Consider the following 110,902-nt stretch of genomic DNA (forward strand, 5'->3'; position numbering starts at 1 on the left):
CGGCCGGGCGGCGGCCACGGCCGGCGGGCGACGCTGGGGCGCGGGTTTCGGCGGCGCGGCCGACGCGGCGGCGGCCGGGGCGTCCGGCTTCGGCGACGGCTCGGGTGCGATGATCCGGGCGGGCGGCGGCGGGGGAGGCGGATCGACCAGCTCCACCATCACCAGGGGCGGCTCAGTCGCCTCGGGCGCGACCGGCGTCTGGGCGGCGATCAGCAGACCCAGCCCCAGATGCGCCGCCAGGATCGGCGTCGCCGCCAACGCCCATCGCCGTGTCCGCGCCGGTCTCAATCGCCCATCCGTGATGCGGCCGACAGCCTGTGTCGCATGGTCATCGCAACGAAACGCCTGTAAAAAATCACGACAGGCCGTTGAAAACATCCGCGCGCGTCAGGAAAGAGGCGCTGGGCCGAATACAACCGGGCGGCGTTTCAGATTTCATTGAGATCAATCGGCCCGCCATACGGCATGGCCGTCGGCGGACCAACGCTGCATCTCGCTCTCCGGTTCCATGATCTGGTGAAAATCTGCGAAATCCAGGCGCCGGCTTATGGTCAAGCTGACATCTTCCCGCCCAAAGCACGTCATTACTCCGCCTTTCAGCCTACGCCATTTTCATCTGGCGCATGAACTGGGCGTGGCGCCCCCGGCAAGAAGGAGACAGAACTTGAGCAGATCGAAACTCAGGACGGCGGTCGTCGGCGGCGCCCTCATCGCCCTCGGCTTTGCGGCCAGCGGCTGCGCCAGCCATCGTTTCGTGCGTGATCAGGTCGAAGTCGTCGACAACCGCGTGACCACCGTCGAAGGCACGGCCGGTCAGGCCCTGCAACGCGCCAACGACGCGCACAAACTGGCCGAGGGCAAGTTCCTCTATCAGGTCGTGCTGTCCGACGATTCCGTGAAATTCCCCACCGACGCGGCGGCCCTGTCGCCCGAGGCCGAGCAGCGCCTGGCCCAGTTCGCCCAGCGTCTGCAAAGCGAAAACCGCAACGTTTATCTGGAAATCCAAGGCTATACCGACTCGACCGGCACGCCCCAGCACAACGACGAACTGGGCCAGCAGCGCGCCGAGGCCGTGCGCCGCTTCCTGAACCGTCAGGGCGTGGCCCTGAACCGGATGGCGACCATCTCCTATGGTCAGGAACAGCCGGTCGCCTCGAACGACACGCCCGAAGGCCGGTCCCAGAACCGCCGCGTGACCATCGTCGTCCTGGCCTGATCGGTCTGGACGCCAGGATCGAAGGGGCGGTCGCAGAGATGCGGCCGCCTTTTTTCGTGTTCGCGCTTGGGTCGAACACAGGCCAAGTTTCCCGCGTCAGCGGGCGTCAGGGTTCGTGATTGTCCGACATTGCGAAGTCTCGGTCCATCACAACGCGCACAGGGGGACACAACGATCACAACGAAATCACGGACCTCGTCGTGTCCGCCGTGCCTCGTTGTGTACGTTGTGATGAACCCATCTGTCGCTCTAAAGCCCGCTATCGCGGGGAGTAATGCTCTAGGGCGTCAGAGTGTCGAGGAAGGCCGGCACGGCCTGCGTCGCCGGGCCATAGACGCCCTCGTCGAACAGGCGCGCGTCGGCGGTCGGCTCCAGATTGATCTCCACCGTCCGCGCTCCGGCCCGACGCGCCAGATCGACGAAGCCCGCCGCCGGATAGACCGCGCCCGAGGTGCCGATGGAGACGAACAGGTCGCAATGCGCCAGCGCCCGCTCGATCCGCGCCATCTCCAGCGGCGTCTCTCCGAACCAGACGATGTGCGGCCTCATCCACCCCTGCGGATGGTGGGGCGAGGCCTGATCCGCCGCCATGTCGCCCGTCCAGTCCATCACCGCGCCCGACCGGGTGCAGCGGCCTTTCAGCAGTTCGCCATGCATATGGATCAATTCGAACCCCTCGGCCGGCGGCGTGTCGGCGTGCGCCCGGTCGTGCAGATCGTCCACGTTCTGCGTCACCAGCAGGAAATCCCCCGCCCACCGCGCCGCCAGGTCCGCCAGCGCCCGATGCGCCGCATTGGGCCGAACCTCGGCCAACTGCCGCCGCCGCCGATTGTAGAAGTCCTGAACCAGGGCCGGGTCCGCCGCATAGCCTTCGGGCGTCGCCACATCCTCGATCCGATGGCCGCACCACAGACCGTCCGACGCACGAAACGTCGGCACCCCGCTCTCGGCCGATATGCCGGCGCCGGTCAGGACGACGAGGTTCATGCGGGGGCTCTCCGGGTGGACGACAGCCGATCATACAGCCAGTCGATCATGGCGCGCACCTTGGGCGGGACGTGGCGGGGATGGGGGTGGACGGCCCAGACGCCTTCGTCGGGCGGTCGGGCATCATCCAGCAGCGAGACGAGGGCGCCCGACGCCAGGGCCTCTGCCACATAGAAGTCCGGCAGTTGGCACAGGCCCAGCCCTTGCAAGGCCGCATCCAGCACCGCCGCGCCCGAATTGCAGCGCCAGCGGCCGACGGGGCGCAAGGTCACCTCGCGTCCCGCCTCGGTGAAACGCCAATGCTCGGCCGAGCCGATCAGCCCGTCGTGGCTGGCGATTTCGGACAGGTCGCGCGGCGCGCCCCGCTTCTCCAGATAGTCGGGACTGGCGCACAAGATCAGCCGCCGCGACGCCAGACGCCGCGCCATCAGCCGGGAATCGGTCAGATGCCCGAACCGCACCGCCAGATCATAGCCGTCGCCCACCAGGTCGCGCAGCCGGTTGTCCAGGTCCAGTTCGATCCGCAGTTCCGGGTTCTGGCGGGCGAAGGCGTTGACGGCGGGGGCGATGAACCGCTCGCCATAGGAGACGGAACAGGTCATCCGCAGCAGGCCGCGCGGGGCCTGGTCGTCGGGGCGGACGGCGGCCAGGGCCTCGTCCCGCTCGTCGATCAGCCGGCGGCAGCGGGTCAGGAAGTCGCGGCCCGCGTCGGTCAGTTCCACCCTGCGGGTCGTGCGGTGCAGCAGGCGCGTCTGCAGCCGGTCTTCCAGCCGCGCGATCTCGCGGCTGACGGCCGAGGTCGACAGACCCAGCCGACGCGCGGCGGCCGAGAAGCTGGCCTGTTCGGCGACAGCGGTGAATTCGTCGATCCCGTCCCAGCGGCTGCTCATGCGCGCTTTGGATCAGGATTGTTGCCGGGTGACAATAATGTTTTGCGTTTGTCGCGCTTTCCACGCCCAGCCTGAAGCGTAGAAGAAACCCCAATAAACTCACCGCCTGTCCCTCAAGCAGCGCGCCGCCGCGCGGCGAGCGATAGGGGCCTCCAGAGGACCTGAAATCATGAAAACCCGCGCCGCCGTCGCCTTTGAAGCCAAACGTCCGCTGGAGATCGTCGAGGTCGATCTGGAGGGGCCGCGCGCGGGCGAGGTGCTGATCGAGATCAAGGCCACCGGCATCTGCCACACCGACGCCTATACGCTGGACGGTCTGGATAGCGAGGGCCTTTTTCCGAGCATCCTGGGTCACGAGGGCGCGGGCGTGGTGGTCGAGGTCGGACCCGGCGTGACCTCGGTCGAGGTCGGCGATCACGTCATCCCGCTTTACACGCCCGAATGCCGTCAGTGTAAGTCGTGCCTGTCGCGCAAGACCAACCTCTGCACCTCGATCCGCGCAACGCAGGGCAAGGGTTTGATGCCCGACGGCACCTCGCGCTTCAGCTACAAGGGCCAGGCCATCGCCCACTATATGGGTTGCTCGACCTTCTCGAACTTCACCGTCCTGCCCGAGATCGCGGTGGCCAAGATCAGGAAGGACGCGCCCTTCGACAAGGCCTGCTACGTCGGTTGCGGCGTGACGACGGGCGTGGGCGCCGTGGTCAATACGGCCAAGGTCGAGCCGGGCGCCAACGCCGTGGTCTTTGGTCTGGGCGGCATCGGCCTGAACGTCATTCAGGGCTTGAAGATGGTCGGCGCCGACATGATCGTGGGCGTGGACATCAACGGCGACAAGGAAGAATGGGGCCGCCGCTTCGGCATGACCCATTTCGTCAATCCGAAAGATGTTTCAGACGTGGTGGCCCATCTGGTCGAACTGACCGGCGGCGGTGCGGACTACACCTTCGACTGCACCGGCAACACGGTGGTCATGCGCCAGGCGCTTGAGGCCTGCCATCGCGGCTGGGGTGAAAGCGTCGTCATCGGCGTGGCTGAATCCGGCAAGGAGATCGCCACCCGCCCGTTCCAACTGGTGACGGGCCGCGTCTGGCGCGGTTCGGCCTTCGGCGGCGCGCGCGGCCGCACCGACACGCCCAGGATCGTCGACTGGTACATGGACGGCAAGATCGAGATCGACCCGATGATCACCCACACCTTCGGCCTGGAAGACATCAACAAGGCTTTCGACCTGATGCATGAGGGCAAGAGCATCCGCAGCGTCGTGGTCTTCTGATCGACTTGCGGTGCGCCCGGGTTCGTTGTCTATGGAAACGGACTTGGATTAGGGAGGTTTGACCATGTTCACCCACGTCACCGTCGGCGCAAACGACGTCGAGGCGTCGCGCCGGTTCTATGACGCCGCGCTCGGCGCCCTGGGCGTCGAACCCGGGCAGGGGCCGGACCCCAAGGGACGATACTGGTGGCGGACGCGGCTGGGCGCCTTTGCGGTGGGCAAGCCCATCGACGGCGAACCGGCCTGCCACGCCAACGGCGGCACCATCGGCTTCTACGCCAAGGACGCCGACGCGGTTCAGGCCTTCCATGACGCGGGGGTCTCCGCCGGCGGCCGCGCCATCGAAGACCCGCCCGGCGAGCGCAACGGTCCGTTCGGCGCGCTGATCCTGGCCTATCTGCGCGACCCCGCCGGCAACAAGATTTGCGCCATGCACCGAAAGAGCGCCTGAATGGAAACCACGAAGACCCACGTCGTCCACGGCGGAACCCTGCGCTATCTGAAGCACGACAGCGCGACGACGGGCACGCCCATGACCCTGTCGGTCTTCGTTCCCGCCGGAGAAGGACCGTTTCCGGTCCTGATCTGGCTGTCCGGTCTGACCTGCACAGAGGACAATTTCACCACCAAGGCGGGGGCCTATGCCGCCGCCGCCGAACATGGCGTCATCGTCGTGGCGCCCGACACCTCGCCGCGCGGCGAAGGCGTGGCGGACGATCCCGCCTATGATCTGGGGCAGGGGGCGGGCTTCTATCTGGATGCGACGCAGGCGCCCTGGGCGCCGCATTTCCGCATGGAGACCTATGTCGTGGACGAGTTGATCGCCATGATCGACGCGAACTTCCCGACCACCGGCGCCCGCGCGATCAGCGGCCATTCCATGGGCGGCCACGGCGCCCTGACCCTGGCGCTGAACCACCCCGACCTGTTCCGTTCCGTCTCCGCCTTCGCCCCCATCTGCTCGCCGACCCGCTGCCCCTGGGGCGAAAAGGCCTTCACCGCCTACCTTGGCGACGACCGCGCCGCCTGGGACCGCCACGACGCCGCCCGGCTGATCGAAAGCGGCGCCGCGCGCGGCGTTTATGACGACATCCTGATCGACCAGGGCGACGCCGACAGTTTCCTGACCGACCAGCTGAAGCCCGACCTGCTGCAGGCCGCCGCCGACGCTGCCGGCCAGAAGATCACCCTGCGGATGCAGCCCGGCTACGACCACTCCTACTTCTTCATGACCACCTTCATCGCCGACCACATCGCCTTCCACGCCGAGCGGTTGAAGACCTGATTCAACCCTGATCGTCATCCTCGCCCTTGTGGCGAGGAGCCATAAACTCCGCTTTCGAAGGGCCGAAACGGCTTTCATGGATACTATGCCCAAGAGGCGCCGCCAGGAGTATGGATCCTCGCCACAAGGGCGAGGATGACGGGCATGGGGTAGGGGCGCGCCGAATCTTGGGGGCTTCCTCGCATCATCTGTCCCCATGGCTGCCCCAATGCTACAGGGGCGCCATGAGCGCTCTCGACCCTTACGAACCCCTGTTTTCCGCCCTGTGCCGCGAGGTGGGCTTCTGCCTGCACGAAAAGGGTCAGAAGCGGGTGGTCGAGGCTCTGCCCAAGGGGCTGGACGCCGCCGTTCGCGCGGTCTTCGCCGCCGAGGGCGTGGACGAGCCCAATGCGCCGGGCGATCTGAAGCGGGCGGTGCGCGACTGCCTGAAGGCGAACTTGCCAGCTTGACCGTTCCGGGCCGATAAGTCGGAACGAATCCCGGCTTTGTCGCTTGGGTTTTACGAACGGGCGCCTATCTGCTGCCCATCAAGATCTGTCGCGAGAGGAACCTCCCATGGCCTTCACCCTGCCCCCGCTGCCCTACGCCTATGACGCGCTGGAGCCGGCCATCGATAAGGAGACGATGACCTTCCACCACGACAAGCATCACCAGACCTATGTCGACAATCTGAACAAGGCCGTCGACGCCGACGCCAGCCTGCAGGGCAAGTCGCTGGAAGACATCTTCGCCAGCATGTCCAAGGCCCCCAAGGCCGTGCGCAACAACGGCGGCGGCCACTGGAACCACAGCCTGTTCTGGGAACTGCTGGCCCCGGCCGATCAGGCCGGCGAGCCCTCGGCCGAGCTTAAGGCCGCCATCGACGCAGACCTGGGCGGGATGGACAAGTTCAAGGAAGACTTCAACGCCGCCGGCGCCGCGCAATTCGGTTCGGGCTGGGCCTGGCTGATCGTTCAGGACGGCAAGCTGAAGATCACCTCGACCCCCAACCAGGACAACCCGCTGATGGACGTCGCCGACGAGAAGGGCGCCGTCGTTCTGGGCGCCGACGTCTGGGAACACGCCTACTATCTGAAATACCAGAACCGCCGCGCCGACTATCTGAAGTCGTTCTGGACGGTGGTGAATTGGAACAAGGTCAACGAACTCTACGCCGCGGCCAAGTAAGCCCCGACCGGGATCACGATACGACGACGCCCGCCGGACCCCCGGCGGGCGTTTTCATGTCCGGCCGCCAACTGCGGCTCAGATGCGCAAATCGATACCGACCGGCATCAGGTCCTGCATCCGCTCGGCGTGGTGGCGGCGCACCATCCGGCGCTGGCGCAGCATTTCGTGGATGCCGTCGGCCAGTTCCAGCAACTGACCGTCGGTCAGCGGTTCGACCAGATCGACCAGCTGGCGTTTCAGCGTCTCGAAACCGTGGTCCGACAGGCCGGTTTGAAAGCTTTTGTCTTCGCGATGCATTCCACGCCTCCTTGTCTGGATACAGGCTTCGGTTGCGACACCTGGCGAAATGGGCGGGGCGACGCCTTCGTTCCCGGCCATCGTGCTTAACGGCCGCCGAGCCTTGCCGCTGAGCGCCCCAACCCTGTACGCCTTGACTCTGCGGGCTGGTCTGGCCATAAGCGCCGCCTTCCACGTCCGCCGGTTCGCCGCCGGGCGCGGTCATGACGGAAGATGCGTGGACCGCCGTTGAGATCGCATTCCCAATCCAGGGGATGCCGGGCCGTATCGTCGAAAAGAGAATAGAATGTCCAAGCGCCACAGCGCCAAGTACAAGATCGACCGGGCCATGGGTGAAAACCTGTGGGGCCGCTCCAAGTCGCCGGTCAACAAGCGTTCCTACGGCCCCGGCCAGCACGGCCAGCGCCGCAAGTCCAAGGTTTCCGACTTCGGCCTGCAGCTGAAGGCCAAGCAGAAGCTGAAGGGCTACTACGGCAACATCACCGAGAAGCAGTTCGCCAAGACCTATGACGAGGCCGCCCGCCGCAAGGGCAACACCTCGGAAAATCTGATCGGCCTGCTGGAATCGCGCCTGGACGCCATCGTCTATCGCGCCAAGTTCGTCCCGACCGTCTGGGCCGCCCGCCAGTTCGTCAGCCACGGCCACGTTCTGGTCAACGGCAAGAAGGTCGACATCGCCTCCTACCGCGTGAAGCCGGAAGACGTCGTCACCGTGAAGGAAAAGTCGCGCAACATGGCGCTGGTGCTTGAAGCCCAGCAGTCGTCGGAACGCGACGTGCCGGACTATCTGGAACTGTCGGACCGCTCGTTCTCGGTGCGCTACGTTCGCGTGCCGGAACTGTCGGACGTGCCTTACGCCGTCAAGATGGAACCGAACCTGGTCGTCGAATACTACGCTTCGTAAGTCGGGTTTCGACCGATTGAGTTTGAGGGGCCCCGGATTCGTCCGGGGCCCTTCGTTTTTCACCCTGTTCCCTTCCGGGGCGAACAGGCGCACTCTGGGTCATCGGGCCTGGAGATCTGGGGAGGTCGTCGGTTGAGCGGCTCCATCGTCGAACGCATCGTCCTGGTCGCCGCCGCGACCTGCGCGGCCGTCCTGTCCGGTTGCGCCACGTCCGAGCCGACCGTCTCGACGCGCGGAATGCCGGGCCAGCTGGAATCCATCCACGCCGCGACCTTCACCAAGGACGAGGCCATCTTCTGGGTCAGCTCCAACGGCTGCACCAAGAAGGACGATCTGATCCCCATCGTCAGCCTGCGGGACGGCCAGGCCGTCATCACCCTGCGTCGCATCGACGAGGATAAGTGCCGTCAGGATCTGGTCGAAGGGGTCGAGCTGAAGTGGTCCTTCCAGGAACTGGGCCTGACCCCCGGCGCGCCGGTCAGCGTCAACAACCCCTACCAGCTGCCGCGGTCCTGACTCCGACGGCCGGCTCGCCGGCGACAGGAATTCGTTAAGCCTGTTCGGGCGCGACTGGTTAAGTCTCCTTCGTTAGCAAGCGGGACTGTTTCGTTGCGTCTTGTGGCTTTCATGCGTTTCTTCACCTGCCTGACCGGCGACCACAATCTGTGGCTGGTCGGTCTCGCCGCCGCGCTTTGCCTGATCGGCTCCATCATCACCTTCCGGCTTTTCCGGCGCCTGCGCGCGGCCGAGAAGGGCGCCCGCCCGGCCTGGACCTTCATGGGGGCGATCGCGACGGGGGCGACCATCTGGTGTACCCATTTCGTGGCCATGATCGCCTATGAGCCGGGGACGGCCATCCGCTACGAGCCCATGCTGACGGGCCTGTCGCTGGGCGTGGCGATGCTGGGCAGCGGCCTGGCCCTGTGGGTCGCCTCGCGCGCCATGCGCGGGGCCGCCGAACTGGGCGGAGTGCTGTTCGGCCTGACGGTGACGGCCATGCACTATACCGGCATGGCGGGGTTCGCGACGGATGCGGTCATCCACTGGTCGACGGCTTATGTCGGCGCCTCCGTGGCGGGGGCGGTGGTCTTCGGCGGCCTGGCCTTCCATCTGGCGCGGCGTCCCGGAAAGCTGGGGCCGGTCGTCCTGATGGTCCTGGGCATCGTGGCCCTGCATTTCACCGGCATGGCCGCCATGACGGTGATCCCGCTGGCGCCCCTGACGGATGCGAGCGTCGGCGACAGCGCCAATGTCGCCCTGGCCTTCGCCGTCGCGGCCGTGGGCCTGATGATCCTGGGCGCCGGCGTCGCCACCTATGTTCTGGACCTGCAGTTCCGCATCCAGGCCAAGGCGCGGCTGGAGCATCTGCTGGAAGGCAGCGTGGACGGCATGGTGGTCGCGCAGGACGGCGTGGTCCTGTCCGCCAACGCCGCCTTCGCCGATCTGGTCGGCGTCGATCACGGCGCCCTGGTCGGCGAACCCCTGTCCCGCTGGATCGCCGACGCCGCCCATCTTCGCACGGGCGCCCTGACCCAGTCCCGCATCGCCGGCCCGGCGGGGGCCGAGATTCCGGTCGAGATCGCCGTCCGTCGCGACGGCGGCCATGCGGTCGAGAGCGACATCATGATCTATGCGGTGCGCGACCTGCGCACCCGCCTGGCCCAGGAGCGTCGCATCGCCCATCTGGCTCGCAACGACAGCCTGACGGGCCTGCCCAATCGTTCGTCCTTCCTGGAATGGCTGACGCGCCAGACCGCCGATCCCGTCCCGTCCGGCAAGGTGGCCCTGCTGGCCATGGACATGGATCGCTTCAAGGAGGTCAACGACGTCCACGGCCACGCCGCCGGCGACCAGTTGTTGATTCAGGTCGCCGAGCGAATGCGCGCGACCCTGCGTCCCGGCGAGTTCGTGGCCCGCCTGGGCGGGGACGAGTTCGTCGCCGTCGTGCCGGTCCAACATCGCGAGGACGCCCTGGACCTGGCCGAACGCCTGCGCGACGCCGTCACGGCGCCGGTCGTTCTGGACCATGCCGAGGTGTCCTGCGGTCTCAGCGTCGGCATCGCCGTCTGGCCCGACGACGCCGACAACGCCTCGGCCCTGATCAACGACGCCGACTTGGCCATGTATCGGGCCAAGGCGTCTCTCAGCGTCGACATCTGTTTCTACGAGGAAGAGATGGACGAGGCGGTTCGCGTCCGCCGCCGCATGGCCCAGCAGATGCGCGAGGCGCTGGATCAGGGCCAGTTCAGCCTGAACTGGCAAATCCAGGCCGCGGTCGATACCGGCGCCGTCACCGGCTATGAAGTGTTGCTGCGCTGGATACAGCCGGACGGGACGTTCGTCTCGCCGGCCGACTTCATCCCCCTGGCCGAGGAAAACGGCCTGATCCTGCCGATCGGCGAGTGGGTGCTGCGCACCGCCTGCGCCGAGGCGGCCGCCTGGCCCGTACCGCACAAGATCGCCGTCAATCTGTCGCCGGTCCAGCTGGGTCACGTCGATCTGCCGCGCCTGGTGCATCAGGTTCTGATCGAAACCGGCCTGTCGCCCTCGCGGCTGGAGCTGGAGATCACCGAGACGGCCATGATCACCGACATGGAGCGCACGACCCATGTGCTGCGCCAGCTGAAGCTGCTGGGCGTCTCCATCGCCATGGACGACTTCGGCACCGGCTATTCCTCCCTGTCGACCCTTCGGGCCTTCCCGTTCGACAAGATCAAGCTGGACCGCTCCTTCATGTCCGAACTGGACGGCGGGCCGGAATCCGCCGCCATCATCCGCGCCGTCCTCGCCCTGGGCGAAAGCCTGCATATCCCGGTCCTGGCCGAGGGGGTGGAGACGCTGGATCAGCTCAGCTTCCTGCGCGACCAGGGGTGCGACGAGGTTCAGGGCTATCTGCTGGGCCGGCCGCAAAAGACCGCCGAAGCCGAGGTCCAGCCCGCCGCCCGCGTCCTGTGGAACCCCGACAGGGTCACGGCCGCCGCCTGACGGACCGAAAGCGCGAGGATCGTCATTCGGGGCAGGGCGGGTGATCGCCTTTCCGATTGTTCATCCAGCTTGCCGATAATTCACGTGTGCGGACACGACCCGCGCGGCACAAAGGGTCAAGCTTTCAAAGGGGAACCCAAATGCTTCGTCTCGCCATCGCCATCGCCATCGCCGCGCCTCTGCTGTCGGGCTGCATCATCGTCTCGACCGAAAAGCCGACTACGCGTGTCATCACCGCCCCCGCCGCAGGTCAGTGATGCGCGGTCTTGTGAAGGGTCTGGCGGTCGCGGCTTTGGTCGCGCCGCTGCTGTCGGCCTGCGTCATCTATGACAGCGACGCGGGCGAGAAGGTTTCGGTCAATCTGGCCCGCAACGACGCCCCGCCGGCCGAGGCCATCCGCGAGGCCCGTTTCGCCGACGGCGCCCTGGTCGCGCGCGTCGATTCCAATGGCTGCACCCAGGCGTCGGATTTCGAGGTGGCGGTTTCGGACGGCTCGCCCGCCGAGATCACCCTGCACCGCACCAAACAGGATCTGTGCAAGGCCCTGGTCCCCAACGGCGTCGAACTGCGCTGGACCTACGCCGACCTGGGCCTGGACCCCGGCACGCCCGCCCGCATCCTCAATCCGCTGAAGTAAAAAACGAAAGGGCGTCCTTGCGGACGCCCTTCGCCAGTCACTCCCTTTCGGGAAACGGACACTCTTTCAAGGCCGCGTGTAGATTGAAGATGGTCGTTGCCGAATGACCTGTCAACCCGTGGGTGTGTTTGTCGCTGGAAGCTGCGGCATCCACTTCTGGATCAGACGCAGGATTCGATTGAACTCATCCTCCGACAGACGGGGAATGACAGAGCCGCGCAACGGCTCAAGCCGTTTGGTGCTGACGGTATAGAGGTGGTTGCACACCACCCAGGAATCCCTTGCGCCGTCCGGCTGAAAAGACAGTTTGTGCGCCCATTTGGCGCTCGCGCCTTGCTGCGGGTCGGTCGAGGTCGGCACGACCAGCGCAACGCCATGAAGACTGTTCTTGTAGGAAATGACCACGACAGGACGTTTCTTTCCCATCTCGGGCGTGGTCGAGTCTGTCCAGAAGTCGCACCAGTACATCTGCCGGATGGCTGGCGCAGCCTTGATCTTCAAGGATGGATCATGTTGCAAATACACGTGCCCCGACAATCATGGGCATCATGATTTTCAATCATGGGTGATGTCAATGGCAACCTTGGGGCAGTTTCCCTCAGGCTTCAGCCGCCTGTCGCCTCGAACACGCTCAGCATCTCTGGCGGAATGCGCTGGGGCCTCAGGGTTCCGGCGTTCACCAGAACCCATTCGGTGACGCCCTGGGCGCAGACGCGGCCCTCGCCGTCCTCGATGCGGACATAGCGGTTGAAGCGCGGCCCCTGCGGCTCTCCGACCCAGGTGCGGGCGACCACGCCCACGGCGTCGGGCGCGATGCCGCGCAGGTAGTCGATCTCGTGCCGGGTCGCGACCCACGACCATTTCGCCCGCGTCGCTTCGTCGAAGCGGGCGTTCCAGTGGGCCGTGCCCGCGTCCTGCAGCCAGCCGACATAGACGACGTTGTTGACGTGGCCGTTGGCGTCGATGTGTTCGAGCCGCACGTCCAGCGGCACGACGAAGACCTCGCGGTCCTCGCGCGGGGTCAGGGTCTTCCTGGCCATCAGGCCTCGCCGAGCGGAACGCCCTTTTCGGCCATCAGGGCCTGAAGTTCGCCGGCCTGGAACATTTCGCGGATGATGTCCGATCCGCCCACGAACTCGCCCTTCACATAGAGCTGCGGAATGGTGGGCCAGTCGGTGAAGGTCTTGATGCCTTCGCGCAGGGCTTCGTCCTGCAGCACGTCCACGCCCACGAAGGCGGCGCCCACGTGATCCAGGATCTGCACCGCCAGGGACGAGAAGCCGCAGCGCGGCTGATCGGGCGTGCCCTTCATGAACAGCACCACGTCGTGCTGGGCGACGGTGTCGCCGATGAAGGCGTGGACGGGATCGGCGGCTTGAACGGTGTCGGTCACGGGAAGGGCCTTTCGTGAAGCCCGTCAGCTAGGGAGCGCGACGCGCGCGGTCAAGGCGTCCGCGACGTTCTGCATCGTCCTGAGTCGCGATCAGGCGGCGGCGTTGGCCGCCATGCGGGCCATCTCGATCTGCGCGGCCAGGCCCGGCGGCATGTCCCGCTCGGGCGCGGCGGCCAGCAGCGCCAGCCGGTCGGTGTCGATCGGCGCGACAATCACGCTGGACACCGACGGGTCGGTCAGGACGTAGGACAGGCAGATGGTCTCCGCCGTCCAGTTCGGGGTGCGGTACAGGAAGCCGAAGGCGTCCTTCTTTGGCGTATTCGCCGGCCGCTTGCCGCCGCCCAGGCCGAACAGTCCCTTCTTGAACACCGGCGCGTCCGGCTCGCGCGAGCGGCGGTCGATGTAGAAGTCATAGGCGAAGACGGCCATGTCCTGTTCGCGCGCCGAGCGGATACGGTTGCGGATGGACCAGCCGGCGTTGATGTCGAACGGGGTCAAAAGGGCGTCGAACGCCCCGGTGGAGACATAGGCGTCCATCACCGGCCCGCCGCCGGCGATGCCCAGGAGCCGGATGCGCCCGGTCTTTCGCAGCGCCTTCAGCGCCGCCAGCGACGACTGCGCCAGCTCGGTCTCGCCCGGTTCGTGCAGAACGGCCATGTCGATCCAGCCCAGGCCCGAGAAATGCAGCACCCGATCGATGGCGCCGGTCATCCCCTCGGCCGAGAAGTCGCGGACCGGGCCCTGCTGGCCGTCGCCGACGCCCAGAGTCACGCTGACCTGGACCAGTTCGCGCTCCACATGGGACAGGGCCTCGCCCAGCACCTCGGCCGCGACCGGATCGGCGGTCTCCAGCCGGTAGCTGTTGATCCCCGCCTCCAGCGCCGAATACAGCAGGTCCAGCCCCGCCGCCCGCCCGCGCGCCAGCGCCGCCGCCCCGAAGCTGAGCGTCAGGTTCGAGATCGCGGCGCCCGAGGCGCCGAACGGGCGATAGCGCATGGCTCTATCCCTCCTTGGCCGGCGCGGAGGTTTCCAGCGCCAGGGCGTGCAGTTCGCCGCCCATCTGTCCCTTCAGCGCCGCATAGACCATCTGGTGCTGACGCACGCGCGGCGCCCCGGAAAAGGCGCTGGACACGATGCGGGCGCGGTAATGGTCGCCGTCGCCGGCTAAATCCTCAATGGCGATCTCGGCGTCGGGAAAGGCCTCGACCAGATGCTGGCGCAGCGTTTCGACGGACATGGGCATGGGAAGACTCTTGCGAACTTTCGCCGCCAGACTGCCCGATAAACCTTAATGGCGGCCTACGTCGCCGCGCGCTCGAACAGCTGGACCCGATGGTCCTTGTAGGTCGTCACCCCATAGGCGCGAAAGCCGACGCGGGCCGCCAGCTTCAACGAGGCCAGGTTCTCCGGCGCGATCATGCAGACGGTGCGCGCCATGCCCGCCGCCTCGGTCCAGGCCAGGGCCGCCGAAACCGCCTCGGCCGCATATCCCATGCCCTGAAACGCCGGCGCCACGCCCCATCCCAGCTCCGGCGCGTCCAGAGCGGGCTCCAGCTCGCGGCGATAGTCCAGCACCCCGACGCTGCCCACATAGGCGCCGCCGTCCTTCAGCCGGATCGACCAGTTGCCATGCCCCAGCGCCGTCCAGTGGCCGATGTCGCGCAGCAACCGGAACCACACCTCCTCAGCCCCCAGCGCCCGCCCCATGATGTGGCGGGTGAAGTCCTCGTTGGACCACAGGCCGATCAGGTCGTCGAAATCGGTCGTCGCGGCCGGCTTCAGCACCAGTCGTTCGGTCGTCAGAACGGTGTCGATCACATCAGCCCCAGTTGCTTCAGACTGGCCACCCCGTCGCGGCCGACGACCAGATGGTCGTGAACCTCGACGTTAAGCGCCCGCCCGGCCTGCACAACCTGTTTCGTCATCTCGACGTCGGCGCGGCTGGGCGTGGGGTCGCCCGACGGATGGTTGTGGACCAGGATCAGGGCGCTGGCCGACAGCTCCAGCGCCCGCCGCACCACCTCGCGCGGATAGACCGGCGCATGATCCACCGTGCCCCGGTTCTGCACCTCGTCCAGGATCAGCTGGTTCTTCTTGTCCAGATACAGAACCCGGAACTGCTCGCGGGGCTCGTGCTGCAGGGCGACGCGCACATAGGCCAAGAGCGCCGTCCAAGACGAGATCACGGCGCGTTTGGCGGCCGGCTCGCGCGCGATGCGCCGCGTCACGTCGAAGATCAACTGCAGGTCCAGCGCCACCGCCCGCGTCGCCTTGCCGGCGACATAGCCCATGGACCGCGCGACCTGATCCTCGACCGCCTCGTGGCTGGCCGCCCCGATCCCCTCCAGCCCGCCGAACCGCGCCAACAAGTCCTTGGCCAGCGGCTTGGTGTCCTTGTAGGGCACGCTGCGGAACAGCAGCAGCTCCAGCAACTCATAGTCGGGCAGGGCGCCCAGTCCGCCCTTCGCCGCCCGCTCGCGCAGCCGGTCGCGATGACCGCTGTGGCGGGGCTGGCTTCGAGAGTTGGACTCCGCCTCGACCTTTCCCATGCTCCGATCCTATCTGCTCCCATCTGGGGTCAGGCTTAAACGGGGCGTAGCGACGAATGCAACCATAACGACATGGCGATGCCGTCTTCAGGTCTTTTGGGCGGCGTCCAATCGCCACTGCGGCCAGCCGCTGATCGTGACGGCGCGCAGAAGCCATTCCACCGGGCCATATCGCCATCGCTTCAACCACCATCGGCTGAGCGCCAACTGCGCGACGTAGATCGCCACCGCTAGAGTCAGGACCTGCGCCAAGCCCATGTGATTGAGCAACCGCAATCCGTATCCATGAAAGATCAGAGCGCAGGCGACGGACTGCATCAGATAGTTGCTCAGGGCCATTCGACCGGCGCTGGCCAGATATTGGATCGCCGCGCCCATCCGTCCTGAATCGAAGATCAGGAAAAGGCCGGACGCCATCGCGAGGCTGAGCAGGGGCGCTGTCAGGATCGAAAGCCCAAGGGCGGCCGTTTCCCAGGCCGTGCCGGGAAGGAACTGGGTGGCGACGGCATAGGCGGCGGCGCCCGGCAGTCCGATCAACAGGCCGACCAGCAGGCTAATGCGCAGTGTGGGCTGATAGGATTGCGGCGTTTCAAGAAACCGTCTGCGTCCCAGCATGAACCCGATCAGGAACATGGCGAAGGCGCACGGCGCCTGCAGCATCATAAGCAGCGGCGCGAACTCGGCCAGGTCCGACAGGTGTTGGCGCATGATCGAGGCTGGACTGTCGCGATACGCCGTCGCGGCCCGCCGCGCAGTTTGTTCGATCAGGACGGGATCAGTCGTTGACGGCGCCTGGGCCTGCAAGGCCGCAAGCGCCAGCCACAGGCAGGCGGTCAGAACGATTAGGATGACAGCGCCCGCGATCAGCCACCGGTCCTGGACCTTGTAGAAGACCAGAAGCACAAGTCCCAGAAGCGCGTAGGTGGTCAGAATGTCCCCGTGAAAGAACAGCACGGCATGCATCAGGCCGATGACGAACAGGCCCGCCTGGCGCCGCAAAATCCGAGGGAAGAACGACGCTCTTGCCTTCGCAGCCGACTGCATCTGCAGTGTCAGGCTGTATCCGAACAGAACCGAAAACAGCAGGTAGAATTTCAGCTCGAACACGCCGGAGACGATCAGCCCCAGGGTCACGTCCAGGCCAGACCTGGCTGCATCGGCCACGCCCTCTCCATAGCGGGTGGACGAGAAGGCCAGGATGTTGACCAGCAATATGCCGAACAGGGCGAAGCCGCGCAGGGCGTCCAGATTGATGATGCGCCGCACCTCAGTCATGGTCAGGCGTCGCATTGAGGCCCAGAACCATGGCCAGCACCTTGCGCAGGGGCGCCCGTTCGGCCTCGGGATCAAAACTGCTGTTCGACGACACGCGGCTGAAGACGCCGTCGATCATCAGCATCAACAGATCGGCTGTCTGGCGTTCCGACAGCATAGGCTTTGCGGCGCCGACCGCCACGGCCCTGGCCACCAGACTCTCCAGTCCGTTGGACAGACATGAATCCTGATCGCGCACCAAGGCCGCGACCGCCTGATCGCGTGCCGCCTCCGCCGCGATCTCAAGGATCAAACGGGTCTCGGCGCCGTCGCTGGCCAAGGACAGGATGTCGTCCATGAACCCCAACACGGCCTCGGCGGCGTCCGCTTCTTTCACCAGCAGGTCGAGGTGCGACTGAAGTCTCTGGCCCTGATCCTCGACCACGGCCAGCATCAGCGCCCTCTTGTTCTCGAAATAGTGGAACAGCTTGCCTGAGCTCACGCCGGCCTTGGTGCAGACCGTCTGGATGCTGGCGCCGTGAAAACCCAGTTCGGCGACACAGGCGCGGGCCGCTTCCACGATCGCCTCGCGTCGGGCCGCGTGTTTGTCAGGATCAATCGTGCGCACTATCGGGCTATTAAAATAAACAGAGTGATCGGTTTATTAATTGGGCAAACAAGTTTGTCCAGCGCCAGATTGATCATTTTCAGAAAAGAACGGTCAGTTCGGCCGGAACAGTCCCGCCGGCGACACGGTGAAGATTTCTAGCCCGTCTTCGGTCACGCCGATGGTGTGTTCGCACTGGGCGGACAGGGATTTGTCGCGGGTCACGGCGGTCCAGCCGTCGGACAGCACCTTCACCTGCGGCTTGCCCAGGTTCACCATCGGTTCGACGGTGAAGAACATGCCGGGCTTCAGAACCGCGCCCTCGCCGCGACGGCCGTAGTGCAGGACGTTGGGGCTGTCGTGGAAGACGCGGCCGATGCCGTGGCCGCAGAAGTCGCGCACCACGCTCATGCGCTGGGCCTCGACGAACTTCTGGATGGCGAAGCCGATGTCGCCGAACGTATTGCCCGGCTTGACCTGTTCCAGGCCCAGTTCCAGCGACTGATAGGTGACGTCGATCAGGCGTTTGGCGCGGGCGTTGATCTCGCCGACCGCATACATGCGGCTGGAATCGCCGTGCCAGCCGTCGACGATGACGGTGTGGTCGATGTTGACGATGTCGCCGTCCTTCAGAACCTTGTCGCCGGGAATGCCGTGGCAGACGACGTGGTTGATCGAGGTGCAGACGGTCTTCTCATAGCCCTTGTAGCCCAGGCAGGCGGGCAGGCCGCCGTGGTCCAGGGTGAACTCGCGCACCAAGTCGTCGATCTCTCCGGTCGTCACGCCCGGTTTCACATGGGCGGCGATCATGTCCAGGGCTTCGGCGACCAGACGGCCGGCCTTGCGCATCCCCTCGAAATCTTCGGGGGCGTGGACGCGGATGGCGCTGGAACGGACCAGGACGTCGGTTTCCAGTTCGGGCGTTTCGTACATGGGGACTTCGATCAGGCTTGAAGGCGGAGCGTGTTGCAGATGGCCCTTATATCATGGATGCACAAGGCGATCTTGGGGCGAGGGGTGGCGGCAAGGAAATCCGCGATCAGCGTTCGGTGCGCGGTTTCCGCTGCGTAAGTTCGTGATTTGACGAAGGCTTCTTGCCGCAACGGAACCTCTCGCGGGTGTGATCTTGTGCAGCTTTTGCGACACAGTTTCGCCCGGATCGGAGCAGAGAGCGGCCATGCATGCAACGCTTTCCGGTCGAAAGCGCTGCGGCAACGTCTCTCCCCCGACACCCCACCGCCGCGTTGATGGCGGGGGCCTACTTAGGAAGTATCCATGACCTCCAGGAACATCGCTCGCATGGGCGGCATCGCCCTGACCTCCGCCCTTCTGGCCGGCGTCGCCGCCCCCGCCATGGCCGGCTCCTTCTACGTTCAGGAACAGTCGACCCGCGCCCAGGGTCGCGCCAACGCCGGCGTCGGCGCCGACAAGGGCGTCCAGTCGCTGTGGTGGAACCCCGCCGCCATCGCCGGCACCCAGCGCGAAGTCTATATGGGCATGCACGGCCTGATCCTGGATTCCAGCGTCGACGACCGCGGCTCCAGCCTGACCTACAACGTCCCCGTCACCGGCCTCGGCGTGGTCAGCCGCACCTATCCCGTCAACGGCGATCCGCACGTTCATGACGTGGTCGAAAGCGGCATCGTGCCGAACTTCGCCATCTCGACCCCGATCGGCGACCGCTTCAACGTCGGTCTGGCGGTCCAGGCGCCCTACAACTTCACCACCAAATATCTGCCGGACGACTTCGCCCGCTACGACGCCCTGACCTCGGAACTGCGCTCGGCCAACGTCAGCCTGGTCGCCGCCGCCAAGGTCACGGACTGGCTGGACATCGGCGCGGGCTTCGACGCCCAGTACGCCAAGGCCACCCTGTCCTCGGCTCTGCCGAACGCGCCGATCCCGGCCGTCCTGTCGCCCGCCTATGTGATCTCGCCCTCCACCGACGGCCGCAACCAGCTGGAGGGCGACGGCTGGAACTACGGCTGGAACGCCGGCGCCCAGATGCACTTCGGCAAGCTGGACCTGGGTCTGTCGTACCGTTCGGAAATCAAGCACGAGCTTGACGGCACGGTGAACATCTCGGGCCTGACCGGGGTTCTGGCCGGCGCCAACGTCTCGGCGGACGGCACGGCCAAGTTCACCACGCCGTGGTACGCCACCATCTCTGCCCGTTACGCCGTCAACGACCGCCTGACCCTGAACGCCCAGGTCAACCAGATCGGCTGGAGCAAGTTCGACGCCATCCGCGTCAACTACGGCGCCACCGGCGCCTCGACCATCGTTCAGGACTATGACGACGTCACCACCGGCGCGGTCGGCTTCGACTACAAGATCGATCCGACCATGACCTTCCGCGCGGGCGTCGGCTACGACCCGACCCCGACCCCGGACGATCACCGCACCGCCCGCATCCCCGACGGCGACCGCTGGCTCTATGCCGCCGGCCTGTCCAAGACCGTGGGTTCGATGACGTTCGACGGCGCCGTGACCTATATCGACATCAGCGACGCCGCGATCAACGACACCCGCGACGTCTATGGCAACGGCCTGGTCGTCTCCAACCTGCGCGGCGACGCGCGGGGCAACGGCGTCGGCTTCTCGCTGGGCGCCAGCTGGAACTTCTAAGGTCCGCACACCCCTGACATGAGAACGGCGGCTCCCGCAAAGGAGCCGCCGTTTTTAGTTCGTCCGCCTTTTCTCCGCGTCATCCTCGGGCTTGACCCGAGGACCGGGCGCGGATCGGGCTGTGTGTCGGTTCAGGCGCAATGCGTCAGAACCGCCGGCCCTCGGGTCAAGCCCGAGGGTGACGGCCGGGAAAACTCACCCCTTGGCCGCGCCGTAACCCTTGCCGCCGTTCGACGGGCGGCGGCGGGGGCGGCGCTTCATCTCGCCTTCGGGACGCGGCTCCGACTTGCGCGTATCGGCCTGGCGGGGTTCGCGCGGCGTGGTCTTCTCGCCGGCCATCGGGTTGTAGGTCTTTTCGGGACGCGGGGCCGCCGCTTCGCCGCCGGGGCGGTTGCGGCGCTGGCGGTGGGGCTGACCGCCGCCTTCCGGGCGCACGCCGTCGCGGTGCGGGTTGCGACGCCCGCGACCGCCCCGGCCGCCTTCGTTGCGTTCGCCGCCCTCGCGTTCCGGCAGGGTCGCCTTCTTGGCCACGCCCGCCGACATGATGGAGGCGTCCAGCGCCGCCAGCTGTTTGTCGTTGCGGCGATCGGCGGCCGGAATCTTCTGGCGCGTGACCTTTTCGATGTCGCGCAGCAGCTTCATCTCATCGCCCGCCACGAAGCTGACGGCCGTGCCGTCCTTGCCCGCCCGCGCGGTGCGGCCGATGCGGTGGACGTAGCTTTCCGGCACGTGCGGCAGTTCGAAGTTCACCACGTGCGAGACGCCGTCCACGTCGATGCCGCGCGCGGCGATGTCGGTGGCGACCAGCACCCGCAGCTTGCCCTTCTTGAAGGCTTCCAACGTGCGCTCACGCTGGGGCTGGGACTTGTTGCCATGGATGGCGCCGGCCTCGACGCCGCCGGCTTCCAGATAGGCCGCGACCTTGTCGGCGCCGTGCTTGGTCTTGGTGAAGACCAGGCAGCGCGTGTATTCGGGGTCGCTGAACATCTCGGTCAGCAGGGCGCGCTTCCTGCCCTGTTCGATATAGACGACCGACTGGCTGATGCGCTGCACGGTGGTCGATTGCGGCGTGACCTGGACCTTGACCGGGTCCTTCAGCAGTTCGCCCGCCAGCTTGCCGATCTCGCCGGGCATGGTCGCCGAGAAGAACAGGTTCTGGCGCTTGGCCGGGATCTTGGAGACGATCTGGCGGATCGGCTTGATGAAGCCCAGGTCCAGCATCTGGTCGGCCTCGTCCAGCACGAAGATCTCGGTCGAGGACAGGTCAAGGTTCTTCTGCTGGATGTGGTCCAGCAGGCGGCCGGGCGCGGCGATCAGGATGTCCAGACCCTGTTGCAGGGCCCGCTCCTGGGCGCCGTATTTCACGCCGCCGAAGATCACGGCGACCCGGAAGCCCAGGTGCGCGCCGTAAGCCTTGAAGCTGTCGCCGATCTGGGTGGCCAGCTCACGCGTGGGGCTCAGGACCAGCACGCGCGTCGTGCGCGGCCGGGGCGGAATGCGGTTCTCGGCCAGGCGATGCAGGATCGGCAGGGCGAAGGCGGCGGTCTTGCCGGTGCCGGTCTGGGCGATGCCCAGCAGATCCTTGCCGGCCATGACGTCGGGGATGGCCTTTTCCTGGATCGGCGTCGGCTTGGTGTAGCCGGTCGAGGCCAGGGCCTGCAGCAGGGCCTTGTTCAGGCCCATGGATTCGAATGTGGTGCTCACAGCAGTATCTTTCGCGTAGCGGCAGGGCGCGATCAGCCATGGCATGACGCCGTCGGGCCGCGCACCGCCAGTCCCGACGGGGCCTGGGGGAGGAGGCCTGCGGGGTGGATCGGGCGCCGCCCCGCGTGTCCGGGCAGCGAATGGATATGAGGGGCCGGCGGCTTCTACAGACAGGTCCGGGTGGGACCCACACGCGCTGGAGACGCCGGAGATCGCGATTGTGCGACGCCGCGCAAATGGGCGCTTATCGCCGATAAGTCAACTGCGACGCCCCTCAGGGCGCGTATCGTATCGCCGCCTCGGGCAGGCCGTCGGGCAGGCCGATGGCCGCGCGCCAGTCCTCGGGATGCAGCCGCGCCATCTCCAGATCCAGCCACGCCAGCGGCTTCAGCGTCCCGTCCGCGTCCCAGAACCGCTCGGCCCACGGCTGCCCCGTCTCGATCGCCCGCGCCCGGTCCCTCGCCGTCGCCTCGGGCCCCAGATGCGTCGCGCGCCAGTGATACAGCCACGGAATATGCCAGTGCGGCGCCTGCATCAGCCGCTCGTCCGTCATCGCCGCCGCCAGACATTCCGCCAGCGCCCGCGCGTCCTCCAGCTGGGCGTTGAAGGCGTCGCGCCGCGCCTGGATATGCCGGTCCCAGCCCTCGGCCGGCTCGATCGGCCCCAGCGTCGGCTCGGGCCGTTTCCAGCCTTCCGCCTCGCGCCGCTTCCACAGGGCGTGAACCCCGACGTCATAGCGGGCGGCGACGGACCGCGCGGTCTCGCCGTCCTCCCACGCCTTCCTGACCTCGGCCCAGACGGCGTCCGGCCTGATCTTGCGATGTATGCCCTGGCTCATGGGGCAGGGGTGTCGCACGCCCCTGCGTCATCATCGGTCGCACCCGCGCCTCATGCACAGCTGGCGCGTGACCCCTGACATGTCGCGATGTGGAAAATCAAATCTCTAGCCTCGAAAATCGACCTTCTTCCGGCCTGGGGTAGAGACCGCCCCATAATGTCCGCATGGAAAAACGCCGCTACAAGATCAAACCGCCCGAGGTCTGGACCCAGGTCCGAAAGGACTATCTGTCCGGTCTCGACGCCAAGACCGTCGCCGCCCGCCACGACGTGACCGAGGCCTCCATCCGCGCCCGCGCGACGAAGGAGGGCTGGTCCCGCCATCCGCGCAGCGAGGCCGCGACGCCTGCGCTCCAGCCCCTGTCGCCTCAGGACGCGGCCGACCTGTCGCCCGACGACCCCAATGATCCCGCCGCCCTGGCCCGCGCCGCCGCCCAGGCCTCGGGCCGCGCCCTGCACGCCCAGGACTTCGCCCAGGCCCGCGCCCTGGCGGCGCTGGCCGAGACCTATCGCAAACTGGCCGACCGCGACGGCCCCGGCCGCGCCGCCCGCCTGACGGTGAAAAACGCCCCCCTGCAACTGATCTTCGACATCCTGACCAATGAGGCCGAGGCCGAGCGCCGCTTCGCCATGAACACCAGCGACAAGAGCGACTGGGAACTGCGCGGCCAATATTGGCAGGCGAAGCAGAAGCTGGAGCGCGCCAACACCGAATGGGGCCACGCCCAACTGGCCCGCCGCGTCCAGCTGGACCGCCGCATCGCCGCGCTGGAGGATCAGCTGCGCGCCGCCGGCCTCGACCCCGTCATCGAACGCGAACAGGACCGCCGCATCTCCCAGGGCCTCGACCTCTTCCTTGGCCCCCTGCGGGGGAGAGTGACGATGGAGGAGTGGGACAAGACGCTGGATGAGTTGTGAGGGCAGGTTCTTGAGAGCGAGGAGCGGGTCGAGAAAATTGACTCTGAAATCTTTGCTACTCAAAAAGTGGAGAACAAACCAAGAACATGATATGAAGTTCTCGTCATGGAAAATGTGAAGGAATCACGTCAGGGTTGCCAACTGGCAGGGGCTACACGAGCAGAACGGCAAATGGGAAAGTCTCAGCGCGTACGGGATCCAGTTCACAATCTCATCGAGTTTGATGGCGGCGATTTCGAACAGACGTGCTGGAAGGTTCTCCAAACCCGACCAATGCAGCGGTTACGTCGAGTTAAGCAGCTTGGCTTCTCTGAATATACCTATCCAGGTGCTTCACATACGAGACTGTCTCATAGTATCGGCGTATTCCACACCGCTAGATTGCTGGCAGAAGTTGTTCGAAAGAGCCTAGGCAACGACCACTACAGGCAGTCGGACGCGCAGATCGCTATTGCCGCTGCTTTAGTTCATGACGTGGGTCATGGACCGTTTAGCCACGCGTTCGAGGACGCACTTAAAAAACTCAAAAAGGGTCGAAAACACGAGCTTCGGACTCGCCAAATTATGCAGACTGACGAAATGCAGGAGGCGTTTGAAGATTATCCTGAGCTGCCTGAGCAAATCGCGGACCTGATTGAGGCTGAATTTCCAACAAACATCTATGCGTCGATAGTTTCGAGCCAAATGGATGCTGATCGCCTCGACTATATGAGGCGAGATCGCATGATGTCAGGGACCCAGCAGTCCGGCATAGATTTCGATTGGCTTTTGAGCAATCTGGAGGTTCAGAAAGTTCCAGTGGGGCAGGACGGAAAGTTTGTGAGAAAAGCTTACACTTTCGTCATTAACGAGAAGGCAGTTGTCGCTGCAGAAGGGTATATTTTCAGTTTATTATATCTGTACAAGAACGTGTATTTTCACAAAACCACGAGAGGTCTGGAGAAAATATTCACAGCCTTGGTTTTCCGGATAGCAGAACTTGTCCAGGAGGGATCAGAAGAAAAAGCTGGCCTGCATTCGACACACCCCTTGGTGCAGTTTCTCCGCGATGCTGAAGATATCGAGAACTTCTTGGCTCTGGACGACACGGTTGTGCTTGGCTCTCTCAATTCGATGTCTCTCGCGCCCGATGGAGCAGTTGCCGAACTCGCCATCCGTCTTCGAGATCGGAAAATCTACAAGTGCATCGACGTCACGAACCGCATGATGCGATCTTTCGGATTGCCTAAGGAAGACGACGATGCCGACGCTCAAGCCGCGCGTGGCGCGGAGGCTGCCAGGCGTGTGGCTCGGGTTGCAGAGATGGTCGCCGAACGAGGACTCCTGACCCAAATGGCAGATAACGTGCCTTTGTTCTTGGAGGACACGGCGCCTAGAAGCCCATATAAGCGCGTCGATTCGTCGAGGTTGTTTTCCCGCATACATGTGGCTGCCGGAAAAGATCTTCACGATTTGGCAGAAATGTCACCCGCCGTTAACTCTCTTTCCGACTATAAAGCCTACCGGCTTTATGGCCGGGATAGGGCTGAAGTGCGGGAAATAGAGAGAATCATAGAGGAAGCTTCGCAATGAGCACCGTGACCGCTAAAAGTGTAGCGCTTGTAGTTAAGTCTGCCGGTGAGATCGTTGGTAAAACTCGCCTTCAAAAGACCTTCGCCTTGCTAGAAATGACCGGAGTTGGTTTTGGATTTTCCTTCGATTACCATCTATTTGGCCCATTTAGCGAAGACTTAACGATCACTGCTGATCGCGCCGTTGCCCTTGGCTACATTTCTGAGAAGCAGGGGCGGGCGAAGTGGGGCGGTTTATACTCTGTCTATGGCTCAGATAGACGTGAATCTTCCGGAAACCTTGAGCGTGATCAGATTATTGAGATCGCAAAAGATGCTGACTCCATTGTACTTGAACTGGCAGCCACCGCTGCTTTCTTGGCTTCACAAGGAGAGGCTGATCCTTGGGGCGAACTTGCCGCACGCAAGCCTGAAAAAGTAACGAGGGCACGTCTATCGCAAGCCAAGGAGCTCTATCGTGAGTTTATGCGGGTCAATACTCCAGTAAAGCTGCCTGCAATTATTTAAACGTATACCCCGCGCTAGATATGCAGCTTTGGTTCGCTTGCCCTGAACGCTGTGAAAGGCACAGCTTTATTTCGCGTTAGCCTCTTCCCTACAGCCGCCCTTTCCTGAACCTCTCCTGTGCCTCGGCCGCCGCTTCTGCGCGCCAGCGTTTCGGCGCCGACTTGTCGACGGCTTCGCCGGCGCCGGTCAGGGCTTCGTTGGCGAACTCCAGGTCCATCAGCTTCATGCGCTTGATCTCGTCGCGCAGGCGGCCGGCTTCCTCGAACTCCAGATTGGAGGCGGCCTCGCGCATGCGGCCTTCCAGGTCGCGCAGGGCGGCCTGGAAGTTGGATCCGACGAAGGGTTTGGAGGCTTCGGCCACGCCCGGTTTGGTCAGGCGATCCATCTCGCGCGACTCATAGGGGCTGTCCATGATCTCCTTGATGTCGCGCTTGACCGTTTCGGGCGTGATGCCGTGTTCGGCGTTGTAGGCCATCTGCCGTTCGCGGCGGCGGTCCGTCTCGGCGATGGCGCGCTCCATACTGCCGGTCATGCGGTCGGCGTACAGGATGACGCGGCCGTCCACATTGCGCGCGGCGCGGCCGATGGTCTGGATCAATGAGGTCTCCGAGCGCAGGAAGCCCTCCTTGTCCGCATCCAGGATGGCGACCAGGCCGCATTCGGGGATGTCCAGACCCTCGCGCAGCAGGTTGATGCCGATCAGACAGTCGAAGGTCCCCAGCCGCAGGTCGCGCAGGATCTCGATCCGCTCCAGCGTATCGACGTCGGAGTGCATGTAGCGGACGCGGATGCCCTGCTCATGCATATATTCGGTCAGGTCCTCGGCCATCTTCTTGGTCAGGGTGGTGACCAGGCTGCGATAGCCCTTGGCCGTCGTCGCCTTGACCTCGTCGATGACGTCGTCGACCTGGTTGCGGGTCTTGCCCGACACGGGGCGGATCTCGACCGGCGGGTCGATCAGGCCGGTGGGGCGGATCACCTGCTCCACGAAGACGCCGCCCGCCTGTTCCATTTCCCACGGGCCGGGGGTGGCTGACACGTGCACCGTCTGGGGGCGCATGGCCTCCCATTCCTCGAACTTCAGCGGGCGGTTGTCGATGCAGGAGGGCAGGCGGAAGCCGTATTCCGCCAGCGTCGACTTGCGGCGGTAGTCGCCCCGGAACATGCCGTTGATCTGGCCGATGGTGACGTGGCTCTCGTCCACGAACAGCAGGGCGTTGTCGGGGATGTATTCGAAGAAGGTCGGCGGCGGCTCGCCCGGCGCGCGGCCGGTCAGCCAGCGGGAATAGTTTTCGATCCCGGCGCAGCTGCCGGTGGCCTCCATCATCTCCAGATCGAAGCGGGTGCGTTGCTCAAGCCGCTGGGCCTCCAGCAGCTTGCCGTTCTCGACCATCCAGTCCAGCGTCTCCTTCAACTCGGCCTTGATGCCGGTGGTGGCCTGGTTCAGCGTCGGGCGCGGGGTGACATAGTGGCTGGCGGCATAGACGGTGATCTCGGTCAGGTCGGCGGTCTTCTTGCCGGTCAGGGGGTCGAACTCCTGGATCGCCTCCAGCTCGTCCCCGAACAGGCTGATGCGCCAGGCCCGGTCCTCCAGGTGGACCGGGAAGATTTCGATCACGTCTCCGCGCTTCCTGAACATCCCCCGGTCGAAATGCACGTCGTTGCGCTTGTACTGCAGGGCGATCAGATCGGCCCGCAGCTTCGCCTCGTCGATCTGGTCCCCGACCTTCAGCGTGAAGGTCATGGCGGTATAGGTCTCCACCGACCCGATGCCGTAGATGCAGCTGACCGACGCCACGACAATGACATCGTCGCGTTCTAGTATAGCCCGCGTCGCAGAGTGCCGCATCCGGTCGATCTGCTCATTGATCGACGAATCCTTCTCGATGTAGGTGTCGGTCCGAGGGACGTAAGCTTCGGGCTGGTAGTAGTCGTAGTAGCTGACGAAGTATTCGACTGCGTTGTCGGGGAAGAAGGCCTTGAACTCGGAGTAGAGCTGGGCCGCCAGGGTCTTGTTCGGGGCAAGGATCAGGGCCGGGCGCTGGGTCTGTTCGATGACCTTGGCCATGGTGAAGGTCTTGCCCGAGCCGGTGACGCCCAGCAGCACCTGATCCCGGTCGCCCGCCTGGGCCTGAGCGACCAGTTCGGCGATGGCGGCGGGCTGGTCGCCGGCGGGGGTGTATTTGGTTTCAAGGCGGAACCGGCCGCCCTTCTTCGTCCCTTCGCGCGAGGGGCGGTGCGGCGTCCAGTCGGCCGGGGCGGCGACCGGCTCCTCCGGCGTCAGGCGCGGGCCGGCGACTGGGGCGAACATCGGCATCTTGCCCGTATCCCGGATGAAGGCGGCCGACGCCTCCTGAACGCCCGGATTGGGCACGTGGACGGGCTTGGCCGACTTGGCGGCGGCGGGCTTCGGCGTCGAAGAACGGTTCATGAACAGAACTTAGTGCGCGGGACGGGACGACGCCATAGCGCGCCGCGCCGAAGACGGTTGCGGTCAGGGCCTCCGTCAGGCGGCGCGCGATGTGATCCAGCGTCCGTCGGGCAGACGCTCCACATGGCCGTAACGATGCAGCGTCGCCAGAACGCGCGTGATGCGCGGCTCCAGCCGGGCGCCGCCGCTGAACCGCAGGGCGAGTTCGGGCGGGGCGACGGGGCCGAGCGTCTGCAGGGCGGCCTGGATCGCCAGCGGCTGTTCGTAGCGGTCCCTCGGGAAGGACGGACGGGCGCGTTTCGTCTCGGCGGCGAGCGGAACCAGCGACAGCGAGCGGGTCTGGGCGGCGGCCAGTCCGCTGCGCGGCTGCTGGTGATCGGGGCGCAGCCAGCGGACACGGCCATTCCGTTCCTCGGCTGCGCGTTCGTGGTTCAGGGCGACCAGATGGGCGACGATCTGCGTCTCGGTCAGCGTCTCTGGCCAGCCGTAGGCGTCGAGGGTCAGTCGATCCACGGCGTCATGCAGGTCGCGCAGGATCAGGATCAGGCCGCGCTGTTTCACCTCTTCGCTCCTGGCGTCGAGCGGGGCGCCGGATCGAACCTGCTCCAGGCAGTTGTAGAGGCCGGTCAGGGTCAGGTCGGGATGGTCGGACAGGACGGCGCGGCGGTGGGCGTCCAGGGCCTCGCCCGCCTCGCGCAGACGCTGGCGCATGGCCTCGTCGCGGGGCGGGAAGGGGAAAGGATCGAAGCAGCGGGACTTCACATAGACGGCGTCACGATCATAGACGCCAAGCTTGCCTGCATTGGCCAGATACCAGGCTGCATGTGTTCGAGAACTGAGTATGGCCAGATCGGCGGCGTCGTCGAGGGCGAAGGCGATCAGCTTGTTGTCAGGCAGGATCTCGGCGTCGAGGAATTGGAAGACCCGATGCTTGGCCGTTTCGACCGTGGCGATGTAACGTCGAAGACCTTCGATCGCGGGTCTGAAATCGGACCTCGGCTCTCCAAAGGTCCACCAGTTGTCGCGGTAGCAGGCGCGGCGGTTTGCGTCGCGACCGATAAGGACGCCCTTGTCGTCGCGCAGTTCCTTCACCTGTTCGACCACATGCTGATAGGCCTCGGGAAAACGCAGGCGCAGGTCGTCCGCCGACAGGCCGAAGAAATCCAGCACCCAGGCGTCGCGTGATCGCCCGGTCAGGTCGCGCCCGTTGCGATAGGGGCGGATGTGACGCTCAAGCCCGGGCCGTCTTCCCAGGCCCAGCAGACGCGCCTGGTCATGGCCGACGATGAAGCCGGAACCGTGCAGCTTGACCCCCGGCGAGCAAAGGCCCGCCGACGCCTTCAGCGCCAGGGCCTTGGTGACGTCGACGCCGATGGTCAGGTCCGCATTGATGCGGCCGGTGCTGGCGATCAGTTCGATGACGGGCTCGTCCGTATCCAGCGCGGCCTCCGAAACCCGCGTCAACACCGTCCCGTCGTGGCGGCCGGCCTGGGCGACGGTCATGGCGATGCGGACGGCGGCGCTGTCGCGGCTGGCCTTGGTCCAGGGGTGGTCCGGCGCGGCGTGGACCAGGCTGAGCGTGCGAGGGCCGTCGAGCCAGCGCTCGACGGTGCGGCGCTGGAACACCTGGGTGATCGAATTGGTCGTGACGAAGCCGAAGCGACGCAGCGTCGCCCCCGGCCGCGTCAGGATGTCGGCGGCCTGATCCCACCAGTACATGACCAGATCGGCGCTTTCGTTCATGCGCGGATGCGCCGCCCACAAGGCCTCGGCATAGCCGGGGTCCAGTCGGGAACGCAGGTCCTTGCCGCCGATGAAGGGCGGGTTGCCGACGATGAATTCCGCCTCCGGCCACGTCGCCGGTCGCGGATTGGGCCGCAGTTGAACCGGCGCGCCGTCGCGGTCGCCGGTCGTCACCGCCGGGGCGCCGTCCCAGTCCAGGGCGGCGTCGGTGCATCGGATGTTGCCGTGCGCCCTCAATATGGGTTCGGACGGATGGCCCGTGCGGTTGCGGTAGTGCTGTTGCAGGAAGCCGATCCACAGGACGACGTCGGCGATGGCGGCCGCACGCGGATTCAGCTCCAGGCCCAGGAACTGACGCGGGTCCACAGTGTCCAGGCCCAGCGTGTCCGACTGGCCCAGGTCCAGCAGCGTCTGCAGGACCTCGCCCTCCAGCTTCTTCATCTGTTCCAGCGCGACATAGAGAAAGTTGCCCGTGCCGCAGGCCGGGTCCAGCACGCGCGTCCTGCACAGGGTTTCGTGGAAGGTCTTGACCAGCCGCACGGCGCCGCGCGCATCGCCCTCGTCGCAGGCCATTTCGACGCTCTGCTGAACCTGCGACCAGTCGGCGCGCAGCACCTCCATCACCGTCAGTTCGACCATATGTTCGACGAAGCGGCGCGGCGTGTAATGGGCGCCCAGCCGGCGGCGTTCGGTCGGTTCCAGCGCGTGTTCCAGCAGACTGCCGAAGATGGCCGGCTCCACATCCTTCCAGTTCTTGGAGGCGGCCAGGATCAGACGACGGATCTCGGGCGCGCCGAGGGGAAAGGCGCACGCCTCCGCGAACAGCTTGCCGTTGATGTGGGGCAGATAGTCGCCGAAGCCCGAATGGAACCTTCTGGATCGATCCGGCTGATCGAAGCGGGTCCACATATCCTCCATCATCGGGGCGAAACGTGCGGGAAAGCGGACGCAGTCCTCCAGCATCTCGACCAGCCTCGGCTTGGGGATCAGATCGACGTCGGCGATGAAGATGGTGAAGATGCAGCGCATCAGGAAATGCGCCGCGTCTTGGGCCGAGACGCCCTGCTGCTCCAGTCGCCGCGAGATGACGCTCAGTTCGTCGGCGATCTCTCGGGTGACGACGGCCGCGATCCGCGCGGGGTCCAGGCTGTGCGGGTCCGTCCAGATCGCGCGCAGCCTGTCCTGGATTTCCGGCCGGGCCAGATCGGCGTGGCTGAACCGATGGCCCACGCGGTCGGGAAAGGGGGCGTAGCCTCGACCCGTGCCCGAAAAATCCGCCCAGACCTCGAAAGAATGCGCCACGTCGCAGATGATGACGAACGGCGGGGCGACGTGATCGGCCGGCAGCATGGAGACATAGGCGAAGGCCTGGGCGCGCGCATTGCGGATCAGGGTGTCCCAGCCGGGGCCGTGCGACGACGGCGCCGGAGCGGGCGCGTCCCCGAACGGCAACAGCTTCGATGTGCCGGACAGGCGCGACTGTTTCGCCTCCATCACGAAGCAGCCCCGTTTGTAGAGATCGATGCGTTTGGGCTGGCCCGTATGGAAGCAAGGACGCACGGCGCGCTCGAACACATAGTCGTTGTGCAGCGTGGTCGCGCCGGCCGGATCGGGCGGCGGCAGGCCCAGCGCCCGCAGCAGTCCCAGAATATAGGGCGCCATATTGGCGCGTTCGGCGCCGCCTTCGGTGTCCGCCCAGAACGCAATGAAGCTCTCGATGTCCATGCAGCCCCCACCGCGTATGAAGGCGCAATAACACACGTATAAATTGTATTTGCAAATCGTTCGGGCAGGGCGTCGTCACCCTTGACACCCTCGTACAGTATGTCGCATACACTGTGTATCACACACTATGCGGCGCACGGAGTTTTGGCGTTGAGCGAGACCGAAGAGGCGCTGCTGTTCGAGAGCCTGCGGCTGGAGTTGCGGCGAGGGTCGTTGATCCTGGCCGTGTTGGCCAGTCTGAAGCGCGAGCAGTACGGCTATTCGCTGCGGGTCGCCCTGGGCGAGGCGGGGGTCGAGATGGAGGAAAGCACCCTCTATCCCCTGCTGCGTCGGCTGGAGAGCCAGGGCCTGCTGGACAGCGAATGGCGCGAGGAGGAACGGCGCAAGAAGCGCTTCTATCGCCTGTCGCCGAGGGGCGAGGTGATGCTGGCGCGGCTGGCGGCGGAATGGCGCGGCCTGTCGGCCTCGCTGGAGACAATGCTGTCGAAGACGGATTTGAAGGAGGGAGCGTGATGGACCTGGTGGAACGCTATCTGAACGCCGTGGCGGCGCAACTGCCCAAGGCCGTTCGCGAGGACATCGTGGCGGAGTTGCGCGACGAGATCATGGGCCGGCTGGAGGCGCTGGAGGCCCGGCTGGGTCGCGCGCCGACCGACGACGAGGTCGAGGCCCTGCTACGCGAGGTGGGGCATCCGCTGAGCGTGGCGGCCCGCTATCGTCCGGGGCCGCAGGCGCTGATCGGGCCGACGCTCTATCCGTGGTGGCTGTTTGGGGCCAAGGTCGGTCTGACGGTCATGGCCGCCGTCACCCTGGTCGGGCTGGCGGTGCGGGTTCTGGTCGGCGACGTCTATGTGGGGCAGGCCGTCGGCCAGGCCTTCGCCAGCCTGTTCAGCGGCGCCGTCACCGTGATCGGCCTTTTGACGCTCGCCGGTTTCATTCTGGAGCGGCAGGACAGGAAGCCCGACTTCATCGCCAACTGGCGGGTCAAGGATCTGGGCGTGTTCGAACTGGGCGCCGACTTTGACCCGGAAGGTTGGACCCGCGAACGGATCGCCAGGGGGGAATGGTTCAGCCGGGGGCGCGAGCGTCCGTCGAAATCGGGCGGCGAGGTCCGCAAGGGCGCCCAGATGTCCCCCGTCGCCCGTGCCGTGGCCAGCGCCATCGGCTGGTCGGTGCTGCTGCTGTGGTGGACGGGTCTGCTTCAGATCCGGCCGATCCAGCCCGAGGAATGGGCCGGCGTCGTGGACGGCGTGAACTATGGCCGGATTCTGGGTGAGATGTTCGCCGCCGCCTACTGGCCCGTCGTTCTGTTCGCCGTGTGCCGGATCGGTTTCGACCTGCTGCGCGCGATCTCGGGCGGGAACGTGCGTCTGACGGCGGCGGGCGACATCCTGTTCGGCATGGCCGCCGCCTGGGGCGTGCTGTGGATCTGGTTCTGGTCGACCCTGTCCCCGGTGATCTGGGTCGGCACGGCGACGGAATTCTACGACAGGGTGCGGCTGCTGTTCGAGCGCGAGGATCACGTCGGCGGCCTGGCGACCATATTGATGGTGGTCGTGGTCTGGGCTTTCGCGGTCGAGGTCGCGCGTATCGTCCGGGCGGCGGCGCGTCTGATCGTCGGCAGGGAGACGAAGGCCGCTTGACGGCGTGTAACCTATAGGTGATATGTAACCTCAAGGTGACTTGAGGAGGTTTCGATGTCCATCGACGAAAGCAAGGGCGTTCGGCAGGTCAGGGCGCAGCGACGCCGGTGCTGGCTCACCGGCATCGCCATGACCGGCCTCGGCCTGATCGGACTGGCCGGCGGCACGGCCTACGCCGTCCTCAACGGCGTCGAGGGCGACCGGGCGACGATCGCTGGCGTGTTCGCGGGCATGGGCTTCGGCTTCGTCATCCTGGGCGCGATCATGGCCTTCTGGGGCCGGCCGGGCCGTCCCATCGATCCGGCGTCGAGCGGCGAAGGCGCCCAGCGGGCACAGTTGCAGAGCGCGCGGACGCGGCAGCTGGTGATCTTTCCGGTCGTGATGCTGCTGTTCATGATCCAGGCCCAGACCGCCATGCAGCGGGTTCTGGGCGGCGACCACAATCCGGGGGCCTATGTGCAGATTCTGCTGCCGGTCCTGTACGGTTGGGTGATCCCGCTGATCGTCATGGGCTGGGACATGCGCACGCGACAGAACCGGCGCCTGATGGACGACGAGCTGACCGAACTCATGCGGTCCAGGTCGATGATCCTGGCCTTCGTCGTGCTGATGGGCGGGATCACCGTGGCGCTGGGCCTGGGATTGTGGCGGGCCGACTATGGGGTGATGGCGTTGCCCTATGTGCTGGCGCTGGGCGGCGCCTCGGCGGGCTTGCGCTTCGCCTGGCTGGACCGCGAGGCCGGCCGCGATGGGTGATCCGCGCCTGGGGTCGCGGTTGAAGGACGTCCGCACCGCCGCCGGCCTGACGCAACAGGCGTTGGCCGACAAGACGGGGGTGTCGCGCAAGACCATCAATACGGTCGAGAACGGCGTCTTCATTCCCTCCACCCTGTTGGCTCTGGAGCTGGCGCGGGCGCTGGAGACGACGGTGGAGGCGCTGTTCTTCCTGAACGACTGATCCGATCCATGTCCGAAAACCGCGAGACAGGGCGGGGCCGGGCGGGCATCCTGCCTTCATGGATACGGCTCTGGATCAGGACGCCTGTTGGCGGGCGGTGGTGGCGCGGGACGCCCGTTTCGACGGGCGGTTCTTCACCGGCGTCGTCTCGACCGGCATCTACTGCCGTCCGGTCTGCCCGGCGCGCACGCCCAATCGGGAAAACGTGGAGTTTCACCGCACGGCGGCGGCGGCCGAGGCGGCGGGTCTTCGGGCCTGTCTGCGCTGCCGGCCCGAGACGGCGCCCGACTTCGCCGGCTGGCGGGGCGAGACCCCGCGCGGCGGCGCCTGGCGTGGAACCGCCAATACGGTCAGCCGGGCGCTGGCCCTGATCGAAGCGGGCGCGCTGGACACGGGCGATACGGAGGCGCTGGCCGCGCGCCTTGGCCTGGGCGAACGCCAGCTGCGACGCCTATTTCGCCAGCACCTGGGCGCCGCCCCGGTCAGCGTGGCACAGACCCGGCGCGTGCTTCTGGCCAAACAGCTGATCCACGAGACCGATCTGCCCATGTCCGACGTGGCCTTGGCGGCGGGCTTCGGCAGCGTGCGCCGCTTCAACGAGACGTTTCAGGCCCTGTATGGACGGGCGCCCTCGGACCTGCGGCGCCGCAAGGGCGACGGCCCGGCCGGGGGCGAACCCGGCGGGACGATCAGGATCGGCCTGAGCTATCGTCCGCCCTACGACTGGCTCGCGATGATGCACGCGCTGGCGACGCGCGGCGCGACGGACGAAGCGGTGGCGGACGGCGCCTGGACGCGACGGCTGCGCGCGGCGACGGATGGCGCGGACGGGTCGGTCACGGTGCGCCCGGCCGGCGAGGGCAGGGCGGAACTCCATGTGCGGATCGGCGACCTGAAGGCCCTGCCGGGCGTGCTGGCCCGCGTGCGGCGGGTGTTCGACCTCGCCGCCGATCCCGAGGCCATTGCGCGCGACCTGTCGGCCGATCCTCGCCTCAAGACGGCCTTGGAGGCGCGGCCGGGGCTGAGGCCCGCCGGCGACTGGATCGACATGGGCGAAGACGCCCCCAGCGACCGGTTGACGACGACCGACGCCGCCCTTCTGGCGCGCGCGGAACACTGGCGGCCGTGGCGGGCCTACGGCGCCCTCTATTGGACCCTGAGCGAAGGACTGGCGACATGACCGAACAAGCCGAGACGGCCCCTGCCTTGACGCTGACCCTGGACCGGATCGCTTCGCCGGTGGGCGAGGTCCTGGTCGTGACCGACGCCGACGGCGCGGTTCGCGCGCTGGACTTCCACGACTACGAGCCGCGCCTGCGCCGGTTGCTGCACCGACACTATGGCCCGGTCGCGCTGGGCGAAGGCCGGGCGCCGCAGCCGGTGCGCGACGCCGTGACGGCCTGGTTCGGCGGCGACCTGACCGCCTTCGACGGGCTGGAGGTCCGCACCGGCGGCACCGTGTTTCAGCGCGCGGTGTGGCGGGCCCTTCGCGACATTCCCGCCGGCGAGACCCGCACCTATGGCCAGCTGGCCGCCGCCATCGGCGCGCCAAAGGCTGTGCGGGCGGTCGGCCTCGCCAACGGCGCCAACCCCGTCGGCGTCATCGTGCCCTGCCACCGGGTGATCGGCGCCAACGGAACCCTGACCGGCTACGCCGGCGGCTTGGAGCGCAAACGCTGGCTGCTGGCCCATGAGGCGGGCGGGCGACTGCTTTGACCCGTCAGGCCGTTTGTCGCACGACGTCGGCGTCAGGCAACGGCGCGGGGCCGGGTTCGTTATCTTCAGCCCGAACGAGACTGGAGAACCGACGATGAAACTTTCCAATGGCGCGCTGGTGGCCGTGGTGGACGGCGAGAAGCTGGTCCTGTTCAGGAACACGAACGGTTCCGACATCACCCTGATTCCGCTGGAGAATCCCCCCATCGCCGACCGTGTGTCCGGTTCGGCCGGACGCCGCTCCAACGAGGCCAATCCCGATAACGACACCCAGGCCGAGGACGGGTTCGCCATGGGCGTTGCCGAGGTGCTGAACAAATGGTCCGTCACCAACAAGATCGACGAACTGCTGGTGATCGCCGCGCCCAAGACCCTGGGCGAGTTGCGCAAGCACTGGCGCAAGGACCTGCAAAGCAAGCTGGTCGGCGAGATCGCCAAGGACCTGACCGGCCATTCCAGCGACCAGATCGCGGCGGCCATCGCCAAGGCTTGAGGCGCTGGTGATGTAAGGAAAAGGGGGCGCCGTAAACGCCCCCTTTTTGTCGTCAGGCGCCGTCCAGGAACAGGCGGCAGGCGGGATTGTCGGTCTCCTCGACATAGGGATAGCCCAGGTCCGCCAAGGCGGCGGCGAACCGATCCTGATCCTGCGGCGGCACGCTGATCCCGGCCAGCACCCGGCCCACGTCGTCGCCGTGGTTGCGATAGTGGAACAGGGTCAGGGCCCAGGCGGGCTGTAGGCTGTTCAGGAAGCGCAGGAAGGCGCCGGGCCGTTCGGGGAACTGGAAGCGCAGGATGCGTTCGTGCGGCAGGCCCACGGTGCGTCCGCCGACCATGTAGCGGACGTGCAGCTTGGCCGTCTCGTTGTCGCTCATGTCCTCGACCGCATAGCCGCCGGATCGCAGGGCGGCGATCAGGTCGTCGCGCTCGTGCGGCCCGTTCCTCAGCGCCACCCCGACGAAGATCTGAGCCTGGCCGTCGCCGGACCAGCGATAGTTGAACTCCGTCACCGCCCGGCCGTCCAGACTGTCCAGGAAGCGGCGATAGTCGTCGCGGTCCTCCTTCATCGCCACGGCCAGCAGCGCCTCGGCGCCCTCGCCGATCTCGGCCCGCTCCGCGACGTGACGCAGTCGGTCGAAGTTGACGTTGGCGCCCGAGTTGATGGCGATCAGCGACCCGGTTCCGGGATTGGCGCCCGCCCAGGCCTTCAGCCCCGCCAGGGCCACGGCGCCGGACGGTTCGGCGATGGCGCGGCTGTCGTCGAAGATGTCCTTGATCGCCGCGCAGATGGCGTCGGTGTCCACCAGCACGATCTCGTCCAGCAAATCCCTGCACAGGTCGAAGGTGCGCTCGCCCGCCCGGCGCACGGCCACGCCGTCGGCGAACAGGCCGACCTCGTTCAGGGTCACGACCTGACCGGCGTCCAGGGCGGACTTCATCGTCGGGGCGTCGACCGGCTCCACGCCGATGACGCGGGTTTCGGGCCTCAGGAATTTGACGATGGCGGCGACGCCGGCGGCCAGACCGCCGCCGCCGATGGGCACGAAGACGGCCTGGATCGGATCGGCGTGCTGGCGCGCGATCTCCAGCCCCACCGTGCCCTGACCCGCGATGACTTCGGGATCGTCGAAGGGGTGGATGAAGACCGCGCCCGTCCGTTCCTCCAGCAGTCGCGCATGGGCGTAGGCGGCGTCGAAACTGTCGCCGTACAGCACGACCTCGCCGCCCAGCGCCCGCACGGCGGCGACCTTGATGCCCGGCGTGGTGGTCGGCATGACGATGGTGGCGGGGGTGTTGCGACGCGTCGCCGCCAGGGCCACGCCCTGGGCGTGATTGCCGGCCGAGGCGCAGATGACGCCCCGCGCCAGTTCGCTTTCGGACAGGGCGGCGATCTTGTTGTAGGCGCCGCGGATCTTGAACGAGAATACCGGCTGCAGGTCCTCGCGCTTCAACAGGACGGGCCGGTCCAGCCGCGTCGACAGGCGGCGCAACGGATCGAGCGGGGTCTCCTCCGCCACGTCATAGACGCGGGCGGTGAGGATGCGGCGGATGGTGTCCTGCATGGAAATATCGAAAAGGCGTTGAAGTCGGAAACGAAACGGGCCTTCGTCTAGGCGATGGGCGCGGTTTTGGGAAAGGTTTTTGCGCCTTGATCCTCTGCGAAACACGCGCGACCTCACGCCGGCGTCTGTTTCCTCTTGCACGGCGTCCCCATCGGCCTACATTGGTTCCGCTTATGCTAACTTTGAGCATAAGGGTAGGGAGAAGGCGGTCATGGCGGACGGCGTGTTCGGTCTGACGAAGGATCTGGAGCGGGAGACCGCCGGGGTGTGGGCCAAGGTCAAGGACCATGTCACCCCGCTGGAATGGCCCGAACAGGCGCGGCTGATCAGCGAGATCAACCGGCTGAAGCGCGAGCGCGACGCCGTGATCCTGGCCCACAACTATATGACGCCCGAAATCTTCCACGGCGTGGGCGACTATGTCGGCGACAGCCTGGGTCTGGCCAAGGAGGCCGCGCGGTCGGACGCCAGGGTCATCGTCCAGGCGGGCGTCCACTTCATGGCCGAGACGTCCAAGATCCTGTCGCCGGAAAAGACGGTGCTGATCCCCGATCTGCGCGCGGGCTGTTCGCTGGCGTCGTCGATCACCGGGGCGGACGTGCGGCTGATCAAGCAGCGCTATCCGGGCCTGCCGGTCATCACCTATGTCAACACGACGGCCGAGGTGAAGGCCGAGACCGACATCTGCTGCACCAGCGCCAACGCCGTGCAGGTGGTGGAATGGGCGGCCAAGGAATGGGGCGTGGACCGCGTCATCCTGATCCCGGACGAGTTCCTGGCCCGCAACGTCGCGGCCCAGACGACGGTGGGCATCATCGCCTGGAAGGGCCATTGCGAGGTCCACAAACGCTTCACCGCCCAGGATATCGCCGACATGCGCGACGCCTGGCCCGACGCCGAGGTTCTGGCCCACCCCGAATGCCCGGAGGAAATCCTGGCGGCGTCCGACTTCGCCGGATCGACGGCGGCCATGACCGACTATGTCGAGCAGCGCAGGCCCAGGCGGGTGGTGCTGATCACCGAATGTTCGATGGCGTCCAACATCAAGGGCGACGTGCCGGGCGTCGACTTCGTCGGCCCCTGCAATCTGTGCCCGCACATGAAGCGGATCACGCTGCAGAACATCCACGACTGTCTGGTGAACCTGCAGTTCGAGGTGACGGTGCCCGAAGAGATGATCGCGCGCGGGCGTCTGGCGGTGCAGCGGATGATCGACCTGCCGTCGCCCGCCGTCCCGGCCCGCTACGACATCGTCAAGGCGCGCCACCATGTCGATGTGGAGCTGATCTGAGGCGCGGCGTTCGGTCCTGTCGTCAGGACCGGGCGCGACGCCCATCTGGACGCCATGAGCGACATCGACACCCCCTCCCGCAAGCCCGGCCCCTGGGATGCCCAGCCAGCGGCGCCGCACACGCCCGAACCCGCTGCCTCGCCTGTCGCCGAACGGCCGGCCGAGAAGGATCAGGGCCTGATCCTGGCCCTGGCCTCCACGGCGCTGATGGGCGGCTTCCTGTGGTGGATCAGCGGCAGCGCCGTCGTCGCCGGCGCCGTCCTGATCGGCCTGTTCGTGCATGAGGCCGGCCACGCCCTGGCCATGAACCGGCTGGGCATGGGGCCGGCGCGCATCTACATCATCCCGTTCCTGGGCGGTCTGGCCAAGGCGCGGCGCGAGCCCAAGAGCGAGTGGCACGGGGTTCTGGTGTCGCTGGCCGGGCCGGCGTTCGGCCTTCTGGCCATGATCCCCTTCGTGGGCGTGGGGCTGGTTCTGAGACAGCCCGAATGGCTGGCCGGCGCCTTCTTCATCGCCCTGCTGAATCTTGTGAACCTGGTTCCCGCCCCGCCGCTGGACGGGTCCAAGGCGCTGGGGCCGGTGCTGACGCGGGTGCATCCCCGGCTGGAGCAGGCGGTGCTGCTGGCGGTTGGGGTCGCCGTGGTCTGGTGGGGCGTGTCGACGGGTCGGTTCATCCTGGCTGTCTTCCTGGCCCTGTCGGTCTTCGCCCACATGAAGCGCGGCGTCTGGCGCGCGGCTTGGGGCACGCTGAGCTGGCCCGAGGCGGGCAGGAGCCTGGCCCTTTATCTGCTGACCCTGGCGGTCTGCGCGGCGGCGTCGGTCGGCGCCCTCTTGCCCCTGACCGAGGGCGACCCGTCCGGGGCGGTGCGGCTGGGACTGAGCTATCTCGGGGTTGGACGATGAACCGGATGCGACATGACGGGCCGTTGATCGTCGGCGCGGGTCTGGCCGGCCTGTCGGCGGCGCTGGAGGCGGCGCGGGCGGGGGCCAAGGTTCTGGTGGTCACGCCCGAGCCCTTGCTGAACGCCTGTTCCTCGGCCTGGGCGCAGGGCGGCATGGCCGCCGCCCTGACCCCCATCGACACCCCCGAACTGCATGCCCGCGACACCGAGGCGGCGGGCGCCGGTCTGGTCGAGGCGACGGCGGCGCGGGCGCTGACTGGCGTGGGGCGTCAGACGGTGGAATGGCTGGCCGCCCTGGGCGCGCCGTTCGACCGGGATGCGGACGGCGGCTTCGTCGTCAGTCTGGAGGCCGCCCATTCCACCCCCCGCGTGGCGCGGGTCGGCGGCGACGGCGCGGGCCGGGCCATCCTGTCGGCCGTGGTGGCCGCGGTGCGGGCCGAGAAGCGGATCACGGTCTGGGACGACGGGCGGCTGAAGGCCCTGATGCAGGACGCCGACGGCCGGGTGGTCGGGGCGGTGATCGCGCGCGGGCCGAACGGTCGCCGGGTCGAGATCGCGGCGACGGCGGTGGTTCTGGCGACCGGCGGGGCGGGCGGCCTGTTCGCGGCCACCACCACGCCCTCGGCCCTGAAGGGGGAGGGGATGGCCCTGGCCGCCCTGGCGGGGGCGGACATTCTGGACCCCGAGTTCGTGCAGTTCCACCCCACCGCCATCGACGTGGGGCTGGACCCGGCGCCGCTGGCCACCGAAGCCCTGCGCGGCGAGGGGGCGAGGCTGATCGACGGCGAGGGACGGTTCCTGCTGGGCGCGGCGGACGACGCCGATCTGAAGCCGCGCGACGTCGTGGCCCGCGCCGTTCATGCCGCGCGCATCAAAGGGCGCGGCGCCTACCTGGATGCGCGCGCCGCCATCGGGGACGAGTTTCCCCACGCCTTTCCGGCCGTCTTCGCCGCCTGTATGCGCGCCGGTCTGGACCCGCGCCTCAGCCCCATTCCGGTGATGGCCGCCTGCCATTACCACATGGGCGGGATCGCCGCCGACGTGGACGGACGCACGACGGCGCCCGGCCTCTACGCCGTCGGGGAATGCGCCGCGACCGGGGTGCATGGCGCCAACCGCCTGGCCTCAAACTCCCTGCTGGAAGCCGCCGCCTTCGGGCGTCGCGCAGGGAGAGCGGCGGCGGCCGAGAGGGGCGGCGGTCGGCCCGCGCCCGTCCAGATCGCGCCGGACCTGCCGGACGCCGCCCTGGCGGAATTGCGCGACGCCATGACGACCCATGCGGGCGTGATGAGGACGGCCGAGGGGCTGGCGACCCTGATCGCCCTGATCGACGGTCTGGAGGCGCGACACGGCTCGGCGGCGGCGCTGCTGGCCGCGCGGCTGATCGCCCAGGCGGCGCTGGACCGGCGCGAGAGCCGGGGCGGCCACTACCGCGCCGACCATCCCGAAACGGCCGTCCGGGCCGAACATACGCGCGTGCGGCCGACGACCCCGGCGGCGCTGGAGGCGGCGGAATGAGACGATTGCCCGACATCCTGATCGAACCCGTCGTGCGCCTGGCCCTGGCCGAGGATCTGGGCCGGGCGGGGGACGTCACCGCCATGGCCTGCATCCCCGAGGATGCGCGGATGACGGCGGCCTTCGCCAGCCGCAAGTCCGGCGTGCTGGCGGGGGTGGATGCGGTGCGTCTGGCGGTGCTGGCCCTCGATCCCCAGGCGCGGATCGATCAACGCCTGAACGACGGCGACGCCCTGTCGCCCGGCGCGGTGATCGCGGTGGTCGAGGCCAACGCCCGCGCCTTCCTGTCGGCCGAACGCACGGCGCTGAACCTGGTCGGGCGGCTGTCGGGCGTGGCCACCCTGACCCAGGCCTATGTCCAGGCGGTCGCAGGCACGGCCGCGCGGATCGCCGACACGCGAAAGACCACGCCGGGCCTGCGCGCGCTGGAGAAGCACGCCGTGGCCTGCGGCGGGGGGATGAACCATCGCTTCGGTCTGGATGACGCCATCCTGATCAAGGACAACCACGTCGCCGTCTGCGGCGGCGTCGCCGAGGCGGTGCGGCGCGCGCGGGCCTTTGCGCCGCATCTGATGAAGGTCGAGGTCGAGGTCGACGGCCTGGATCAGCTGGACGCCGTCCTGGCCCTGATCGACGAGGGCGCGGCGCCGGACGTGGTCATGCTGGACAACTTCAGCCTGGCCGATCTTCGCACGGCCGTCGGGCGCGTCGCCGGCCGCATCGTGCTGGAGGCGTCGGGCGGGGTCGATCTGACCACGGTGCGGGCCATCGCCGAGACGGGTGTGGACGTCATCTCGGTCGGCGCCCTGACCCATTCGGCGCCGGTTCTGGATATCGGTCTGGACGCGCTGTGAGCCCGGCCGCAGCCGCCGCCGATCAGGCGGGGCTGGCGGCGGTCTGGGCGATCTCGGTCTTGGCGGCGACCTCGGCGGGGCGGGCCGGGCGCGCGACGGGCTGAGCGGCGGGCTGGGCCGGGGTCGGCGCGGGCGTCGAACGCGGTTGGGGCGTCGTCGCATGGGCGGCGGGCAGGCTGAGACCTTCCTGAGCCAGCACCATCGAATAGGCCACGACGTGACCCGCCTGACGGGCCGTTTCGACCGGGTTCAGGCTGGCCTGGACCAGACGGGGACGCTCGACCTCGGACGACGGACGGGCCGCATAGGTGAAGGCGTCGCCGCCGCCCGAACGCCCGCCGAAGCGATAGAACAGATGGCTGCCGACCTGGCTGACCTGCACCAGCGACGACCGCCAGCCGGGCGCGACATGGGTGGTGTGGAAATGGGTCGCATTGCCGACGCGGGCGAAGACCGACCCCGACAGGGCGCTGGACGCCACCGAACGCGCGCGGCTCCAGGCCGAGGCGTTGACCCGGCCGCGCATCACGCCCGAGCAGGTGAAGGAGAACTGGCACCCGCTGCTGCGCGCGGCGCCCTGGAACACCACGCCGCAGACGGTCTTGGGGAAGGCGGGGTGGCGCACCCGGTTCAGCACCACCTGGGCCACGGCCTTCATGCCGTCGGCGCCTTCGCCTCGCGCTTCGTAATAGACGGCCTGGGTCAGGCAATCCAGATCGCGGCTGGCGTCCAGCGCGTGTTCCATGCGGAAAGGGCGGGCGGGGCCGGGCGCCGTCAGGCTGGCGCGACGAAGATTGTTGGAACCGTCGGTGACGCGAAGCTGTTCCAGACGGGCGGCCAGTAGTTCGGACTGGCGGTCGCGCTGGGCGGACCCGGCGCTGGTGTAGGGATCGTGCCGACGCGCGATGGTCAGGGCGCTGGCGTCCAGACCGCCGGCGGCGGCGGCCAGGGCTTCTTCGGTGAAGCCGGCGGCGGTCGCGCCCTGAATCCGTTCGGCCTGGGCGCGCAGCGTCGTCGCGCGCGCAGCCGTGCCGCCCAGATAGGCGCATCCGATCGCCAGACCCACCAGACCGCCGATCGCTGCGGCGGCCGTCATGGGCTTCATCCTGGCCACACGATCGGCGCGCAGAAGGGCGCGCGTCTGCGAGGAATGCGACAACGAGGTAGTCCTGTTCAGCAGGGCGAGAAACGCGGCCCCCGGGGTAGTCCTGCCGGCCAGGCGACGCTGTCGGTCGCTTTCCAGCCTGCAATTTCCGGCGCTCGGCTCACTGGCCCGGGCGTCGAGGACGGGCCTATAGCCAGCCTTTTATGGCCGCAATGTGGTCGATTCGCAATCTGTCTGTTAAGCGACAGAAGCGCCTGTGTATTTTTCAGCAGTCGCCAGCGATGTGGCCAAAACCGGACCTTTTCGCCCGAATAAGCGGGTCGAATACTGTATTGAAATAGGCGTTCACTTTGTACGCGATCATGGTTTTTGATGTTGATGATTAAGGCTGTGTGTCTCTACGGTTTAGAAATGTGACAGTGCGGGTGTTTCGTGACTGAACGACGCCGTCGGAACCGTGACAGGGGCTTTGGCGTTCAAGCGTGGCTTTTGGAGAGACGCCCATGAAAACCGCCATCACCGCCGCCGCCGTCCTGGGAACCCTGGCCTTGGCCGCCTGCGGAACCACGATCGAACAGAAGGCCGCCAGCGGAGCGGTTGCGGGCGCCGTCGTCGGCGGGCCGGTCGGCGCGGCCGTGGGCGGCGCGGCCGGCACGGTGGTCGGCCAGGCGCAGAAGCCGCGCTGAGGCGTCACTCGCGATCAAGGGTGTTGCGGCGAGGACGCCCCGGCCCGTCGAATTGGGCCCGCCGTCGATTTCACCGCCGCGAACCTTGATTTTCGCTCGCATATCGGCTTTGTGCGCCCCGCTTCAGGCCGCGCGTTTCCTTCGCCGCCTGACCCCCGACGGCCGCTCCTGGCCGCTCACAAGGAACCCTGACGCTTTCGCATGAAAGATCTGAAGACCGGATTCTCCGACCGTATTACCGCCCAGCAGGAAGCCAAGAAGGCGCTGCTCGCCAAATTCAAGCCCAAGGCCGCCGCGCCCGATCCCGAATTCGAGAAGCTGGCCGAAAAGCGGGCCGCCGAGAAGGAAGCCCAGCGCCAGCAGCACGAACTGGCCAAGGCCGAGCTTCGCCGTGAAAAGGCCGAGAAGGAAGCCGCCCGCCTCGCGGCCGAACTGGCCGCTCAGGAAGAGATCGACGCCTCCAAGCGCGCGGATCGCAAGGCTCGCAAGCAGCTGACCAAGGAAGAGCAGAAGGCCAAGCGCGACGCCCGCTACGCCGCCCGTAAGGCGCGTCGCTAAGCCTCGGCCGCTTGCTTGTGAATGATCGACGCGCCGCAGGCTCTTGCGGCGCGTTTTTCTTTGCCGGTCAGGCGACCGGCGCGGCCGTCATCTGTTCCAGCAGACCGCGAAGCTGATCCGACGAATAGGGTTTGCGCAGCAGGGGCCAGGGGGTGTCGGCCAGCACCTCGTCCACGTCCTCGCCGACATAGCCCGACACCAGGGCGATCCGCATTTCGGGCCAGGACCGGGCCGCCGCGCGCGCCAGATCGACGCCGCTCATCCCGCCCGGCATGACAACGTCGGTCAGCATCATGTCGTATGAAGTCCGATCCAGCGCGCGCAGGGCGTCCTGGCCGTTTTCGGCCAGATCGACGTCCAGGCCCAGCTCCGCCAGGATTTCCAGCGCCACCGCCGCCACGCCCGGATCGTCCTCGACCAGCAGCAGCCGGCCGCCCTCGATCAGGCTGGCGTCCGTCTCGACCGGGGCGCTTTCGCCGGCGGCGTCTTCGGGCGACAAGGGCGGCAGATAGAGCCGGATTTCCGCCCCCTGTCCGGGCGCGGAGACGATCTGAACCCCGCCGCCCGACTGGCGCGCGAACCCATAGACCTGGCTCAGGCCCAGGCCCGTGCCCTTGCCGACGCCCTTGGTGGTGAAGAAGGGTTCGAACACCCGGTCCAGAATGTCCGGCGACATCCCCTCGCCATTGTCGATCACCGCGACGCAGACATAGCGGCCGGGCGTCAGTTCGGCGACGTCGCCGGCGGCGACCTGGACTTCGCGCGTCTGGACCGTGATGCGCGATCCGCTGCGCCCCTTGGGTCCGGTCACGTCGCCCAGGGCGTCGCGGGCGTTGACGATCAGGTTCAGCAGGGCCGCCTCGAACTGGGCCGGATCGACGTTGGCGCGCGCGCCGCCGCGCTTCAGCCTGACCTTGAAGTCCACCGTCTCGCCCACCGCGCGGCGCCACAGGGGTTCACCCTCGCGGATCAGGGCGTTCAGGTCGATGGGTTCGGGGCGCAAGGCCTGACGCCGCGAGAAGGCCAGCAGCTGGTGCGTCAGGCTCTCGCCCCGACGGGCGGCGGCCAGGGCGGCCTCGCCCAGTTTCTTGCGTTTGGCCGGATCGTCGCTGCGCAGGATGATGTCCAGCGCGCCGATCACCACGGTCAGCAGGTTGTTGAAGTCGTGCGCCACCCCGCCAGTCAACCGCCCGACCGCCTCCATCCGCTGGGCGTGCATCAGCTGGGCCTCGGCCTGGGCCTTTTCGATCAGGGCCTCGTCGACCCGTTCCTCCAGCAGTTCGTTGATCCGCTTCAGGTCGTCCTCGGCCCGTTTGGCGTCGGTGACGTCCAAGCAGGCCCCGACATAGCCCTGGAACAGGCCGGAGGCGTCGAAGCGCGGCACCCCCTCGGTGCGCAGCCAGCGTAGGCCCAGCGACGGATGCTGCACCCGGCTCAGCGCCTCGAAACGATCCCGCGCCTCGAAGGCGCGCATGAAGGCGGCCGAGAACACCGCCTCGTCGTCGGGATGCACCAGGGCGCGCCAGCTGTCGGGCAGATGCACCTCGCCCTTGACGTCGAAGAAGGTGCGGTAGCGACGATTGGCGAAGACCAGCTGGGCGGCGTCGTCGCTCATCCAGATCAGGGCCGGGGCGCTGTCGGCGACGGTGCGGAACCGGTTTTCCGACTCCTCCAGCTTGGCCTGGGCCGCGCGGGTCTCGGTCACGTCGAAGGCGACTCCGACGAAGCCGATCACCTCCGATCCGCTGAGGCGCGGGCGCGAGAAGGACTTCAACCAGCGCCACTGGCCGTCATGGCGGCGATAGCGGGCCTCCAGCGAGAAGGGCGCGTGCGAGGCCTCGCCCGCGATGGATTCGGCCAGGACGCGCGCCTGGTCGTCGGGGTGGATGACCGCGCGCCAGTCCAGATCGCGCGCCGCCTCGTAACCCGCGCCGTAGAAGTCGACATAGGTCTGGTTGACGAAGCTGCGCCCGCCGTCCTGGCCCGTCACCCAGATCAGGACCGGGGCGGTGTCGGCGATGACGTGGAACCGCTGTTCGCTCTCTCGCGTCTCGTTCTCGGCGCGGGCGCGCTCGACCTCGGCCCAGGTGCGGGCGGCGACCTCCTCGACCAGGCTGACCTGGGCCTCGGTCCAGGCGCGCGGCTCGGAGGCGTGGACATAGAGGAAGGCGCGCAGGCGGCCGCCCCGGATCAGGGGCGCGCGGATCAGGGCGCGGGTCTGGATGGCGTCGAAAGCGTCGGCGAAGGCGGCGGTGCGGGGGTCCTGGCGCACGTCCTCGATCTGGATGGTGCGACCCTCGGCCAGGTCCGCGATCAGGTCCTCGCCGAAGGCGTGCAGGCTGAACTGGCCCTGGGCGCTGGAGACGCCGGAAGTCCAGTCGCGCGTCATGGACACGACGCCCGCCGCCTGATCGACCTCGCCATAGCCGACCCGCCCGGCGTCCAGGAGGCCGCCAAGGGCGCGTTCGACCTGGCCCATGATCTCGTCGGGATCGTTCTGGTCGCGCAGCCGGTCGGTGAGGTCCAGCAGGAAGGCGTGGCGGCGTTCGGCCCGCGCGGAAGCCTCCAGCGCCTCGCGGCTGTCGGTCACGTCGAAGGCGATGCCGGTGTGGCCCAGGAACCGGCCCTGTTCGTCGAAGCGCGGCTGCGCGACGGCCCGCATCCATCGCCAGCCGCCGTCGGGCCCGCTGACCCGCGCCTCGAAGCTGTAGGGCTTGCGGTCCTTGGCCGCCTCGCCTTCCACGGCGTCGATCGTGGCCAGGTCGTCGGGGTGAAAGACCTCGCGCCATCCGCCGTTCGCCAGCGCCGCCTTGTCCATGCCATGCAGGTTCAGGACGGCGGCGTTGACGAACTCGAACGCGCCGTCGGCGTTCCTCAGCCAGATGGGCGAAGGGGTGGTGTCGGCTAGATGCCGGAACCGGGTGTCGCTTTCGCTAATGCGCAACAGGGCGCCGCGCAGGGCCGCGCTGATCCCCGCCATGAACAGGCCGACCACGACGAAGTTGACGGTGGCCACGCCGGCTATGGCGTGCAGGACGCCGTCCTTGCCGGTCGCGGTCAAGCCGACAATGGCCCAGCCGCCGCCGATGCAGACGATCAGGGCCGTCACCGCCGCCGTCCATCCGCCCGCCAGCGCCGCCAGGCTGATCGCCGGCAACAGGATGGAGAAGCTGGTCACGTCGCCATAGACGGTCGACAGCGCCGCCCGGCCCAACAGGGCGGCGACCGCGAAGCCGAAACCGATGACCAGACGGCTGAACACGGACGGGGTCGACAGCCGCGCCAGGCCGACCAGCCAGCGATCCGCCGTCGCCATGCGCCATGACGACGCCCTGTCGTCCCTGGATTTCGGCATCCCCGGTCCCGTACTGATCAGGCGAACTGGCGTCAGCTTTACACCCTGAACACGGGGCGGCCACCCATCTTCTGGCGGCTGCGGCGTCGAACGACGTAACGGCGGTCGCCGTGCCGCCGGAAATTGGTCTAGGTTTGTCGCTAAGGACGCGAACCTCTGGCGCTCGGCGACGTTGTCGAACGCCCTGTCGGACGTGGAATGACCCTGCTGCCCTGGAAGACGATGTGGACGACGCTGCGGCGTTCGGCGGCGGCCCTGCCGGCGGCGGGCGCGGTGCTGGGCGTCGCCATGGCCGCCGGTTCCAGCGTGCGCCCGGACGCGGATCGCACCGCCGAAGCCGTGTCGCGCATCACGCGCGGCGATCTGGGCGCCGGGGGGCTGGCGGCGATCAAGGCGCGCCTGACGCCCGCCCAGCTGGCCGAGGCCATGCGCCACGACCCCGATCTGCTGCAACCGGCCCTATATGGACTGACGCCGGGCTGGGAAAGCCTGACGCTGGCGGGAAAGCCGGGTCTGGAGCCGGGCAAGAGCGGGCTGGAGGCCCAGCGCCTGAATGCCGCCATGACGCCCGCCGCCGGCGCCCTGCGTCCCGCCCAGCCCTTCGTCTTCAAGGGCAGCGCCGAGGATCGTCGCCGGGCCCTGCGCTGCCTGACCCAGGCGGTTTATTTCGAGGCGGCGCTGGAGCCGGACAGCGGTCAGGCCGGCGTGGCCCAGGTGGTGCTGAACCGGGTGCGCGATCCCAACTACGCCAACACCGTCTGCGGCGTGGTGTTCGAAGGGGCCGAGCGGACCACGGGCTGTCAGTTCAGCTTCACCTGCGACGGCTCCCTTTCCCAGTCGCCGGTCCCCTGGGCGTGGGACCGGGCGCGGCGCGTGGCGGAGAAGGCGCTGGACGGCGCGGTCGCGCAACAGGTCGGCACCGCCACCCACTATCACGCCGACTATGTGCATCCGTGGTGGGCGCCGACGGTGGCCAAGGTGACGCAGATCGGCGCGCACATCTTCTATCGCTGGAAGGGCGTCTATGGCGAAACCGCCGCCTTCCGAAACGTCTACAAGGGCCGCGAGCCGGCGATCGACGAGGCGCGCTTCTCGCGGCCGCGCGCGGTCCTGCCGGCCGGCGCCGCGACGGGCGGACCCGACCCCGACGCCCCGACGTCTGCGATAAAGGATGCGCCGCTCCGCACGGTCGAGATCGACGGCCGGCAGCGCGTCGTCGGCGTGGCCAGCCTGGGCGGACGGCGCCTGCCGACCCGGGAGGAGGTCGCCGCCATCAACGCCCGCCTGACCCCCTTGGACCGCCCCAGGGCCGCCGCGCCCGCGCCCGCCGGCGTCACGACCATGGAGGTCGAGGAGGTCGGCCGCCCGGCGAACTGAAGGGCGGCGTGCAACGGTTTTACGTCGCCGGGCATTGAGAAGCTTAAGCAGACGCGCCGGGCCTAAGAGGATGCCTCGTTGAACCACTCAGAAGTCGGCCGTTCCCGGTGGGACGAGGCGGATCGTCTTGCGGCGCTCAAGAGATACGGGGTGCTGGATACGACGCCCGAGGCCGCGTTCGACGACCTGGCCAATCTGGCGGCCCGCCTGTGCGAGGCGCCCATGGCCGCCGTCAGCCTGGTCGACGCCGAGCGTCAGTGGTTCAAGGCCGAGGTCGGACTGGGCGTGCCCCAGACGCCGCGCCCCGTCTCCTTCTGCGCCCATGCGATGGTCAGCGACCAGCCGTTGATCGTGACCGACGCCCGGCTGGACCCCCGGTTCGCCGACAATCCGCTGGTCACGGACGCGCCGCACATCCGCTTCTACGCCGGCTATCCGCTGAAGACGCCCGAGGGGGCGCCGCTGGGCGCGCTGTGCGTGCTGGATCATCATCCGCGCCCGCAAGGTCTGACCGAGCTGCAAGCCCTGGCCATGCAGACCCTGGCCACGCAGGTCATGACCCAGCTGGAGCTGCGCCGCGCCCTGCTGGAGCGGGATCGCAGCGAGAAGACCGCCCAGATGGCCATCGAGGCCTCGGCCTATGTCGGCGCTTGGGACTGGGACATCGCGGCTGACAGCGTGGCGGCCGACGCCCGGTTCGCCCGGATGTACGGCGTCGATCCGGCCGTGGCGCTCCACGGGGCGCCCCTCGCGGTGTTCCGCGCCAACGTCCACCCCGACGACGGCGACCGACTGGACGAGGACATTCAGCGCGCCCTGGCCGAGGAAGGGGTCTTCATCAGCGAATACCGGCTGGTGGTCGAGGGGCAGGTGCGCTGGGTTCTGGCGCGCGGCCAGGTCGAATACGACCGCGCGGGCGTCGCCGTGCGCCTGTCGGGCGTCGCGGTCGACATCACCCGGCGCAAGCAGATCGAGACCGATCTGGCGGAAGCCGCGCGGGCGCTGAGCGAAAGCGAGACCCGGTTCCGCATCCTGGCCGACGCCATGCCCCAGATGGTGTGGTCGACCCTGCCCGACGGCTTTCACGACTACTACAACGCCCGCTGGTACGAGTTCACCGGCGTCCCGGTCGGATCGACCGACGGGGAAGGGTGGAACGACATCTTCCACCCCGACGACCAGCAGCGGGCCTGGACGGTCTGGCGCCAGTCGCTGCAGACGGGCGAACCCTATGAGATCGAATACCGGCTGAAACACCACAGCGGGGCCTATCGCTGGACCCTGGGGCGGGCGGTGGCCATCCACGACGACGAGGGACGGATCACGCGCTGGTTCGGCACCTGCACCGACATCGACGAACTGAAGCGGCTGGAGCAGGGCCGCGAACTGGTCAGCCAGGAGCTGAGCCACCGCATCAAGAACATCTTCGCCGTGGTCAACGCCCTGGTCGCCCTGTCGGCCCGTCAGTACCCGGAGGCCAAGGCGTTCTCGGCCTCGCTGCGGACCCGCATCGCCGCCCTGGCCCGCGCGCACGAGTTCGTGCGGCCGCATACGGAGACGTCCCGGACCACCATCGGCGCGACCACGCTGCACACCTTCCTGGCGGACCTGTTCAAGGCCTATGCCGACGATGTGGGTCTGGCGCGGGTGGTCATCAGCGGGGACGACGCGGTGTTCGACGATCAGGCGGCCACCTCGGTCGCCCTGCTGTTCCACGAACTGGCCACCAACGCCGCCAAATACGGCGCCCTGTCGCAAAAGGAGGGCGGGGTTTTGCTGCACACGGCCCAGGACGGGGATCGGTTCGTCCTGACCTGGAGCGAGCGGGACGGTCCCCGCATCGACGGGCCGCCCACGCGCTCGGGCTTCGGCTCGTCGCTGGCCACCCTGTCGGTGGAGGGGCAGCTGGGCGGAAAACTGCATCGCGAGTGGAACGCGGGCGGGCTGAAGGTCATTGTGGACCTGCCGGCGACCGCCCTTTCGCGCCGCAGAGCCGCCGTCTCCGGCAGAATCTAGCCCCTGTATTGAACCGACGCCGACAAGCCGCGTTATGAACGCCCACGATCACAAGCTTTAGCCATGACTGCCCGCATCCTGATCATCGAAGACGAGGCCCTGGTGGCCATGGAGCTTCGCTTCGTCCTTGAGGATCTGGGCCACCAGGTCACGGGGGTCGCCGCGACATCCAGGGCCGCGCTGGATCTGGTGCGCGAGAACGACGTGGACCTGGCCTTGGTCGACATCCATCTGTCGGACGGCGCCACGGGCATCGAACTGGGTCGCGAACTGGGTCAGGACATGGGCGTCAGCGTCCTGTTCATGACCGCCAATCCGGGCATGGTCCGCGACGGCGTCGCCGGCGCCATCGGCGTTCTGTCCAAGCCCACCGACGAACGCGCCGTCCAGACGGCCGTGGACTACGCCCTGCGCCGCCGTCAGGGCCAGCCGACCGAATACGCGCCCCCCGGACTGCAACTGTTCGGCTGATCTCCGCCGGGGCTGGCCTTACCAGACGCCGATCTTCTCGGCCTCGGCGTGGCTGATGGGGTGGTGAGCCTTGGCGTGGTCTTCCTCGGCGAGGAAGCGGGCGGCTTCAAGGGCGGCCATACAGCCCATGCCGGCGGCGGTGACGGCCTGGCGATAGACGTCGTCGGTGACGTCGCCGGCGGCCCAGACGCCCTCGATGGCGGTGGAGGCCGAGCCGGGCTTGACCCGCAGATAGCCGCCCGAGTTCGTCTCCAGCTGCCCCTTGAACAGTTCCGACGACGGGGCGTGGCCGATGGCGATGAAGACGCCGTCGGCGGGGATTTCGCGGGTCGAGCCGTCCTTGACGTTCTTCAGCCGGACGCCCTTGACGTTGCGGGCGATGCCGTCCACGACGCCGACGATCTCCTCGATGGCGACGTCCCAGATCACCTCGACCTTGGGGTTGGCGAACAGGCGGTCCTGCAGGATCTTCTCGGCGCGGAACTCGTCGCGGCGGTGGACGACCGTGACCTTGGAGGCGAAGTTGGTCAGGAACAGCGCCTCTTCGACCGCCGTATTGCCGCCGCCGACCACCACGACCTGCTTGCCGCGATAGAAGAAGCCGTCGCAGGTGGCGCAGGCCGAGACGCCGAAGCCCTGATAGGCGGCCTCCGACTCCAGACCCAGCCACTTGGCCTGGGCGCCGGTGGAGATGATGACCGTCTCGGCCAGGATCTCGGCGCCGCCGTCCAGCGTCAGCCGGAACGGGCGCTGGGACAGGTCGGCGGAGGTGACGATGTCGTGGATGACCTCGGTTCCGACGTGCAGGGCCTGGGCCTGCATCTGCTCCATCAGCCACGGACCCTGGATGGTCTCGGCGAAGCCGGGATAGTTCTCGACGTCGGTGGTGATGGTCAGCTGGCCGCCGGGCTGGATGCCGGCGATGACGACGGGGTTCAGGGAGGCGCGCGCCGCATAGATGGCGGCGGTCCAGCCGGCGGGGCCGGAACCGATGATGGCGACGCGGACGGTACGAGCTTGGGTCATAGGCCCTATTTAGGCGGTGATTCCCGTTTGCGCGATGCCGGTCTGACGCAGGGCGCCGACGTCGGCCAAAAAGGCCACTGTAATTTTTTAGAGTGTACTTTCGTGCAGATTTTTGCGAGTCGTTCTTAAGGCGGCCTCCGATCCGGGCTGATTATGGGACGCGGCTGCGTCAGGATCGGACGTGGACGGCCTATCGCGTTCGCATCGCCTCCAGAACGGCGCGGGCGGCGCGGTCGGTTTCGGCGAGGGGGGCGTAGGTCCAGGGGGCCAGCGTCCCGTCGAACGGGCGGGCGGCGCCGCGCGCGCGCAGGTCGTCGTGCAGGCGGGCGAACTTGCCGCCGGACTTCAGCGGGATCATCGGCAGGATGTGGACCGGCTTGCCGGTCGAGGCGGCCTCGGCGGCCATGTTGGCGCTGTCCTGCGTGACCAGCACATGGTCGGCGTCGTGCAGGAAGCCGAACAGGGGGTTGTCGCCGGTCCCGTCCCAGATCCAGCCGGGTAGGTCCGACAGGCGGTCGGTCATGGCGGCCCTGGCCGCATCCGGCGTGCGGCGCGAGAAGGTCAGCATCAGCGAACCGCCGGCCGTGCGCACGGCGTCCGCGATCTGGTCGGCCAGGGCGGCGGCGTGGGCGGGGGGCAGGTCGAACGCCTTCGACCGGCCGCCGATCAGGACGGCGACGCGGGGATGAGGCAGGGGGGCGATCCGGTCGGCGAAGGCGGGGGCGGCCTCGGCGATCCGCTCGGGCGTTATGCGGTGCGGCGAGCCGGTGATCTCGAAGACATTGTCGCCTGACAGGCCGTCGTGGGCGGGGGCGACGATCATGTCGTAGCGGGCGTTGGCCCAGCGCGGGTCCTGGGTCTGGACCACGAAGGTCTTGCCGCCGCTCCACTGCTTCACCCGCGTCGAAAGGGGCAGGGTGGCGCGGCCCGTCGCGATCCACAGATCGGGCCAGGGGGCGGCGAGGGCGGCGGAGGCCGGGTCCAGCATGGCCCGCGTCTTCAGCGCCGAGGGCAGGCGGTCGAACGGCGCGCGCCAGCGGATGTGCTTGGTGGAGATTTCGGCCGGGGTCAGGCGCTGGACCGCCTCGGCGAGGCCCAGGGCCTGGTTCTCGATCCCGGCGCGGCCGTCCGAGACGACCCAGATGGAGAGGGGGCCGGACGACGGAATGGGCGTCATGCCCCGGTCGCGTCGGCCCGGACCCAGGTCATGGCCTCGATCTTGTTGCCGTCGGGATCGCGCAGGAAGGCGGCGTAATAGCCGGGGGCGTATTCCGGTCGGAAGCCGGGCGCGCCGTCGTCTTGACCACCGGCGGCCAGCCCCCGGGCATGAAAGCGATCCACCGCGGCGCGGTCAGGGGCGGCGAAACAGACATGGGCGCCGTTGCCCGCCGAGGCGGCCTGACGATCGTGAGGGATGGAGGCCCAGAACTCCGGGAAGGCGTGGCCATAGGCCAAGCCCATCGGGTGTTGCATCACCCGGCCGACGCCCAGGGCGCCGAGGGCGGCGTCGTAGAAGACGCCGGCCCGCGCCAGGTCGCTGACACCCACCGAAACATGCGACACCAGAGGCGGGCGTGTTTCGGCGGCGTCGGTCATGGTGTTACTTCCACTCGACCTTGAGGATTTCGTAGGCCTTCACGCCGCCGGGGGTGTTGACCTCGACCACGTCGCCGACCTCCTTGGAGATCATGGCGCGGGCGATCGGGGAGGCGATGGAGATGCGGCCCTGCTTCACGTCGGCTTCGTGTTCGCCGACGATCTGATAGCGGCTCTCTTCCTCGGTGTCCTCGTCGACCACGGTGACGGTGGCGCCGAACTTGACCTGGTTTCCCGACAGTTTGGACACGTCGATGACCTGGGCGCGGCTGATCTTGTCCTCGATCTCGGCGATCTGGCCCTCGATCCAGCCCTGCCGCTCCTTGGCGGCGTGGTATTCGGCGTTTTCGGACAGGTCGCCGTGTTCGCGGGCCTCGGAAATGGCCGCGATCACGCTGGGCCTTTCGACCGACTTCAATTGCTTCAGTTGATCGTCGAGGGCGCGATAGCCCTCGGCCGTCATCGGCACTTTTTCCATTGTGTCGTGATTTTTCTTGTTCGCCCAGAGACTGGAAAGACGCGAAAGGAGGCACATAAAAGGCCGCGGGGCGGGCGCGGCCGGGCATCAAAACTAGGGGATGTCGCGCCTGAAATCAAGAGCGCCGCCCCAGACGGGCCATAATTCAGGCGCGCGCGGGCGGCTCGGATTTGGGATCGCGGCGCAGCACGCCCTTGATCAGGCTGTAGGCCAGCCAGCCGATGGCGGCGAGACCCAGGAACATGAACAGGCCGGAAATCAGCGCGGCCCCGGCGGCCATGAAGGCCAGGACGAAGGCGACGGCGGCGGCGAGTCCGGCGATGATCTGAATGGTTTGAAGGCGCATGGTCCGTTAACGTCTTGCGCCCAGTCGGGTTGCGACCCGTCGATCACGATCCGATCACGCATAGCTGTAGTCGCCGCCCCGCTCCAGCGCGCGGCGATAGGCGGGGCGGGCGTGAATCCGGTCCAGAAACGCCTTGAGGCGCGGCTTGGTCGCGGCGTCGAAGGCGCGGTCGGCCCCGGCCTCGACCGGGAAGCTCATCATGATGTCGGCGGCGGTGAACTGGTCCCCCGCGAACCATTCGGAGCGGCCCAGCTCGGCCTCCCAATAGGCGACATGGGCGCGCAGCTGGGGTTCGACGAAACCGGCCAGGGCCTTGTTCGCCACCCCCTTGACCAGGGGCTTCATCAGGCCGGGCGCGCGCTGGGGCAGGACGCTGAACACCAGTTTCAGCAACAGGGGCGGCATGGCCGATCCCTCGGCGTAGTGAAGCCAGTAGGTGAAGCGACGCGCGTCCGGCGTGCCCGGCGTCGGGCGCAGCCGGCCGTGGCCGTAGGCGTCCAGCAGATATTCGACGATGGCCCCGGTTTCCGCCACGACGACCTCGCCGTCCTCGATCACCGGCGACTTGCCGAGCGGATGGACCTTCAGCAGTTCGGGCGGGGCCAGGCGGCTGCGGGGATCGCGCTGGTAGCGGACCACCTCATAGTCCAGCCCCAACTCCTCCAGCAGCCACAGGACGCGCTGGGAGCGGCTGTCGTTCAGGTGATGGACTTTGATCATGGTCGGCTCCGCACGAGCCCCGACTATCGAGGCGCCTGGGGGTGAAGTCGAGGTCTATCGCGGGGTGCGGCCGCTCCAGCGGCTGCGGGGACGGGCGCGGTTCTGGGCCTGTGTCTGGGCCTGCGGGGCCGCCTTGGCGCGGGCGCCGTCGCGACGGCTGCGCCACACCTCATAGGCCAGGGTCGCCAGGGCCAGCTTGCCGGCGTGACGGCCCGCCAGGCGGCGTCCGCCCTTGGACAGCAAGAGGCCGCCCAGCATGGGAACCAGTTTGTGCAGACGGGACATGGTCATCTCCTTGGTTTTCCTTCCAACGCGCCCGGCCGGTTCGCGTTTCGGCCTGCGACGACCCGATCTGTCGGCGGCCGTCAGAAGGTTTGGCGCGCGCGCGGCGAAAAGGGGTGCTAGCTCTGGCCGATGCGCTCCTCCGGTCTCGCCGCCTTCTTCACCTCGCTCAGCTTCTTCGTCATCGCCGCCCTGGTCGCCGGGGTGGTGGTCGGCGCCCTGGCCCAGGGCGCGGAGGCGCCGTGGCTGACCGGCGGGCTGGGCGTGGTCGAGAGCCTGGGGCAGGTGTGGCTGAACGCCCTGCGGATGACGGTGATCCCGCTGGTGTTCAGCCTGTTGGTCACGGGAATCGTCTCCATCGCCGACGCCGCCGCGACGGGACGGATCGCGGTGCGGTCGCTGGGCGTGTTCGGCGTGCTGCTGACCGGGGCGACGGTCTATGCGATTTTGGCCGGGCTGGGCCTCCTGGCGATCTGGCCCATCGACCCGGAGGCGGGGCGGGGGCTGCTGGCGGGGGTGACGCCTGATGCGCTGTCGGTCGTGGGCGAGGCGGCGCGGACCGACGGTCTGCGCGCCTTCCTGGCCAGTCTGGCGCCCGCGAACGTGGTCAAGGCGGCGGCGGACGACGGGGTTCTGGCGGTCGTGGTGTTCGCGGTCGCCTTCGGCTTCGCGGCGACCCGGATCAGAAGCGAGCTGCGTCGGCCGTTGGCGGGCTTCTTCGAGGCGGTCGCCGAGACGATGGTGGTGATCGTGCATTGGGTGCTGCTGGCCGCCCCGTTCGGGGTGTTCGCCCTGGCGCTGGGCGTCGGTTTGCGCGCCGGTCTGGGGGTGGCGGGGACGCTGGCCCACTATGTCGCCATCGTCTGCCTGAGCCAGATCGGCCTGATCCTGGTGATCTATGTCGTGGCGGTGGTCTGGGGGCGGATCTCGCTGGCGCGGTTCGCCCGCGCGGTGGCCCCGGCCCAGGTGGTCGCCGTCTCGACCCAGTCGTCCCTGGCCAGCCTGCCGGTCATGATCGAGCGGGCGCGCGACTGGCTGGGCGTTCCCCAGGCCTCGGCGGGTCTGGTCCTGCCGCTGGCGGTGGCGGTGTTCCGCATCACCAGCCCGGTCGCCAATCTGGCGGTCTGTCTGTATGTGGCGCAGCTGAACGGGGTGCATCTGGGCCTGGGCGTGCTGATCGCCGGGGGACTGACGGCCATCGCCGTGTCCATCGCCTCGGTCGGCCTGCCCGGTCAGGTCAGCTTCTTCGCCGCCGTCGGGCCGATCTGTCTGGCCATGGGCCTGCCGCTGGGGGTGCTGCCGCTGCTGTTGGCGGTCGAGGTCATCCCCGATATCTTCCGCACCGTCGGCAACGTCACCGCCGACCTCGCCGCGACCCGGATCGTGGCGGGGCGGGACGACGCCGCCGCATCCGACATCGAATAGGGATCGAACCTTGCCCCTGCCCAAGCTTCCTGTCGCCGCCGCCTTCGGCCTGATCTCGCTGGCCCTGACCCAGACGCCGGCGATGGCGTCGAGCGAACCCCTGCCGGTCCATGTCGGCGGGCGCGTGATCCGCGCGGCGGACGGGCTGAGCTTCGGCTGGCCGGGCGTCTATTTCGAAAGCCGGTTCAACGGGACGGGGGTGCGGGTCCGTTTCGACGCGCCGGAGCAGAACCTGCGGCTGCTGGTCGACGGGCGCGAACGGACCCTGTTCCGCAACGCCGGGCGGGTCGATCTGATGCTGGACGATCTGACGGCTGGGGACCACGTCGTGCGGCTGGAGAAACAGAGCGAGAGCCAGACCGGCGGCGGACGGTTCACGGGCTTCTTTACGACGGGCGACGGCCGCGCCCTGCCGGCGCCCGCGCGCAGCCGCCAGATCGAGTTCATCGGCGATTCCTATTCGGTGGGCTATGGCGACGTCTCGTCGGCCCGGACCTGCACGCCGCAGGAAATCCACGACACGACCGACACCCAGCGCGCCTTCGGCCCGGTGGTCGCGCGGCGGTTCGACGCCGATTACCGGATCAACGCCTATTCCGGCTATGGCGTCGTTCGCAACTATGGCGGCAAGGACCCGGGGGCCAGCCTGCCGAGCCTGTATCCGCGCCTGAAGCCGGACGATCCGCGCGAGGCGGCCGGGGCGGACCCGGGCTGGCGGCCGGCGATCATCGTCGTCAACCTGGGGACCAACGACTTTTCGACCCCGCTGCACGCGGGCGAAGCCTGGGCGGACGAGGCGGCCCTGCGCGACGCCTATCGCCGACGCTACGTGGACTTCCTGCAAGAGCTGCACGCGGCCCAGCCCCAGGCGCGGTTCATCCTGATGGGGTGGGCCAACACCGTGGGGGCGGACATCGCCCAGGTGGCGGCGACGGTGAACGCCCGGACGCCGAATCTGGCCACGGCCCTGCCGTTCGACGGTCTGGACCTGCAGGCCTGCGACTGGCACCCGTCCCAGGCCGATCACGCCAAGCTGGCCACTATGGTCGAAGGGGCGATCACGACGATCGACGGCGACTGGCGACCCGCGCCCTGACGGTCACAAGACGACCCGGGCCGCCCCGGCCAACAGCAGGATCAGGTGCAGCGAAACCATCACGCCGAACCGCGTCCTGAACGGTTCCTTGCGCGTCTTGTGGCGCATCAGATGCTGGCCCATCCAGGCGCCCAGGCCGCCGATCAGGCCGAACAGCAGAAGCGTCGATTCCGGCGTGCGCCACAGGCCGCTTTTGGCCTTCCGCTTGTCCCAGGCGAAGGCCAGAAAGCCCGCCGCCTCCGCGATCAGGAGGGCGATCAGAGCCTTGTCGAGCGTCGAAATCAGCAGGGTTCCCCTGTCCCCGGCCGCACCGTCGTCGAAGCGTGCGGCCGAAGACTGAACGTCAGCCGTAGGCCTGGATCGCCTTCACGTCCAGGTCGCCGGCCTTGATGGCGCCGATGGCCTGGGCCGCCGCCAGCGCGCCGGCGGTGGTGGTGTAGTAGGGGATCTTCATCATCAGGGCGGTGCGGCGCAGGGAGAAGCTGTCCTGAAGCGACTGCTTGCCCGAGGTGGTGTTGAAGACCAGCTGGACCTCGCCGTTCTTCATGGCGTCCACGATGTGCGGGCGGCCTTCCAGCACCTTCTTGACCAGCTTCACCTGAAGCCCCTTTTCGGCCAGATAGGCGTGGGTGCCGCCGGTGGCGATCAGGCTGAAGCCTTCGGCCAGCAGGGTCCGGGCGGCGTCCAGGATGAAGGGCTTGTCCTCGTCCTTGACCGAGATGAAGGCGCAGCCCGAGGTCGGCAGGGTGGTCCCGCCGCCGATCTGGGACTTGGCGAAGGCGCGGGCGAAGGCGGGGGCCATGTCGGCCTCGCCATCGCGTTTCCAGTCCAGACCCATGACCTCGCCGGTCGAACGCATTTCCGGGCCCAGGATGGTGTCGACCCCGGCGAAGCGAGCGAACGGGAAGACCGCCTCCTTGACCGCGATATGGTCGTAGGGCTTGTCCGTCAGGCCGAAAGACTTCAGCGGAACGCCCGCCATGACCTTGGCGGCGATGGCGGCGATGGGCTGGCCGATGGTCTTGGCGACGAAGGGCGCCGTGCGCGACGCGCGGGGGTTCACCTCCAGCACGAAGATGCGGGGTTCGGCGCCGTGCGGCTCCTCGATGGCGAACTGCACGTTCATCAGGCCGCGCACCTTCAGGGCCTTGGCCATTTCGGTGGTCTGGCGCTTCAGCTCGGCGACCGTCTCGGCCGACAGGGAGTAGGGCGGCATGGAGCAGGCGCTGTCGCCCGAGTGGACCCCGGCCTCCTCGATATGTTCCAGCACGCCCGCGACGAAGACCGTCTCGTCGTCGCACAGGGCGTCCACGTCGACCTCGGTGGCGCGGTTCAGATAGTGGTCGATCAGGACGGGATCGGAACCCGAAACCCGCATGGCCTCGTGGACGTAACGGTCCAGTTGCTCGCGGTCGTGGACGATCATCATGCCGCGTCCGCCCAGCACATAGGAGGGACGCAGGACGACCGGATAGCCGACCTCCTCGGCCTTTTGCGCGGCTTCCTCGGCCGAGCGGGCCAGGGCGTTGGGCGGCTGGCGAAGGCCGATGCCCTCCAGCATCTGCTGGAAGCGTTCGCGGTCCTCGGCCAGGTCGATGGAGTCGACGGATGTGCCCAGCACCGGAATGCCGTCGTCCTGCAGCGCATGGGCCAGCTTTAGCGGGGTCTGGCCGCCGAACTGGACGACGCAGCCGATCAGTTCGCCGTTCGCGCGTTCGACCTCGATCAGCTCCAGCACGTCCTCGGCCGTCAGCGGCTCGAAATACAGACGGTCGGAGGTGTCGTAGTCGGTCGAGACCGTCTCGGGGTTGCAGTTGACCATGATCGATTCGACGCCGATCTGGTCGAAGGCGAAGGCCGCGTGGCAGCAGCAGTAGTCGAACTCGATCCCCTGGCCGATCCGGTTCGGACCGCCGCCCAGGATGATGGCCTTCTTGCGATCCGACGGCGCGCTCTCGCACTCGGGAACCTGGCCAAGTGCGCCGGTCTCATAGGTCGAATACATATAGGCGGTGGCGCTGGCGAACTCGGCCGCGCAGGTGTCGATGCGCTTGAACACCGGGCGGACGTTCAGGCCGCGACGGGCCAGACGGACGGACTTCTCGGTCGCGCCGGTCAGGTGCGCCAGGCGGGCGTCGGAGAAGCCCTTGGCCTTGAGGCGGCGGAACTCGGTCGGGTCGGACGGCAGGCCCTTGACCCGGACGTGGCCTTCCTCGCGCACGATGTCGGCGATCTGGCGCAGGAACCACGGCTCATAGGCGCAGGCGGCGTTGACCTCTTCCACCGACAGGCCGTGGCGGAAGGCCTGGGCGATGACGCGGATGCGGTCGGGCGTCGGCACGCCCAGCGCCCGCACCACGGCGGCGCGGGCGGTCGCGTCGTCTGCGGCGCCGGCCACGCCGTCGATCTCGATCTCGTCGAAGCCGTCCAGACCCGTCTCCAGCCCGCGCAGGGCCTTCTGCATCGATTCCTGGAAGGTGCGGCCGATGGCCATGACCTCGCCCACCGACTTCATCGAGGTGCCCAGCAGCGGCTCGGAGCCGGGGTATTTCTCGAAGGCGAAGCGCGGAATCTTGGTGACGACATAGTCGATCGACGGCTCGAACGACGCCGGCGTGACCTGGGTGATGTCGTTCTGAAGCTCGTCCAGCGTATAGCCGACCGCCAGACGCGCCGCGACCTTGGCGATGGGGAAGCCGGTGGCCTTGGACGCCAGGGCCGAGGAGCGCGACACGCGCGGGTTCATCTCGATCACGACCATGCGGCCGTCGGCGGGATTGATGGCCCACTGTACGTTCGATCCGCCCGTCTCCACGCCGATCTCGCGAAGGACGTTGATCGAACCGGTCCGCATCCGCTGATATTCCTTGTCGGTCAGCGTCAGGGCGGGGGCGACGGTGATCGAGTCGCCCGTGTGGACGCCCATCGGATCGACGTTCTCGATGGAGCAGATAATGATGCAGTTGTCCGCCGTGTCGCGGACGACCTCCATCTCGTATTCCTTCCAGCCGAGAACGGATTCTTCGATCAGGACCTCGGTGGTCGGCGACAGGTCCAGGCCGCGCAGGACGATCTCGTCGAACTCCTCGCGGTTATAGGCGATGCCGCCGCCGGTGCCGGCCAGGGTGAAGGACGGGCGGATCACGGCGGGCAAGCCGACGAACTCCAGCCCCTCCAGCGCCTCCTCCATCGAATGGGCGGCCTTGGAGCGGGGACTCTCCAGACCCAGCTTGTCCATGGCGTCGCGGAACTTCTGGCGATCCTCGGCCTTGTCGATGACCTCGGCCTTGGCGCCGATCATCTCGACCCCGTGGCGGGCCAGGGCGCCCGATTCATGCAGGGCCAGCGCCGTGTTCAGCGCCGTCTGGCCGCCCATGGTGGGCAGCAGGGCGTCGGGCTTTTCCTTGACGATGATCTTCTCGACCATCTCAGGCGTGATCGGCTCGATATAGGTGGCGTCGGCCACCTCCGGGTCGGTCATGATGGTGGCGGGGTTCGAATTGACCAGGATGACCCGGTAGCCTTCCGCCTTCAGCGCCTTGCATGCCTGAACGCCGGAATAGTCGAACTCGCACGCCTGGCCGATGACGATCGGGCCGGCGCCGATGATGAGGATGGACTTGATGTCTGTGCGCTTGGGCATCGCCAGCTCTTCTTCTTATTGAACGCTAATGGGTCACGACCGCGCAATCCCAGCCGTCGTAGTCCAGCTGGAAGGCCGCGGCCCAGGTCTGCATCATGGCCGAGGTCGCCGAGAACGACGCTTCGTCCACCGCCATAGTGGTTTCGAGAAGGGTGGAATCGTCCGCGCCGCTGGTCAAAAAGCCCGCGCGTCGGGCGACCTCGTTCAGGTCGCCGTGATCGCCCTCGCCATAGAAGTAGAACCGCGTGTGGCGCGGCGTCACGCCGCTGTCGCCCTGTTCGGCCAGCGCCGCGCGCACCATGGCGTCGCGTTCGTCATGACTGATGTCCGGGGCCAGCAAGGGCGGCGTCTTCCTTCGGTCTCTACGCGCGCGAGAAGCCCCCGCACGGCAGGGCCATGCGACGTTCGCGTCAGGTTGTCGGTTAAGCGGCCCGTTTAGAGAGGGAGGGGCGTGGGAGCAACTGGAAACATCGACAGGAGACATATCGACGTTCGATGGCGTGCGATGACCTTAATGACGTAAGCGAGAGGCTCGCGCCTCACGAATAGGGTCGAATATTCGCATGTTTGTGTCAGTAGTGTTGCGGTTGCGTCACGTTCAGGGCTTGGACGCGGCCGTTATATGGCTTTAACGTACGCTATCTTCGGGAGTTGCGCCCGAAAATCCCCAGGCGTTCCCCCACGCCTGACATCATCAAAGAGGTTCTCCTTGACGTACCGCCGTTCACGACTGCTCGCAGGCAGCATGCTTTCCGCCCTTGGTCTGGTCGCCGCCTTCCCCGCCATGGCTCAGCAGACGCCGCCGGCGGACGGCGAACAGGCGAAGGATCAGCCGGCAGAGGTCGGCGAGATCGTCGTCACGGGGTCGCGCATTCCGCGTAACGAGTTCACCAGCTCCTCGCCGGTGCAGGTGGTGACGGCGCAGCGCGCCGAACAGCGCGGCCTCAGCGACACGGCGCAACTGCTGCAATCCGCGACCGTCGCGGCCGGTTCGCCTCAGGTGAATGCGACCATCTCCAGCGCCTTCGTCACCGACGGCGGCCCGGGCGCATCGACGATTTCGCTGCGGGGCCTGGGCGCCAACCGCACTCTGGTGCTGCTGAACGGCCGCCGCGCCGGTCCGGCCGGCACGCGCGGCGGCGTGTCCGCCTTCGACCTGAACGTCATCCCGCAGTCGGCGCTGGATCGCGTCGATATCCTGAAGGACGGCGCCTCTTCGATCTATGGTTCGGACGCCGTCGCCGGCGTGGTCAACCTGATCACCGCCAAGCGCAACGGCGGCGAGATGAGCGTGTTCGCCACGGCGCCGTTCGAGGGCGGCGGCGAGCAGTACAATATCTCCGGCACCTATGGAAAAACCTTCGACCGCGGCCACTTCAGCGTTTCGGCCGACTACTATCGTCAGGAAGAACTGACGGCGGGTGATCGCGATTACCTGATCTGCAAGAACCAGTATGTGTTCGAGCCGGGCACCCGCAACCGCGCCGATCGTATCGACCCGCGCACGGGCCAGCCGACCTGCAACGATGTTCTGTGGGGCCAAGTCTATGCCTATGGCCCGAACTTCGAATCGCGCACCGGCCGCTTCCAGTACGATTATGACGGCGACCTGGGCAAATACATCCCCGTGCGTCCCTCCAATCCGGCGACCAGCGCGGCTCTGCCGGGCGCGCCGAACGGCTTCTATGTGGTGAACTACGACGCCGCGTCTCGCGCGGTCGTGAACGCCAGCCACCCCTTCGCCAAGAAGGAAACCATCGTCCCCGAAGTGCAGCGTTACACCGCGTTCGCGGAAGGCTCGTATGAAGTGGGCGGCGGCGTCGAAGCCTATGGCGAATTCCTGGTGAACCGTCGCGAGAGCCGCACCAACGGCTATCGTCAGTACTGGAACTACACCTACACCAGCGACTTCTTCGGTCCCGGCGTCGGCGATCCGGTCACCGGATTCACGGGCGACAACATCCTCAGCGCAACACCGGTCACGGACCACTATAGCAAGTCGCAGCGCGTGGATTATATCCGCGGCGTGGCGGGCCTGCGCGGTTCGGTCACTCTGGGCGCGACCGGCTCCTGGAAGTGGGACGTCTTCGCTCAATACAGCCGTTCGGATGGTGATTATTCGCAAGACGTCCTGCTGAAAGACGCCGTCACTTCGACCAGCTTCAAGACCGCCAGCTGCCTGGGCACCAACCTGCCCGTCAGCGGTCGTCCCTGCATCGATATGGACTTCACCAACCCGCGTGTGCTGCGTGGCGACCTGACCGACGCCGAAAAGGCGTTCCTCTACGCCGACGAGACGGGCAACACCCTGTACGAACAGACCTATGTCGAAGGGTCGATCGGCGGCAATCTGTTCAACCTGCCGGCTGGTCCGGTGGGGTTGGCGCTGGGCTTCCACCTGCGTCGCGACAAGATCAACGACACGCCGGGCGCAGTCACCCGGGCGTCCAACAGCTGGGGGCTGAGCGGCGCGGGCATCACGCAGGGCTCGGATGACACCCGCGAGGCTTATGCCGAGCTGGCGGTGCCGCTCCTTGCTAACGCACCGTTCGTGCAGAACCTCGATCTGTCGCTGTCCGGCCGTTACACGGATACGAAATCGTCTGGCGACGCTTCGACCTATAAGGTCGGTCTGAACTGGGCCCTGAACGACGCGATTCGCTTCCGGGCGACGCGCGGCACCTCCTTCCGCGCGCCGGCGTTGTTCGAACTGTATCTCGCCGACCAGACCAGCTTCCTGGGCCAGCGTAGCGTCGATCCCTGCATCAATCTGGACGACCGTCTGGCCGATGGCGGCGTGAGCCAGCAGCTGTACAACAACTGCCGAGCCGCGAGCGGTCCTGGCGGCGGCGTTGCGGGCGACTTCACGGGCGGGCAGGCATCGGCCAACATCGTGACCGGCGGGGGCTTGGGAAATCTGAAGCCTGAAACCTCGACCTCGACCGTTCTGGGCGTGGTGCTGACGCCACCGAACAGCGGCCTGAGCCTCGCGGTCGATTATTTCGAGATCGAGATCAAGGATCAGGTCACCAACCTGGGCGCCGCCAATATTCTGATCGCCTGCTATACGTCGGACAACTTCCCGACCGATCCGGTTTGCAACCAGTTCGACCGGGACAAGACCCTGGGCATTACCCAGGTTCGCGACAGCTTCATCAACATCGCCAACCAGCAGAACCGCGGTCTGGACTTCACGGTTCGCTATGTGAACGAGACACCTTGGGGCAAGCTGAGCCTAGACAGCCAGACGACGTGGACGCTGGAGAACTACACCTCTCTGTTCGCCGGCAACTTCGTCAATCCTCTGGGTGAAGTCGGCTATCCGGAGTTGGTCGGAAACATCAACCTGACCTTCAATCGCGGTCCGTGGACGGCGTTCTGGGGCTTTGACTGGATCGGCAATCAATCCAGCCTGAACGAGTATGTTCGCGACAACGGTTCGGCGTTCCCGACCTTGGACGGTCGCAAGGTCGAGGTGAAGGCCGCTGCGGAGTTCACCGGCTTCCACAGCGCCTCGCTGAGCTACGAGTTCGACGGTTGGAAGGTGATGGGCGGCCTGGCCAACATCTTCGACGAGAAGCCGCCGGCAGCCACGACGACCATCGGCCAGTACCAAACCACGGGTAACTCGATCCTGGCGTCGCAGTACACCGAGGCCTACTACGGTCGTCGCGCCTTCGTGCGTTTGACCAAGTCGTTCTGATCCGTCAGACATCGACGACGGCCATTGGAGGCGGCGGAGCGATCCGCCGCCTCTTCTGATTCAGGAGGCGCCGCAAAGGCGTCGAGACGGAGAAGCGGCATGGCGATCATCTCGGGCATCAAGGACACCCTGGATGCGGAAGTGGCGAAGTTCGACCAGACGCCGCTGCGTCAGCCCGTTCTGCTCAACAGCGTGCCGAAAGGCGGCACGCATCTGTTGCGCAATATCGTGCGGATGTTCGTCCCGGTGGACCAGCATCACGACCGCGATTTCGTTCAGGCGCCGAACATGCATCTGCATCTGGACGCCTTCAATCCGCATGAGCCGAAGCTGGCGGCCGCCCATCTGTTGTTTGACGACCAGGCGGCGGCCAATGTGCGTCTGACGCGGCATCTGATCCTGGTGCGCGACCCTTATGACTGGGTGTTGGCGCGGGCGCGCTTCATGGTGTCGGACGCCTTTCATCAGGACAATCTGGAGCATCTGAAGTCGGGACTGTTCAGCGCCGATGTACTGATCAACATGATGATTTTCGGCATCCACGCCAAAAGTCCGTCGCTGCTTGACATCTTCACCCACAACGCCGCCGCCTGGCTGGGCACGGGTGTCCATCTGGTCCGCTACGAGGATATTCTGAAGGCGATCCAGACGATCGATTCCGTCGAATCCGAAGCCTATTTCGGCGATCTGCTGGCAGCCTGCGGCATCGACAGGCCAAGCAACTGGAAAGACCGCGTGCTGGTGGGCTCGGATCGCAAGCTGAGCCGCACCGCGCGCGAGAATCTGCAACTGCCCGAGGGCATAACCCTGCCTGCCGCCCTGTCGGAGCAACAGCGCGCCCTGGTCGATTTCCATGCCCCGGGTTTAAGGGCGCTTCTGGGCTACGCCTGATCCTTGATCGCCGCGATCCAGTCGGGGAGTTCGTCGATGCGGGAGAGGGAGACGTAGCGGGGTTCGTTGGTGGGGGCGTCGGCGAGTTCGTGGGCCCAGGTGACGGCGTAGGGGATGTGGACGCCGAAGGCGCCGGCGGCGATGGCGGGCAGGACGTCGGACTTCATGGAGTTGCCGGCCATGACGGCCTCGGCCGGGCCGGTGCCGTGGCGGGCGAAGACGCGCTCGTATGTGGCGCGGTCCTTCTCGGAGACGATCTCGACGGCGGCGAACCGTTCGCCCAGACCCGAGGCGGCCAGCTTGCGCTCCTGATCCAGCAGGTCGCCCTTGGTGATCAGGACCAGGCGATAGGTCTGGGACAGTTCGGCGATCACCTCGTCCACGCCGGGCAGGGTTTCGACCGGGTGGGCCAGCATCTCGCGCCCGGCGGCCAGGATTTCGCGCACGACATGGGGCGGAGCGGCGCCGTCCGTCAGCTCCATCGCCGTCTCGATCATCGACAGGGTGAAGCCCTTCACCCCATAGCCATAGAGACGCAGGTTGCGCTGTTCGGTTTCGGCCAGGCGCGCGCCGATGACGGCCTCGTCGCCGTGGTCGGCCAGAAGATCGACGAACCGCGCATGGGTCAGGCGGAAGATCGTCTCGTTGTGCCAGAGGGTGTCGTCGGCATCGAGGCCGACCGTGGTGATGCTCATGCCGCGCCCCTATCATGGGACGACGGAGGAGGGGAGACGCGATCGGCGGATCGGCGCCGCGCGATCAACGCGCATTCGTGACTTGAGGCCGGGCCGGGCCTGGGTCAGATGAAGGTCATGTCCCTTTCGTTGTCCGCACGGCTGTTCGGCGTCCTGTTGCTGGGACTGCCCGTGGGGCAGACGGCGGCGGCCGCGCCTGCTGCGAACGTCAGCGCGGCGGCCGTCGCGGCCGGCCCGGCGCGACCCGGTCCCGTGCAGGCGCGGCTGAACCAGCGGGTGTTCGACCGGGTGTGGGACGAGGTGCGGCGCGGCTATTACGACCCGACCCTGCATGGGGTCGACTGGCGGGCGGCGCGGGCGCAGTTCCGGCCCCAGGCGCTGGCGGCGCCGGACGAACGGTCGCTGTATCGGGTCGTGAACGCCATGCTGGACCTGCTGGACGACGGCCATGCGGCGGCCAGCCCTCCGGCGGCGGTTCGACGCCAAGAGGCCCAGTTCGCGCGCCGGGCGGTGATGGGGCTGACCCTGATGCGCGGGGCGACGCCGGACGACTGGACCGTCGAACGCATCCGTCCCGGCTCTCCGGCCGAGGCGGCGGGGGTGCAGATCGGCTGGGCGCTGAACAGCGTCGACGGGCGGCCGTGGGGGCCGGACGTGGAGACGTTCGACGGTCGGCCCGTGCATCTGGTCCTGACCGACGAAACGGGACAGCGCCGCGAGGCCACCGTGACGCCGCGCGTCATGGAGGCGGTCCAGCCCTTCGTCGCCGATACGTCGCGGCCCGGCGTGCTGGTGCTGCGGGTCGAGCAATTCGACAAGGGGCTGGGCCCGTGGATGGGCAGCGCGCTGGAGGGCCTGCCGCCCGATGTGGACGTGATCCTGGACCTGCGCGGCAATCCCGGCGGTCGGCTGTGGGAGGCGGAATCGGTGCTGACCTGTTTCCTGCCGCGCGGCCAGGCCTGGGCCACGCGCACGGGACGCACGGGGCGGGCGGTGGTGCTGAGGGCGGCGGGCGATTGCGGCGACCGGCGCGATCCGCTGGCCAATCCGGTCGCGGTGCTGGTCGATCAGGGCAGCCGCAGCGCGGCGGAGCTGACGCCGGCGGCCCTGCAGGAGGCGCGGCGCGGGATCGTGGTGGGGGAAAGGACCGGCGGCTCGGTCCTGATCGCGCAGGAGACCAATCTGCCGGACGGCGGGCGGCTGACGCTGAGCCGGGCGGACTTCGTGACGAGCGGCGGGACGCGGCTGGAAAAGCGGGGGGTGACGCCCGATGTCGCCGCGCCGCGCACCGTGATCCAGCGTCGGAACGGCGACGACCCGACGCTGGAGGCGGCCATCGCGGCGCTTCGGGCTTCTGATCGCGCCGAGAACGCGGGCCGTTCAAGCGGACTTTAGGACGATTTCTTCCATCGAATCATCCTGGCGAAAGCCGGGATGAGCGGAAATCAAAAAGCGATCAGCAGCATTTGAACCCGCCTGCTCCGCCGAACCGGCGTTGCTCGTGCAGGCGGAAGAAGGCGGTCCTGTCCAGCGGGGGCTGGTCGGGATGGGTCGCCGCCGCGTGGTCGACATAGGCCTGATAGTCCGGCTGGCCGATCATGGCGCCGGCCGTGCGCCGGACGCCGCGACCCCAGCGGATGGCGGCGTCGCGGCACAGGCACAGCAGGTCGTCGGAAGCCTCAGGCACGGGCCGCGTCCGCCGCGTCGTCGGCCGCCGTCAGATCGTGCGCCTCGGGATATTCGCGCACGGTCGGGCGGTTGTTGCGATAGGCCTTCAGGCAGGCCAGGACGCCATAGACCACCATGGTGAGGACCACGAACAGGAAGCCCGCCGTCAGGGCCGAGTTGACGTAGTCGTTGACCACGATCCGATGCATGTCCGCCGCCGATTTGGCCGGGGCGATCAGATCGTCGGCGCCCAGGGCCTCCTGATACTTTCTGGCGTGGGCCAGGAAGCCGATGCGGACGTCCGGGTGGAACAGCTTCTGGAAACCGGCCGTCAGGGTGCAGATCAGAAGCCAGGTCGCCGGAACGACCATGACCCAGGCGAACCTCTCGCGCTTCATCTTGAACAGGACGACCGTGCCCAGGATCAGGGCGACCGCCGCCAGCATCTGGTTGGCGATGCCGAACAGGGGCCACAGGCTGTTGATGCCGCCCAGCGGATCGACCACGCCCGTATAGAGGAAATAGCCCCACAGGCCGACCGTCAGGGCGGTGGCCACGACATTGGCGGCCCAGGACTTGGTCTCGCGCATCTTGGGCACGGCGACGCCCAGCAGGTCCTGGATCATGAAGCGGCAGACGCGGGTGCCGGCGTCCACCGTGGTCAGGATGAACAGGGCCTCGAACAGGATGGCGAAATGATACCAGAAGGCCATCATGGCCTTGCCGCCGATGACGTTTGACAGGATGTGGGCCATGCCGACCGCCAGCGTCGGGGCGCCGCCCGCGCGCGACAGGATCGAATGTTCGCCCACGTCGCGGGCCAGTTGCTCCAACTCTCCGGGGGTGATGTGGAAACCCCACTGGGCCACGGCGGCGGCGGCCGAGGCGGCGTCCTTGCCGATGACGGCGACCGGGCTGTTCATCGCGAAATAGACGGCCGGGTCCAGAACCGTGGCGGCGATCAGGGCCATGACCGCGACGAAGCTTTCGCACAGCATGGCCCCGTAGCCGATCATCGGAATCTGGGCTTCGTTCTCCAGCAGCTTGGGCGTGGTGCCCGACGAGATCAGGGCGTGGAAGCCCGACACGGCGCCACAGGCGATGGTGATGAACAGGAAGGGGAACAGGGCGCCGGCGAAGACCGGACCCGTGCCGTCGATGAAGGGGGTGGCGGCGGGCATCTGCAGATGCGGACGCACGATCAGTATGCCGATGGCCAGGGCCAGGATGGCGCCGATCTTCAGGAAGGTCGACAGATAGTCGCGCGGCGCCAGCAGCAGCCAGACCGGAATGACCGAGGCGATGAAGCCATAGACCATCATCAGCACCGCCAGGGTCGGGCCGGTCAGGGTGAAGGCCGGCCCCCAGTAGGGATCGGCCGCGACATGGCCGCCGCCGATGATGGCCAGGATCAACAGGACCACGCCGATCACCGACACCTCGCCCACGCGGCCGGGGCGCAGGAAGCGGGTGTACAGGCCCATGAAGAGGGCGATGGGGATGGTGGCGGCGACGGTGAAGGCGCCCCACGGGCTTTCGGCCAGAGCCTTGACCACCACTAGGGCCAGGACGGCCAGGATGATGACCATGATCATCAGCACGCCGACCTGGGCGATGACGCCGGGAATATTGCCCATCTCGGTGCGGATCATGTCGCCGAGGGATTTGCCGTCGCGGCGCGTGGACATGAACAGGACCATCATGTCCTGAACCGCCCCCGCCAGCACGGCGCCGACCAGAATCCACAGCACGCCGGGCAGATAGCCCATCTGGGCGGCCAGAACCGGCCCGACCAAAGGCCCGGCCCCCGCGATGGCGGCGAAGTGGTGGCCGAACAGGACGTTTTTGGGCGTCGGCACATAGTCCAGCCCGTCGTTGCGGCGCATGGCCGGGGTCGCACGCGCGGCGTTCAGCCCCATGACCTTGTTCGCCAGATAGCGGGCGTAGAATCGATAGGCGATGGCGTAGGTGCAGACGGCGGCGACCACCATCCAGACCGCGCTGACGCTCTCGCCCTGATGCAGGGCGATGACGCCCAGCGAAACGGCCCCCAGGATGGCGATGGCGCCGAAGATGATGGGGGTGCTTAGCTTGCCCACGACAGATCCCTCCCGACCGGCTGACTGCGGCCCTCAGCCGTGGTTTGCACCACAATGCGGGACAAGGCCAATGGACCAAGGTCGTAGGGCGCCGATCTTCTTTCGTCATTCTCCGGCAAGCCGCCTCTTGGCGGCGCAGACCGGGGAACCCAGCGGCGCCGAAGGCGATGCAGCCGCCAAGAGACTGTTGAAGCTATGCGTGCGCGACAGGTTCGCGCTCTCGCGCGCCGCTGGGTCCCCCGGTCGCTTCGCGCCGGAGGATGACGAAAGGGGAGAGTAAAAGGCCCTCTCCCCACAGGTGGAGAGGAGACGATGCTACGTCCGAACCACCTTCACCCGTCCGGCCGCTTGGCGCGCGCGGTCGCGGGCTTCATCCACGTCGGCGCCGCGGGCGGTGGCGACGCCCATGCGGCGGCGCTCGAAGGCTTCGGGCTTGCCGAACAGGCGCAGGTCGGCGGTGGGGACGGACAGGGCCTCGGCGACGCCGTCGAAGGCGACGCCCTGCGCTTCCAGGCCGCCATAGATGACGGCGCTGGCGGCCGGTTCGCGCTGGGTCACGTCGACCGGCAGGCCCAGGATGGCGCGGGCGTGCAGAGCGAATTCGCTCAGGGTCTGGCTGGCCAGGGTGACGAGGCCGGTGTCGTGCGGGCGAGGCGAAACCTCGGAGAACCAGACCTGGTCGCCCTTGACGAACAACTCCACGCCGAAGACGCCGTAACCGCCCAGGGCGTCCGTGACCTTGGCGGCGATGGCCTGGGCCGAGGCGAGGGCGGCCGCGCTCATGGCTTGGGGCTGCCAGCTTTCGACATAGTCGCCCTTGATCTGGCGGTGGCCGATGGGGGCGCAGAAGTCCGTGCACGTCTCGCCGTCGGCGCCGCGCGAGCGGACGGTCAGCAGGGTGATCTCGAAATCGAAGTCGATCCGGCCCTCGACGATGACGCGGGCGCCCGCGACCCGGCCGCTTTCCTGGGCATAGGTCCAGGCGTCGGCGATCTGATCGGCGCTTTCGACGAAGGATTGGCCCTTGCCGGACGACGACATGACCGGCTTGACGAAGCAGGGATAGCCGACGGTCTCGGCGCCCGCCGCCAGTTCCCCGGCCGATCCGGCGAAGGCGTAGGGGCTGGTGGGCAGGCCCAGGTCCTCGGCCGCCAGTTTGCGGATGCCCTCGCGGTTCATGGTCAGCTGCACGGCGCGGGCAGTGGGGACCACGCGCGCCATGCCCGCCGCCTCGATGTCGGCCAGAACCTCGGTGGCGATGGCCTCGATCTCGGGCACGATGATGTGCGGCGCCTCGGCCAGGATGACGCCGTTCAGCACCTGGGCGTCGGTCATCGGGATGACATGGCTGCGGTGCGCGACCTGCATGGCCGGGGCGTTGGGATAGCGGTCCACGGCGATAACCTCGCAGCCGAGCCGCTGAAGCTCGATCGCGACCTCCTTGCCCAGTTCGCCCGCGCCCAGCAGCATGACGCGGACGGCGGTGTCGGAAAGCGGGGTGCCGAGTTTCATCGTCTGCTCCTGAAATCCTCCCCCGTGAAGCGCAGCGGAACGGGGGAGGATCGGAGGTTTACAGCCGCGCCTTCGCCGCCGCGACGACGGCGTCCGAGGTGATGCCGAACTTTTCGTAGAGGATTTCGGCCGGGGCCGAGGCGCCGAAGCCGGTCATGCCGATGAAGGCGCCGTCCTCGCCGATGAAGCGTTCCCAGCCCTGCTTGATCGCGGCCTCGACGGCGACGCGCACCGTGCCGCGACCGATGACGGCGGCCTGATAGGCGGCGTCCTGCTGTTCGAACAGTTCGAAGCTGGGGACCGAGACGACGCGGGTGGGCGTGCCTTCGGCCTCCAGAACCTTGGCGGCGTCCAGCGCCAGGGCCAGCTCCGTGCCGGTGCCGAACAGGGTGACCCTGGCCTCGCCATTGGCGGCCTTGATCTCATAGGCGCCCTTGGCGGACAGGTTCTCGCCCGAGGCGACGGTGCGGACCGCCGCGGTCTTCTGGCGCGACAGGGCCAGGGCCGAAGGGGCGGTCCTGGTCTGAAGCGCGACCTGCCAGCACTCCATCGCCTCGACCGTATCGGCGGGGCGGAAGACCAGAAGGTTCGGAATGGCGCGCAGCGCCGCCAGATGTTCGACCGGCTGGTGCGTCGGGCCGTCCTCGCCCAGACCGATGGAGTCGTGGGTCAGGACGTGGATGGCGCGGACCCCCATCAGGGCGCCCAGACGGATGGCCGGGCGGCTGTAGTCCGAAAACACCATGAAGGTGCCGCCATAGGGGATGACGCCGCCGTGCAGGGCCAGGCCGTTCATGGCGGCGGCCATGCCGAACTCACGGATGCCCCAGTTGACGTAGCGCCCCTCATAGGTCGGGGCGTCCAGGATGGGCGTGCCCTTGACGAAGGTGTTGTTCGAGCCGGTCAGGTCGGCCGAGCCGCCGACCAGTTCGGGGATGGCGGCGAACAGTTCATCCAGCGCGGCGCCCGACGACTGGCGCGTGGCCTGGGCCGGTTGCGTCTCGATCAGTTCGGCGATCTTGGCGTTCAGGGCGTCGAAGGCGGCCTCGGGCAGATCGCCCTTCATGGCGCGGGTGAAGTCGGCGGCCTGGGCCGAGGCGGCGAGGCGGGCCTCCCACTTCTTGCGGTCCTTGGCGCCGCGACGGCCGACCTTGCGCCAGGCCGACAGGATCGACTCGGGCATTTCGAACGGGTCGTGATCCCAGGCCAGGCCCAGGCGGGTGGCGGCGATCTCGGCGGCGCCCAGGGCCGCGCCGTGGGTCTTGTGGCTGCCTTCCATGGTGGCGGCGCCCTTGCCGATCTTGGTCTTGCAGGCCAGCAGGACGGGCTTGTCCTGACGGATCGCCCACTGCATCGCCGACTTGATCGCCTTCATGTCGTGGCCGTCGACGGCCTTGACCGCCCACCCAGCGGCCTTGAAGCGGGCCTTCTGGTCCACGGCGTCCGACAACGACACCTTGCCGTCGATGGTGATCTCGTTGTCGTCCCACAGGACGGTCAGCTTGTTCAGCTTATAGCGGCCGGCCAGGGCGATGGCTTCCTGAGACACGCCCTCCATCAGGCAGCCGTCGCCGGCGATGACCCAGGTGCGGTGATCGACCAGATCGTCGCCGTATTTGGCGGCCAGATGCCGCTCGGCCATGGCGAAACCGACCGAGGTGGCCAGACCCTGACCCAGCGGGCCGGTCGTGACCTCGACGCCCGGCATATGACCGTATTCGGGGTGCCCGGCGGTTTTCGAACCCCACTGGCGGAAGTTGGACAGTTCTTCCTTGGTCGCGGCCTTGTAGCCGGTCAGGTGCAGCAGGGCGTAGATCAGCATCGAGCCGTGACCGGCCGACAGGATGAAGCGGTCGCGGTCGGCCCAGTCGGGGCGGCTGGCGTCAAACTTCAGGAATTTGGAGAACAGCACCGTGGCGACATCGGCCATGCCCATCGGCATTCCGGGGTGGCCCGACTTGGCCTTTTCCACGCCGTCCATGGCGAGGACGCGGATGGCGTTGGCCATCTGCTCGGGGGTGGCCTTGGGTGCGGATTTGGCGTCGGTCACGGCGGAGACCTTTCGGGCGATGCGGAATTTAAGAGGCGGCGCCGCTTTACCCCGGCGCGTCCTCGGGTTCTATACGCAATTTGCAAGGAGCGACCGATGGCAGACGCCACCACGGCCGCACGGGCGCGTATCGACCGCGCTCTGGCCGATCTGGAACGCAAGATCCTGGAGCTGAAGGCGCGCCCGGCCTCGGCCCCCGCCGTGGCGGACGACGACCTGTTCGCGCCCCGACCGGCGGATGCGCGCGTCGCCGAGCTGGAAGCGGCGGGGCGCGAGGCGTCCGAGGCCCTGGGCCGCGCCGCCGAGGCCGTGCGCGAGGTTCTGGACGAGACCGAGGGCGCCACGGAAGGCGAGGACCGCTGATGGCCACGGTGACGGTGGATGTGAACGGCCGCCCCTATGCGGTGGGTTGCGCCGACGGTCAGGAGGAGCGGGTCCGCATCCTGGCCAAACAGTTCGACAACCGGGTCCGGGCCGTAGCCCAGGACGTGGGCCAGGTCGGCGACCTGCGCCTGTTCCTGATGTCGGCCCTGATCCTGGCCGACGAACTGCATGAAGCGCGTCTGGGCGGTGCAAAGGCCCCCGTCGCGCCCGCGCCCGCCCCGACGCCCGTCGCAAGCGACGGGGTCGCCGAGGCCCTGAACGCCGTCGCCGCCCGGATCGAGAAGATCGCGCAAAATATCTGATCGGGCGCGGCTGGCGCGTTCGGCCGCGAGGGCCTATCTTGTCCGGCGGCGGGTCATGCTGCGGCCCACGTCGAAGACAACATATCCTTCTGACCTTAATTCACTCTACGGGATCTGTCCCTGTCCGGGCTTGAGGGCCTGGGCATATGGAGCCCACCTGGCTACCCAGGTCGAGAGGATTTAAACGCTCTTCACGGTTCGCGCGGCGCCGCCACCCTTCCATCTTTTTTAGTGCGCTAACGCTCTCGACGCGGTCGCTCGCTGCTTGAGCGCGGCGGGTGCGCGTGTTTTTCGGTAATTGAGCGCGTGGACGTTTCCGGGAGGGCGGATGAGCCAGGACAAGCACGAACGCCGATCCGCCGCGCGGGCCTTGCGAAAGCGTCTGGCCGAGAGCGATCCGCTGGCGTCGCGTCGTGCGGCCGATCATGCCCGCGACCTGCCGCCGGCCCGGATCGTGGCCCTGTATCGCGCCATGGGGTCCGAACTGGACGCCGACGCCCTGGCCATGACGCTTGAGGCCGAGGGTCGGCGACTGTGCCTGCCGGTGGTGGTTCAGCGCGACGCGCCGATGCAGTTTCGCGCCTGGGCGCCCGGCGAGCCGCTGGAACTGGACGCCGCCGGATGCCCCGCGCCCCTGCCGCTAGCCGAGGTCGTCGATCCCGACCTGATCCTGACGCCGCTTCTGGCCTTCGACCGTTTCGGCGGACGGCTGGGCCAGGGCGGCGGCTATTACGATCGCACCTTCGCCGAACGCCCTGACGCCCTGCGGATCGGTTTCGCCTACGCCGGGCAGGGCGTGGAGCGACTGACGCTGGAGGATCACGACGTTCGGCTGCACGGCGTGCTGACCGAGGCGGGCTATCGGGATTTCGGTATATCCCATTGACATATACGCTCTCGCTCATCATGGTTTCGAGATGAACGCTCCTTGGAAAGCGCCGTTGAAGGCTTCGATCTTCATGTCGAATCGCTCCCAGGCGGTGCGCTTGCCAAAGGCTGTGGCCTTTCCTGATGACGTGAAGGAGGTTCGCGTCATCCAGGAGGGGCGCAGTCTCCTTCTTGTGCCGGCTGATGCCGTATGGGCTGATTTTCTCGCCGAGCCGGGGATAGACATCTGCGAGCCCGAAGATCCGATCGACGATTCCGTCGTGGAGTTCTGATGCTACGCTACAGTCTGGACACCAATGTCTGTGTCCGCATTCTTCGAAACAGGCCGGTCTTGAGCGGACCGCTTGCGGATCGATTGAGCGAGGCGGCGAATTCGATCGCCACTTCGACCATTGTGGCGATGGAGCTTCTGTACGGCGCCGCAGTGTCGGAACGCCCCGAGCAAAGACGCGAACAGGTCAACAGACTGCTGGCGCGGATGACCGTGCTTGATTTCGACGCCTCTGCGGCCGAACACGCGGCCGACATCAAGGCGGATTTGAAAAGGCGTGGTGAGTTGATCGGTTCAAACGACATTCTGATCGCAGGACATGCCCGCAGTCGGGGCCTGGTGCTGGTGACGGGCAATCTGCGTGAATTCGAACGAGTGAACGGTTTGAGGGTCGAAGACTGGCCCGCCGGACCCAGTGCGCCGGTGATCAAATGAGACTGGCCTTCTTCGGCGACGTCATCGGCAAGTCCGGCCGGGACGGGATCAGCGATCATCTTCCGGGGCTGAAACGCGACCTGAAGCTCGACTTCGTGGTCATCAACGCCGAGAACGCGGCGGGCGGGTTCGGCATCACCGAGAATACGGCGCGCGAACTGTTCATGGCGGGCGCCGACTGTCTGACGCTGGGCAACCACAGCTGGGACCAGCGCGAGGCCCTGACCTATATCGTGCGCGAGCCGCGCCTGATCCGGCCGGCCAACTATCCGCGCCTGATGGATGCGCCGGGCGCGGGGGCCAATCTGTTCGAGACGGATACGGGGCGCACGGTCCTGGTCATGAATGTGTTGGGCCGGGTGCATATGGACCCGATGGACGATCCGTTCGGCGCGGTGGAGCGCGAACTGGCCGCCGCCCCCCTGGGCGCCGTCGCCGATGCGGTGATCGTGGACATGCATTGCGAGGCCACCTCGGAGAAGATGGCCATGGGCCATTTCTGCGATGGGCGCGCGTCGCTGGTCGTGGGCACCCACACCCATGTTCCGACCGCCGATTGCCAGATCCTGCCCGGCGGCACAGCCTATCAGACCGACGCGGGCGGCTGCTGCGATTACGACAGCGTCATCGGCAACGAGAAGGACGAGCCGCTGCGCCGCTTCACGACCCGGATTTCGGGCGGTCGCTATACGCCGGCGTCGGGGCCGGCGACGGTGTGCGGCGTCTTCGTCGAGACGGATGACCGCACGGGCCTCGCCACGCGGGTCGAGCCGATCCGCGTCGGCGGGCGACTGTCTCAGGCCATTCCGGTCGTCTGACGCCGCGCGCGCAGCCTCAGCCGCATCGGCTCGCGGCTGCGCAGGGTGATCTGATGGACAGGGCGGGGTTCGGCGGTGGTCAGGGCCTCGACCTCGGCGACCCGCAGGATGGCGGCTAAAGCGATCATCGCCTCCTGCAGGGCGAAGGCCGCGCCGATGCAGACACGCGGCCCGGCGCTGAAGGGGATGTAGGCGTAGCGGTCGATGGTCTTGCGGGTCTCGGGCAGGAAGCGTTCGGGCCGGAAGGCGTCGGGGTCGTCCCACAGCCGTTTGTGGCGCTGAAGAATCCAGGGCGAGACGATCACCGTCGCGCCTGCGCCGATCTTCTGGCCGCCGATCTCGTCGTCCGCCAGCGCCTTGCGCGCCATGGTCGGGGCGGGCGGGAACAGGCGCATCGTCTCCTCCAGCACCGCGCGGGTCCAGGGCAGGGCCTCGGCCCATCTGGGATCGGCGACGTCGAAACCGTCGGCCTCGGCCTGGACCAGGGCCAGATAGTCGGGCTGGCGCGACAGCAGGTGCAGGGTCCAGCCCAGGGCGCGGGCCGTCGTCTCATGCCCCGCCAGGATGAAGGTCAGGATGTTGGCGGCGACCTCTTCGTCCGACAGGCCGGGGCCGCCGGTCTCGTCCCTGGCCAGCAGAAGGGCGCTGAGCAGATCGGCGGGCGGGGCGTCGCCGGCCTCGATGCGGGCGCGGCGGGCCTCAACCAGCCGGGTCACGCGCTGTTCGAAGAACCGGGCCGAGCGGAAGCTGGCCAGCCGCCCCAGACGCGGCGCCCAGTCCGGCGCGCCCAGCACGTCCAGCGGGTCGATACGCGCGCCGTTGGCCAGGAACTGGTTCAGGGCGCGTTCGAACCCGCGCGCCTCGCCGCCCAGCTCGTCCGAGAACATGGTGGCCGACAGGATGTCGAAGGTCAGGCCCGACATCTCGGAATCGACGTCCAGCACCCGCCCGCGCGCCGACAGCGCCCAGGCGGCGACGCGGGCGTGACAGACCTCGGCCATGCGCGCGTTCAGCGTCGCCATCTTCGCCGGGGTGAACAGGGGCGCCAGAATGCGGCGGGCGCGACGCCAGGTGTCGCCCTCGGTCAGCAGCAGGCCCTCGGCCAGCATCGGACCCAGCACCCGCTTCTGCAGTTCGCCCTTCTCGTAGTTGGCGGCGTTCTCGGTCAGGACGTGGCGCACGCCCTCCGGGTGGCTGACCACCAGAACCTCGCCGAAGGCCGACTGGCCATAAATCTGCGGCTCGGTGAAATGCCGCTTGGACCACATGCGGATGGGGTCGCGCCAGCTGACCCACAGGAAGGGCAGCAACGACAGCGACTTGCCCGCCCGTCGCGGCGGGATCGCGGGACGAAAGACGTCGGCGGTCATGGCGTCCATCGCACGCTCCTTTACTAACAGACGGCTCAGTCCGTCGCGTCGTCCGTGAAACGCGCGATCTGATGCATGCGTTCATGCAGGATCGTCACAATCCCGACCGTCCCGTCGGACAACACACGCCAATAGACGTAGTGATGGCGGCATCGGACGTAGAAGCCGTCGACGCCGAACTCGGCGGGAATGGCGCGCCACGCGACACGGCGGGCCGCGATGTCCTCGAAACAGGCGAAGAGGCGCCGGATATAGGTCTGGGCCTGCGCCTCGCCCCAGGCGTCCCGGCTGTAGGCGTAGATGTCGTCGAGGCGGCGGCCGGCCGCGTCCTGAATGCGAAAGCCGGCCATCTCGGTCAACGCCGGGCGTTGCGCGCGAACACGGCCTCGGCGTCGAGCGGGGCGTAGCGGCTTTCCGGCGCGTCGAATGCGGCGGTAAGCTCCGTCTTCAGCCGTTCGAACCGTTCGGCCTCCACCCGCTCGCGATCACGCCGGATCAGGTCGCGGACATATTCGCTGACATTCTCATAGGCGCCGTTCTCGCCCACATTGGCGGCGACGAACTCGCTCAACGGCCCAGTGACGCGGACATTGAGGGTCATGGAAGTGGACATGGCGCTCTCCTCTGTCCTCAATGTGAGGAATATCGAGGACGATGCAAGGGGTCAGCGCGTCGGCGGCGTCTGGGGCGACCAGGCCTTCATCTCGGCGATCTCGCGGGTCCGGGTGTCGATCACGGCCTGGGCCATGCGGCGGATTTCCGGGTCGCGGCTGTCGCGCAGGGCGATGCGGGCCATGGCGACGGCGCCCTCGTGGTGGACGATCATCCTGGCGACATAGGTTTGGTCGGCCGTCTGGCGGGCGGCCTCGGTCTCGGCCGTCGTGCGGGCCGCCGCCGCGTGGTTGGCGGCGGAGGTGTCGCGCAGCGCCTGCTGCACCGGATCGCCGCCGCCGTCGCAGGCCCCCAGCGTCAGGACCAGGGCGACGGGAACGGCGGCGCGGATCATGCGGCGTCGCCCAGCCAGCCGGGCATCCAGCCTTCGTGCCATTCGCGCAGATGGGCGACCGGGATGCTGAACAGTTCGCCCTTGTCGCCCTTGGAGGCGAAGGCGTCGCCGCCCGCATGACCGACGACCGAAGCGTGCAGACCGGCGGCATGCGCCTTGGCGATCAGGGCGTCGGCGTCGGTCACGGCGACCAGATAGCGGGCCTGATCTTCCCCGAACAGGAAGATGTGGGCGTGGGCGGCGCTGGAGGCGTCCAGCGTCGCGCCGACATCGGACGCCAGAACCAGATCGGCCGCGGCGCCGATCAGGCCGCCGTCGGACAGGTCGTGAACCACGGTCAGGTCGCCGCCCTCGATCAGGCCGCGCACGAAGTCGCCGGTCTTCTTTTCCAGCTTCAGGTCGACGGGCGGCGGGGCGCCGTCCTCGCGGCCCAGCACCTCGCGCAGATAGATCGAGGCGCCCAGTTCGCCGTGCGTCTGGCCGATCAGGACCAGCGTATCGCCCTCGGCCATGCCGCCGAAGCCGGTGACGACATCGTAGTTGGGCAACAGGCCCACGGCGCCCACGGTGGGGGTCGGCGGAATGGCGACGCCGTTGGTCTCGTTATACAGCGAAACATTCCCCGAAACGACCGGGAAGACCAGTTCGCGGCAGGCCTCGGCCATGCCGTCGATGGCGCGCACGATCTGGCCCATGATCTCGGGCCGTTGCGGGTTGCCGAAGTTCAGATTGTCGGTGATGGCGATGGGGCGGCTGCCCACGGCGGTCAGGTTGCGCCACGCCTCGGCCACCGCCTGTTTGCCGCCCTCATAGGGGTCGTTCTGGACATAGCGGGGGGTGCAGTCCGAGGTGACGGCCAGACCCTTGTCCGTGCCATGCACCCGCACCACGCCGGCGTCGGCGCCGGTGGAGGAATCCTGCAGGGTGTCGGCCATGACGTGGCGGTCGTACTGTTCCCAGATCCAGCGCTTGGAGGCCATGTCAGGGCAGGCGACGACCTTCATCACCGCATCGGCCCAGTTGGCGGGGGCGGGAATGTCCGAGTGGTTCAGCTTCGGCTGAAGCTCCGGCTGGACCCAGGGACGGTCGTACAGGGGCGCGTCGTCGAACAGGGGCGCCAGAGGCACGTCGCACACCGTCTCGCCATGATGCGTCAGCACCAGATGGCCGGTGTCGGTGGTCTTGCCGATGATGGCGAAGTCCAGACCCCATTTCTGGAAAATGCGATAGCCGACGTCTTCATAGCCGGGCTTCAGCACCGCCAGCATCCGCTCCTGGCTTTCCGACAGCATCATCTCATAGGCCGTCATGCCGGTTTCGCGCTGGGGCACCTTGTCGAGGTTCAGTTCGATCCCGACGCCGCCCTTGCCCGCCATCTCGACGGAGGAGGAGGTCAGGCCGGCGGCGCCCATGTCCTGAATGGCGGCGACGGCGCCCGAGGCCATCAGCTCCAGCGTCGCCTCGATCAGCAGCTTCTCGGCGAACGGATCGCCGACCTGCACCGTCGGGCGTTTGGCCTCCGATTCGTCATCGAACTCGGTCGAGGACATGGTGGCGCCGTGGATGCCGTCGCGGCCGGTCTTGGAGCCGAAATAGACCACGTCGTGGCCCGCCTCGGGCGCGGCCGAATAATAGATCTCGTCGGCGCGGGCCAGGCCGACGCACATGGCGTTGACCAGGATGTTGCCGTTGTAGCCCTTGTGGAAGTTCGTCTCGCCCGCGACGGTCGGCACGCCGACGCAGTTGCCGTAGCCGCCGATGCCGGCGACCACGCCCTTGACCAGACGTTTCGACTTCTCGTGGCTGGGATCGCCGAAGCGCAGGGCGTTCAGCAGGGCCACGGGGCGCGCGCCCATGGTGAAGACGTCGCGCATGATGCCGCCCACGCCCGTCGCCGCGCCCTGATAGGGTTCGATGTAGGAGGGGTGGTTGTGGCTCTCCATCTTGAAGATGCAGGCGTCGCCGTCGTCGATGTCGATGACGCCCGCATTCTCGCCCGGCCCGCAGATGACGCGCTCGCCGGTGGTGGGGAACTTGCCCAGGTGGATTTTGGAGGATTTGTAGGAGCAATGCTCGGACCACATGACCGAGAAGACGCCCAGTTCGACGTGGTTCGGCTCTCTCCCCAGTCGGTCCAGGACGACCTGATATTCATTGGGGGCCAGGCCGTATTCGGCGGCCAATTCAGACATGGTCTTTTGCGGAGCGCTCATGGGCGGCGCTTCTAGCCGCAGACGGGGGAAATGTCAGCCCGCCCGGCGCAAGATCGGGGAACATCGACCACCGTGGACGGTTGGTTCCGGCGACAGTCCTCAAAAGGAGCCGACCATGACCGATGCGCCCATCGACCCCGCCGCCACGCCGGACGACGACGACCGGCCCGAAATCGCCGCCGACGACGGGGGCGCCTCCGCGCTCGCCGAAGCCGCGCAGAAGAAGGCCGAGAAGGACGCCGGGGAGGACGATCAGTGAGCAAGCCCCACACCGACCGCATCGTCCCGGCGTCGGGCCAGCAGATGGATCGCTCCAACGATCCCGAAACCACCGCCGAACTGGACGCCGCCGCGCCCCAAGCCGCCCTGGCCAGCCGTCAGGGCCTGACCGGATCGGCCGTCGGCGTCGGCAGCGTCGATTTCGACAGCCTCGGCGCGTTCGACGTGGGGGCGGGCGACAATGAGCCTCAGGACGATCCGATCGTCACGCCTGAAAAGCCCTGATCGCTCGCCTTTCCGGCATGAGTGGGAGCGGGGCTTAGGCCCGCTCGACGCCGGGGCGCAGGCGGAAGCTCAGCAGCACCCCGGCGATCAGCAGGACGACCGCCCCGGCCAGGGCCGTGAAGGCCATGGCCGGTTTTTCGGCCTGTTCCGCCACGAAGGCGCCCAAGAGGCCCCAGGCGACGGGCAGGGGATAGGCCAAGGTGCGAAGGCTGGCCGTCACGCCCAGCGCCACGACCGTCACCGCCACGATGGCGACGATGGCCCATAGACTGGGCGACAGGGCGGTGGGCAGGGCGCCGAAGGCGGTCACGGTGGTGATCAGGTTCAGCGGCGCCGCCACCGTCAGCCAACCCGCCAGCGCCGCCAGGGGCCAGACCAGCAACAGCCGCTCGCGATCCATGCGCGGCAGGGCGCGCACGGCGCCGGAAACCGTCAGCAGCGGCAGCAGCAGCGCCAGCAGGGCGGCGAAGATGACCGCCACGCTGGCCGCCTTCAGGTTCATCGCCGCCACCACGATCCAGAAGCCGATGCCGAAGAAGGCGACCGCCGATGGCAGGCCCATCCGCGTCAGCAGCGGGCTTTCCCCCGTCTGGGGCAGGGCCTGACGCACGGCATAGGCCAGTATGCCGGCATAGATCAGCCCCCAGATCGAAAAGGCGTAGCCGGCGACGCGCAGGGTGCCGTTGCCGTCGGCGGCGAACTCCGCCTGGGTCAGGCCCAGGCCGGTCAGGGTCTGGACCAGGGGGGCGACGATGGCGAACAGGGCGGCGGCCAGGACGACCAGGCGGCGGGTGCGCTGTCGGGGCGTGGGGCGAATGATGGAGGACATGGGGGTTCCAGTGCGACGCTTGTCCGGGCCATACGCGCCGGAGACGCGGAGGTTCACCCGGAGCGACGGAAAAGTGAAGCTTGCATTCCACAGGCCGGGCGGGGTCTGGTGCGCGGATGCCCTCGCTTCGTCGCCCGTTCCTGTCGATTCTGGTCCTTGCGGCGGCCGGCGCCGCTGCGGTTCCGGCCGTGGCCCGGCAGTCGTCGGTTCCGCCGCCGGCCGCCCAGACCGCGCCCTTGCCCGCCTCGGTTCTGGACGCCTGGGGCCAAGTGCGCGCCGCCCTGACCCCGGCCCAGCAGGCCAACGCCGTGCGCGGCTTCCTGTCGGCGCTGGCGGCATGGCAACGGCGACCGACCCCGCCGCCGATGGACGCCCGCGACATCGCCTCGGGCCGGGCCGTGTCGCTGGACGATCCGGCCCTGCTGCAACGCCCTCAGACGCACGAGGTTACGGTGACGGTCGGCGGACAGTTTCTGGTCTTCCGCCCCCTGTCGCGCGCCAGCCTGGAACCCTTCTTCGGCCGCTAGGAACCGAAGGCGCCCACGGGCGGTTGTTCGCTGGAACCCCTCAAAAGGACGCGATCATGGCCGACCCCGACAACGAAGACCTGAACCTGACCGAAGAGGTCCAGGCCAATCTGGCCATCGAACAGGGTCTGGGCGTCGGCGCCCGCGAACTGGCCGCCCAGCGCGAGGCCGGTGAGAAGGCCTTCGACGACGAAGACGACGACGGCGCCGACCTCCCGGACGGACGCGCTCAGGTCAAAGCGGTTTGAGGGCCGGGCCTCAGGGCTCCATCTTGAAGTTGACCGAGAAACGGACCATGCGGCCGGCCAGAGGTAGGCCGGCCGCAGCCGCTTCGTCCGACAGCTTCAATCGGGCGCGGGGCAGCGACCGTTCGACGGATCGCCACAGATTGTAGCCCGCCGGATGTTCGCTTTCGGTCTGGCACTCTGTCATTCGACCCTCGGCCGTCACGACGCAGGACAGGACCACATAGCCCTCCAGCGGGCTGCGGCCGTTGACCGACTCCGGGAAGGTCGGGCGGGGCACGGATTCCCACCGCACCGTATCGGGCAGGCCGTCCTGACCATTGCCGTCGATCTCTTCGGCGCGGGCCTCGCGCGGGTCCACCAGAGGGCGGCCGCAGGCCGTCAGGGTCTGTTCGATGGCCGTGCTGGAGGGGTTCAGCTCCATGACATAGCGCGTTCGCGGGCCGCCGGGCGTCGGCGACGGTACGATGACCTGAAGCCTGCCGCCCTTCGCCAGGTCGCGCGCCACGACGGCGGGCAGGCGGCTGAATGCCGTGTTGCGCTGTGTGCCCACAGACCAGACGGAGGTGTAAGGTTCGGTCTGGTCGCCGGACTGTATGCCCAGATCGCGCGACAGGGTGCTTCGTGGCGCCTCGGGCAGGCCCGTGATCAGGACGTCGTAAACCCCATCGACGCATCGGGCGGCGATGGCCAGACCGGAGGTGAACTCGATCGTGGCCATCGTGGCCTTCCGCTCGGGCACGGACGTCAGCGTCCAGTCCTCGGCCTGCGGGGGATTGTCCTGAGCCAGGGCGGGCGTGGCGGCGGCGAACGCCAGGGCGGCGACGGTGAATCGAAGGCGATGATGCATCGCCTCAATCCGCACCAACTTCAGATTGCCGTCAAGCGGCCGCGTAGATGCTCTGGAACAGAACGGCGCCGTCGGCGGAACCCAGTTCGGCCTCGAAGGCGCGGTCGGGGTGGGGCATCATGCCCAGGACGTTGCCGCGCGCGTTCTGGATGCCGGCGATGGCGTTGACCGAGCCGTTGGGGTTGTCGACGTAGCGGAACACGACCTGGCCCTCGCCCTCGATGCGGGCCAGGGTCTCGGCGTCGGCGAAGAAGTTTCCGTCGCCGTTGCCCTGGGTCATGACGACCTCGCGCTGGCCTTGATAGCCGGCGGTGAAGCGGGTCTGGCCGTTGGCGACGGTCAGGGCGATGGGCTTGCAGACGTATTTCAGACCCTGATTACGCAGCAGGGCGCCGGGCAGCAGTCCGGCCTCGCACAGGATCTGGAAGCCGTTGCAGATGCCGACCACGGCGACGCCATCGTCTGCGGCCTTCTTGACCGCCTGCATCACCGGAGACTGGGCCGCCATGGCGCCGCAGCGCAGATAGTCGCCATAGGAGAAGCCGCCGGGAATAACGATCAGGTCCAGCCCCTGGGGCAGTTCCGTCTCGGCGTGCCAGACCATGCTGACGGGCTCGCCCGTGGAGCGTTCGACGGCGACCTTGCAGTCGCGGTCGCAGTTGGAACCGGGGAAGACGATGACGGCGGCGCTCATGGCGCGGGCCTTTAGCAGGGTTCTTTCGCCTTGTCAGGCCGTCGTGCGCGCGCGGCCCGTCAGCCAGGCGATCAGGAAGATGGCGAAGCCGCCCAGCGACAGCCCCATGCCTACCCAGCCGGTCGAGGCCCAGCCATAGCCGGCCGCGATGGCTATGCCGCCCAGCAAGGGGCCGATGGCGTTGGCGGTATTGAAGGCCGAGTGGTTCAGCGCCGCCGCCAGGGTCTGGGCGTCGCCGGCGACGTCCATCAGCCGCGTCTGGAGAATCGATCCCAGACCGCCGCCCGCCCCGATCAGGAAGACCACCACCATCACCGCCCACAGGTGCGGCGCCGCGAGGGGATAGAGGGCCAGGGCCGCCGCGCTCCACAGCAACAGGCCGCCCGCCGCCTTGAATCCCGCATGGTCGGCGGCCCAGGCGCCCAGGATGTTTCCGGTGAACATGCCGACGCCGAACACGGCGAAGACCCAGGGCATGACGGCGGGGCCGGCGCCCGTGACGGCCTCAAGGGTCGAGGCCAGATAGGCATAGACCGCGAACATGCCGCCGAAACCGACGGCGCCGACGCCCAGTGTCAGCCAGACCTGGCTGCGCTTCAGGGCGCCCAGTTCGCGCCAGGGGCTGGCGTCGGGATGGGCCGGATCGCGCGGCGCGAACAGGGCGACCAGGGCCATGGTCGCGACGGCCAGAACCCCGACGATGGCGAAGGTCCAGCGCCAGCCGTAGGCGTGGCTGATGATGTTGACCACCGGCACGCCCAGCACCGTGCCGATCGTCAGCCCCATCAATATGGTCGAGACGGCGCGGGTGCGGAAATGCAGCGGCACGACCGAGGCTGCGACCAGGGCCGCGACCCCGAAATAGGCGCCGTGCGGCAGGCCGCTGAGAAAGCGGAAGACCAGCATCCAGTGATAGGTTGGGGCCAGGGCGCTGGCGACATTGCCGACGGCGAACAGGCCCATGAAGCCGATCAGCAACTGCCAGCGCGGCAGGCGCGCGCCCAGCACCGCCAGGATCGGCGCCCCGACCACCACCCCGGCGGCATAGGCGCTGATGACATGGCCGGCGGTGGGGGCGTCGACGCCCAGACCGGCGGCGAAGTCGGGCAGGATGCTCATGGCCGCGAACTCGGTCACGCCGATGGCGAAGCCGCCCATGGCCAGGGCGACCAGCACCAGCGCGATGGCGCCGCGCGAAAGCGTCGGCGAGGGGGAGGCGAGAGCGGCGTCTGTCATGTTGCGGCGCAACATAGACCCGCTCGCCGACCCGACAAGGGCAAAGCCGCCCTCAGCCCCGGTTTTCGTAGGTCGCGGTGATCGACGCCTTGGCCAGGGTGTGGAAATGCAGGTTGAAGCCGAACACGGCGCCGGAGTTGTCGGCCGTGACGTCCAGGCTCTCCACATCCACCGCGAAGACGGTGAAGACATAGCGGTGCGGGCCGTGACCGGCGGGCGGGGCGGCGCCGCCGAAACCGGCCTGGCCGAAGTCCGTGCGGCCTTGGATTGCGCTGTGCGGCAGAGACCCGCCCGCCGACCCCGCGCCCGTCGCCAACTCGGTCACGTCCGCCGGAATATTGGCCACCGTCCAGTGCCAGAAGCCCGAGCCGGTGGGGGCGTCGGGATCGAAACAGGTCACGGCGTAGCTCTTTGTCCCCTCCGGCGCACCCGACCACGACAGTTGCGGCGAGGTGTTTCCCTTGGCGTGAACCTGAGCGTCCGGCAGCACGCCGCCGTCCTGAATGTCGGTGGAGGTGAGGGTGAAGGTCATGGACAGGCTTCCTCGGACAGAAAATCAAGCGACGGACAGCAGGCGCGCTTTCAAGCCGTCGCGATCCAACAGCCGCACCGCCTGAACGTCGAAAGAGACGAAGGTTTCCCCGCCCAGCCAACGGCCGTCATGGGCGATGACGCCGTCCGCGAAATCGCCGCCGGCCTCCAGCACGGCCAGTCCGGCTTCGGCCGCGGGGCGGTCGACGGAAATATTGTGTATGTCCAGCAGCCGGCGAATGGCCGCCGCGATGTCGGCGCGAGAGGCGCGATAGCCCCGCGCCAGAATCCAGGCGAATTCGCACAGGGACTGGCTGGTGACGGCGACCCGGTCTGCGGTTTCAAGGGCTTCGAGCGCCAGACGCTGCTGTTCCTCGTCGTCGCCGACGACGGCGCGCAGCAGGACGTTGGTATCGGCGGTGATGTTCACGACGGCTCGGGTTCCGAGCCCGCCTGCGTGGTCAGGGCGTTGATCTCTTCGATCGACAGATGCGCGCCGTTGGTCCGCCCCTTCAGGAAGCCGGACAGGTCGGACCATGAACCCTTCATCTGCTCGGCGCTGAGTTCCGCGCGACCGTCCGGCAGAAGATCCAGCCGGATCTTCTGCCCCGGCTGAATGCCGAGGTGTTGCAACACCTCCTTGCGGAAGGTCACCTGGCCTCGGCTCGTGACGGTCAGAGTGGTCATGCCGTCAATGTAATGCGTTTATGCATTACATTCAACGCCGGGTGTCAGGTCGCCTCGATGCGGTAGCTTTCGATGACCGTATTGGCGAGAAGCTGTTCGCACATCTTCTTCGCCTCGGCTTCGGGGTCTTCGACGCCGGTCAGGTCGAATTCGATCAGCTTGCCGACGCGGGCGTTGGAGACGCCGGGCCAGCCCAGGCCCTGCAGGGCGCCTTCGACGGCCTTGCCCTGAACGTCCAGGACGCCGGGCTTGAGGAAGACGTGAACCTTGACCTTAGCCATCAGTGCAGCCCCCCCTGGATCACGGTGGGCATGCCCTTCATGATGCCCAGGCGACGCGCGACCTCGGTATAGCTTTCGATCACATTGCCCAGGTCGCGGCGGAAGCGGTCCTTGTCCAGCTTCTCGCCGGTCGAGGCGTCCCACAGACGGCAGCTGTCGGGGCTGATCTCGTCGGCCAGCAGCACGCGGCTGAAGTCGTTTTCCCAGACGCGGCCGAACTCGATCTTGAAGTCGACCAGAGTGATGCCGACCGCGCTGAACAGGCCCGACAGATAGTCGTTCACCCGCACCGTCATGGCCAGCATATCGTCCAGCTCCTGGGTCGAGGCCCAGTTGAAGGCGGTGATATGCTCTTCGGTGACCATCGGGTCGTTCAGCTCGTCCTTCTTGTAGTAGAATTCGATGATCGAGCGGGGCAGGGGCGTGCCTTCCTCGATGCCCAGGCGCTGGCTCATCGAACCCGCGACGATGTTGCGGCAGACGACCTCCAGCGGAATGATCTCGACTTCGCGGATCAGCTGCTCGCGCAGGTTCAGGCGTTTGATGAAGTGGTTGGTCACGCCGATGCCGTTCAGGCGCGACATGATGAACTCGCTGATCTGGTTGTTGACCACGCCCTTGCCTTCCAGCACGGCCTTCTTCTGGGCGTTGAAGGCGGTGGCGTCGTCCTTGAAATACTGGATCAGGGTGCCGGGTTCGGGTCCTTCGTAGAGGATCTTGGCCTTGCCTTCGTAGATTTTCTTGCGCTTGCTGTTCATCGTCCGGTCCCGGCTTACGGGCGCCCTCCAGAAACAAAAATCGCGCGGCCATGAGTGGAAGGGCAAGACCCGGTCCTGGCGGCGCGTTTCGGAATCGTTCGGGCAGTCAATCTCGTTCGCGGTCTCCTTAGCGGAAGGCGGGCCTCGATACAAATGAGGATGGCGAGACGCGCCGCCGGATGCGGCGGATGGGGACAGTTGCGCCCCATACGGCCGAAGTCAGGTTGCGTTCATGGCCGGGCGGGCTATAGACGGCCGTTGCCCCGACGTTAGCGGGGCGTGCGGAGCTGTGCTGAGCGAAATGACGACCTTCGATGATCGGGAAAAGGCCTTCGAGGCCAAGTTCGTCCTCGATCAGGAGCAGGAGTTCAAGGCCATCGCCCGGCGCAACCGGATGCTGGGCCTGTGGGCCGCCGAGAAGATGGGCCTGTCGAGCGAGAGCGCCGATCAGTACGCCGCCGCCGTGGTGCGCGCCGATTTCGAGCAGCCGGGCGACGAGGACGTGTTCCGCAAGGTCGCCGGCGACTTCAAGGCCTCGGGCCTGTCGGTGTCCGAGGGCGAAATCCGCTCCAAGATCGACGAACTGGCGTCCATCGCCCGCGAAGGCATTCGCGCCGGCGAATAAGGCGACCGGCCTTCGGGTCGATCCGAGAATTCGAAAGGGCCGCACCCGGGGGAAAGTGCGGCCCTTTCTTTTTGCCGGGGACGTTGGGGGATGTCTCACCCGGCGTACTGTGCGTCTCGCGCTCCAAAAGAACACGGGCGCGCGATTTTGGTTTCAGCGTCCGGGCGAAATTCTTTCGTGGAGTTTCGCCCTTCAGTCCTCGAACACGACCGTCCTGGCGCCGTGCAGCAGAACGCGGTCCTCCAGATGGCGGCGGACGGCGCGGGCCAGGACGCGCCGCTCGATGTCGCGGCCCTTGCGGATCAGGTTTTCGGGCGTGTCGCGGTGGCTGATGCGCTCCACGTCCTGTTCGATGATCGGGCCCTCGTCCAGGTCGGGCGTGACGTAGTGGGCCGTGGCGCCGATCACCTTCACCCCGCGCGCATGGGCCTGATGATAGGGTTTGGCGCCCTTGAAGCCCGGCAGGAAGGAGTGGTGGATGTTGATGCAGCGTCCCGCCAGCCGCCGGCTGAGATCGTCGGACAGGATCTGCATATAGCGCGCCAGCACGACCAGTTCGGTCCCCGTCTCCTCGATCAGGCGCAGCAGGGCCGCCTCCTGCGCGGGCTTTTCGGCGGCGTCGATCGGCAGGTGGTGGAACGGCAGGTCGCCCAGATCGACATGGCCGATCAGCTCGCGCGGATGGTTCGACACCACGGCCGTCACCTGCATCGGCAGTTCGTCGATGCGCCAGCGATAGAGCAGGTCCGCCAGACAGTGATCGAACCGGGACGTCAGGATCATCACCTTGCGCGGTTCGTCCCCGCGCAGCGTCCAGTCCATCGAAAACCGTTCGGCCAGAGGGGCGAAGGCGGCGCGGACCGTCGCCTCGTCATCGCCTTCGACGGGTTCGAACACCACGCGCATGAAGAAGGTGGCGCTGGAGGCGTCGCCGAACTGCTGGGCGTCGGAGATGTTGGCGTCCCGCTGCAGCAGGAAGGCGGAAACGGCCGCGACGATGCCGTGGCGGTCGGGGCAGGAGAGGGTCAGAATCATCAGGCGGCAGGCTTTTGCGGGAGAAACGTCCCCAGTATGGCCCAGCTTTCGGCCTTTGCCGACAAGGATATGGCGTGGGCGGGACTGGACGACGGCAGATCGACCCGCGCGACGCTGTCCAGGTTCGCCAGAATGGACCGCCCCATCTTCGCCGCCAGCCGGCCGTTGAAGGCGACGGCCCGCAGATGCGGCAGGCTGTCGACCAGACCGCGCAGGTCCGCCGCCTCTGGCGACCGGATCGCCGCATCCAGACTGCCCGACCGTTCCGCCGAGGCGATCACGTCCCACAGACCGACGCCCCGCGCCTTTAGTCGTTCCAGACGCTGCTCATAGGGCAGGGCGGGCAGGTCCTCGCCCAGCAGGTCGCCGATCAGGGGCCAGAAGCCGTTGCGTGGATGGGCGTAATACTGCGCCGCCTTCAACGAGGCGTCGCCGGGCAAACTGCCCAGGATCAGCAGGCGGGTGTTTGCATCCACGACGGGGGCGAAGCCGATGCGGCGGTCGTCGGTCGAGCGCTCGGTCACTTGGCCGGCGGATCGTCGCGCAGCCAGCCGGTGATCGACCGACGCTTGCCCCCGGCATAGGCGGCGACCGGCGCGACCGAATGCATTCGCGGCGTCTTGAACACGGTCCAGACGTTGAACCCTGGCTTGAATCCGCGCTCGATGTCGCCGTTGGAGTCATGGAACAGCAGCTGACCGCCCCAGTCCGGCCGCCAGTCCCGCGACAGACCCAGCGTATAGGCCGCGCGTCGCTCGCCCACGCCCGTATCGTCATGCTGGGTCAGGAAGTCGCCGGGCCGGAACCAGGTCGCCTGGGCGTCGATCTTGGTCACGCGCTCTTCGCCCGTCACGACCTTGGCAAAGGTGGTGAAGGGCGCGTCGTTGAAGAATTGCAGCAGGATGTGGGTCGCGTGGCCTTCGTCCTCTCCGGTCATCAGGGCCGTGATGATCGGATAGGCCAGATAGACGAAGGAAAAGCCGTCGCGGGCCTCCGCCACGGCGTTCTGGATACGGGCGCCCAGTGCGTCGCGGCCCATCGCCTGCATTTCCGGGGGCGAGAACAGCTTGCCGCCTTCGGGCGTCTTCAGCGACAGCCGCCAGGCCGTGTCGTGTTCCAGCGCAAGGTCCAGCCATTCGGCGCTGGCCTCGTCCAGCAGGTCGGGCACCTGAACCATCCCGTCGCGCGCATAGGCCGCCGCATAGTCGCGGGGATCGAGCCGGGGGTTCAGCCGGATCGTGCGCTCGACCATCGGAATCAGTCTCCGAACACCCGCTTGAACACCACGTCCACGTTCTTGGTGTGGTAGCCGAGGTCGAACAGGGCTTCGAGCTGGGCGTGGGGCAGGGTGACGCGCTCGTCGGCCTTGAGGAAGTCCAGGAAGGCGCCTTCGCCGCGCCAGACCTTCATGGCGTTTTCCTGCACGGCGGCGTAGGCGGCCTCGCGCGAGATGCCCGCCTGGGTCAGGGCCAGCATGACCCGCTGCGAATGAACCAGACCGCCCAGGCGGTCGATGTTCTTCTGCATGTTCTCAGGATAGACGTTCAGCCGCTCGACCACGTTGGCCAGACGGTGCAGGGCGAAGTCCAGGTGGATGGTGGCGTCGGGACCGATGCCGCGCTCGACCGAGGAATGGCTGATGTCCCGCTCGTGCCACAGGGCGACATTCTCCATCGCGGGCGTGACGGCCGAGCGGACCAGACGGGCCAGGCCGGTCAGGTTCTCGGTCAGGATCGGGTTGCGCTTGTGCGGCATGGCCGACGAGCCCTTCTGGCCCTTGTCGAAGAACTCCTCGGCTTCGAGGACTTCGGTGCGCTGGAGATGGCGGATTTCCACGGCGAGGCGTTCGACCGAGGAGGCGACGACGCCTAGCGCGGCGAAGAAGGCGGCGTGGCGGTCGCGCGGGATCACCTGGGTCGAGACCGGCTCGACCTGCAGGCCCATCTTTTCGGCCACATAGGCTTCGACCGCCGGATCGACGTTGGCGAAGGTGCCGACGGCGCCCGAGATGGCGCAGGTGGCGATCTCTTCCTTGGCGGTCAGCAGGCGGCGTTTGGCGCGCTGGAACTCGGCGTGATAGCCGGCCAGCTTCAGGCCGAAGGTGACGGGTTCGGCGTGGATGCCGTGCGACCGGCCCACGGTCGGGGTGTATTTATGCTCCTTGGCGCGGGTCTCCAGCGCGGCCAGAACCCGGTCCACGCCCTCGATCATCAGGTCCGACGACCGGGCCAGCTGAACCGCGAAACAGGTGTCCAGCACGTCCGAGGAGGTCATGCCCTGGTGCAGGAAGCGGGCCTCGTCGCCGACGATTTCGGCTACATGCGTCAGGAAGGCGATGACGTCGTGTTTGGTGGTGCGTTCGATCTCGTCGATGCGGTCGGCGTCGAAGGTCGCGTTCTCGCCCTTGGCCCAGATGGCCTGGGCCGCCTCGGTCGGGATGACACCCAGTTCGGCCATCTTGGCAGCGGCGTGGGCCTCGATCTCGAACCAGATCTTGTACTTGGTCTCTTGCGACCAGAGGGCGGCGGCGACGGGGCGGGAATAGCGCGTGATCATGGGCGGGTCGTGTCGGTCGTGGGGGGCGAGGAGTCAAGGTTTTGCGGGGTGGCGAGGTTGACTTTGCCCGCCGCTGTCCCAGATTCAGCGCGCTTTCAGGAGGACGACCTCCCCCACATGGGATCAACGCCGGGACGACCCGGCGCCCTGCAGGGAGATGTGTCATGGCCTGGGTGTTCCTTCTTTTCGCCGGTCTGCTGGAAGTCGTCTGGGCCTTTCTGATGAAGGCGTCGGCCGGGTTCACGCGGCCGTGGCCGACGGTCGGGATGATCGTCTTCATGATCGGCTCGTTCGGCCTGTTGTCGATGGCGATGAAGACCCTGCCGCTGGGCACGGCCTATGCGATCTGGACCGGCATCGGAGCCGTGGGCGCCTTTGCGGTGGGGGCGGCCTTCCTTGGCGAACCGCTGACGCCGCTCAGGATCGCGGGCGTGACCCTGGTGGCGTCGGGCCTGATCGTGCTGAAACTGGCGTCCGCCCGTTAATGTCGGAGAAGGTCGTCATGCGTCTTCTATACGCCCGTCGCGGCGCGGCTGCGTCATTTCCAGATCGACCTCGCCGATCACGGCGACGACGGCGTTGGCGCCGACTATCTGGCGGTCCTTCTGGCCCATCCCGATTTCAGACAGTGGGAGACGGAGGCCGGGAAACCGTCCTAAGGCCTTGAGAACCATTTCGACAGACGCCGCGTTAAGCCGATGTCGCTACCTTGAAGGCGCGGCGAACCCCACACGCGGACCTGTCAAATGACCCACCCGGCCATGCCCCGAACGGAACTTGCGGCGCCGCGCGTCATGCATCCGGTCGCGGCCTATGGTCTGGCCGCCCTGATCGGCGCGGCCTTCTGGGCCAGTCTGCTGGTGGCGATCTTCTAGGCGGCTAGCGCTCGCCGCCGACCGCGCCGGCCTGAGCGATCAGGACCGGCTCGGCCTGGGGCGGCGGGGCGACATAGTCCAGGGCGATGGGCGCGGCCCGGGCGCCCGAGGCCAGGGCGTCCAGCGTTTTCAACGGCCCGCCGAACATCCGCTGATAGATCCAGTAGCTGGCCACGACCTTTTCGACATAGTCGCGGGCCTGGGGCACGTCGATGGTCTCGATCAGCAGCAGGGGATCGGCGTCCGGCCCCAGCTTCCTGACCGCCGCCAGCATCGGTCCCGGCCCGGCGTTGTAGGAGGCCACGGCCCGCAGCAGGTCGCCCTGGAAGGCGGGCAGGGCCAGCATCCGGCTGATATAGGCCTGGCCCAGCCGCAGGTTCACCGCCGGGTTGAACAGCCGGGTCGGATCGCTGACGAAGCCGCGGTCGCCGCTCAGTTCCGCCGCCGTCGTCGGCATCACCTGCATCAGCCCATAGGCGCCGACGTTGGAGCGGGCCGTGGCGTTGAAGTCGGTCTCCTTGCGGGCCAGCGCATAGACCAGCGCCTTTTCGATGACGAAGCCGCCTTCGGGCGTCAGGTCGGGCATCGGATAGCGGGTCGCGTCGATGCGGCTGGCCTCGGCGGCGGTGTTGACCGGCAGGATGGCGCGGGCCAGGGCGTTCCACATCTTGGCGGCGTCGCCGACGGCGGTGCGAAGGTTGGAGCGCAGCTCGGTCTCGGCGTCGGCGCGGCGGCCGACCTCGTAGAAGGCGACGGTGCGGCGAGCGCGGGCGTCGGTCTGGACGAAGGCTTCCAGCGCGGTCGGCTCGACGCTGGCGCTCTGGGGCACATAGGCGGCGCGGCGCAGGCGGGCCTCGGCCTCGTAGGGGCGGGGCCCCATGTTCTCGATGGTCGGCTCCTCGCCCAGCTGACGCAGGGCGATCTGGCCATAGAAGGTGGCGGGCCACTGACCGGCCAGATGCAGATATTCGTTGACCCGGTCCTGGCGGCCCGACTGCGACGCCGACCGCGCGGTCCAATAGGCGGCGCCGGCGCGCACCCAGGGGTCTTCGGTCGGATCGTTGGCGACGCGCTCGAAGGCGGCGAAGGCTTCGTGGAACTGGCCAAGTCGCCATTCCGCCAGGCCGACCGTCCACCAGTCGCCGATCTGGCGCCCGACGGACGAGGCGCCGGTCAGGTCGTCGTTGTTATAGGCGACGCGCGCGGCCTTGGCCGGATCGTCGACCCCGCCGCCGCCGGACACGGCCGTCACCAGGCTGTTCCACGTCCGGCCGATCACGCCGCCGGGGCGCGTCGGCTCGGGCGCGCCGTCCGGGCGGCGACGTAGGGCCAGCGTATAGACGCGGTCGGCGCAGGGCAGGTCGGAATAGGTCTCCAGCCAGGCCGTCAGCTCTTCGTAGGTGGCGACGTGGTCGGGGTGGAACAGGCTTTCGAACTCGACCTGGCCCAAGAGGACGCGATCCTGGGCCTGGCGGGCCGAGGCGCGGGCGGCCTCGATGTCGCCGCGCTTCAGGGCGTCGAAGGCGGTGGTGTAGGAGATCCGATCGGCGGAACTCAGGGCGACGGGGCGGCCGGAACCGGCGCTCGAATCGGCCGTTGAACCGGCATAGGGCGCCTCGGCCCAGGCCGCGCACGAGATGGCGCAAACGGCGACAGCCAGCGTCGGCGCGAGAAACGCGCGGCGGAACAGGTGCATAAGCGGCGGCCCCCTCGTTGGCGACGGCCGTCCTTCAAAAGCACAAAGGCGGCGCGTGTATGGCGATGGTCGTCAGCATGTCACAATGCCGCCGTTAGCCTTGTTCTTCAACCGAGTCCGTTTCAAGGCGAACCGCCAACGAAAGCAGATCGGCCCAGGCCTGGCGCTTGGCCTGGGGCTGACGCAGCAGGAATGCGGGGTGCAGGGTCGGCATGACGGGGGCGGACACGCCGCCTTCCGCCAGACGCCATTCCTGCCAGCGCCCGCGCAGTTTCATGATCCCTTCCTCGGCCTGAAGCACGGATTTGGCCGAGGCGGCGCCCAGCAGCAGAACCGCGCGCGGCTTCAACAGGGCGAAGGCGCGCTCGACGAAGGGGGCGCAGACCGCCTGCTCCTGCGGGCTGGGCGTGCGATTGCCGGGCGGGCGCCAGAAGACGGTGTTGGTGATGAAGACCCGGTCGGTCAGACCCGTCGCCGCCAGCATCCGGTCCAGCAACTGGCCGGCCTTGCCCACGAAGGGCTGGCCGATCCGGTCCTCGTCCGCGCCGGGGCCTTCGCCGACGATCAGGACCGGGGCGTTGGGATTGCCGCGTCCGAACACCGACTGGGTCGCGCCCATACCGCGCAGGGGACAGCCTTCGAAGGCGGCGACGGCGGCGGCCAGATCCTGAAGCGTGGCGGCGCCGGCGGCCAGACGTCGCGCCTCGGCCGCCGCGTCCTCGGCGACGTATCCGGCCAGGGGCGGGGCCACCGAGGCGGTCGCGCGCTGGACCGCCTTCACCGCCGGCGGAGGCGCGATATGGGTGTGATCGACCGGCGCGTCGCCATAGCAGGCGTCCACCCCCGCATCCCGCCAGAAGGCGAGCAGGCTTTCGACTGCAGCGATGTCGTGGGGTTGCGCGTTCATGTCTCGGACTACCGATAAGCCTTGACCGCCGTCACGTCACCTTCCGATAAGCGGCATAACCACACGGACAACCGGGATTCAGGGGGAAAAATGGCCGAGGACGTCATCGAGGGCGGCGCCAAGAACGCCCGTCAGGACGCCATTATCGACAATCTGCCGCCGCTGGAGGCGCTGAACGGCGTCGAGCGCGAGGTGATGGAATACGATGTCGTCATCGTCGGCGGCGGCCCGGCCGGCCTGTCGGCCGCCATCCGCCTGAAGCAGCGCGCGGAAAAGGACGGCAAGGACATCTCCGTCGCCGTGCTGGAAAAGGCGGCCGAGGTCGGCGGCCATATCCTGTCGGGCGCCGTGATCGACCCCAAGGCGCTGAACGAACTGTTCCCCGACTGGAAGGACCGTGGCGCGCCGCTGGAGACGCCGGTGACGAAGGACCGCTTCCTGCTGCTGGGGCCGCAGGGGTCGGCGCCCCTGCCGATGCCGCTGCTGCCACCCTTCATGCATAATCACGGCTGCTATATCGCCTCGCTGGGCAACGTCACGCGCTGGCTGGGCGAACAGGCCGAGGCGCTGGGCGTCGAGGTCTATCCCGGCATGGCCGCCAGCCACGTCGTCTGGGACGACGCCGCAGGACGGGTCAAGGGCGTGGTCGCCGGGGTGTTCGGCATCGACCGCGAGGGCAAGCCGACCGACGACTTCCAGCCGGGCATCGAACTGCACGGCAAATATGTCTTCATCGCCGAGGGCGTGCGCGGCTCCCTGGCCAAGACCATCATCGCCCGCCACAAGCTGCAGGACGGCAAGTCGCCGCAGAAATACGGCATCGGCCTGAAGGAGCTGTGGCAGGTGCCGGCCGAGCAGCATCAGCCGGGCCTGGCCCAGCACACGACCGGCTGGCCGCTGGACGAACACACGGGCGGCGGCAGCTTCCTGTATCATTTCGGCGACCGCTATGTGGCCGTCGGCTATGTCGTCCACCTGAACTACAAGAACCCCTTCCTGTCGCCGTTCGACGAGTTCCAGCGGTTCAAGCACCACCCCGACATCGCAAGACACCTGGAGGGCGGGACGCGCATCTCCTACGGCGCGCGGGCCATCACCGAGGGCGGCCTGCAGTCGATCCCGAAACTCAGCTTCCCCGGCGGGGCGCTGATCGGCTGTTCGGCGGGCTTCGTGAACGTGCCGCGCATCAAGGGCAGCCACAACGCCATGAAGACCGGGATGCTGGCCGCCGACGCCGCCTATGAGGCGGTGCAGGCCGGACGGTCGGGCGACGAACTGATCGAATACCAGACCGCCTTCGAAAAGAGCTGGGTCCACAAGGAGCTGTCGCTCGTCCGTAACGCCAAGCCCCTGCTGTCCAGGTTCGGCACGACCCTGGGCGGGGCGTTCGGCATGTTCGACATGTGGTGCCGCACGCTGCTGGGCGGCTGGTCGCCGATCCCGACGCTGAAGCACGAGAAAACGGACGCGGCCTCGACCGAGCTGGCGGCTAACCACAAGCCGATCAAATATCCCAAGCCGGACGGCAAACTGTCGTTCGACAAGCTGTCGTCGGTGTTCATCTCCAACACCAATCACGCGGAGGACCAGCCGGCGCACCTGAAGCTGCTGGACCCGACCATCCCGATCCGCGTCAACCTGCCCGAATACGGTGAGCCTGCGCGGCTGTACTGCCCGGCGGGGGTGTACGAGGTCGTCTATGGCGACGAGGCGGCCAAGGCCGATCCGCGCTTCGTCATCAACGCCCAGAACTGCGTCCACTGCAAAACCTGCGACATCAAGGACCCGTCGCAGAACATCGTCTGGACCACGCCCGAGGGCGGCGGCGGCCCCAACTATCCGAATATGTGATTTCGGACCCGCCCATTCCCGCTTTCGCGGGGATGGGCGGAACGCTCAAGACGCCATCTGTCCTCTTGCGGGGGCGGGGGAAACCGTGAAGGGTCCGGGCATGATCGCCTCCCGTTCCCGCCTGTTCTCCGCCTCCCTGACCGTCGTCGCCCTGGCCATCGCCGGACAGGCTGCAGCCCAGGACGTCGCGCCCGCCGCGCCGACGCCGCAAAGCCATCCGCCGGCCGTGATCCTGGAGCCGGGCCAGCCCGTTCCCGGCCAGACGGCGCCGGCGACCCCGGATGCGGCCTCCGATCCCCACATCGTCATCACCGACACGCCCGCGACTCCGGCCATTCCGGCGGTCTGGGCGCCGGTCCCGACCAACGCCGAGGGGCGCAGCGCCTATGGCCTGTATCTGGCCGGCAAGCTGGCGCTGATGCAGGGGGAGGGGGCGCAAGGCTCCGACCTGCTGGCCCAGGCCGAGCGGCTGACGCCGGAACAGCCCCGGGTGCGCGAACAGGCTTTCACCTCGGCGCTGCTGACCGGCGATCTGGACGTGGCGGCGGCCCTGGCGCCGACCGACGCCGCGGCCTCGCCCGCCTTCGTCGAGGGCGGACGGCTTGTCCGGCTGGTTCAGGACTACGCCCACGGCGACGCCCGCGCCGCCAACGCCGCCCTGGCGGCCCAGCCGATCGGCGCGCCGCACGCCCGCGCGGGGCTGCTGGTCTCGCCGTGGATCGCGGCGGCGGCCGGCGACTGGACCCGCGCGCTGCAGCCTGCGCCCACCGCCGGCGATCCGCTGACCCTGGCCTTCGCCCGCATCAATCGCGCGACCCTGCTGGAGCGCCGCCGCAAATACGCCGAGGCCGAGGTCGAGCTGAAGGCGGCGGCCGACGCCCCGACCATCGGCGCCCTGTTCAAACGCCCCTATGGCGAGTTCATGGAGCGGCGCGGCCGCCGCGACGAGGCCATCGCCCTGTACCGCGCGGCCATGGCGGTCCAGCCGGTCGATCCGGGCGTGGCGCGCGCCCTGCAACGGGCCGAGACGGGCGGACGGCCCCCCGCCTCGCCCGATCTGCGCGAAGGCGCGGCCCAGGCCCTGGTCACGGCCGCCGCCCAGGCCTCGGCCGAGCGGGGCAACGAATTCGCCGCCGTCTATCTGCGTCTTGCGCAAAACCTCCATCCCGACGCCGAGACCGAATATCAGCTGGCCCAGGTCCTGGCCCGCGCCGGTCTGAAAAGCTCGGCCCGCGCCGCCCTGTCGCGGGTGGGGACCGAGGACGCGGCTCTCTACGCCGCCGCCCGCGCCCAGATGGCTGTCAGCCTGGAGGAGGAGGGGCAGTCGCAGGACGCCCTGACCGAACTGCGCCGCGCCTTCGCCGCCAGCCCCGACAATCGCCAGATCGCCCTGGTTCTGGCCGGTCAGCTGATGCAGTTGAAGCAGCACGACGAGGCGCTGGCCCTGCTGGACGGCCCGGTGCTGAACGCCGCCGATCAGGGCGCCAACGTCCACTTCTTGCGCGGCGCCGCCTATGAGGCCCTGAACCGCACGACCGAGGCCGAAGCCGAGCTGTGGGCCGCGCTTCAGGCCGCGCCCAACGACGCCGACATGCTGAACTATCTGGGCTATCTGTGGGTGGACAAGGGGCTACGGGTCCAGGAGGGCGCGGCCATGATCGCCCGCGCCCATGCGCTGGAACCCGACAACGGCAACATCCAGGACTCGCTGGGCTGGGCGCAGTTCAAACAGGGCCAGTACGACACCGCCGTCGACACCCTGGAACAGGCCGTCGACAAGGAGCCGGCCAACGCCGAGATCAATGACCATCTGGGCGACGCCTATTGGAAGGTGGGCCGCCAGCGCGAAGCCGTCTGGCTGTGGAACCGCGTCCTGGTGCTGGACCCCGACGCCGAACGCCGCGCCGAGGTCGAACGCAAGATCGCTGACGGGCTGGATAGGCCGGGTTCGACGGGGCAGGGCGTCTCCAACTGATCCGCCGGCTCTGAACCGTCATTCCGGGGCGTCCGAAGGACGAGCCCGGAACCCAGGAGGCGTGCATAGGTGATGGCCGTGTCCGGCGGGGCGGATGCGGTCCTGGTTTCCGGGTTCCTCGCTGCGCTCGGCCCCGGAATGACGAGCGGAGGTGGATGGGCGGGTGAAATATGCAGGGGCATGGGCTAGTCACGGCCCATGACCGTCTGCACCGCCCTGGCCCCGGCCAAGATCAATCTGTTCCTGCACGTCGGGGCCGTGGACGGGGACGGCTATCATCCGCTCAGCAGCCTGGTCGCCTTCGCCGATGTGGGCGATCGGGTGTCGGTCGCGCCGGCCGGGCGGCTGTCGCTGGAGGTCGTCGGTCCCTTCGCGGGCGGCCTGTCGGGCGAGGGGGACAATCTGATCCTGCGCGCGCTGCGCCGGCTGGGCGAGGCGACCGGGGCAGGCGAGCCGGGGCTGAAGGTCGTGCTGGACAAGCGACTGCCCATCGCGGCGGGTCTGGGCGGCGGATCGTCCGACGCGGGCGCGGCGCTGAAGCTGGCGCGCGAGGTTCTGGCGCTGGACATCGACGATGCGGGGCTGGAGGCGGCGGCGGCCGTGGTCGGGGCCGACGGTCCCATGTGCCTGCGGATGCGAACCGCCTGGGCCGAGGGGCGGGGCGACGTCCTGACCGACGAACCGCGCCTGCCGCCCCTGCCGGCCGTCCTGTTCAATCCGGGCGTCCCGTCGCCCACCGGCGCGGTCTATCGGGCCTATGACGCCGGTTCCGTCGCGGCGGCGGATCGTCCGGCGCCGCCCGTCGACTGGAGCGTCGGCGGCGTGATCGACTGGCTGTCGGCCCGGCGCAACGATCTGCAGGCCCCGGCCGTGGCCCTGACGCCCGCCATCGCCGACGCCTTGTGCGCCGTCGCCGCGACGCCCGAGGTCGCCCTGACGCGGATGTCCGGTTCCGGCGCGACGGTGTTCGGCCTATATCCCAGCCTTCAGGCGGCCGAGGCGGCGGCGGCCATTCTGGCCCAAACCCATCCGAGCGCCTGGGTTCAGTCGACCTGTCTGGCGGAACAGTAACGCCTCAGTCTTGTGGCCGAATACCGGCGACAGCAGCCGTTCGGCCCAGCATTCGCCCAGGTCTCGCCGTGATCATCACAAGAGTTACGGTTTGTAACGAAATCCCGGAACCGGATCGCCGGTCTCCGACTTGGACACCACAGTTCCGATGACTGGAACGGATCGCCGTCTCCCCGCGACGGTCCTCAAACAGAAAAAGGATAGTGTCATGCTTCGTGCCAAACTGCTTGCCGCGACCGCCGTCGTCACCCTGATGGCCGCCCCCGCCTTCGCTCAGGAGGCCACCCCGACGCAGACCCCGACCGAGACGCCCGCCCAGACCCCGGATCGGGCCCCCGCCCCGGCCGCCGCGCCCGTGATGCAGGAGGCCGCGCCCGCCGAAACCGCCGCGACCCAGGCGACGCCCGCCCCGGCCGAAACCGTGGTCGATGTGCTGAAGTCCAGCGGTCAGTTCACGACGCTGCTGGCCGCGCTGGACGCCGCCCAGCTGACCGACACCCTGGCCAGCCGCCCGGCCATCTCGATCTTCGCCCCGACGGATGCGGCCTTTGCGGCCCTGCCAGAGGCGGATCGCACCCGTCTGATGGACCCGGCCAATGCGGCCGAGCTTCGTCAGCTGCTGCTCTATCACGTCATCGTCGCCGATGTGACGCCCGACCAGATCCAGGGCAAGAAGGGCGGCGTCCCGACCGCCGCCGACAGCCAGATCCTGCTGGACGGCACCGGCTCGGCCATCAAGGCCGACGGCGCCACGGTGGTCAGCGCCGAGCTTGACGCCTCCAACGGCGCGGTCTTCCCGATCGACAAGGTGCTGAACCCGGCCCAGTCCATGGCCGCCATGGGCGACGAGGAAGCCGCCGCCCCGGCCGAGGCGACCGCCGCCGCTCCCACGGCCCCGACCGGCGAACCGGCCGCGGCGACCGTCACCACCGCCTCGCCCCCGGTCCAGAATCCGACCGACGGCCAGGTCGATCCGGCCCCGAACGGCGGTGAGGCGACCGCCCCGACCCCGAACTGATCCGGGTCGGCGCGCGCCCCACGCCAAATGGGCGGGCGCAGCGTGTTGAAGCGAGAGGCGGCGGGCCCTATGGTCCGCCGTCTTTTTTTGCAGCCCCTCCCGAGCCCGATTTGACCACCCCGACTGAGCCGCTCGCGTTTCAGGACCTGATCCTGACCCTTCACCGCTATTGGGGCGATCAGGGCTGCGCCATCCTGCAACCCTATGACATCGAGGTGGGGGCGGGGACGCTGCACCCGGCCACCGTCCTGCGCGCCCTGGGCCAGAAGCCGTGGAAGGCCGCCTACGTCCAGCCCAGCCGCCGCCCCGGCGACGGCCGCTATGGCGAGAACCCCAACCGGCTCCAACACTATTATCAATACCAGGTCATCCTGAAGCCGAACCCGGACAACCTTCAGGAACTGTATCTGGGGTCGCTGGCCGCCATCGGCATCGATCCGAAACTGCACGACATCCGCTTCGTCGAGGACGACTGGGAAAACCCCACCGTCGGCGCCTGGGGCCTGGGCTGGGAGGTCTGGTGCGACGGGATGGAGGTGACGCAGTTCACCTATTTCCAGGGCGTGGGCGGCATCGAGGTGGATGTGGTCTCGGGCGAACTGACCTACGGGCTGGAGCGTCTGGCCATGTATGTTCAGGGCGTCGACAATGTGTACGACCTGAAGTTCACCAAGGAGGGGCTGACCTATGGCGAGGTCTTTCTGGAGAACGAGCGCCAGCAGTCCGAGGCCAACTTCCACGGCTATGACGTGGACGGGCTGAAGCGCCGGTTCGAGGACATGGTCGCCGAGGTCTCGCGCCTTCTGGCCATGACCGGACCCCAGGGCCAGCCGCTGGTCCTGCCCGCCTATGACCAGGTGCTGAAGGCCAGCCATCTGTTCAACCTGATGGATGCGCGCGGCGCCATCGCCGTGGCCGAACGCCAGAGCTACATCGGCCGCATCCGCGAACTCTGCAAAGCCTGCGCCCTCGCTTACGTCGAACAAGAGCGGAAAACGGCGTGATTTCCATTTCCGCTCATCCCCGCGAAAGCGGGGACCCAGTCCTGTCGCGAGGCGCTATGTCTGGGATTGCGGTTGAAGCCCATACGGCGCTGGTTTTGCGCCCAAAGCGCTGGGTCCCCGCTTTCGCGGGGATGAGCGGACAGATTTGAGACCCTGATGCCCCAACTCCTCCTCGAAATCTTCTCCGAAGAAATCCCCGCCCGGATGCAGCAGGGCGCCGCGCGCGACCTGGAGCGGATGGCGTCCGAGCGGCTGAAGGCCGCCGGCCTGACCTGGGACGCGCTGAACACCTATGCGGGGCCGCGTCGCCTGACGCTGGTGATCGACGGCCTGCCCGCCGCCACGCCCGACCGCGAGGAAGAGGTCAAGGGCCCCAAGGTCTCGGCCCCGCCCCAGGCGCTGGAGGGCTTTCTGCGAAAGACCGGCCTGAACCGCGAGGCACTGGTGGAGCGTGACGGCGTCCTGTTCGCCGTCCTGTCGTCCAAGGGGCGTGCGACCGCCGATCTGGTCGCCGAGACGGTGGATCAGATCGTGCGCGCCTTCCCCTGGCCCAAGTCGATGCGCTGGGGCACGGGAAGCCTGCGCTGGGTGCGGCCGATCAAGCGCATCCTGTGCCTGTTCGACGGCAAGGTGGTTCCGTTCGAGATCGACGGGATCGCGTCCGATGCGATCACCGAGGGGCACCGCTTCATGGGCTCGGGCGCACCCTTGCGGGTCAGCGAGTTCGCCGACTACCGCGCCCAGCTGGAAAAGAATTTCGTCCTGATCGACGTGGCCGACCGCAAGCTGCGCATTCTGGAACAGGCCAGGGCCGCCTGCGCCGCGCGGGGCCTCGTTTTGGTCGATGACGACGGCCTGCTGGACGAGGTGGCGGGTCTGGCCGAATGGCCGACGCCGATCCTGGGCGACATGGACCCGCAGTTCCTGGCCCTGCCGCCGGAAGTCGTGCGTCTGTCGATGAAGGTCCACCAGAAGTATTTCGCCGTCCGCGATCCGGCGCGCGAAGGTCTGGCTCCCAACTTCCTGGTCGTCGCAAACGTCGAGGCGACTGACGGCGGCAAGGCCCTGGCCGCAGGCAACAGCCGCGTGCTGTCCGCCCGCCTGAACGACGCCCGCTTCTTCTGGGACGAGGACCAGAAGGTCGGCTTCGACGCCTGGAACGCCAAACTGTCCGGCGTCACCTTCCACGCCAAACTTGGCACATTGGCCGAGCGCGTCGAACGCATCGCGGCGCTTGCCCGCGAGATCGCCCCGCTGGTCGGCGCCGACCCGGTCGAGGCCGAGACGGCCGCGAAACTATCCAAGGCCGACTTGGTGTCGGGCATGGTCAGCGAGTTCCCGGAACTGCAGGGGATCATGGGCGGCTATTACGCCCGTCTGGCCGGATACCCCGACGCCGTCGCCGACGCCGTGCGCGACCACTACAAGCCGCAGGGGCCGAATGACACGGTGCCGACCGCCCCGGTCACGGTCGCCGTCGCCCTGGCCGACAAGCTGGACACCCTGATCGGCTTCTTCGCCATCGACGAAAAGCCCACGGGATCAAAGGATCCGTTTGCGCTGCGAAGAGCGGCGCTGGGCGTGATCCGGCTGGTGCTGGAGAATGGGGTCCGCGTACAGCTGCGACCCATCATCGAAAGAGCAGAGCAACTACTCTTCACGACGTTGGTGCAAAGCCGAACTGTAGCTGTTCAAAAGGCTGATGGCGCCATCACCTTTGAAATAGTCGATCCCCAGCCTGCAAGAGATGCGTTCTTGAAAGAATGGACACGTCATCTGGGCGTTGCGCGCATCACCTCTGACTATATCTTCGGCGATGTGGTTCAAAGTCGGATGGAAGACGATGGGGATTGGTTCACGCTGCGTGATCTCGATTCCCTTAGGGGCGAGGTGTCAGCCTTCTTCGCCGACCGCCTGACCGTTCTTCTGCGCGACCAAGGCCAGCGTCACGACCTCGTTGCCGCCGTCTTCGCCTTGGGCGACGACGATCTGGTGCGGATCGTGCGTCGGGTGGAGGCGTTGGCCGCCTTCCTCGCCACGGACGACGGGGCCAATCTGCTGGCCGGCTACAAGCGCGCCTCCAACATCCTGCGCGCCGAGGAAAAGAAGGGCCCCCTGCCGACCGGCATGGTCCAGACCGGTCTGCCGGACCAACCCGAGGCCGAGACCGCCCTGGCCTTCGCCGTCGGCGCCGCCCACACCGCCGTCGAGGCCGCGCTGGAAACCGAGGACTTCGCCGCCGCCATGACGGCCCTCGCCGCCCTGCGCGCCCCGGTGGACGGCTTCTTTGAGGCGGTCATGGTCAACTCCGACATCCCCGCCGAACGCGACAACCGCCTGAAACTGCTGGGCCAGGTGCGCGACGTCATGGGCCAGATCGCGGACTTCGGCCAGATCGCGGGGTAGGGGAGAACCCCTCCGTCTCTCCGCTACGCTCCGAGCCACCTCCCCATGGAACGGGGAGCAGGCAGGTTTCGTCGCATCGTCCCCTCCCCATGAAATGGGGAGGGGGACCGCGAAGCGGTGGAGGGGTTTTCGACGTCCCACAGGCGCTTGCAATGCGGCCGAGACCCCCTCCGTCACGTCGCTGAAGAAGCGCCGCGCCACCTCCCCATGAAATGGGGAGGAGCCAGGAACGATTAGCCGCGGATTCGGTCTCTGGCGGTCGAGGCGATGAAGGTCAGCACGACATCCAGGTTCACCCGCACCTGTTCCGCCGGAATGCGGATGACGGCGATTTCCTGTCGTTCCAGCCAGCGTGTGCGTCGGGCATCGTGGTCGCCCCGGTCGATGTGGGTTTCGCCGTCGACCTCGATCGCCAGCGTCGCTTCGGCGCAATAGAAGTCGAGCACATAGACGCCGACCGGATGCTGGCGGCGGAACTTCAGGCCATCGAGCGCGCGGCGGCGCAGGTGGACCCACAACCGAGCCTCCGGCGGAGTCAACCTGCGCCGCAATACCCTTGCTCGCGACACAGACCCTTCGTGCGTCAAGACCCCCTCCACCGCTTCGCGGTCCCCCTCCCCACGAGTGGGGAGGAGATTATCGCCCACCCGTTTGCGACCCACTCAAGGGAGTGGATTATGGCGATGCTCAGCGGTTTGTCCTAAACATCCGCGTTCGAGCCTGCACCGGACCCGCCTTGACCCTACCGACCGACACGCCTTCGAAAATCCCCGCTTGGGTGTGTGCGCCGGGCGTGTTGAAGGTTCCGTTCCTCGACGTGTTTCTGGCCGATTACGACCTGCGGCGCCTGTCGGGGGATGATGTGCGGGCGGTGCTGGGTTGGGGGATGAAGCCGACGGCGGCGGCGGGGCGACGGTGGGCCGGGAAGAACGGGCGGCCCTATGTGGCGCTGGAGGACGGGTTTCTGCGGTCGGTCGGGATCGGCGAGGCGGGGGCGACGAGCCTCAGCCTGATCGTGGATGACATCGGCGTCTATTACGATGCGACGCGGCCCAGCCGGCTGGAGCATCTGATCGCGGGCGCCGACGACTGGTGCGACGCGGCCATGGCGGCGCGGGCGCGGGGTCTGATCGACCGGATCGTCGCCTCGGGGGTGTCAAAGACCAATATGGGCGGGCCGCTGGACGCCGGGCTGCTGAAGCCCGGTCGCCGGGTGCTGATCGTGGATCAGACGTTTGGGGACGCCTCCATCGCCCATGGCCTCGCGACGGCCGGGAGCTTCGACGAGATGATCGCCGCCGCGCGGCGCGACGAGCCGGACGCCCAGCTGATCGTCAAACGCCATCCGGCGGTGGCGGCGGGGCGAAAGCGCGGATGCGTCACCGACCTGGACGGCGTCACCCTGATCGACGCCGATGTGCGGCCCGCCGACCTGCTGGCGGCGGTGGATGCGGTCTATTGCGTGACCTCGGCCCTGGGGTTCGAGGCCCTGTTGCGGGGGCTGCCGGTGCGGTGTTTCGGGGCGCCCTTCTATTCCGGCTGGGGCCTGACGACCGATGCGGTCCAGACCGGACGGCGCGGCGCGGCGCGGTCCATCGAACAGGTCGCCGCCGCCGCCCTGATCGCCTACAGCCGCTATGTCGATCCGGTCACGGGCCAAAGGTGCGAGGCCGAACAGGCGCTGGAACGGTTGATCGCGCTGCGCGACCGGGCCGACCGGCTGGCGGGGTGGTGGTCGGCGGTCGGGTTCGCGCCCGCCAAGCGCCCGCCGGTGCGACGCCTGCTGAACTCGCCCAAGGCGACGATGCGCTATTTCATGTCGCCCTCGCGCGCCGCCGCCCATGCGAACGCGACCGACGGCCGGCTGATCTGGTGGGCGGGCAAGGAGAGCGAGGCGACGCGCCAGGCCGCCGCCGGTTTCGACGGCCCCACGGTGCGGATGGAGGACGGCTTCATCCGCTCGCGCGGTCTGGGGTCCGATTTCGTCGGCGCCCTGTCGGTCGCCCTGGACGATCAGGGCGTCTATTACGACCCGTCGCGGCCCTCGCGGCTGGAGACCCTGATCGAGGCGTCGGACCTGTCGCCGGTTCAGCTGGCGCGGGCGGCGGGCTTGCGGACCCGCGTGGTCGATGCGGGCCTGTCGAAATACAATCTGAAGGGGCAGGCGCCGACCGGGTGGCCCAATGATCGCGACATCCTGCTGGTGGTCGGTCAGGTGGAGAACGACAAGTCGATCCTGCTGGGCTGCGAAGCCGATCTGAACACCAACTCGGCCCTGGTCGAGGCGGCGCGGCGCGATCATCCGAACGCCTTTCTGGTCTATCGCAACCATCCCGACGTTCTGGCGGGCAACCGGCCGGGGCGGCTGGACGCCGGGGCCATGGCCTCGGTCGATGCGGTGGGCGACGGGCTGGACATCGTGGACTGCCTGAACGCCTGTCGGCGGGTGGCGACCCTGACCTCCCTGACGGGGTTCGAGGCCCTGATGCGGGGCAAGGCGGTGTCGGTCTATGGCCGCCCCTTCTATGCCGGATGGGGGCTGACCGACGACCGGCTGGGGTTCGAACGCCGCAGCCGCCGAGCGACGGTCGATCATCTGGTCCACGCCGCCCTGATCGCCTATCCCCTCTATGTCACGCCCGAGGGCTGGCCCTGCGAGGCCGAGGATCTGGTGGACCGGCTGATCGCCGCGCGCGACCAGCCGACGCCAAGGGCGCCGCGCGGTCAGGTGCAGCGTTGGGCGGCGGGGATCGTCGCCAGTCTCGACCGCAGGCCGCCGCCGTCCTATTAAGGGGGTTCGTAAAGGAAACCCGCTTCCCGTGACCCACGCCGTCATCGCCGCCACCGGCCTCTTCACCCCCGAACAGTCGGTGTCCAACGCCGAATTGGTCGACAGCTACAACGCCTGGGCCGACGGCTGGAACGCCCGCCACGCCGCCCGGATCGAGGCCGGCGAACTGGAGGCGAAATCCCATTCCTCGCCCGAGTTCATCGAAAAGGCGTCGGGCATCAAGAGCCGGTTCGTGCTGGACAAGGCCGGGATCATCGACCCCGAGCGGATGGCCCCGAACCTGGCCGAACGGTCCAACGACGAACTGTCGATCCTGGCCGAGATGGCGGTCAAGGCGGCGCGTCAGGCGATCGCGGCCTGGGGCAAGCCGGTCTCGGAGATCGGCGCCGTCCTGTGCGCCGCATCGAACATGCAGCGCGCCTATCCGGCCATCGCCATCGAGGTTCAGCAGGCGCTGGGGATCGAGGGTTTCGCCTTCGACATGAATGTGGCGTGCAGTTCGGCGACCTTCGGCATCAAGACGGCGACGGACTTCATCGGCGGCGGTTCGGTCAAGGCCGTGCTGATGGTCAACCCCGAGGTCTGTTCGGCCCATCTGAACTTCACCGACCGCGACAGCCATTTCATCTTCGGCGACGTGGCGACGGCGGTGATCGTGGAATCGTCCGACACGGCGGGGCCGGGCGGCTGGGACGTGCTGGGCACGCGGCTGAAGACGACCTTCTCGAACAACATCCGCAACAACTTCGGCTTCCTGAACCGCAATGCGCGCGACACCGCCCATCTGGACAGCCCCCAGGCGGACGACAGCGTCCAGAACGACAAGCTGTTCATCCAGCAGGGCCGCAAGGTGTTCCGCGACGTGGTGCCGATGGTGTCGGACATGATCGTGGATCACGCGGGCGAGCTGGGCGTCGATCCGCACGGGCTGAAGCGGCTGTGGCTGCACCAGGCCAACATCAATATGAACACGATGATCGGCAAGAAGGTGCTGGGGCGCGAACCGTCG

General features: G+C 67.7%; 112 protein-coding genes, 1 other RNA gene and 1 pseudogene (1 of these 114 cut by a window edge). 57 read left to right on the forward strand and 57 right to left on the reverse strand.

Translation table 11 applies throughout. The annotated features are described in order from the left end of the window. A pseudogene (locus SH203_RS03905) lies at positions 1-288 on the reverse strand (hypothetical protein); the annotation flags it as partial. A gap of 376 nt (positions 289-664) precedes the next feature. Between SH203_RS03905 and SH203_RS03910 the strand changes: the two are divergent. Beyond that, positions 665-1,216: an OmpA family protein gene (locus SH203_RS03910; protein WP_087119573.1), complete on the forward strand. Its 552-nt coding sequence runs from the start codon at positions 665-667 to the stop codon at positions 1,214-1,216. 279 nt (positions 1,217-1,495) lie between these two features. Here SH203_RS03910 and SH203_RS03915 read toward each other — a convergent pair whose 3' ends face one another. Continuing rightward, positions 1,496-2,203, reverse strand: coding sequence for an NAD-dependent deacylase (locus SH203_RS03915; RefSeq protein WP_087119574.1), 708 nt, complete (start codon positions 2,201-2,203; stop codon positions 1,496-1,498). Beyond that, positions 2,200-3,093, reverse strand: coding sequence for a LysR family transcriptional regulator (locus SH203_RS03920; protein WP_087119575.1), 894 nt, complete (start codon positions 3,091-3,093; stop codon positions 2,200-2,202). The genes SH203_RS03915 and SH203_RS03920 overlap by 4 nt, the downstream gene beginning before the upstream one ends. Before the next feature lie 169 nt (positions 3,094-3,262). Between SH203_RS03920 and SH203_RS03925 the strand changes: the two genes are divergently transcribed. From SH203_RS03925 to SH203_RS03945, 5 genes are all read left to right on the forward strand, one after another. Next, positions 3,263-4,369, forward strand: a complete 1,107-nt coding sequence (locus SH203_RS03925; protein WP_087119576.1) for an S-(hydroxymethyl)glutathione dehydrogenase/class III alcohol dehydrogenase — start codon at positions 3,263-3,265, stop codon at positions 4,367-4,369. Between the two features lie 64 nt (positions 4,370-4,433). Continuing rightward, positions 4,434-4,820: a VOC family protein gene (locus tag SH203_RS03930; RefSeq protein ID WP_087119577.1), complete on the forward strand. Its 387-nt coding sequence runs from the start codon at positions 4,434-4,436 to the stop codon at positions 4,818-4,820. Further along, positions 4,821-5,654 carry an S-formylglutathione hydrolase gene (fghA, locus tag SH203_RS03935; protein WP_087119578.1) on the forward strand — a complete coding sequence of 278 codons (834 nt, stop codon included), beginning with the start codon at positions 4,821-4,823 and terminating at the stop codon, positions 5,652-5,654. Between the two features lie 224 nt (positions 5,655-5,878). Then, on the forward strand, positions 5,879-6,103 hold the full coding sequence (locus tag SH203_RS03940) for a hypothetical protein (protein WP_087119579.1): 225 nt from the start codon (positions 5,879-5,881) through the stop codon (positions 6,101-6,103). 106 nt (positions 6,104-6,209) lie between these two features. Continuing rightward, the gene (locus SH203_RS03945) at positions 6,210-6,821 is read left to right on the forward strand and encodes a superoxide dismutase (protein ID WP_087119580.1); all 612 of its coding nucleotides are present in this window, start codon (positions 6,210-6,212) and stop codon (positions 6,819-6,821) included. Between the two features lie 78 nt (positions 6,822-6,899). Here SH203_RS03945 and SH203_RS03950 read toward each other — a convergent pair whose 3' ends face one another. Further along, the gene (locus SH203_RS03950) at positions 6,900-7,121 is read right to left on the reverse strand and encodes a hypothetical protein (RefSeq protein ID WP_087119581.1); all 222 of its coding nucleotides are present in this window, start codon (positions 7,119-7,121) and stop codon (positions 6,900-6,902) included. A gap of 286 nt (positions 7,122-7,407) precedes the next feature. On the opposite strand from SH203_RS03950, the gene rpsD reads away from it, so the two are divergent. From rpsD to SH203_RS03970, 4 genes are all read left to right on the forward strand, one after another. Beyond that, positions 7,408-8,025: a 30S ribosomal protein S4 gene (gene rpsD, locus SH203_RS03955; protein WP_017504690.1), complete on the forward strand. Its 618-nt coding sequence runs from the start codon at positions 7,408-7,410 to the stop codon at positions 8,023-8,025. A gap of 132 nt (positions 8,026-8,157) precedes the next feature. Next, entirely contained in the window at positions 8,158-8,541 is a 384-nt protein-coding gene (locus SH203_RS03960; protein WP_087119582.1) for a hypothetical protein, read from the forward strand. 111 nt (positions 8,542-8,652) lie between these two features. Beyond that, positions 8,653-11,010: an EAL domain-containing protein gene (locus tag SH203_RS03965; RefSeq protein ID WP_087119583.1), complete on the forward strand. Its 2,358-nt coding sequence runs from the start codon at positions 8,653-8,655 to the stop codon at positions 11,008-11,010. Positions 11,011-11,266: 256 nt separating this feature from the next. Then, positions 11,267-11,647 carry a hypothetical protein gene (locus SH203_RS03970; protein ID WP_234989374.1) on the forward strand — a complete coding sequence of 127 codons (381 nt, stop codon included), beginning with the start codon at positions 11,267-11,269 and terminating at the stop codon, positions 11,645-11,647. Positions 11,648-11,758: 111 nt separating this feature from the next. Here the strand turns inward: SH203_RS03970 and SH203_RS03975 are convergent, their stop codons facing one another. The 10 genes from SH203_RS03975 to map form a co-directional block, all read right to left on the reverse strand. Beyond that, positions 11,759-12,148, reverse strand: coding sequence for a type II toxin-antitoxin system PemK/MazF family toxin (locus tag SH203_RS03975; protein WP_143275680.1), 390 nt, complete (start codon positions 12,146-12,148; stop codon positions 11,759-11,761). Positions 12,149-12,252: 104 nt separating this feature from the next. Further along, complete coding sequence (locus tag SH203_RS03980; RefSeq protein ID WP_087119586.1) at positions 12,253-12,687, reverse strand: thioesterase family protein; 435 nt, start codon at positions 12,685-12,687, stop codon at positions 12,253-12,255. Beyond that, the gene (gene grxD, locus SH203_RS03985) at positions 12,687-13,040 is read right to left on the reverse strand and encodes a Grx4 family monothiol glutaredoxin (RefSeq protein ID WP_087119587.1); all 354 of its coding nucleotides are present in this window, start codon (positions 13,038-13,040) and stop codon (positions 12,687-12,689) included. Before grxD ends, SH203_RS03980 begins: the two co-directional genes overlap by 1 nt. A gap of 90 nt (positions 13,041-13,130) precedes the next feature. Next, a complete protein-coding gene (locus SH203_RS03990; protein ID WP_087119588.1) occupies positions 13,131-14,036 on the reverse strand; it encodes an aldo/keto reductase in 906 nt (301 codons plus the stop codon). A gap of 4 nt (positions 14,037-14,040) precedes the next feature. Continuing rightward, a complete protein-coding gene (locus SH203_RS03995) occupies positions 14,041-14,283 on the reverse strand; it encodes a BolA/IbaG family iron-sulfur metabolism protein (protein WP_087119589.1) in 243 nt (80 codons plus the stop codon). 56 nt (positions 14,284-14,339) lie between these two features. Next, positions 14,340-14,858 carry a GNAT family N-acetyltransferase gene (locus SH203_RS04000; protein ID WP_087119590.1) on the reverse strand — a complete coding sequence of 173 codons (519 nt, stop codon included), beginning with the start codon at positions 14,856-14,858 and terminating at the stop codon, positions 14,340-14,342. After that, the gene (gene radC, locus SH203_RS04005) at positions 14,855-15,589 is read right to left on the reverse strand and encodes a DNA repair protein RadC (RefSeq protein ID WP_087119591.1); all 735 of its coding nucleotides are present in this window, start codon (positions 15,587-15,589) and stop codon (positions 14,855-14,857) included. The genes SH203_RS04000 and radC overlap by 4 nt, the downstream gene beginning before the upstream one ends. An 87-nt stretch (positions 15,590-15,676) precedes the next feature. Beyond that, positions 15,677-16,753 carry a DUF418 domain-containing protein gene (locus tag SH203_RS04010; RefSeq protein ID WP_200808805.1) on the reverse strand — a complete coding sequence of 359 codons (1,077 nt, stop codon included), beginning with the start codon at positions 16,751-16,753 and terminating at the stop codon, positions 15,677-15,679. A gap of 103 nt (positions 16,754-16,856) precedes the next feature. Continuing rightward, on the reverse strand, positions 16,857-17,471 hold the full coding sequence (locus SH203_RS04015; RefSeq protein ID WP_087119592.1) for a TetR/AcrR family transcriptional regulator: 615 nt from the start codon (positions 17,469-17,471) through the stop codon (positions 16,857-16,859). Positions 17,472-17,564: 93 nt separating this feature from the next. Next, positions 17,565-18,383 (reverse strand): type I methionyl aminopeptidase, encoded by an 819-nt coding sequence (gene map / locus SH203_RS04020; RefSeq protein ID WP_087119593.1) that lies wholly within the window; start codon positions 18,381-18,383, stop codon positions 17,565-17,567. Positions 18,384-18,725: 342 nt separating this feature from the next. Here map and SH203_RS04025 point away from each other — a divergent pair, with 342 nt between their 5' ends. Then, positions 18,726-20,078 carry an OmpP1/FadL family transporter gene (locus tag SH203_RS04025; RefSeq protein ID WP_234989375.1) on the forward strand — a complete coding sequence of 451 codons (1,353 nt, stop codon included), beginning with the start codon at positions 18,726-18,728 and terminating at the stop codon, positions 20,076-20,078. 195 nt (positions 20,079-20,273) lie between these two features. On the opposite strand, the gene SH203_RS04030 is transcribed toward SH203_RS04025, so the two are convergent. Continuing rightward, positions 20,274-21,761, reverse strand: a complete 1,488-nt coding sequence (locus SH203_RS04030; protein WP_087119595.1) for a DEAD/DEAH box helicase — start codon at positions 21,759-21,761, stop codon at positions 20,274-20,276. 295 nt (positions 21,762-22,056) lie between these two features. Beyond that, a complete protein-coding gene (locus tag SH203_RS04035) occupies positions 22,057-22,620 on the reverse strand; it encodes a hypothetical protein (RefSeq protein WP_087119596.1) in 564 nt (187 codons plus the stop codon). A 164-nt stretch (positions 22,621-22,784) separates the two neighbouring features. Between SH203_RS04035 and SH203_RS04040 the strand changes: the two genes are divergently transcribed. The 3 genes from SH203_RS04040 (at position 22,785) to SH203_RS15240 (ending at position 25,615) form a co-directional block, all read left to right on the forward strand. Further along, on the forward strand, positions 22,785-23,537 hold the full coding sequence (locus tag SH203_RS04040) for a hypothetical protein (RefSeq protein WP_087119597.1): 753 nt from the start codon (positions 22,785-22,787) through the stop codon (positions 23,535-23,537). A gap of 105 nt (positions 23,538-23,642) precedes the next feature. Next, positions 23,643-25,109, forward strand: a complete 1,467-nt coding sequence (locus tag SH203_RS04045; protein WP_087119598.1) for an HD domain-containing protein — start codon at positions 23,643-23,645, stop codon at positions 25,107-25,109. Further along, positions 25,106-25,615 (forward strand): hypothetical protein, encoded by a 510-nt coding sequence (locus tag SH203_RS15240; protein ID WP_143275682.1) that lies wholly within the window; start codon positions 25,106-25,108, stop codon positions 25,613-25,615. The genes SH203_RS04045 and SH203_RS15240 overlap by 4 nt, the downstream gene beginning before the upstream one ends. Before the next feature lie 88 nt (positions 25,616-25,703). On the opposite strand, the gene uvrB is transcribed toward SH203_RS15240, so the two are convergent. Together uvrB and SH203_RS04055 are read right to left on the reverse strand one after the other, a co-directional pair. Next, on the reverse strand, positions 25,704-28,046 hold the full coding sequence (uvrB, locus tag SH203_RS04050) for an excinuclease ABC subunit UvrB (protein ID WP_087119599.1): 2,343 nt from the start codon (positions 28,044-28,046) through the stop codon (positions 25,704-25,706). A gap of 75 nt (positions 28,047-28,121) precedes the next feature. Continuing rightward, complete coding sequence (locus SH203_RS04055; RefSeq protein WP_087119600.1) at positions 28,122-31,514, reverse strand: DNA methyltransferase; 3,393 nt, start codon at positions 31,512-31,514, stop codon at positions 28,122-28,124. 99 nt (positions 31,515-31,613) lie between these two features. On the opposite strand from SH203_RS04055, the gene SH203_RS04060 reads away from it, so the two are divergent. The 7 genes from SH203_RS04060 to SH203_RS04090 all read left to right on the forward strand — a co-directional run bounded on the left by SH203_RS04060 (position 31,614) and on the right by SH203_RS04090 (position 36,324). Beyond that, entirely contained in the window at positions 31,614-32,027 is a 414-nt protein-coding gene (locus SH203_RS04060) for a PadR family transcriptional regulator (protein ID WP_375600714.1), read from the forward strand. After that, positions 32,027-33,157 (forward strand): hypothetical protein, encoded by a 1,131-nt coding sequence (locus SH203_RS04065; protein WP_087119602.1) that lies wholly within the window; start codon positions 32,027-32,029, stop codon positions 33,155-33,157. Before SH203_RS04060 ends, SH203_RS04065 begins: the two co-directional genes overlap by 1 nt. Positions 33,158-33,211: 54 nt before the next feature. After that, the gene (locus SH203_RS04070) at positions 33,212-33,913 is read left to right on the forward strand and encodes a hypothetical protein (RefSeq protein ID WP_087119603.1); all 702 of its coding nucleotides are present in this window, start codon (positions 33,212-33,214) and stop codon (positions 33,911-33,913) included. Further along, on the forward strand, positions 33,906-34,115 hold the full coding sequence (locus tag SH203_RS04075; protein WP_087119604.1) for a helix-turn-helix transcriptional regulator: 210 nt from the start codon (positions 33,906-33,908) through the stop codon (positions 34,113-34,115). The genes SH203_RS04070 and SH203_RS04075 overlap by 8 nt, the downstream gene beginning before the upstream one ends. Before the next feature lie 58 nt (positions 34,116-34,173). Further along, entirely contained in the window at positions 34,174-35,295 is a 1,122-nt protein-coding gene (locus SH203_RS04080) for a bifunctional transcriptional activator/DNA repair enzyme AdaA (protein WP_087119605.1), read from the forward strand. After that, positions 35,292-35,831, forward strand: a complete 540-nt coding sequence (locus SH203_RS04085) for a methylated-DNA--[protein]-cysteine S-methyltransferase (protein ID WP_087119606.1) — start codon at positions 35,292-35,294, stop codon at positions 35,829-35,831. Before SH203_RS04080 ends, SH203_RS04085 begins: the two co-directional genes overlap by 4 nt. Positions 35,832-35,925: 94 nt before the next feature. Further along, the gene (locus SH203_RS04090) at positions 35,926-36,324 is read left to right on the forward strand and encodes a host attachment protein (protein WP_087119607.1); all 399 of its coding nucleotides are present in this window, start codon (positions 35,926-35,928) and stop codon (positions 36,322-36,324) included. Between the two features lie 52 nt (positions 36,325-36,376). Here SH203_RS04090 and ilvA read toward each other — a convergent pair whose 3' ends face one another. After that, a complete protein-coding gene (gene ilvA, locus SH203_RS04095) occupies positions 36,377-37,891 on the reverse strand; it encodes a threonine ammonia-lyase, biosynthetic (protein WP_087119608.1) in 1,515 nt (504 codons plus the stop codon). Positions 37,892-38,102: 211 nt separating this feature from the next. Here ilvA and nadA point away from each other — a divergent pair, with 211 nt between their 5' ends. From nadA to nadC, 4 genes are read left to right on the forward strand one after another with little or no spacing between them, the layout of a single operon-like run. After that, complete coding sequence (nadA, locus tag SH203_RS04100; RefSeq protein ID WP_087119609.1) at positions 38,103-39,182, forward strand: quinolinate synthase NadA; 1,080 nt, start codon at positions 38,103-38,105, stop codon at positions 39,180-39,182. A gap of 54 nt (positions 39,183-39,236) precedes the next feature. After that, positions 39,237-40,085, forward strand: coding sequence for a metalloprotease (locus SH203_RS04105; protein ID WP_087119610.1), 849 nt, complete (start codon positions 39,237-39,239; stop codon positions 40,083-40,085). Beyond that, a complete protein-coding gene (locus SH203_RS04110; protein ID WP_087119611.1) occupies positions 40,082-41,602 on the forward strand; it encodes an L-aspartate oxidase in 1,521 nt (506 codons plus the stop codon). The genes SH203_RS04105 and SH203_RS04110 overlap by 4 nt, the downstream gene beginning before the upstream one ends. Continuing rightward, positions 41,599-42,456, forward strand: a complete 858-nt coding sequence (gene nadC / locus SH203_RS04115; RefSeq protein ID WP_087119612.1) for a carboxylating nicotinate-nucleotide diphosphorylase — start codon at positions 41,599-41,601, stop codon at positions 42,454-42,456. The genes SH203_RS04110 and nadC overlap by 4 nt, the downstream gene beginning before the upstream one ends. A gap of 22 nt (positions 42,457-42,478) precedes the next feature. On the opposite strand, the gene SH203_RS04120 is transcribed toward nadC, so the two are convergent. Further along, entirely contained in the window at positions 42,479-43,552 is a 1,074-nt protein-coding gene (locus SH203_RS04120; RefSeq protein WP_200808806.1) for a cell wall hydrolase, read from the reverse strand. Between the two features lie 512 nt (positions 43,553-44,064). Here SH203_RS04120 and SH203_RS04125 point away from each other — a divergent pair. Together SH203_RS04125 and SH203_RS04130 are read left to right on the forward strand one after the other, a co-directional pair. Beyond that, positions 44,065-44,247, forward strand: a complete 183-nt coding sequence (locus SH203_RS04125) for a hypothetical protein (protein ID WP_087119614.1) — start codon at positions 44,065-44,067, stop codon at positions 44,245-44,247. A 201-nt stretch (positions 44,248-44,448) separates the two neighbouring features. Beyond that, positions 44,449-44,805 (forward strand): DUF6481 family protein, encoded by a 357-nt coding sequence (locus tag SH203_RS04130; RefSeq protein WP_087119615.1) that lies wholly within the window; start codon positions 44,449-44,451, stop codon positions 44,803-44,805. 67 nt (positions 44,806-44,872) lie between these two features. Here the strand turns inward: SH203_RS04130 and SH203_RS04135 are convergent, their stop codons facing one another. Then, positions 44,873-48,160, reverse strand: a complete 3,288-nt coding sequence (locus SH203_RS04135) for a PAS domain S-box protein (RefSeq protein WP_087119616.1) — start codon at positions 48,158-48,160, stop codon at positions 44,873-44,875. Between the two features lie 198 nt (positions 48,161-48,358). Here SH203_RS04135 and SH203_RS04140 point away from each other — a divergent pair, with 198 nt between their 5' ends. From SH203_RS04140 to SH203_RS04150, 3 genes are all read left to right on the forward strand, one after another. Beyond that, the gene (locus SH203_RS04140) at positions 48,359-49,537 is read left to right on the forward strand and encodes a cell wall hydrolase (protein ID WP_087119617.1); all 1,179 of its coding nucleotides are present in this window, start codon (positions 48,359-48,361) and stop codon (positions 49,535-49,537) included. A gap of 78 nt (positions 49,538-49,615) precedes the next feature. Then, on the forward strand, positions 49,616-51,553 hold the full coding sequence (locus SH203_RS04145; RefSeq protein ID WP_087119618.1) for a PAS domain-containing protein: 1,938 nt from the start codon (positions 49,616-49,618) through the stop codon (positions 51,551-51,553). Positions 51,554-51,616: 63 nt separating this feature from the next. Beyond that, positions 51,617-52,024, forward strand: coding sequence for a response regulator (locus SH203_RS04150; protein ID WP_087119619.1), 408 nt, complete (start codon positions 51,617-51,619; stop codon positions 52,022-52,024). Positions 52,025-52,042: 18 nt separating this feature from the next. On the opposite strand, the gene trxB is transcribed toward SH203_RS04150, so the two are convergent. From trxB to SH203_RS04185, 7 genes are all read right to left on the reverse strand, one after another. After that, positions 52,043-53,050 carry a thioredoxin-disulfide reductase gene (gene trxB / locus SH203_RS04155; RefSeq protein WP_087119620.1) on the reverse strand — a complete coding sequence of 336 codons (1,008 nt, stop codon included), beginning with the start codon at positions 53,048-53,050 and terminating at the stop codon, positions 52,043-52,045. A gap of 190 nt (positions 53,051-53,240) precedes the next feature. Further along, positions 53,241-54,227, reverse strand: coding sequence for a mitochondrial fission ELM1 family protein (locus tag SH203_RS04160; protein ID WP_087119621.1), 987 nt, complete (start codon positions 54,225-54,227; stop codon positions 53,241-53,243). Continuing rightward, a complete protein-coding gene (locus tag SH203_RS04165) occupies positions 54,224-54,646 on the reverse strand; it encodes a VOC family protein (RefSeq protein ID WP_234989376.1) in 423 nt (140 codons plus the stop codon). Before SH203_RS04165 ends, SH203_RS04160 begins: the two co-directional genes overlap by 4 nt. Before the next feature lie 4 nt (positions 54,647-54,650). Continuing rightward, complete coding sequence (greA, locus tag SH203_RS04170) at positions 54,651-55,124, reverse strand: transcription elongation factor GreA (RefSeq protein WP_087119622.1); 474 nt, start codon at positions 55,122-55,124, stop codon at positions 54,651-54,653. Between the two features lie 145 nt (positions 55,125-55,269). Then, complete coding sequence (locus tag SH203_RS04175; RefSeq protein ID WP_087119623.1) at positions 55,270-55,470, reverse strand: hypothetical protein; 201 nt, start codon at positions 55,468-55,470, stop codon at positions 55,270-55,272. 54 nt (positions 55,471-55,524) lie between these two features. Then, the gene (locus SH203_RS04180) at positions 55,525-56,190 is read right to left on the reverse strand and encodes a glutathione S-transferase family protein (protein WP_087119624.1); all 666 of its coding nucleotides are present in this window, start codon (positions 56,188-56,190) and stop codon (positions 55,525-55,527) included. A gap of 54 nt (positions 56,191-56,244) precedes the next feature. Continuing rightward, a complete protein-coding gene (locus tag SH203_RS04185) occupies positions 56,245-56,475 on the reverse strand; it encodes a cysteine protease (RefSeq protein ID WP_087120152.1) in 231 nt (76 codons plus the stop codon). Positions 56,476-56,604: 129 nt separating this feature from the next. Between SH203_RS04185 and SH203_RS04190 the strand changes: the two genes are divergently transcribed. After that, the gene (locus SH203_RS04190; RefSeq protein WP_087119625.1) at positions 56,605-57,897 is read left to right on the forward strand and encodes a dicarboxylate/amino acid:cation symporter; all 1,293 of its coding nucleotides are present in this window, start codon (positions 56,605-56,607) and stop codon (positions 57,895-57,897) included. 10 nt (positions 57,898-57,907) lie between these two features. After that, positions 57,908-58,993, forward strand: coding sequence for an SGNH/GDSL hydrolase family protein (locus tag SH203_RS04195; protein WP_234989377.1), 1,086 nt, complete (start codon positions 57,908-57,910; stop codon positions 58,991-58,993). A 3-nt stretch (positions 58,994-58,996) separates the two neighbouring features. Here the strand turns inward: SH203_RS04195 and SH203_RS15855 are convergent, their stop codons facing one another. From SH203_RS15855 to SH203_RS04210, 3 genes are read right to left on the reverse strand one after another with little or no spacing between them, the layout of a single operon-like run. Beyond that, on the reverse strand, positions 58,997-59,281 hold the full coding sequence (locus SH203_RS15855; RefSeq protein ID WP_087119626.1) for a DUF1294 domain-containing protein: 285 nt from the start codon (positions 59,279-59,281) through the stop codon (positions 58,997-58,999). Between the two features lie 55 nt (positions 59,282-59,336). Then, on the reverse strand, positions 59,337-62,636 hold the full coding sequence (carB, locus tag SH203_RS04205) for a carbamoyl-phosphate synthase large subunit (protein WP_087119627.1): 3,300 nt from the start codon (positions 62,634-62,636) through the stop codon (positions 59,337-59,339). A 25-nt stretch (positions 62,637-62,661) separates the two neighbouring features. Continuing rightward, positions 62,662-62,976: a ribonuclease E inhibitor RraB gene (locus SH203_RS04210; RefSeq protein WP_234989378.1), complete on the reverse strand. Its 315-nt coding sequence runs from the start codon at positions 62,974-62,976 to the stop codon at positions 62,662-62,664. Between the two features lie 405 nt (positions 62,977-63,381). Here SH203_RS04210 and SH203_RS04215 point away from each other — a divergent pair, with 405 nt between their 5' ends. Then, on the forward strand, positions 63,382-66,339 hold the full coding sequence (locus SH203_RS04215) for a TonB-dependent siderophore receptor (RefSeq protein WP_234989379.1): 2,958 nt from the start codon (positions 63,382-63,384) through the stop codon (positions 66,337-66,339). Between the two features lie 99 nt (positions 66,340-66,438). After that, complete coding sequence (locus SH203_RS04220; protein ID WP_087119628.1) at positions 66,439-67,230, forward strand: hypothetical protein; 792 nt, start codon at positions 66,439-66,441, stop codon at positions 67,228-67,230. Here the strand turns inward: SH203_RS04220 and SH203_RS04225 are convergent. After that, complete coding sequence (locus SH203_RS04225; RefSeq protein ID WP_087119629.1) at positions 67,221-67,925, reverse strand: HAD family hydrolase; 705 nt, start codon at positions 67,923-67,925, stop codon at positions 67,221-67,223. The two genes, SH203_RS04220 and SH203_RS04225, sit on opposite strands and share 10 nt — an antisense overlap. Positions 67,926-68,042: 117 nt before the next feature. Between SH203_RS04225 and SH203_RS04230 the strand changes: the two genes are divergently transcribed. Then, entirely contained in the window at positions 68,043-69,320 is a 1,278-nt protein-coding gene (locus SH203_RS04230; protein WP_234989380.1) for a S41 family peptidase, read from the forward strand. A 61-nt stretch (positions 69,321-69,381) separates the two neighbouring features. Here the strand turns inward: SH203_RS04230 and SH203_RS04235 are convergent, their stop codons facing one another. The 4 genes from SH203_RS04235 to tkt all read right to left on the reverse strand — a co-directional run bounded on the left by SH203_RS04235 (position 69,382) and on the right by tkt (position 75,254). Beyond that, complete coding sequence (locus tag SH203_RS04235; RefSeq protein WP_234989381.1) at positions 69,382-69,612, reverse strand: YbdD/YjiX family protein; 231 nt, start codon at positions 69,610-69,612, stop codon at positions 69,382-69,384. After that, a complete protein-coding gene (locus SH203_RS04240) occupies positions 69,605-71,692 on the reverse strand; it encodes a carbon starvation CstA family protein (RefSeq protein ID WP_087119631.1) in 2,088 nt (695 codons plus the stop codon). The genes SH203_RS04235 and SH203_RS04240 overlap by 8 nt, the downstream gene beginning before the upstream one ends. 315 nt (positions 71,693-72,007) lie before the next feature. Next, positions 72,008-73,204: a formate-dependent phosphoribosylglycinamide formyltransferase gene (gene purT / locus SH203_RS04245; RefSeq protein WP_087119632.1), complete on the reverse strand. Its 1,197-nt coding sequence runs from the start codon at positions 73,202-73,204 to the stop codon at positions 72,008-72,010. A 58-nt stretch (positions 73,205-73,262) separates the two neighbouring features. Continuing rightward, positions 73,263-75,254, reverse strand: coding sequence for a transketolase (tkt, locus tag SH203_RS04250; protein ID WP_087119633.1), 1,992 nt, complete (start codon positions 75,252-75,254; stop codon positions 73,263-73,265). A gap of 96 nt (positions 75,255-75,350) precedes the next feature. Between tkt and SH203_RS04255 the strand changes: the two genes are divergently transcribed. The 7 genes from SH203_RS04255 to SH203_RS04285 all read left to right on the forward strand — a co-directional run bounded on the left by SH203_RS04255 (position 75,351) and on the right by SH203_RS04285 (position 78,352). Next, entirely contained in the window at positions 75,351-75,617 is a 267-nt protein-coding gene (locus SH203_RS04255; RefSeq protein ID WP_087119634.1) for a hypothetical protein, read from the forward strand. Further along, positions 75,617-75,940 (forward strand): cell division protein ZapA, encoded by a 324-nt coding sequence (locus tag SH203_RS04260; protein ID WP_087119635.1) that lies wholly within the window; start codon positions 75,617-75,619, stop codon positions 75,938-75,940. Before SH203_RS04255 ends, SH203_RS04260 begins: the two co-directional genes overlap by 1 nt. A 52-nt stretch (positions 75,941-75,992) precedes the next feature. Continuing rightward, positions 75,993-76,153: non-coding RNA, 6S RNA (gene ssrS, locus SH203_RS04265), on the forward strand. A gap of 115 nt (positions 76,154-76,268) precedes the next feature. Continuing rightward, entirely contained in the window at positions 76,269-76,826 is a 558-nt protein-coding gene (locus SH203_RS04270; protein ID WP_087119636.1) for a 5-formyltetrahydrofolate cyclo-ligase, read from the forward strand. Between the two features lie 55 nt (positions 76,827-76,881). Further along, on the forward strand, positions 76,882-77,100 hold the full coding sequence (vapB, locus tag SH203_RS15860) for a type II toxin-antitoxin system VapB family antitoxin (protein WP_200808807.1): 219 nt from the start codon (positions 76,882-76,884) through the stop codon (positions 77,098-77,100). Continuing rightward, the gene (locus tag SH203_RS04280; protein ID WP_087119638.1) at positions 77,100-77,534 is read left to right on the forward strand and encodes a type II toxin-antitoxin system VapC family toxin; all 435 of its coding nucleotides are present in this window, start codon (positions 77,100-77,102) and stop codon (positions 77,532-77,534) included. The genes vapB and SH203_RS04280 overlap by 1 nt, the downstream gene beginning before the upstream one ends. Next, positions 77,531-78,352, forward strand: coding sequence for a TIGR00282 family metallophosphoesterase (locus tag SH203_RS04285; protein ID WP_087119639.1), 822 nt, complete (start codon positions 77,531-77,533; stop codon positions 78,350-78,352). Before SH203_RS04280 ends, SH203_RS04285 begins: the two co-directional genes overlap by 4 nt. Here the strand turns inward: SH203_RS04285 and SH203_RS04290 are convergent. From SH203_RS04290 to purL, 5 genes are read right to left on the reverse strand one after another with little or no spacing between them, the layout of a single operon-like run. Continuing rightward, positions 78,331-79,731 (reverse strand): cytochrome P450, encoded by a 1,401-nt coding sequence (locus SH203_RS04290; RefSeq protein ID WP_087119640.1) that lies wholly within the window; start codon positions 79,729-79,731, stop codon positions 78,331-78,333. The genes SH203_RS04285 and SH203_RS04290 overlap by 22 nt on opposite strands. Positions 79,732-79,757: 26 nt before the next feature. Then, positions 79,758-80,072 carry a type II toxin-antitoxin system RelE/ParE family toxin gene (locus SH203_RS04295; RefSeq protein WP_087120157.1) on the reverse strand — a complete coding sequence of 105 codons (315 nt, stop codon included), beginning with the start codon at positions 80,070-80,072 and terminating at the stop codon, positions 79,758-79,760. 5 nt (positions 80,073-80,077) lie between these two features. Next, positions 80,078-80,335: an addiction module antitoxin gene (locus tag SH203_RS04300; RefSeq protein WP_200808808.1), complete on the reverse strand. Its 258-nt coding sequence runs from the start codon at positions 80,333-80,335 to the stop codon at positions 80,078-80,080. 51 nt (positions 80,336-80,386) lie between these two features. Further along, the gene (locus tag SH203_RS04305; RefSeq protein ID WP_087119642.1) at positions 80,387-80,728 is read right to left on the reverse strand and encodes a DUF305 domain-containing protein; all 342 of its coding nucleotides are present in this window, start codon (positions 80,726-80,728) and stop codon (positions 80,387-80,389) included. Next, positions 80,725-82,941 carry a phosphoribosylformylglycinamidine synthase subunit PurL gene (gene purL / locus SH203_RS04310; protein WP_087119643.1) on the reverse strand — a complete coding sequence of 739 codons (2,217 nt, stop codon included), beginning with the start codon at positions 82,939-82,941 and terminating at the stop codon, positions 80,725-80,727. The genes SH203_RS04305 and purL overlap by 4 nt, the downstream gene beginning before the upstream one ends. Before the next feature lie 115 nt (positions 82,942-83,056). Here purL and SH203_RS15475 point away from each other — a divergent pair, with 115 nt between their 5' ends. Together SH203_RS15475 and SH203_RS04315 are read left to right on the forward strand one after the other, a co-directional pair. Then, on the forward strand, positions 83,057-83,200 hold the full coding sequence (locus SH203_RS15475) for a hypothetical protein (protein WP_159457535.1): 144 nt from the start codon (positions 83,057-83,059) through the stop codon (positions 83,198-83,200). Then, positions 83,197-83,445 carry a Tat pathway signal protein gene (locus SH203_RS04315; protein WP_087119644.1) on the forward strand — a complete coding sequence of 83 codons (249 nt, stop codon included), beginning with the start codon at positions 83,197-83,199 and terminating at the stop codon, positions 83,443-83,445. The genes SH203_RS15475 and SH203_RS04315 overlap by 4 nt, the downstream gene beginning before the upstream one ends. Positions 83,446-83,479: 34 nt before the next feature. Here SH203_RS04315 and SH203_RS04320 read toward each other — a convergent pair whose 3' ends face one another. Next, entirely contained in the window at positions 83,480-84,274 is a 795-nt protein-coding gene (locus tag SH203_RS04320) for a hypothetical protein (RefSeq protein ID WP_087119645.1), read from the reverse strand. 116 nt (positions 84,275-84,390) lie between these two features. Here SH203_RS04320 and SH203_RS04325 point away from each other — a divergent pair, with 116 nt between their 5' ends. Together SH203_RS04325 and SH203_RS04330 are read left to right on the forward strand one after the other, a co-directional pair. Then, positions 84,391-84,801: a hypothetical protein gene (locus SH203_RS04325; RefSeq protein ID WP_087119646.1), complete on the forward strand. Its 411-nt coding sequence runs from the start codon at positions 84,391-84,393 to the stop codon at positions 84,799-84,801. A 56-nt stretch (positions 84,802-84,857) separates the two neighbouring features. Further along, positions 84,858-85,049 (forward strand): hypothetical protein, encoded by a 192-nt coding sequence (locus tag SH203_RS04330; protein ID WP_087119647.1) that lies wholly within the window; start codon positions 84,858-84,860, stop codon positions 85,047-85,049. A gap of 10 nt (positions 85,050-85,059) precedes the next feature. Here the strand turns inward: SH203_RS04330 and SH203_RS04335 are convergent, their stop codons facing one another. From SH203_RS04335 to purC, 8 genes are read right to left on the reverse strand one after another with little or no spacing between them, the layout of a single operon-like run. Next, positions 85,060-85,896 (reverse strand): hypothetical protein, encoded by an 837-nt coding sequence (locus SH203_RS04335; protein ID WP_087119648.1) that lies wholly within the window; start codon positions 85,894-85,896, stop codon positions 85,060-85,062. A gap of 31 nt (positions 85,897-85,927) precedes the next feature. After that, complete coding sequence (gene purQ, locus SH203_RS04340; protein ID WP_087119649.1) at positions 85,928-86,590, reverse strand: phosphoribosylformylglycinamidine synthase subunit PurQ; 663 nt, start codon at positions 86,588-86,590, stop codon at positions 85,928-85,930. Positions 86,591-86,623: 33 nt separating this feature from the next. Beyond that, on the reverse strand, positions 86,624-87,826 hold the full coding sequence (locus SH203_RS04345; RefSeq protein WP_087120158.1) for an MFS transporter: 1,203 nt from the start codon (positions 87,824-87,826) through the stop codon (positions 86,624-86,626). 52 nt (positions 87,827-87,878) lie between these two features. Next, positions 87,879-88,358, reverse strand: a complete 480-nt coding sequence (locus SH203_RS04350; protein ID WP_087119650.1) for a YbhB/YbcL family Raf kinase inhibitor-like protein — start codon at positions 88,356-88,358, stop codon at positions 87,879-87,881. Between the two features lie 24 nt (positions 88,359-88,382). Further along, positions 88,383-88,787: a type II toxin-antitoxin system VapC family toxin gene (locus tag SH203_RS04355; protein WP_087119651.1), complete on the reverse strand. Its 405-nt coding sequence runs from the start codon at positions 88,785-88,787 to the stop codon at positions 88,383-88,385. After that, the gene (locus SH203_RS04360) at positions 88,784-89,044 is read right to left on the reverse strand and encodes an AbrB/MazE/SpoVT family DNA-binding domain-containing protein (protein WP_087119652.1); all 261 of its coding nucleotides are present in this window, start codon (positions 89,042-89,044) and stop codon (positions 88,784-88,786) included. Before SH203_RS04360 ends, SH203_RS04355 begins: the two co-directional genes overlap by 4 nt. Positions 89,045-89,088: 44 nt before the next feature. Further along, positions 89,089-89,325, reverse strand: a complete 237-nt coding sequence (gene purS, locus SH203_RS04365) for a phosphoribosylformylglycinamidine synthase subunit PurS (RefSeq protein WP_087119653.1) — start codon at positions 89,323-89,325, stop codon at positions 89,089-89,091. Beyond that, positions 89,325-90,083: a phosphoribosylaminoimidazolesuccinocarboxamide synthase gene (purC, locus tag SH203_RS04370; protein WP_039244425.1), complete on the reverse strand. Its 759-nt coding sequence runs from the start codon at positions 90,081-90,083 to the stop codon at positions 89,325-89,327. Before purC ends, purS begins: the two co-directional genes overlap by 1 nt. Before the next feature lie 301 nt (positions 90,084-90,384). On the opposite strand from purC, the gene SH203_RS04375 reads away from it, so the two are divergent. Then, positions 90,385-90,708 carry a DUF1476 domain-containing protein gene (locus tag SH203_RS04375; protein ID WP_200808809.1) on the forward strand — a complete coding sequence of 108 codons (324 nt, stop codon included), beginning with the start codon at positions 90,385-90,387 and terminating at the stop codon, positions 90,706-90,708. Positions 90,709-90,900: 192 nt separating this feature from the next. Here the strand turns inward: SH203_RS04375 and purU are convergent, their stop codons facing one another. The 4 genes from purU to purB are packed head-to-tail and all read right to left on the reverse strand — an operon-like array spanning position 90,901 to position 94,299. After that, positions 90,901-91,743, reverse strand: coding sequence for a formyltetrahydrofolate deformylase (gene purU, locus SH203_RS04380; protein ID WP_087119655.1), 843 nt, complete (start codon positions 91,741-91,743; stop codon positions 90,901-90,903). Further along, positions 91,743-92,267, reverse strand: a complete 525-nt coding sequence (locus tag SH203_RS04385) for a DNA-deoxyinosine glycosylase (protein ID WP_087119656.1) — start codon at positions 92,265-92,267, stop codon at positions 91,743-91,745. The genes purU and SH203_RS04385 overlap by 1 nt, the downstream gene beginning before the upstream one ends. Then, positions 92,264-92,995 carry a 2OG-Fe(II) oxygenase family protein gene (locus SH203_RS04390; protein ID WP_087119657.1) on the reverse strand — a complete coding sequence of 244 codons (732 nt, stop codon included), beginning with the start codon at positions 92,993-92,995 and terminating at the stop codon, positions 92,264-92,266. Before SH203_RS04390 ends, SH203_RS04385 begins: the two co-directional genes overlap by 4 nt. Before the next feature lie 5 nt (positions 92,996-93,000). Then, entirely contained in the window at positions 93,001-94,299 is a 1,299-nt protein-coding gene (gene purB, locus SH203_RS04395) for an adenylosuccinate lyase (RefSeq protein ID WP_087119658.1), read from the reverse strand. A 164-nt stretch (positions 94,300-94,463) separates the two neighbouring features. On the opposite strand from purB, the gene SH203_RS04400 reads away from it, so the two are divergent. Further along, on the forward strand, positions 94,464-94,784 hold the full coding sequence (locus SH203_RS04400; protein WP_087119659.1) for a multidrug efflux SMR transporter: 321 nt from the start codon (positions 94,464-94,466) through the stop codon (positions 94,782-94,784). Between the two features lie 261 nt (positions 94,785-95,045). Further along, positions 95,046-95,174, forward strand: a complete 129-nt coding sequence (locus SH203_RS15865) for a hypothetical protein (RefSeq protein WP_255376551.1) — start codon at positions 95,046-95,048, stop codon at positions 95,172-95,174. A 4-nt stretch (positions 95,175-95,178) separates the two neighbouring features. On the opposite strand, the gene SH203_RS04410 is transcribed toward SH203_RS15865, so the two are convergent. Further along, a complete protein-coding gene (locus SH203_RS04410; RefSeq protein WP_087119660.1) occupies positions 95,179-96,870 on the reverse strand; it encodes a lytic transglycosylase domain-containing protein in 1,692 nt (563 codons plus the stop codon). A gap of 94 nt (positions 96,871-96,964) precedes the next feature. Next, positions 96,965-97,777, reverse strand: coding sequence for a uracil-DNA glycosylase (locus SH203_RS04415; RefSeq protein WP_087119661.1), 813 nt, complete (start codon positions 97,775-97,777; stop codon positions 96,965-96,967). 195 nt (positions 97,778-97,972) lie between these two features. On the opposite strand from SH203_RS04415, the gene SH203_RS04420 reads away from it, so the two are divergent. From SH203_RS04420 to glyS, 6 genes are all read left to right on the forward strand, one after another. Further along, positions 97,973-99,628, forward strand: a complete 1,656-nt coding sequence (locus SH203_RS04420) for an electron transfer flavoprotein-ubiquinone oxidoreductase (protein ID WP_087120159.1) — start codon at positions 97,973-97,975, stop codon at positions 99,626-99,628. 100 nt (positions 99,629-99,728) lie between these two features. Continuing rightward, positions 99,729-101,603: a lipopolysaccharide assembly protein LapB gene (locus SH203_RS04425; protein WP_087119662.1), complete on the forward strand. Its 1,875-nt coding sequence runs from the start codon at positions 99,729-99,731 to the stop codon at positions 101,601-101,603. 198 nt (positions 101,604-101,801) lie between these two features. Further along, positions 101,802-102,674, forward strand: a complete 873-nt coding sequence (locus tag SH203_RS04430; protein ID WP_087119663.1) for a 4-(cytidine 5'-diphospho)-2-C-methyl-D-erythritol kinase — start codon at positions 101,802-101,804, stop codon at positions 102,672-102,674. A 208-nt stretch (positions 102,675-102,882) separates the two neighbouring features. Beyond that, positions 102,883-103,692 (forward strand): fasciclin domain-containing protein, encoded by an 810-nt coding sequence (locus tag SH203_RS15480; protein ID WP_087119664.1) that lies wholly within the window; start codon positions 102,883-102,885, stop codon positions 103,690-103,692. 110 nt (positions 103,693-103,802) lie between these two features. Beyond that, entirely contained in the window at positions 103,803-104,696 is an 894-nt protein-coding gene (locus tag SH203_RS04440) for a glycine--tRNA ligase subunit alpha (RefSeq protein WP_087119665.1), read from the forward strand. Between the two features lie 156 nt (positions 104,697-104,852). Beyond that, positions 104,853-107,102 carry a glycine--tRNA ligase subunit beta gene (gene glyS / locus SH203_RS04445; RefSeq protein ID WP_087119666.1) on the forward strand — a complete coding sequence of 750 codons (2,250 nt, stop codon included), beginning with the start codon at positions 104,853-104,855 and terminating at the stop codon, positions 107,100-107,102. Positions 107,103-107,335: 233 nt separating this feature from the next. Here glyS and SH203_RS04450 read toward each other — a convergent pair whose 3' ends face one another. After that, positions 107,336-107,689, reverse strand: coding sequence for an endonuclease domain-containing protein (locus tag SH203_RS04450; RefSeq protein WP_234989382.1), 354 nt, complete (start codon positions 107,687-107,689; stop codon positions 107,336-107,338). Positions 107,690-107,838: 149 nt separating this feature from the next. On the opposite strand from SH203_RS04450, the gene SH203_RS04455 reads away from it, so the two are divergent. Together SH203_RS04455 and SH203_RS04460 are read left to right on the forward strand one after the other, a co-directional pair. Further along, positions 107,839-109,893: a capsular polysaccharide biosynthesis protein gene (locus SH203_RS04455; protein WP_234989383.1), complete on the forward strand. Its 2,055-nt coding sequence runs from the start codon at positions 107,839-107,841 to the stop codon at positions 109,891-109,893. Positions 109,894-109,921: 28 nt separating this feature from the next. Then, positions 109,922-110,902: the 5' portion of a beta-ketoacyl-ACP synthase III gene (locus tag SH203_RS04460; protein WP_143275683.1), read on the forward strand. Its footprint extends 171 nt past the window's final position; 981 of the gene's 1,152 nt are visible here — the first part of the coding sequence; it begins with the start codon at positions 109,922-109,924; its stop codon lies off the right edge, out of view.

The organism is Brevundimonas sp. SH203 (assembly GCF_002157625.1).
Lineage (GTDB): Bacteria > Pseudomonadota > Alphaproteobacteria > Caulobacterales > Caulobacteraceae > Brevundimonas.

What these genes read in the sequence shown, in the direction of transcription:
- SH203_RS04150 (WP_087119619.1), top strand. Translation starts at nt 51,617, where the DNA reads ATGACTGCCCGCATCCTGATCATCGAAGACGAGGCCCTGGTGGCCATG.
- purT (WP_087119632.1), bottom strand. Translation starts at nt 73,204, where the DNA reads ATGAAACTCGGCACCCCGCTTTCCGACACCGCCGTCCGCGTCATGCTG.
- SH203_RS04300 (WP_200808808.1), bottom strand. Translation starts at nt 80,335, where the DNA reads ATGTCCACTTCCATGACCCTCAATGTCCGCGTCACTGGGCCGTTGAGC.
- SH203_RS04230 (WP_234989380.1), top strand. Translation starts at nt 68,043, where the DNA reads ATGTCCCTTTCGTTGTCCGCACGGCTGTTCGGCGTCCTGTTGCTGGGA.
- SH203_RS04285 (WP_087119639.1), top strand. Translation starts at nt 77,531, where the DNA reads ATGAGACTGGCCTTCTTCGGCGACGTCATCGGCAAGTCCGGCCGGGAC.
- SH203_RS04330 (WP_087119647.1), top strand. Translation starts at nt 84,858, where the DNA reads ATGGCCGACCCCGACAACGAAGACCTGAACCTGACCGAAGAGGTCCAG.
- SH203_RS03990 (WP_087119588.1), bottom strand. Translation starts at nt 14,036, where the DNA reads ATGCGCTATCGCCCGTTCGGCGCCTCGGGCGCCGCGATCTCGAACCTG.
- SH203_RS15475 (WP_159457535.1), top strand. Translation starts at nt 83,057, where the DNA reads ATGACCGATGCGCCCATCGACCCCGCCGCCACGCCGGACGACGACGAC.
- SH203_RS04025 (WP_234989375.1), top strand. Translation starts at nt 18,726, where the DNA reads ATGACCTCCAGGAACATCGCTCGCATGGGCGGCATCGCCCTGACCTCC.
- SH203_RS04320 (WP_087119645.1), bottom strand. Translation starts at nt 84,274, where the DNA reads ATGTCCTCCATCATTCGCCCCACGCCCCGACAGCGCACCCGCCGCCTG.
- SH203_RS04140 (WP_087119617.1), top strand. Translation starts at nt 48,359, where the DNA reads ATGACCCTGCTGCCCTGGAAGACGATGTGGACGACGCTGCGGCGTTCG.
- SH203_RS04180 (WP_087119624.1), bottom strand. Translation starts at nt 56,190, where the DNA reads ATGATCAAAGTCCATCACCTGAACGACAGCCGCTCCCAGCGCGTCCTG.
- SH203_RS03925 (WP_087119576.1), top strand. Translation starts at nt 3,263, where the DNA reads ATGAAAACCCGCGCCGCCGTCGCCTTTGAAGCCAAACGTCCGCTGGAG.
- purQ (WP_087119649.1), bottom strand. Translation starts at nt 86,590, where the DNA reads ATGAGCGCCGCCGTCATCGTCTTCCCCGGTTCCAACTGCGACCGCGAC.
- SH203_RS04295 (WP_087120157.1), bottom strand. Translation starts at nt 80,072, where the DNA reads ATGGCCGGCTTTCGCATTCAGGACGCGGCCGGCCGCCGCCTCGACGAC.
- greA (WP_087119622.1), bottom strand. Translation starts at nt 55,124, where the DNA reads ATGGAAAAAGTGCCGATGACGGCCGAGGGCTATCGCGCCCTCGACGAT.
- SH203_RS04065 (WP_087119602.1), top strand. Translation starts at nt 32,027, where the DNA reads ATGGACCTGGTGGAACGCTATCTGAACGCCGTGGCGGCGCAACTGCCC.
- SH203_RS04175 (WP_087119623.1), bottom strand. Translation starts at nt 55,470, where the DNA reads ATGCGCCTTCAAACCATTCAGATCATCGCCGGACTCGCCGCCGCCGTC.
- radC (WP_087119591.1), bottom strand. Translation starts at nt 15,589, where the DNA reads ATGGGAAAGGTCGAGGCGGAGTCCAACTCTCGAAGCCAGCCCCGCCAC.
- SH203_RS03920 (WP_087119575.1), bottom strand. Translation starts at nt 3,093, where the DNA reads ATGAGCAGCCGCTGGGACGGGATCGACGAATTCACCGCTGTCGCCGAA.
- SH203_RS04350 (WP_087119650.1), bottom strand. Translation starts at nt 88,358, where the DNA reads ATGACCTTCACCCTCACCTCCACCGACATTCAGGACGGCGGCGTGCTG.
- purS (WP_087119653.1), bottom strand. Translation starts at nt 89,325, where the DNA reads ATGGCTAAGGTCAAGGTTCACGTCTTCCTCAAGCCCGGCGTCCTGGAC.
- nadC (WP_087119612.1), top strand. Translation starts at nt 41,599, where the DNA reads ATGAGACGATTGCCCGACATCCTGATCGAACCCGTCGTGCGCCTGGCC.
- SH203_RS04030 (WP_087119595.1), bottom strand. Translation starts at nt 21,761, where the DNA reads ATGGGCCTGAACAAGGCCCTGCTGCAGGCCCTGGCCTCGACCGGCTAC.
- SH203_RS04105 (WP_087119610.1), top strand. Translation starts at nt 39,237, where the DNA reads ATGAGCGACATCGACACCCCCTCCCGCAAGCCCGGCCCCTGGGATGCC.
- SH203_RS04430 (WP_087119663.1), top strand. Translation starts at nt 101,802, where the DNA reads ATGACCGTCTGCACCGCCCTGGCCCCGGCCAAGATCAATCTGTTCCTG.
- purB (WP_087119658.1), bottom strand. Translation starts at nt 94,299, where the DNA reads ATGATCACGCGCTATTCCCGCCCCGTCGCCGCCGCCCTCTGGTCGCAA.
- SH203_RS04335 (WP_087119648.1), bottom strand. Translation starts at nt 85,896, where the DNA reads ATGCATCATCGCCTTCGATTCACCGTCGCCGCCCTGGCGTTCGCCGCC.
- SH203_RS03980 (WP_087119586.1), bottom strand. Translation starts at nt 12,687, where the DNA reads ATGGCCAGGAAGACCCTGACCCCGCGCGAGGACCGCGAGGTCTTCGTC.
- nadA (WP_087119609.1), top strand. Translation starts at nt 38,103, where the DNA reads ATGGCGGACGGCGTGTTCGGTCTGACGAAGGATCTGGAGCGGGAGACC.
- SH203_RS04075 (WP_087119604.1), top strand. Translation starts at nt 33,906, where the DNA reads ATGGGTGATCCGCGCCTGGGGTCGCGGTTGAAGGACGTCCGCACCGCC.
- uvrB (WP_087119599.1), bottom strand. Translation starts at nt 28,046, where the DNA reads ATGAACCGTTCTTCGACGCCGAAGCCCGCCGCCGCCAAGTCGGCCAAG.
- SH203_RS04325 (WP_087119646.1), top strand. Translation starts at nt 84,391, where the DNA reads ATGCCCTCGCTTCGTCGCCCGTTCCTGTCGATTCTGGTCCTTGCGGCG.
- SH203_RS04080 (WP_087119605.1), top strand. Translation starts at nt 34,174, where the DNA reads ATGGATACGGCTCTGGATCAGGACGCCTGTTGGCGGGCGGTGGTGGCG.
- SH203_RS04085 (WP_087119606.1), top strand. Translation starts at nt 35,292, where the DNA reads ATGACCGAACAAGCCGAGACGGCCCCTGCCTTGACGCTGACCCTGGAC.
- SH203_RS04220 (WP_087119628.1), top strand. Translation starts at nt 66,439, where the DNA reads ATGGCGATCATCTCGGGCATCAAGGACACCCTGGATGCGGAAGTGGCG.
- SH203_RS04185 (WP_087120152.1), bottom strand. Translation starts at nt 56,475, where the DNA reads ATGTCCCGTCTGCACAAACTGGTTCCCATGCTGGGCGGCCTCTTGCTG.
- SH203_RS04125 (WP_087119614.1), top strand. Translation starts at nt 44,065, where the DNA reads ATGAAAACCGCCATCACCGCCGCCGCCGTCCTGGGAACCCTGGCCTTG.
- SH203_RS04415 (WP_087119661.1), bottom strand. Translation starts at nt 97,777, where the DNA reads ATGAACGCGCAACCCCACGACATCGCTGCAGTCGAAAGCCTGCTCGCC.
- SH203_RS04165 (WP_234989376.1), bottom strand. Translation starts at nt 54,646, where the DNA reads ATGACCGACGCCGCCGAAACACGCCCGCCTCTGGTGTCGCATGTTTCG.
- SH203_RS15480 (WP_087119664.1), top strand. Translation starts at nt 102,883, where the DNA reads ATGCTTCGTGCCAAACTGCTTGCCGCGACCGCCGTCGTCACCCTGATG.
- rpsD (WP_017504690.1), top strand. Translation starts at nt 7,408, where the DNA reads ATGTCCAAGCGCCACAGCGCCAAGTACAAGATCGACCGGGCCATGGGT.
- purL (WP_087119643.1), bottom strand. Translation starts at nt 82,941, where the DNA reads ATGAGCGCTCCGCAAAAGACCATGTCTGAATTGGCCGCCGAATACGGC.
- SH203_RS04270 (WP_087119636.1), top strand. Translation starts at nt 76,269, where the DNA reads ATGAGCCAGGACAAGCACGAACGCCGATCCGCCGCGCGGGCCTTGCGA.
- SH203_RS04055 (WP_087119600.1), bottom strand. Translation starts at nt 31,514, where the DNA reads ATGGACATCGAGAGCTTCATTGCGTTCTGGGCGGACACCGAAGGCGGC.
- map (WP_087119593.1), bottom strand. Translation starts at nt 18,383, where the DNA reads ATGTACGAAACGCCCGAACTGGAAACCGACGTCCTGGTCCGTTCCAGC.
- SH203_RS04090 (WP_087119607.1), top strand. Translation starts at nt 35,926, where the DNA reads ATGAAACTTTCCAATGGCGCGCTGGTGGCCGTGGTGGACGGCGAGAAG.
- SH203_RS04375 (WP_200808809.1), top strand. Translation starts at nt 90,385, where the DNA reads ATGACGACCTTCGATGATCGGGAAAAGGCCTTCGAGGCCAAGTTCGTC.
- SH203_RS04070 (WP_087119603.1), top strand. Translation starts at nt 33,212, where the DNA reads ATGTCCATCGACGAAAGCAAGGGCGTTCGGCAGGTCAGGGCGCAGCGA.
- ilvA (WP_087119608.1), bottom strand. Translation starts at nt 37,891, where the DNA reads ATGCAGGACACCATCCGCCGCATCCTCACCGCCCGCGTCTATGACGTG.
- SH203_RS03970 (WP_234989374.1), top strand. Translation starts at nt 11,267, where the DNA reads ATGCGCGGTCTTGTGAAGGGTCTGGCGGTCGCGGCTTTGGTCGCGCCG.
- SH203_RS04345 (WP_087120158.1), bottom strand. Translation starts at nt 87,826, where the DNA reads ATGACAGACGCCGCTCTCGCCTCCCCCTCGCCGACGCTTTCGCGCGGC.
- SH203_RS04400 (WP_087119659.1), top strand. Translation starts at nt 94,464, where the DNA reads ATGGCCTGGGTGTTCCTTCTTTTCGCCGGTCTGCTGGAAGTCGTCTGG.
- SH203_RS04135 (WP_087119616.1), bottom strand. Translation starts at nt 48,160, where the DNA reads ATGCCGAAATCCAGGGACGACAGGGCGTCGTCATGGCGCATGGCGACG.
- SH203_RS04390 (WP_087119657.1), bottom strand. Translation starts at nt 92,995, where the DNA reads ATGGTCGAGCGCACGATCCGGCTGAACCCCCGGCTCGATCCCCGCGAC.
- SH203_RS04040 (WP_087119597.1), top strand. Translation starts at nt 22,785, where the DNA reads ATGGAAAAACGCCGCTACAAGATCAAACCGCCCGAGGTCTGGACCCAG.
- SH203_RS04280 (WP_087119638.1), top strand. Translation starts at nt 77,100, where the DNA reads ATGCTACGCTACAGTCTGGACACCAATGTCTGTGTCCGCATTCTTCGA.
- SH203_RS03940 (WP_087119579.1), top strand. Translation starts at nt 5,879, where the DNA reads ATGAGCGCTCTCGACCCTTACGAACCCCTGTTTTCCGCCCTGTGCCGC.
- SH203_RS03950 (WP_087119581.1), bottom strand. Translation starts at nt 7,121, where the DNA reads ATGCATCGCGAAGACAAAAGCTTTCAAACCGGCCTGTCGGACCACGGT.
- SH203_RS04225 (WP_087119629.1), bottom strand. Translation starts at nt 67,925, where the DNA reads ATGAGCATCACCACGGTCGGCCTCGATGCCGACGACACCCTCTGGCAC.
- SH203_RS04035 (WP_087119596.1), bottom strand. Translation starts at nt 22,620, where the DNA reads ATGAGCCAGGGCATACATCGCAAGATCAGGCCGGACGCCGTCTGGGCC.
- fghA (WP_087119578.1), top strand. Translation starts at nt 4,821, where the DNA reads ATGGAAACCACGAAGACCCACGTCGTCCACGGCGGAACCCTGCGCTAT.
- SH203_RS03915 (WP_087119574.1), bottom strand. Translation starts at nt 2,203, where the DNA reads ATGAACCTCGTCGTCCTGACCGGCGCCGGCATATCGGCCGAGAGCGGG.
- SH203_RS04190 (WP_087119625.1), top strand. Translation starts at nt 56,605, where the DNA reads ATGCGCTCCTCCGGTCTCGCCGCCTTCTTCACCTCGCTCAGCTTCTTC.
- SH203_RS04255 (WP_087119634.1), top strand. Translation starts at nt 75,351, where the DNA reads ATGGCAGACGCCACCACGGCCGCACGGGCGCGTATCGACCGCGCTCTG.
- SH203_RS03930 (WP_087119577.1), top strand. Translation starts at nt 4,434, where the DNA reads ATGTTCACCCACGTCACCGTCGGCGCAAACGACGTCGAGGCGTCGCGC.
- SH203_RS04060 (WP_375600714.1), top strand. Translation starts at nt 31,614, where the DNA reads ATGTCGCATACACTGTGTATCACACACTATGCGGCGCACGGAGTTTTG.
- SH203_RS04045 (WP_087119598.1), top strand. Translation starts at nt 23,643, where the DNA reads ATGGAAAATGTGAAGGAATCACGTCAGGGTTGCCAACTGGCAGGGGCT.
- trxB (WP_087119620.1), bottom strand. Translation starts at nt 53,050, where the DNA reads ATGACCCAAGCTCGTACCGTCCGCGTCGCCATCATCGGTTCCGGCCCC.
- SH203_RS04260 (WP_087119635.1), top strand. Translation starts at nt 75,617, where the DNA reads ATGGCCACGGTGACGGTGGATGTGAACGGCCGCCCCTATGCGGTGGGT.
- purU (WP_087119655.1), bottom strand. Translation starts at nt 91,743, where the DNA reads ATGATTCTGACCCTCTCCTGCCCCGACCGCCACGGCATCGTCGCGGCC.
- SH203_RS15240 (WP_143275682.1), top strand. Translation starts at nt 25,106, where the DNA reads ATGAGCACCGTGACCGCTAAAAGTGTAGCGCTTGTAGTTAAGTCTGCC.
- SH203_RS15865 (WP_255376551.1), top strand. Translation starts at nt 95,046, where the DNA reads ATGACCCACCCGGCCATGCCCCGAACGGAACTTGCGGCGCCGCGCGTC.
- SH203_RS04360 (WP_087119652.1), bottom strand. Translation starts at nt 89,044, where the DNA reads ATGACCACTCTGACCGTCACGAGCCGAGGCCAGGTGACCTTCCGCAAG.
- SH203_RS04110 (WP_087119611.1), top strand. Translation starts at nt 40,082, where the DNA reads ATGAACCGGATGCGACATGACGGGCCGTTGATCGTCGGCGCGGGTCTG.
- SH203_RS04215 (WP_234989379.1), top strand. Translation starts at nt 63,382, where the DNA reads ATGCTTTCCGCCCTTGGTCTGGTCGCCGCCTTCCCCGCCATGGCTCAG.
- SH203_RS04160 (WP_087119621.1), bottom strand. Translation starts at nt 54,227, where the DNA reads ATGACGCCCATTCCGTCGTCCGGCCCCCTCTCCATCTGGGTCGTCTCG.
- SH203_RS04420 (WP_087120159.1), top strand. Translation starts at nt 97,973, where the DNA reads ATGGAATACGATGTCGTCATCGTCGGCGGCGGCCCGGCCGGCCTGTCG.
- purC (WP_039244425.1), bottom strand. Translation starts at nt 90,083, where the DNA reads ATGAACAGCAAGCGCAAGAAAATCTACGAAGGCAAGGCCAAGATCCTC.
- carB (WP_087119627.1), bottom strand. Translation starts at nt 62,636, where the DNA reads ATGCCCAAGCGCACAGACATCAAGTCCATCCTCATCATCGGCGCCGGC.
- SH203_RS04410 (WP_087119660.1), bottom strand. Translation starts at nt 96,870, where the DNA reads ATGCACCTGTTCCGCCGCGCGTTTCTCGCGCCGACGCTGGCTGTCGCC.
- SH203_RS04120 (WP_200808806.1), bottom strand. Translation starts at nt 43,552, where the DNA reads ATGACGGCCGCCGCAGCGATCGGCGGTCTGGTGGGTCTGGCGATCGGA.
- SH203_RS03965 (WP_087119583.1), top strand. Translation starts at nt 8,653, where the DNA reads ATGCGTTTCTTCACCTGCCTGACCGGCGACCACAATCTGTGGCTGGTC.
- SH203_RS04305 (WP_087119642.1), bottom strand. Translation starts at nt 80,728, where the DNA reads ATGATCCGCGCCGCCGTTCCCGTCGCCCTGGTCCTGACGCTGGGGGCC.
- SH203_RS04290 (WP_087119640.1), bottom strand. Translation starts at nt 79,731, where the DNA reads ATGGACGCCATGACCGCCGACGTCTTTCGTCCCGCGATCCCGCCGCGA.
- SH203_RS04130 (WP_087119615.1), top strand. Translation starts at nt 44,449, where the DNA reads ATGAAAGATCTGAAGACCGGATTCTCCGACCGTATTACCGCCCAGCAG.
- SH203_RS03945 (WP_087119580.1), top strand. Translation starts at nt 6,210, where the DNA reads ATGGCCTTCACCCTGCCCCCGCTGCCCTACGCCTATGACGCGCTGGAG.
- SH203_RS04425 (WP_087119662.1), top strand. Translation starts at nt 99,729, where the DNA reads ATGATCGCCTCCCGTTCCCGCCTGTTCTCCGCCTCCCTGACCGTCGTC.
- SH203_RS03995 (WP_087119589.1), bottom strand. Translation starts at nt 14,283, where the DNA reads ATGCCCATGTCCGTCGAAACGCTGCGCCAGCATCTGGTCGAGGCCTTT.
- glyS (WP_087119666.1), top strand. Translation starts at nt 104,853, where the DNA reads ATGCCCCAACTCCTCCTCGAAATCTTCTCCGAAGAAATCCCCGCCCGG.